This window comes from Sorangium sp. So ce590, assembly GCF_051521365.1.
Classification (GTDB): domain Bacteria; phylum Myxococcota_A; class Polyangia; order Polyangiales; family Polyangiaceae; genus Sorangium.
Map to the genome: position 1 here is coordinate 7,327,785 of NZ_CP150346.1, position 115,343 is coordinate 7,443,127.

The following is a 115,343-nucleotide window of genomic DNA, read 5'->3' on the forward strand; positions in this document are numbered from 1 at the left end:
GTCCACGTCGCCGCGCGCGCAGGAGAACACCCGCTCCCGCGCGCCGCGCCGCGCGATCGCGGCGAGCCTGTTGACCGCGCTCTCGAGCGCTCCCGCGAACGCCTTTTGCACCTCGGCGTCCCGGAGCGCCTCGCCGCTCACGCAGATCCAGCACGCGAGCGCCTGCGGGTCGGCCCCCTCGCCCACCCGCAGGTGCGCGTCGATGAACGCGCGGAGCTCGGCCTCCGGATCGCCCGCCGCGGGAGCGAGCCGCCGCTCGATCCGGTCGGCATGCTCCTGCACGAGCAATGCGACGGCGGCGAGCAGGATCTCTCGCTTGCTCTCGAAGTGGTAGTGGACGAGCCCCGGCGCGAGGTGAGCCGCCGCCGCGATGGCCCCGATGGACGCCCCCTCATAGCCGCGCTCCGCCATGACCTTCAACAGAGCGCGCGCGATCTGGGCTCGACGTTCGGCGGTGTTGGACGGGCGAGGCATCCTGCCGCTCCTGCGCCCGCTGGCGCACGGGTATATTGGTTGGTCGTACAACCAACTTATGAAGCGACCTCGGCCGCCTGTCAAGGAGGGGCTCGGGGCGCTCGAGCAGGATCGCGCCGGGCGGGCTGCAGAGGCGGCAGCTACGGCGTCCCGCCATCGAGGAGCTGGTTCGATGATGTCGCGTTCTCTCTCGCTGATGATCGCAGGGCAGCTCTCCTGCGCCTGCCTCGTCTCCTCGTCCTGCGCGCCGTCGTCGCCCCCCGGCGACCCAGGCGGACAGGGCGGCGGCGGCTCGGGGGCAGGTGGGGGCGGCGCAGGCGGAGAGGCCGGCGCAGGCGGAGAGGCCGGCGCTGCCAGGGGCTGTCGGCCGTTTCGCTGCCCGAGGCCGAGGACTGGGCAGGCAACGTGGGGAAGCCGTTCGACTACCTGCTGCCCGAGTGAGCCACGTCGCTCGCCGGCCGAGGCGGCGCCGGCCTCGGGAGCACGAACCCTTCCGCCGCGAACCCTTTGCACACCCCTGGCCCCGTCCGGCGGAACCCGAGCTTCTCGAGCACCCTGACCGACGCGGCGTTCTCGAGCATCGCATGCGCGACGAGGCGCGGGAGCCCGAGATCCTCGAACGCATACCGGATGCACGCCGCGGCCGACTCCGTGGCGTAGCCCTGGCCCCAGTGCTTCCGGAGGAAGCGGTATCCGAGATCCGCGAGCTCGTCGTCCTCGTGCCACCTCAGCCCGCACCAGCCGAGCTTCTCCCCGGTCTTCCGGTCCGAGACGATGAACCGGCCCATGCGGAAGGCCTCGAACTGGTGCGCGAGCCGCGCGATCACCGCGCGCGCCTCGTCCTCGCTGGCGAACGCGGGGTCGCCCGTGTAGCGGAGCACCTCGGGATCGGCGCTCATCTCCATCATGAACGGGAGGTCGGAGGGCCGGTGGGGGCGGAGGCTCAGGCGTTCCGTCGAGAGGACAGCGGGGTAGTCGTCAGGTTCGTTCCTGTCGAGGGCGACCATCCTGCGATTCTACCGGGTTCGCCGCGGCGATGCACCCGCGGCGTCGACCGGGCGGGAGCGTCGCCCCGGATCGGGCCCTGACACGGTGCGGCCACGGTCGCTCTGGGTGCCTTGTGCGGCCGGCGCGGGGCCCGCGCTCGACGGCGGCCGCCCTCGTCGGGCGCTCCCCGGGCGCCCGGTGCGACGACGATGTCAGGCAGGGGACGCTCACCGTCCGCGCAAAGCGCGAGCTGCACGCGCCGTTCGCAGCGGCACAGAACTTGTTTCGTACGGACGCATATGGCCTCTCCCAACTCCATCGACAAGATCCTGCGTCATGTCCTGTCGCTCTCGCTCGCGCCCCTCGTCGGCGGGTGCGGGATCGACACAAGCGGCTTCGAGACCCTCCCTTGCGCGACCGAGGGCCGCACCCCGTACCTGGCGGGGGTCGAGCCCGGGGCTCCTGCCGACTACATCGAGCTACGGATGTCCACGGGCCCGGGGGGCCCGACGACGAGCACGCTCGAGTTCGTGGGCGAGAAGTGCTCCGGGGCGGCGGACAGGCCGGCGTGCGAGGAGAAGATCGCTGCGGCCACGTCCAGCAAGGGGTTCCGCCTCGGGGATTGCGTGGATTTCTGCCCGGATCACGTCCTGATCGTCAACACGGGCGACGAGGTGACCGTCCTCGATACGCGGGACGGGGTGATGGCGTGGCTCGGCCCCGTGAACACGCCCGCGGACGCGGTGCTCGCCGCGTCGCTGGCGGACTACACGGTCCGCTGCAGCAAGCCTGACGAGGGCGGCGTCCGGCCTGCCGGGGACGCATACGAGGTGCTCGCGACGAGGTACACGGAGATCTGTGATCCGATCGAGCGCACGCTCTATGTGCTCGCGGTGGACGCGGGCGGCGATGTGCAGGAGCTGGAATCCGAGGTGATCGAGTCGGAGTCGGGCGCCTGCGTCGGCCGGAGGCCGGCGGGGCTGCTGCGGACCGCGGGCCGGGGCGCGACGCAGGTCGGGGCGTATTTCGCGAACGTGGCGCAGCTCGAGGCGGCGAGCGTCCGGGCCTTCGAGGTGCTCGGGCGCGAGCTCGTCCATCACGGGGCGCCGCGGCCGCTCGTGGAGCGGGCGCGCATCGCCGGGCGCGACGAGGTGCGGCACGCGCGGGTGATGCGGCGCCTTTCGGCCCGTTACGGCGGCCGCTGGCAGCCGCCGCGGGTGGAGCCGAGGCCGGTCCGATCGCTGGAGGAGCTCGCGATCGACAATGCGACGGAGGGGTGCATACGGGAGACGTACGGCGCGCTGGTCGGCATGTGGCAGGGGCGCGTCGCGCAGGATCCGCTGGTCCGGCGCGTGATGACGCGCATCGCGCGCGACGAGGCGCGGCACGCGAAGCTCTCGTGGGCGATCGACGTCTGGGTGCGGCCGCGGCTCTCGGCCGCCGAGCGGCGGCGCGTCGAGGAGGCGCGGCGCGGGGCGCTCGCCGCGCTCGAGGACGAGGCGCGGCGCGACGTCGATCGGGCGCTCGTGGTCCACGCCGGGATGCCGGATGTGCAGGCGGCGAGGAGGCTCTCGCGGAATTTCGCCGAAGCGATCGCCGCCGGCGGCTAGCCGGCGCGCCGGCGAGTCATTCTCCGCGTTCCAGATGAAACGCTGGGTGTTCCGGCGGCGACTCGATTCGCCCGACATCCCTCCGGAACGCTGAAACCATCTCCTCATTTTCGCGGTGATGCTCTCCTGGCGCCGTTGCGCGCTCGCGGGCGCGAGCTGCTGCTTTTCCAGGCGTTCGCCGTGCTCGGCCCTCGCTCGAACCTCGCAGAGCGCGCGGGCTTCGCGGCGGCCCTCGGGCGCGGGCCGGCGGGAGCCGTGGTTGTCAACCCCTCAGCAGGGGGCTTGGTGAACCGCCCCCATTAACTTAGGATCGCTCCAGACACAGCGGGTTGGCGACTGGAGCCTTCGAGCGCTGGCAGCATCTGGCTACGCCCGCGTCGTGGCGTGACTCGCCATGTGTCGTATCGACGCATCGCCCTGGCTTTTCGTGCCGGCAATTGGTGGGACTTTCGTCGAGAAATCGGGGCTGGGCAGGGGCGGAGATCCGCCTCGGAGTCGCCCTTCGTCCGATTCGCTCGCCTGTGGGCTCCACCTCATCTGAACACGACTGTGTGCGGGAATCGAGCGCACCGAAGCTCGAAATCGATAGAAAGGCGGAGTCACATGCAAAAATATCGAACGAGTGCGGTTTCTGCGGGAATCGTCGCCGGGCTTGCGGGCGTGATGGTCAGCGCAGGCGTGGGCTGGGCCGGCGAGGCAGAGCAGACCAAAGGATTCGTAGGTCAGCAGGCCTTCAAGGGAGAGCGCGGTCCTCAGGGGCCGGCGGGGCCCAAGGGCGAGCGCGGTCCTCAGGGGCCGGCGGGCCCTCAGGGGCCCAAGGGCGAGCGCGGCGAGCCGGGCGCGCAGGGGAAGGCGGGGCTCATCGGCCCTCAGGGCCTCAAGGGCATCGACGGCACGCACGGCCATCACGGGCTCAAGGGCGAGATGGGCCCTCAGGGCCTCAAGGGCGTCGACGGCGCGCGCGGTCCTCAGGGGCCGGCGGGCCCTCAGGGGCCCAAGGGTGAGCGCGGCGAGCCGGGCGCGCAGGGGCAGGCGGGGCTCGTCGGCCCTCAGGGCCTCAAGGGCATTGACGGCACGCACGGCCATCAGGGGCTCAAGGGCGAGATGGGCCCTCAGGGCCTCAAGGGCGTCGACGGCGCGCGCGGTCCTCAGGGGCCGGCGGGGCCCAAGGGCGAGCGCGGTCCTCAGGGGCCCAAGGGTGAGCGCGGCGAGCCGGGCGCGCAGGGGCAGGCGGGGCTCGTCGGCCCTCAGGGCCTCAAGGGCATTGACGGCACGCACGGCCGTCAGGGGCTCAAGGGCGAGATGGGCCCTCAGGGCCTCAAGGGCGTCGACGGCGAGCGCGGTCCTCAGGGGCCGGCGGGGCCCAAGGGCGAGCGCGGTCCTCAGGGGCCGGCGGGCCCTCAGGGGCCCAAGGGCGAGCGCGGCGAGCCGGGCGCGCAGGGGAAGGCGGGGCTCGTCGGCCCTCAGGGCCTCAAGGGCATCGACGGCACGCACGGCCTTCAGGGGCCCAAGGGCGAGATGGGCCCTCAGGGCCTCAAGGGCATTGACGGCACGCACGGCCGTCAGGGGCCCAAGGGCGAGATGGGCCCTCAGGGCCTCAAGGGCGTCGACGGTGCGCGCGGTCCTCAGGGGTCCGTGGGACCCAAGGGCGAGATCGGCCCTCAGGGCTTCAAGGGCGCCGACGGTGCGCGTGGTCCTCAGGGCCCCATGGGACCCAAGGGCGAGCACGGTCCCCAGGGTCTCAAGGGCGAGCGCGGTCCCCAGGGTCTCACGGGTGCCATCGGTCCCCAGGGCCTCAAGGGCGAGCACGGTCCTCAGGGCCTCCAGGGTCCCAAGGGCGAGCGCGGTCCTCAGGGGCCGGCCGGGCCGGTCGGACCCAAGGGCGAGATGGGCCCTCGGGGCCTCCAGGGGCCCAAGGGCGAGGTCGGTCCCCAGGGTCTCAAGGGCGAGCGCGGTCCCCAGGGCCTCACGGGTGCCATCGGTCCCCAGGGCCTCAAGGGCGAGCACGGTCCTCAGGGCCTCAAGGGCGAGCACGGTCCTCAGGGCCTCAAGGGCGCCGACGGCGCGCGCGGTCCTCAGGGGCCGGCCGGGCCGGTCGGACCCAAGGGCGAGATGGGCCCTCAGGGCCGCCAGGGGCCCAAGGGCGAGGTCGGTCCCCAGGGTCTCAAGGGCGAGCGCGGTCCCCAGGGCCTCACGGGTGCCATCGGTCCCCAGGGCCTCAAGGGCGAGCACGGTCCTCAGGGCCTCAAGGGCGTTGATGGCGCAAGGGGCCCCCAGGGGCTCCAGGGCCTCAAGGGCGAGCACGGTCCTCAGGGCCTCAAGGGCGTCGACGGCGCGCGCGGTCCTCAGGGGCCGGCCGGGCCGGTCGGACCCAAGGGCGAGATGGGCCCTCGGGGCCTCCAGGGGCCCAAGGGCGAGGTCGGTCCCCAGGGTCCCAAGGGCGAGCGCGGCCCCCAGGGCCCCGCGGGCACCATCGGTCCCCAGGGCCTCAAGGGCGTTGATGGCGCAAGGGGCCCCCAGGGTCTCCAGGGCCTCAAGGGCGTTGATGGCGCAAGGGGCCCCCAGGGTCTCCAGGGCCTCAAGGGCATTGACGGCACGCACGGCCATCACGGGCTCAAGGGCGAGATGGGCCCTCAGGGCCTCAAGGGCGTCGACGGCGCGCGCGGTCCTCAGGGGCCGGCCGGACCCAAGGGCGAGGTCGGTCCCCAGGGTCCCAAGGGCGAGCGCGGACCCCAGGGCCCCGCAGGCACCATCGGTCCCCAGGGCTTCAAGGGCACCGACGGCGCACGGGGCCTCCAGGGGTCCCAGGGGCCCAAGGGCGAGATCGGCGCGCAGGGACCCATGGGCCCCCCCGGAATCGCCAAGATCCGCGTGGTCTCCGTGACGCGCGAGGCAGGGCCGACAAGCACGTTCGTCAACGTCAAGGCGCTCTGCAACGCGGGTGAAGTCGTGATCAGCGGTGGATTCTCGATCTCCGGCGGAGCCCAGGCGACCAGCAGGGTGGTTGAGAACTCGCCGTTCGACGCCACCGACCAAGGCCGCCCGGGCTGGACCTCGACCGCCGTGTTCGAGAACGGCTACGGCAAGAAGGGGCAGACGGTGGCGCTGACCACCTTCGCGGTCTGCGCCGAGGTGCCCGAGCGCTGACGCCGAACGACCGCAGGGCCATGCTCACGTGACCGTGAGCCCCACCTCTCGACCAGCTGCCCTCTGTCCCCCCCACCACAGCCCTGAGGACAGGGGACAGCTGGCTCAGCCCCGCAGCCTTGCTCCCCACACACCGCACGGCGAGCGGCCGCGCCGCCGCCGCGCACGCCCCGCCCTCATCCCCCTCCGCCGCGGACAGCAGCGAGCTGACGCCTCCACGCCCACCAGGACCCCCCGACGCGCCCCGGATCCTCCCCACAACGTAGGACAGCTCACGCCATCGGAGCATCAGGACCCGGGTGCCGGGTGGGGCCGTGGTGCAGCTTGCACGCTTTTCGCAAGGAGCCCGGTCGGTGACATCGTGAACATTCGGCTCTTCAACGGCACCGAAAAAAATGCGCGGCTTCCGCGAGATTTGCCGGAATTCCGGCGCGTCGTGGCTGCTGCGCACGATCGCGGCGCCGCGACGCGTGGCGCCACGGCGGCGCCCTTTGTCACAGCTGTCGTCATGTGCCACAGCAGACCTTTCACGTAGTCGACTGACCGGCTGGTGAAGGCATCCCCTCACTTCAACCCAGAGGTACGAGGCATGTTGGAGAGAACCACGGAGAAAGCTCCTTGCCTCATCGACTCTGTGGTAACCTCCCCCACGAACGAGGACACGAAGGAGGGGTTTCTCTCAGGTCAGACCACATGCGTCAGAGCGCCCCCTAGAGGGAAACCATGAGTGTAGATTGCCCTATGAAGACGACCCAGCATGCACCGATGACCCGAGCGCACCACAACCGTCTTGTGATCGCGCACGTGCTGAACTCCTTCCAGGTGGGAGGCGCGGAGCAGGTCGTGGTGGATCTGGCCGGGCTGCAGCGCGCGGCGGGGCATGAGGTGATGGTCGTGGGCATCGAGACGAACCCCGATGGGCCGCGCGCGGCGCAGCTCCGGGAGCGCGACGTCGCGGTGCACATGATGCCGAAGCGCCCCGGCTTCGACCTCAAGCTCCCCGGGAAGCTCGCGGCGTTCTTCGCCAAGCATGGTGTCTCCATCGTGCACTCGCACAATCAGCTGCCGCTCATCTACGCGACGGCCGCGGGCCGGCTCCACCGCGTGCCCGTGTGCCACACGCTGCATGGCGCCATGTTCGATCAGGGCCGCAGGGCCTGGCTGCGGCACATGGCGGCCAGGTTCGCCGACGCGCACGTGGCCGTGTCGCAGCCGACGGCCGACTTCATGCTGAAGCACAACGAGGTCCCGAGCTCGAAGCTGCACGTGGTCCTGAACGGGATCGATCTCTCCCGGTTCAGGCCGGACTCCGTGGCCCGGCGCCGCATCCGGACCGAGCTCGGCATCCCCCAGGACGCGTGGGTCGCCGGGGCGGTCGGGCGCCTGTCGCAGGTCAAGAACCACGCCCTCCTGCTCCGCGCGGCCGCGGGTGTTCTGTCGGACAACGGGCGCCTCCTCCTCGTCGGAGACGGACCGGAGGCCGCCTCGCTGCGCGCCCTCGCCGAGGAGCTCGGCATCGGCGACCGCGTCGTCTTCGCCGGCGAGCGGCACGACGTGCCGGAGCTCCTCTCCGCGAGCGACGTCTTCGTCCTGTCGTCGACGTCGGAGGGGCTGCCGCTTTCCATGGTGGAGGCCATGGCCACCGGCCTGCCCGTGGTCTCGACCGCCGTGGGTGGCATCCCTGCCCTGATCACCGACGGAGAGACAGGCTTCCTCGTGCCCTCGGACGACGTCGACACGCTCGCCGCGAAGCTCGCCGAGCTCAAGGCAGATCCCCGGCGGTCCGCAGCGATGGGCAAGCGAGGGCGGAAGCTCGCGGTGGGGCGCTACTCGGCGGAGCGCATGATGGCGAGCTACATGGATATCTACGAGACGCTCCTCTCCCGGCGGGAGTCGGAGCGACGCGCCGTGCTACGGCCGAGCGAGCTGCTCGCCGGCCTGAACGCGTAGCCCGCGCGCTCAGGCGAAATGCGCGCCCCGGAGCGAGCCCGGGCTGAGGGCGGGGACCCTGGCCGCCCGACGCTCGCTTCAAGGCGCGCGGGGGATCGTCGAGAGCGCACCCGGGATCGTCGAGAGCGACGCCGGCGACGAGAGCCCCGGCGTCCGGGGGGGCCGCGTCGGGGTCTGGGGGCGACCTGACGGCGACCGCGCATCGAGCGCCCCGGGGTCGCGCACCTCCGTCGAAGGCGCGAGCGACCCCCGCGGCGGCGGTGGCATGACGGTGCTCCGGGGCAGCGGCACGAGGGTGCTCCGCGCGGGCGGCACGAGGGTGCTCCGCGCGGGCGGCACGAGGGTGCTCCGCGCGGGCGGCACGAGGGTGCTCCGCGCGGGCGGCGCGACCGCGACCGCAGCCTGCGCCTCGCGCACCGCCGCCAGCATCGACCGCGCGTCGGGCCAGCGATCCGCCTGCGCGAACTCGAGCGCCCGGTCCACCACCCGCACCACGACAGGGTGCATCGACGGCTGGATCCTCGCGAGCGACGGGATCGGGCACGTCATCCGCAGGAAGAAGAGCTCGTTGACGGTCGACGCGTCCTGCACGTACCGGTTCGTGAGCAGCGAGAACATCGTCGCCCCCAGCGCCCAGATGTCCGTCCGCGCATCGACGAGATCCCAGCGCGCGCGCGCCTGCTCGGGCGGCATGTACGCCGGCGTCCCCATCGCCCGCAGCCCCACCAGCGACGTCTGCCCCGAGGGGACCCGCAGGCGCGCGATGCCGAAATCGAGGAGCTTCACCGAGTAATCGCGCGTGAGGAAGATGTTATCGGGCTTCAGATCCCGGTGAACGACCTCGTTATCGTGCGCGGTCGCGAGCACGTCGAGGATCTGCCCGCTCAGGGAGAGGACCTCGGCAGGGGGCAGCGGGCCCTCCTGCGCCTTCCAGCGCTGGAGGAGGGTCTCTCCCTCCAGGAGCTCCATCACCAGGAAGGGCGACCCATCCTCGGTCACGTCGTCCGCGAGCACCGCCACGACCCCGGGGTGATTCACGGTGCTCACGATCGCCTTCTCGCGGAGGAACCGGGCCCGATCGACCTTGTCCCTCGCCCGATCAGGGTGCAGCAGCTTGATCGCGACCCGCTGGCCGCTCCGGTGCGTCGCGGCATACACGGCGGCCATCCCCCCGAGGCCGATCAGCGCGTCCAGCCGCCACGCCCCGTTGAGCACCGCCCCCACGCGTGCCTGCGCCCTCTGGCCATGCGTGACATTCTCGAAGTCCATGGCAGGTTCTCTCTGTGTGCCATCGGACAACCGACGCCTGGAACGGGCGGTGTCCAAAAGCAGCTCATTTCATGGAAAAATTCAGCAAGACCTGCGCCACGGCGACCCGCGTCCAGGACCGCGGGCGAACGGGTCGAGCGCATGGGGCGAATTGCCCCATGCGGCAAGATGCCACGACCCTTGCGCCGGGCCTGCCTGAGGCCGCGATTGGCCCCCCTGGCAGCGTCCGTCGCGGTATCGGGCTCAGTGGAGGCCCCTCATCGTCGGGTCGCCCAGCTTGAACGCAGACAGCGCCTGGCGCATGAAGACCGGCACGGAGACGTAGCTCTCGAGCGCGACGCAGGCGCGGTTCGAGGTGCACGTGCAGCTGTAGAAATCGCTGTAATCGTCGTCGTCTGCGGCGGAGTCCTCCTCGCAGCCGGGCACGCCGTCGCTCAGGACCTCACCGTCCGGCGTGATGGCGGCGACCGTCGGATCCCACCGCACGATCGGCTGCCCGCTCTCCGGGCTCAGCTTCACCTTGTGCCAGTCCGCCTTGCCGTCGCCGTCGAGGTCGGGACCTGCCTCCGTGACATACGCCCTGGCCAGGAGCTCATTCCCATGCTCCAGGACGCGCGCGCCGATGCCCTTCTGCACGACCTTGCCGAAGATGGTCTCGGTCCCGTACGTCTTCGCCACAAACACCTTCCCGGACGGATGGTGGAGCTCGATCCGGTTCGGGAACGCAGGATCGGTGTCTGCCCCGGTCTCCCAGACGTGCATCATGTCCAGCCACCTCTGCTTCTGGTTCTCGGGGAGGTAGAGGAGGGTCCAGGCGATGAGGAACTTCTGCTGCTCCCAGCCGATCTGCGGGTCGACGATGGCGACCTTGGCCGGGGCCCGCGGGTTCCACGGCGCGCTGTCGACCGCGCCGTACGCGCTGCAGACGATGCTCCCCGCGCCGGGGAAGCAGCTCTCCGGCCCGCTCTCGCTCCACCACGAGGTCCAGCCGAGCGCGCTGGCCGGATACCCGCTCGCATCCCGGACAGGCCGGCCGCGGTCGTCCGCCTCGACGCGCACGCCCTTGATGGCGTCGTCGCCCGTGAGGTTGTTGCCGAGCCAGCGGCGGTACCCTTCCGGGAACACGTCGGCGAGAGAGACAGCGCGGTAGCGCGCGTCGAGGAAGTCGTGCCGCGAGTCGCTGATGAAGTTGTCGACCGACTCGGTCATCAGCATCGCCACCCACGCCTTGTCGTAATAGGAGCCGGCGTTCATCGTGTACGACGAGTCGTACTCGCCCTTGTCCTCCGCGAGCGCGTTCTCGAGCGGCTTGCCGCCCAGGGCGATGTCGCCGAAATACCCTGTCGCGCCGTTCGGAACGACCACCACTGTCGCCCCGGGCTCGCCGAAGACGTCGCTCGATGACCGGAGGACGGTGTCCCCTGCCGGCAGGAAGTGCTCGCCCGGCTGCGGGCGCGCCATCTGGAGCGCGAAGTGATCGAACGCGATCCCGGCCGCGAGGATGTTCTCCTTGAAGGTGCTGCCCGCGGCGTGGACCCAGAACGTGTCGAAGTCGTAACCACGGTCCAGCGCGAACTCGCGGTAGATGTTCGCGACCAGCCCGAGGCCCTTCGCGCCGTCGCGCATCTTCGCGTTGTAGCGGTTCAAGGTCCGCTCCGACGCCGCGCGCACGCTGAAGGCCTGCCGGTCGCGGCGGTAGTTGTCGAAGATGTGATTCACCTCCTGCTGCGTGATGAAGAAGTTGAAGAGCTCGTACGCGTCCGCGCCGCTGTCGTGCCGGTACACGCTCAGGTTGCCGAGGTCGGCCCACCGGTCCGTCGCGAACCCGTAGGGCACGCGGGTGCGCCCCGCGGGATCCACCGAGGGCCCCTTCACGCCGTCCGGCGTCTCCAGCGCGCGCCACGTCACGTAATCGACCTTTTGCTGCCGGCACCGCGTGTACTTGCCGTCGACCGGCACGATCTGCCCATCGAGCACAGGGTGCCAGACGCCGTCCCGCTCCTCGTTCCAGCCCGAGGGTATGTACGCGCTCGGGTCGACCTCGACGCAGCTCCCCGGCTGGATCAGGTCGTATTTGTTCTGCAGGTCGGAGTAGTGGATGTCCTCGTCGTCGTACTCGGGCTGCAAGCCGAGGACGCCGCCGAAGTCGTCGACCTTGGCGAGCATGCCCTTGCCGCGCGGGGTCGTCGCCTTGTAGCTCGGGTCGGCGTGCACGGAGATGACGTCGCCGTAGAACATGCGGGCCGCGGCGAAGTCGTAGGCGCCGAGCCCGATGAGGTCCTGCGTGGGCTCGCCGGCGTAATCCATGGTCGACGAGTGCATGAACATCCAGAGCAGGTTCTTCCGCTCGTTCTCGGTGACGGGGTCGTAGTAGCGCGGCCCGACGCAGGCCTCGCCGTCCTCCGAGAGCGTCTCGCACAGCGTCTTCACCCGCCCGTCGTTCGTGCGCAGCTGCCAGTACTGCGGCCGGTAGCCCCAGGCGTCGGACGAGCTCACGAAGTTGTGGCGCAGGCCGACGGAGTGGCCCATCTCGTGGAGGATCACCGCGTAGTGCGCCCGCTGCGCGAGGTAGCGCCGCATCGCCTCGGCGCGCCGCACCTTCTGCGCGGCGTCTCCCTCGCCGAAGCGGCCGTGCTTGCTCGCGAATTTCTCCTCGAGGATGTCCGCCAGGTTGGCCGTCGCGAGCGGCGCCGGGGCCTCGTGCATGACGCACGCGCCGCGCTCGGCGAGCGCGAGCTCCCGCAGGTTCCTGAGCTCGCGCTGCACGCTCGGGTTCGCCCCTCGGAGCGGCGAGGCGAAGCGCATCACCTCGTCCGTGAGCGGCAGCGCCTCCACGCCGGTGAGCTCCTGGATCATCTTCGTCGTGAGCTCGGCCTCCAGCTCGGTGCCCACCGCGGATCGGCGGCGCGCCTCGTAGACCGCGCGCATGCTGTCCGGCGCCGTCGCGTCGGCCGCGATCGCGCGCACCTCCTTCGAGAGCCGCCGGAGGCTCTCGCGCAGCGCTGGATCGCGCGCCATCTGGCCGGACGCGTCCTCCGCGCCCACCCCGGCGGACCGGGAGATCCGCCGCGCGATCTCCTCGCGCGTGAGCCGCGGCAGCGCGCCGCCCTTCGACGCGCCGTCGCTCGCCTGCGCCCAGTCCCGGACGTAGTCGCCGTCGGTGACCTCCTCGGTCTTCAGCTCTCCCTTGATGTAACGGGCCGTGTCGACGACGCCCTGGCTCCACATGTCGCTGACGTGCGTCCAGACGTTGATGCTCGACGCGATCTTCTCGCCGGTGAGCGGGTCTTCCGAGTCGCTGTAGATGCCCCAGGCCGAGGGCGATTGCGGCGCCTCGAAGTTGTTGATCTGGTGATAGCGCAGGTCGCCGATCCGCGCGTTCAGCGCCTCACGGCACGCCTTCATCAGCGCGGGATCGCGCCCCGCCTCCTTGCGGCGCTCGTCGCCGCACATCCTGGCGGTCACGCCCTCCGGGAGCCGGGGGCCGCCGCACGCCTCCGGGTCGGTCGCCTCGACCGGGCTATGACAGACAACGATCGCCTCGGGCATCTTGGCGAGCGCGACGACGCCAGGCGCGTAGCCGCGTCGTTTTCCGAGCTCGTCGGCCAGGGCGTCGCACCCCTGCCCCTCCCGCGCCCCGCCGCGCCGGCACGCGTCGACCTCGCGCGCGAGCGCGATGGCGTCGGCGCTGTCGTCCATCTGCCCGTCGTAGATCGGGAACTCCGCCCTGCAGCGCGCCGCGTCGCCCGCCGTCCGGACGCACTCGGCGTACCTGGCGGTGACGACGGCGCTGCGCAGGGCGACATCCCACTCGTGGGCTGCCCAGTCCGTGGCGTCGAAGTAGTCGGGGTGGCTGCTCGACGTCACGTACCACGGCTGCGGCACGGCCTTCCGCCGCTGGTACGGCAGGGTGCATCGCTGCTTGAAGGTGTCGCACCGCGAGCCGGGGCCCACCGTCACCTGCGCCCCCTCCTGGTCCATCATCGCCCCGGTGACCGCCTCGCACTCGTCCTCGGTCCCGTTCTTGTCGTCATCGCGGTGCGGATCGGCGGAGGCGGGGGTGGTCTCGGGCGTGAAGCAGGGGATCTCGCCCGTCATGCGCTCCGGATCGGCGTAGTAGTGGCTGCGTTCCCAGAGGTTGTACCGCGTGATCATGCGGTGCCACTTGGCGTCGCTCATGCCGTAGTTGCGCGCGTAGCCGAAGCGCTCTCGCACGAAGGGGCCGAACGCCCGGAAGCGGTAGCCGTCCCACTCGGCCGGCTCGTAGTCCCGCTCGACGACGCGGCGGAAGGACTGCCGGAGCGTGACCTCGACCGGGTTGCAGGACCCCACCGGCGCGGTGCCGCCGGGGAAGTCCGCGTCGAGCATGCAGGCCGGGAAGCTGTCGATGCCCCACCCGAGGTGGCTCAGATCGATGAGCTGCGGCATCGCGAAGGCCTTGTTTGTGACGTCGAAATATCCCGCCTCGGGGTCGAAGTGGGGCGCGTCCGGGTGGCTCGGGTCGCTGACGTAATAGGAGAGCGGCTCGTACTTCACGCCGCCGTAGACGCCGATGAGCGACAGGGTATCGAAGTCGTAGGAGTCGACGTTCAGGTTCTTCGACCAGTCGACCCGCAGGTACTCCCGCGCATACCAGGGACGGTCGGTCGTGTTTTCGACGACGACGTTGCTCTCTTCCCCCGTCGCCCGGTTGTAATCGCGCTGGACGTCGAAATGCGAGAGGATCTTGTACGCGACGGCCACGACACCGTCGTCCGTGGCCGCGCCGGCTCCCTTGCCGTCGGTGTCGTTCACGCGCTCGTAGGTGAGGCGCCCGATCAGGAGATCTTCCTGGATGATCCACTTGATGCGCGCGACCTCCGCCTGCGCGTACGAGGACGAGAACAGCCCGTCCTGCGAGGCGCCGTAGCCCACGTCGACCACCGTGGTCCGCGTCCAGAACTCCGGATCGTCCTCTTTGCTCTGCAGATCGGCGCCGACGAAGAACGATTTCGCCAGCGCGTTCGCCTGCACCTGGCTGATCGGCGCCCGCTCCTCGGCGCAGCCCGCGCTCAAGCCCACGGCTGCCGCGAGCAGTGCCAGTCTCACGATCCAACTCATCGCAGAGTCCTCCTCTTGCAGCTCGGTCCCGAGCGCGCGTGCCCCCATGAGAACCTCGGCGTCCGCACGCGATCTGCCGTGACGGCCGCCCCGGTTGCGCGATTGGCGTCTCTGCTCGCCCTCACCGGGGCTGCGGCACATCGCGTGCCACGCGCCTCAAAGCGCCCTTGTTCGCAGCAAACCCCTGCTCGTACGGTGTCTCGTCGACCTCCGCCGTGCGACCGCGCGGCGCCGCCAGCGTTAGCGGACTGACGCCTTCGCCCGCCCGCTCGCGGAACGTCCCAGGCGAGTCGGCGGGGGCCCCGCTCCGCCCCACGAGCCTCCGCTCCGGGGGCCGAGCAGCCCGGCTCCCGCTCCTCCCCTCCGCCTCCCCTCGCCTCTCTCCGCCCGCTGCGGTATCGACAACCTCACCCGACCGGGAGGAACACCTTGCCTGAGGGAGACGTCCTGCTCTCGAACGCCGACGGCGCCATCCGGGCGCTCGGCCCCGCCGTGCTCGTCTGCGAGTGCCATGGCGACGGCATCGACCTCGCCGTACGTCGCGTCGCCGCGTTCGCGCTGACCGCCTCGCTCATCATCGTGGGCATCGTGGCGGCGCGCGCGGCCCCCTTTCCCATCCTCTTCATCGCGGTCACGTGGACCGCAGGGGCCACCGCGGCGCTGCTCGTCGTCCGGCGGCGCCGCCGGCGCCACGGCCTGTTCCGCCTCGACTTCGAGCGGGCCGAGCTCGTCCAGGAAGGCCGCGGCTTCCGGCGGGTCTTTCCGATCCAGGCGATCGTCGGCATCTCGACCCCGCCGGCCTGGGACGCCGAGGTCGACGAGCCGGGCCTCGCGCCGCGCTGGCTGCTCCTTCGCCTGTCGACCGGGGAGCAGCTGCGCCTGGGCAGGGCGCCCGCGTACGCGCTCGGCCCCGCGCTCGCCTTCCTCAAGCGGGCCGGCGTCGAGGCGTGAGGCCACGCCCGCCGCCGTGCCGTCAGGGCCCGGACAGGCTGGGGTAAGCCGGACCGAATTCCCTGACCATGGTCCGGCTATCCGAGAGGAACGGCGTCTTCATCGCCTCGTCCTGGTAGATCGGCCTGACGATGCAGGTGTTGCTGCCGCCGCACTGCCCCGGATCGGGCTTGGGGAAGAGCACGTCCGCCACGAGCCAGAACCTGTCGCCCGAGTCCTCCGGGAGGAACGAGACGGGCTGCTCCGGGTCGTAGAAGCCGGTCGGCCCGAGGTCGGCCCCGAGCTCGCCGTTGCAGAAGATCTTGACCCGCGGGTGCACGTCCGTCGACGCGGTGCCGCCGAAGTAATGCACGGCGATCCGCATCCAGCCGTCCTTGGGCGGGAAGTCGACGTTGATGTTCTCCGGCGCGCAAAAATTCGGATTGTCAGGGTCGGTGATGCGATGAACGCAGGAGATGTTGTCGAGGTCGAGCCGCGGGTTGTGGCACCCCTGGCCGTTGGCGCGCCACGCGTCCCCCACGCCGCGGGGCGCGTAGAAGCACGTGTTGTTGGCCTCCTCCAGATCCAGATACCAGTTCACCGGCTCGGGCGGCGTCGCCCCGTCGTCGAACCAGCGGATGGACGAGCCGCCCAGGAAGCCGTCGAGCGTGCAGTTCCCGTAACCGCACGCGACGCTCGAGCCGCCGATCGTCCAGGGCTGCGTGTTGTTCGGCTTGTGGAGGTAGAGGTCCAGATCGACGCTGGCCCGATCGTGCTCCCACTCGAGCTCGACGCGGAGGCCGCGGGCGCCGACGAACAGCGGGTAGGCGCAGGTCGCGGTCTCGCCGCCCGCCACGCGCTTCGTGTACGTGACCGTGTACTCGCCCGACTGCAGCGGCTTGAAGTCGTCCGCCGGATCCGTCCCGCCCACCGAGGGGCACGGGTCCACGCCCGGTGGACAGGCCACCGTCCAGACCTCGGAGCCCGCGAGCGCATCCTCGCTGAACGACCCGGTGCCCTCCTTCAGGTCGACCTTCGCCAGCGGAGCCGTCTGCATCGGGTGGCAGCCCGTGCCATCGTTCATGTGGCAGCTCTCGTCCGCGTGCACGCCGCCAACGCACGAACCCCACGAGCCCGTCTCAGCGCAGAGCTGGGTCCCGGGGAAGCACCCCGGGCTGTGCCGGAACGATGGGTCGCCGCGAAAGCAGGAGTGCGCCTGGCCGGGGATGCACGGGCACGTCTCGTCGATTTCACCGTCGCAGTCGTCGTCGAGCCCGTCATGGTCCACGCCGAGCTCATCCACGCCGCAAAGCTCCGTCGGGCCGCAGGCGCTCCCGCACGGGTTGACCTCCACGTGGGGCGTCTCCTGGGTCGACCCCCCATCGATGTTGATCAGACCGCCGAAGCCCTCCGACGCGCCCGTCGGGCCGCCCGCCCCGTCCCCGGCGGCGCCCGCCCCGCCGGCGCCGCCCGCCCCGCCGGCGTTCGCGCTGCCCCCCGTCGTCCTGTCCAATGCGAACCGCTCGCCCTCGGCGCTGCAGCCGGCCGCGATGCCGGCGCCCGACGCGGCGGCTGCGAGGACGACCGGGAACACGGAGAGGACACGAAGACGAGACATGATACCTCCACTCGGGGACTTCGGCGCGGGATCGCAGCGGGCCTGCGTCCGCTCAGCACCACAGCGAAGAACACCGTTGGCAAAGCGGCGACGCTGCAGCCCGGCGACACGCGAGAATGCGCGCCCAGGGATGGCAGACCACGAAGCCTCGATCCTCTTCCGGTGAGAGCCGGAACCGGTGTGCGGGCTCGACAGGTGACGTGCAGGACTCACCGGCTCCCTAGCATGGTTCTCCGGCCGGCGTCGGAGATAACGAGCAGCCGGGAGCCGGAGAAGCGCGCTCTCCGGAGGCGCCGAGTCACGCAAATCACTATCCAGTCAATCATTACAGGGTTATTGCCTGCCGTCAGGCGCGCCAGCGCTCCGTTCCGAGCGCTCGAGCCCGCCGGCCCGCGCGCCGCCAGCCGCAGCGCCGGAGACGCAGCGGAAGCGCTCGCTCGATCGCGGCAGCGCCCGCTCGAGCGGCGGAGGCTGCGGTGGTCCGGATGCGGGGGCGCCCGTCGCGCCCGCGGCTCAGGGCAGCTTCGGGTAGGCTGGACCGAAGCTCGTCTCGACGTCTTCCTCGGTGGTGAGCAGCGGCGTCTTGCTGCCGGTATTCCGGTAGATCGGCTGGACGATGCAGTTCGCCTGACCGCACTCGTCCGACTTGGGGAAGAGCACGTCGGCCACGAGCCAGAACGTGTCTCTCGCGCCCGCGGGCGCGAAGGTGACGGGCCGCTCGGGGCCGTAGAACCCGGTGGGCCCGAGATCGGCTCCGAGGGCGCCGTTGCAGAAGATCTTGATCCGCGGGTGGATATCGCCGGGCGACGCGCTTGCGCGATAGTAATGTACGCCGATCCGCATCCACTGGTCCTTCGGCGGAAAATCGATGTTGATGTTCTCGGGGGCGCAGAAGCCGGGGTCATCGGGGCTGTCCACGGTGGGATCGCACTCCCCCCTGTTGTCGAGGTCGAGCCGCGGGCTGTGGCAGCCGAGCCTGTGCGCGCGCCACGCGTCCCCCACGCCCTGGGGGGCGTAGAAGCAGCTGTTGTTGCTCTCCAACGGGTCGAGGAACCAGTTCACCGGATCCGGCGGCGTCGCGCTGTTGGTGAACCAGCTGACTCCCGAGCGCTTCACGAAGTGCTCGATTGTGCAGTTGTTCCAGCCGCAGTCCTCCGACGAGCCCGAGGTCGCCCAGGGCTGCGTGCTGTTCGGCCTGTGGAGGTGCAGGTCGAGATCGACGCCGCCGACGTCGTGCTCCCACTCGAGCTCGACGCGCAGGCCGCCCGCGCTGACGAAGAGCGGATACTGGCAGCTCTGCGTCTCGCCGCTCGCGACACGCTTCGTGTAGGTGACGGTGTACTCGCCCGATTGCAGCGGCTTGAAATCGTCCGCTGGATCCGACCCGTCCACGCCGGGGCACGGGTCGATGCCCTCGGGGCATTCGACCGTCCACACCTCGGAGCCCGCGACCGCATCCGCGCTGAAGGTGCCGGTGCCCGGCTTGAGGTTGACATCGGCGAAGGGCGACGCCTGGATCGGGTGACACGCGGCGTCGCTGTTCGCATAGCAGCCCTCGTCGGCGTGCACGCCGCCGAGGCACGGCCCCCACGTGCCGGTCTCGCCGCAGAGCTGGGAGCCGGGGAAGCAGCCCTCGGCGTTCCGGAACGACGGGTCCCCGCGGAAGCAGGAGTGCGCCTGGCCGGGGAGGCAGTGGCAGTCCTCGTCGATCTCACCGTCGCAGTCGTCATCCAGGCCGAGGTTCGCGCCGGCGCACAGCTCCTGCGCGCCGCACGCGCTCCCGCACGGGTTCACCGTCACGACGTCGGGGGGCACCTGCCCTCCATCGACGTTGAGCAGCCCGCCCGCCCCGTCCGCCTCGTCCACCCCGCCCAGGCCGCCGGCACCCCCTGTGTCGTCACCTCCGCTCGAGTCGCGCCCGCCGGGATTGCCCGTCGCGCTACAGCCGACCGCGATGCCGGCGCTCGACACCGCAGCGCCCGCGATGATGAGGAGCGAGGAGGAGAAACGAAGTCGACCCATGAAACCTCCATTCGAGGGCAATGCGGTGACCCAGCGGGTTAACCCCCCGCCCGCCACCCCCGGCATTCCACAGCTCACACGAGCGTAGCAAAATCAGCAAGCGACAGCTGCACTGTAGCGCAGCAGGGAAACGAGGCCCTCGCATCGCGCGCCGCCGTCGATCCGAGCGCCGTCGATTGGCTACATGTCAGGCGAGCCGGGGCGTTCGGCGAGCCGCAGGCCTGGCCGCCGACACGTGGCGTCCTGTCGCGCCGAGGAGCGGCGCGCTGGAACAGCGCGTCACCACGGGCCAGGAGAGTCCTGTTGCATTGCGTTGCAGCTTGCAGGACGGCGCCATCAGGACGGACGCGCGCCCGCTGACGAAGGGGCACTCTACCCGAGGATCGGCAGCTGCCTGCTGCCCTTGGCCCTCGTCGGCTGGGGCTGCTGCGGCTCCTGCTGCGGCTGCGTCGCGGGCGGAGCGGCGGTGTCCTCGATGTGCACGCCGGACCGGAAGCGCTGCTCTCCCCCCGCGATCTTCCGGTGCGCCAGCGAGTGCTGCATGAAGTTCAGCGGAAAGAAGCCGGCCAGCTGAATCCAGCTCGACTGCCGCGTCAGGGTGAACCTGCGCCAGATCGAGGACGGCGAGTAGAATTTCGTCCATGCCGACACCCAGCCCTCCCGGAGCCGCTCCCGGGACATCTGCTTGGGCACGAAATAGGGTGAGCCGGCGTCGTGGTCGCGGCGCAGCCACCAGCGCTCGTCCGTGAGGCGGCCCTCCGCCTTCAGGCGGCGGTACAGCTGCGTCGCCGGATACGGGGTGAGGATGGCATACAGCGCCATCGTCAGCTTCATGTCGATGCCGAACTCCACGGTGCGCTCGAACACCTCGGGATCGTCCGTATCGAACCCGAAGACGAAGCTCCCCCAGACCGAGATGCCGTGCTCGTGGAGCATCGCCATCGTTTCCTTGTACTGCGAGGGCCGGTTCTGCCGCTTGCCGGTGAACTTGACCGTCTCCTCGTCGATGCTCTCGAAGCCGATGAAGAGCGCCTTGCACCCGCTCTCGGCCATGAGCTTCACGTTCTCGAGGCGCTTGACCGCGGCGAGCGAGCACTGGCCAATCCAGTGCTTCTTCATCGGCGCCATCCGGGTGAACAGCTCCTTCGAGTAGGCCCGGTGGATCATCACGTTGTCGTCCGCGAACATGATGAGCTTGCCGAGCGTACCGAGCTCGCTCAGCACCTCGTCGGTCGGGCGGAACCGCATCGTGGTGCCGTTCGCCGTCGACACGCTGCAGAACTCGCACGGGTACGGGCAGCCGCGCATCGTCTGCACGACCTGGAACGGGATGTACTTCTTGGAGGTGAACAGGTCGCGCCGCGGCGGGGGCCTGCCGGCCAGGCTCGGCAGCTCGGGGCGGTAGATGGGTTTGAGCTCGCCGCGCTTCGCGTCCGCGAGCAGGACGGGCCACGCGTCCTCCGCCTCGCCGACCACGACGGCGTCCGCGTGCTGCATGGCCTCGTCAGGACAGGCCGTGGGGTGGATGCCCCCGAGCACCACCTTGACGCCGCGCCTCCGGTAAGCGGCGGCGATATCGTAGCTCCTGCGGGCGGTCTTGCTGTCGACGCTGATGCCGACGAGATCGACGTCCTTGACGTCGCGCTGGAGGTCGAAGGGCTGCACGACGTCATCGGTGTAGATGACCTCGTCCTCGGGGGGCGTGAGCGCCGCGAGGGTGCCGAGCCCCACCCGGGGCAGGTAGGCGGAATCTTCGCTTGCCGTGGCGATGAGCTCGATCTGCATGGCCGATCGTGTTTATCACGGCGCCGGGCCGCGCCGTACCTCCCGCGCGGCGCGCGCCGGCAAGGCGAAGAACTTCGTGCTGGCGGCGCTGGAGCGCGAGGCGTCCCTGCGTCCGGCAAGGACGACGAGGCCGCGGCGGTGTGACGCTGGGGTGAGCCGCGGCGCCGGCCGCTCAGTCCTGCTCCTGCTTCGCGCCGATGCCGTGGCGGCGGAGGTAGGCCCGGACGTGCGCCCGCTCCATGCCCGCGCGCCGCGCCATCTCGCTCACGTTGCCCTTCGCGTCCTCGGACAGGGCGGCGAAATAGTCGCGCTCGAACCGCGCGAGGACGTCGCGCTTCGCTTCCTGGAACTGGCGGCCCTTGAGCGAAGCGAACGAGCTGTTGAACGAGCCGCCGCCGGCCGGGTGGATCGACGGCGACGAGTTGCCGTGCACCGGCGTCTCGGTGAGCGCGCCGAGGTGCGCCGCGACGTCGATCTCCTCGCCCTCGCCCGCGAGCGCGAACGCGACGGCGACCGCGTTCCTGAGCTCGCGCACGTTGCCCGGCCAGTCGTGGCGCATCAGCCGCTCGAGCGTGCTGTTCGCGATGCGCTCGTAGGCGCTCTCGTCGCCGAGATCCTTCAGCATCCGGCGGACGAGCACCGGGATGTCCTCCACGCGCTGCCGGAGCGCCGGCAGCTCGATCTTGATCTGCGCGACGCGGAAGTAGAGGTCGCTCCGGAAGTTGCCGCCGTTGACGGCGCGCACGAGGTCGCGGCGCGTCGCCGCGAGCACCCGCACGTCGACCTCGCGGTAGCTCGACCCGCCGACGCTCTTGATGCGGCGCTCGGCGAGCGCGCGGAGGAGCTTCGGCTGCACCTCGAGCGGCAGCTCTCCGAGCTCGTCGAGGAAGATCGTGCCGCCGTCCGCCTCGAGGAACGGCGAGAGGCGCTTGTCGACCGCGCCGGTGAACGCGCCGCGCTCGTGGCCGAACAGCGTCGCCTCGGCCAAGGTCGGCGGGATCGAGCCGCAGTCCACGACGACGAACGGCTTCTTCGAGCGGGCGCTCGCCAGGTGCAGCGCCTGGGCGACGAGCTCCTTGCCCGTCCCGGTCTCGCCCGTGATGAGCACCGTGAGGTCGGTCGGCGCCATCTTGGAGAGGCGCTCGAAGATGGCGCGCATCCCGGGGCTGCTGGCCACGAGCGGGCCGAACGACGGGATCGCCGAGACCGTGATGCGCTCGGGTCGCAGCGGCTCGAACTGGATCTCGGTCTCGCCGAGCCGGAGCTTCGTGCTCGTGAGCAGGTAGATGTCGCCGACCCGCACGCCGCCGACGAACGTCCCGTTCCTGCTGTCGAGGTCGCGCACGCGGACGCCCTGCTCGGTGGCGACGAACTCGGCGTGCACAGCGCTCACCTTGGCGTCGTCGACGACCAGCTGGCAGGCCGCGTTGCGGCCCACGATGACGGGATCGGTGCCGATCTCCAGCCACCCGCCGCCGCGAGCGGCCGACGACTTCGTCGGACGGATACGCCCGCCGCGCACCTCGACCCTGTTCTTCGTGCCTACCGTGGCGTCGAGCAACTCAGTTCCTCTCTGTCTTGCGGCGCGAAGGTGGGCCCTCCGGCCGGGGAATCTCTGCGCCCCCCCTCCTGCTCGGCGGCGCCGGGGGCACCGCGCCTCCGGCCCGGCTCGGCGGCGCCGGGGGTGCTGCGACCCCCGTCCTGCTCGGCGGCGCGGGCGGTGCCGCGACCCCCGTCCTGCTCGGCGGCGCCGGCGGTGCTGCGACCCCCGTCCTGCTCGGCGGCGCCGGCGGTGCTGCGACCCCCGTCCTGCTCGGCGGCGCCGGGGGTGCTGCGACCCCCGTCCTGCTCGGCGGCGCCGGGGGTGCTGCGAGCCCCGTCCTGCTCGGCGGCGCGGGCGGGGCCGCGACCCCCGTCCTGCTCGGCGGCGCGGGCGGTGCCGCGACCCCCGTCCTGCTCGGCGGCGCCGGCGGCACCGCACCTCCGGCCCGGCTCGGCAGCGGCGGGGGCGCCGCGATCCCCGCCCTGCTCGGCGGCGGCGGCGGCGGCGGCGGCGGCGAGGTCTGGCCGACGTCGGCGAAGCCGCCGTTCTCGGTCATCGTCGGGGGGCCGTCGACGACCGTGGGGTTGTCTTCCAGAAACGCATCGGGCAGCTCCGACGGGTACCGGCTCCGCTGCGAGCGGCGCATCGCGCGCGAAATGTTCACCGGCTGGATGGCGCGCCAGCTCGCGAGCGCCTCCGCCGCGGTGCTGAAGCGCCCCTCGCGCCGGCGATCGAGCGCCCGCTCGAGGAAGCGCTCGATGCCCACCGGCCACTTCTCGCCGGTCGCCTCGGCGAGCGACGGCGCCGGGCGGTCGAGCTTCATCGCGACGAGCACCGCGGCCGTCGCGCCCTCGAACGGCAGCCGCCCGGACAGGGCCCGGAAGGCCACCGCGCCGACCGCGTAGATGTCAGCCCGCTCGTCGGCCCGCGCGGCGCCCCGCACCTGCTCCGGCGCCATGTACGCGAACGAGCCCAGCGTCGCGTCGAAGGCCGTGAGCGTCGGCTCCTCCTTCTCACGCCGCGTGAGCTTGGAGATGCCGAAGTCGAGGATCTTCGCGCGCTCGCGCCGATCGGGCAGGCCGAGGTGCTCCAGGTAGATGTTTCCAGGCTTGAGATCGCGGTGAATGACCCCGGCGGCGTGCGCCGCCACGAGCCCCTGGATCACGTCGTCGATGATCGGGCCGACCTCGCTGAACGGCAGGTACTGCTCGCGCTTCAGCCGATCCGCCAGCGACTCGCCGTCGAGCTGCTCGAACACGAGCAGGTGCGCGCCGTCGTTCGCCTCTCCGACGTCGAGCAGCTGGCAGACGTACGGGCTCTTGATGGCCGAGGCGATCTTCGCCTCGCGGTCGAAGCGCCGCACGAGGTCGGGCTTCATCGCGGCGCGCGCCAGCAGGACCTTGATGGCCACCTGCTGCATGTCCGATTCCCGTGTCGCCGCCCAGACTTCGCCCATGCCGCCCCGCCCGAGTAAGCGGGTGACACGGTAACCAGCAACAAGGTCGCCCGGGTGGATCGCCACGTAACCTGGATCGGGACCGTACCACCGCGGACCCAGAACAGGTGAGAAAAAAGCGAGCGCCCAGGTAAACCCTGTGATTCCCGGAGCGAGCAGAACCGATCACGGAGCGGCACCACATCGCGCGCGGAGCGACGGCTCGCCTTGGTTCGGTGGACCACACAACGGCCGGCGCGGCGCGCCCTCGATCCGGCGTGGCGGCGGGGCAGCGTGGCCGCGGCTCGGAATCCCGGGAGGAACTCGAGGGGCCGCGGCACTAGCCCGATGCGACATGATTCTGTAGGCTCGCCGCGCCATGCCGCGCACCGCCGAGGACGTTGAAACCTACCTCCTGCAGCTCGATCGCCGGTTCGAGAACGACGCCGGTACCTACCTCGTCTCGGGGGGCCCTGACGCGCCGCCGATCGCGATCCGCATCGATCCGCCGATCGTGGCGGTCCGCGTCTCGATCGGCTCCGTCCCCCCCGACGACGCCCACCAGACCAGGCTCTTCCGCCGCCTGCTCGAGTACAACGCGACGGATCTGATGCACGCTTCGTACGGGATCGAGGCGGGCACCATCGTCCTGTCGGCGGCGCTGGAGCTCGAGAACCTCGATATGAACGAGCTCGAGGCGATCCTCAGCGACATCGATCTCGCGCTCGCCCGCCATGTCCCCGTGCTGCACGATCTCGCGCTGAGCTGACCTGCCGCGACGTTCGACCCTGCGCTACCCGTGAGTTGGAGCTGATCTATGGGAATTTTCGCGCGCCTTGCGACCCTCATCAAGTCGAACCTGAACGACCTCATCAGCCGCTCGGAGGACCCCGAGAAGATGCTGAACCAGGTCGTCATCGACATGGCAAACCAGCTGATCGAGGCGAAGAAGCAGGTCGCCGTCTCGATCGCCGACGAGAAGCGGCTGGCGAAGCAGGCCGAGCAGGAGGCGGCCCACGCCGCCGAGTGGGAGCGCAGGGCGATGCTCGCGATCAAGGCGGGCGACGACGCGCTGGCCAAGGAGGCGCTGAACCGCAAGAAGGAGCACGACCAGCTCGCCACCACCTACAAGGACCAGTGGCAGAAGCAGAAGCAGGCGGTCGACCAGCTGAAGACGGCGCTGCGCCTCCTCAACGGCAAGATCGAGGAGGCGAAGCGCAAGAAGAACGTGCTCATCGCCCGGAAGAAGCGGGCCGAGGCGCAGAAGGCGATCCAGGAGACCATGAGCGGTCTCAACAACGCCTCCGCCTTCGAGACGTTCGACCGGATGTCGACCAAGATCGACCAGATCGAGGCCGAGGCGGAGGCCGCCACGGAGATCGCCGAGCAGTACACGGGCGACACGCTGGCGCACAAGTTCGGGCAGCTCGAGGCGACGGCGGGCGCGGACGACGAGCTGCTCGCGCTCAAGCGGAAGATGGGCGTGCTCCCGCCCGAGCCGCCGCCCGCCGCGACGCCGCCGCAGGTGCGCGTGGCCGGGGCGGGCGGCGCGCCGGCCGGCCCCCAGCAGGCCGAGCAGGACGAGCTCGCGGCGGCCATCGCGGAGCTCGAGGCCGAAGAACAACGTGAACAAGCCAGGATGAAGCGCTAGAGCACGCCCGCCCATGAGCCACGCCGCCACGGCGCTCCGCCGGACCGAGTCGAACGCCGCCCCCTCCGCTCCCATTCCCGTACACGCCGAAGAGGTCGGCGCCTTCCTCGAACGCGTCGGCGTGAGCTCGTCCGGCGGGCTCTCCGAGGCCGAGGCGCAGAAGCGCCTCGAGGAGCACGGGAAGAACCGCCTGCCGGAGACGAAGAAGAAGAGCGCGCTCCTCCGGCTCCTCGAGCAGTTCGCGAACCCGCTCGTCCTCACGCTCCTCGCCGCGGCGACGATCGCCGTCGTCGTCGGCTTCACGGCCGACAAGAGCGAGAGCTTCCTCCACAGGTTCGGCGACGCGATCGCCATCCTGCTCATCGTGATCCTGAACGCGTTCCTCGGTTACTACCAGGAGCGGCGCGCGGAGGCGGCCCTGGAGGCCCTCCAGAAGCTCAGCGCCCCGAACGCGCGCGTGCGCCGCGGCGGCAAGACCGTGATCATCGCGGCCGAGGACGTCGCGCCCGGCGACATCCTCGAGATCGAGGCGGGCGACTCGGTCGCGGCCGACGCGCGGCTCGTGCAGACGATCAGCCTCGCGACCGAGGAGGCGGCGCTGACGGGCGAGAGCGCGGCCGCGGTCAAGGACGCGCTCGCCCCGGTCGCGCACGACGCGCCGCTCGGCGACCGGGTCACGATGATCTTCACGGGCACGAGCATCGTGCGCGGCAAGGGCCGCGCGGTGGTGACCGCGACCGGCGTGCACACCGAGCTCGGCCGCATCGGCGAGATGATCCGCTCGGTCGGCGAGCAGAAGACGCCCCTCGAGGAGCGCCTCGATCGCTTCGGCTCGATGATCCTGCGGGTGTGCCTGGCGCTGTCCGCGGTGCTCCTCGGCTGGGGCTTCATCCGGGGCGGCCGGCCGTGGCACGAGCTCCTGCTCGAGGGCGTGAGCCTCGCCGTGGCCGCCATCCCCGAGGGGCTGCCCGCGATCACGACGATCACGCTCGCGCTCGGGATGCAGCGCATGGCGAAGCGCGGGGCGATCGTGCGCAAGCTGCCCGCGGTCGAGACGCTGGGCGCCGCGACGATCATCGCCTCGGACAAGACGGGCACGCTCACCCAGAACGAGATGACCGTCCGCAACGTGTACGCCGGCGGCCACCGCTTCACGGTGGCCGGCGAGGGGTACAACCCGGTCGGCGCGCTGCGCGACGAGGGCGGCGCGGAGGTCGTCGACCCCTCGGCGCCCCTCGGCTACCTGTTCGCGACGGTCGCGCTCTGCAACAACGCGTCGCTCAACGAGGACCAGGCGACGGGCCGCTGGAACATCGTCGGCGACCCGACCGAGGGCGCGCTGCTCACGCTGGCCGCGAAGGGCGGCCACTCGCGCGAGTCGGTGGCGCCGTCGCACGCGTTCGTGCACGAGCTGCCCTTCGACAGCGATCGCAAGCGGATGACGGTGATCACGCGCGACGAGCGCGGCCGCGACATCGCGCACGTGAAGGGGAGCGTCGACGTGCTCCTGCCGCTCTGCGTGAAGTTCGCCGACGACAAGGGCGTGCGGGCGCTGACCGAGGGCGACCGGAGCGCGATCACCGCCGAGGCGGATCGCATGAGCGCGTCCGCGCTGCGCGTGCTCGCGATCTGCCGTCGCGTGCGGGTCAGCCGCGACGAGAACGACGTCGAGCGCGAGCTCACGTTCCTCGGCCTGGTCGGGATGATGGACCCGCCGCGGCAGGGGGTGAAGGAGGCGGTGGCCGAGTGCCGTCGCGCCGGCATCCGCGCCGTCATGATCACCGGCGACCACCGGCTCACCGCGACGGCGATCGCCCAGGAGATCGGGCTCTGGGACGAGGGCGACGAGGCGCTCAGCGGCGCGGAGCTCGCGGCGATGAGCGACGAGGAGCTCGCGCGGCGGATCATGCTCGTGCGCGTCTTCGCCCGGACGACGGCGGAGCAGAAGCTCCGGCTCGTGCGGGCGTTCAAGGCGCACGGCCACATCGTGGCGATGACGGGCGACGGCGTGAACGACGCGCCCGCGCTCCGCGAGGCGCACATCGGCGTGGCGATGGGGCGCGGCGGCACCGACGTGGCGCGGCAGGCGGCGGATCTCGTGCTGGCGGACGACAACTTCGCGACCATCGTCGAGGCGGTGCGCGAGGGGCGCGCCATCTACCGCAACATCCAGAAGTTCATCTTCTTTCTCCTCTCGTCGAACATGGGCCTCCTCGTGGCGGTGTTCGTCGTCTCGTTCTTCGGCAAGTGGCCTCCGCTGACGCCGCTCATGATCCTCTGGATCAACCTCGTGACGAACGGCTTGCCGGCGCTCGCGCTCGGCATCGATCCGCCGGATCCGAAGCTCATGAGCGAGGCGCCGCGGCCGCGCGACGAGGGCCTGCTCATCAAGCGCGACTACCTGGGGATCCTGTACGTCGGCGCGTTCATGGGGCTCGCGGCGGTGGCGCTCTACGCGACGTCGGACCAGACCGAGGACGGGCTGCTCCGCACGCGCGCCGTCGCCTTCTCGCTGCTCGCGCTGTCGCCGCTCTTCCACGCCTGGAGCTGCCGGAGCCCGGTGATCTCGATCTTCGCGTCGAAGCCGCTCGTCAGCCTGCCGCTCCTGCTGGCGGTGGCGGCCAGCGCGGTGATCCACCTTGTCGCGCTGCTCGTGCCCGCGCTGCGCCCGGTCTTCCGCACGTACGAGATGTCGTCGAGCGAGTGGATGCTCCTGCTCATCCTCTCGGCGCTCATCGTGCCGGCCGTCGAGATCGCGAAGCTCGTGTACCGCTGGATCCGCCCTGCCGACGCCGCCGCTGCCCGCCTCCCCGCCTCCGCCGGCTCCCGCTGACCCGCCGCTCTGGGCCGGCGCCGCCGGCCCCTCTCCTTCTCCGTTCCCCCTTCCCTCCCCCCTCCCCCGCCGCGTCGAGGTAGCCGCCTCGACCGCGCCGGGGGCGCTGCCTCGAGCGGCTCGTGGCGGCGTCGGGCCCGCGCGCGAAGCGATCCGGAAACAAAGTGCTCGTGGTAAGAACAAGCGGGCGCGGAGAGGCGTCCAAACCCGAGCTTATGAGACGTAGAACACCCTATCTCCGTGCGCCGGGGGCTCCGGCCCTCGGTTTCCGCCTCGCCGCGCTCGCGCCGGCCGCGCTGGCCGTGCTGGCGGTCGCCGCTCCCCCCGCCCTCGCCGCCGGCGCGCCGCTCGCGGCGCCGCTCGTCGAGTCGAAATGGCTCAAATTCGACGGGATCCCGAAGGAGTGGCCGGTGGCGCTCACCTCCCTCGGCATCAAGGTGAAGGGCAAGCCGAGCAAGGCCGATCTCGCCGCGCATGCGGCCATCGCCTACGACGACGCGCGGATCTACGTGGCGGCCGACGTGACCGATGACGCGCTGCGCGGCGGCGCGGATCACGTGAAGCTCGTCCTTGGCTTCCCGGGCGGGAAGGTCCGCGAGGTCGCGCTCTACCCGGGCCAGCCGGGCAAGACCGCGGGCAGCGTGAAGCTCCCGGGCGGCAAGGCGGTGGCGGGGGCGAAGGTGATCGAGGCGCCGCGGAGCGGCGGGTACACGCTGGAGGCGAGCGTCCCCTGGTCGGCGTTCCCCGAGGCGGCGACGACCCGGGTCGGGCTGCGGGCGGGCCTCTTCGTCCACGACGCCGACGGCGCCGGGGGGGTCGACGCGATCGTCGGCAGCGCCGCCTCGGAGGCGTACGGGGCGCTGTCGCCGCTCGCGACCGAGCCGGAGCTCGCGCTCACCGACGGCCTGCTGAGGAGCAAGGGCATCCGCGGCGCCCCGAAGTACGACCTCGTCGTCGACGTCGCCGGCGACGCGATGCGAGAGCGGGTGATCGTGCACGAGCGCTTCCTTGTCGTCCTTGGCCCCGGGTTCCGGAAGGGGGCGCAGTACTACTTCGAGGACCTCGGGGTCGACGCCAGCGACGGGATGCTGCCGTCGCTCACGGCGCGCGACCTGACGGGCGACGGCCAGGCCGAGCTCATCCTGAGGAAGCGCTCCGGCAGCGGCGCCAGGTACCGCGAGGTCATGCACGTCGTGCAGTTCGGCGCCGGCGACACGCCGAAGCCGATCTTCCAGCACGAGGTCGCGATCTCGACGGAGAAGGGCTCGGTCGTCAACGAGGTCGAGTTCGTGCCCGACGGCGCGAGGATGGCGATCCGCGTGGAGCCGGGCAAGGCGACCCGGTACGACGCGAGCAACTACGCCGAGGGGGTGGAGACGACGTACGACCCGCTGCTCTTGCCGTGGGGATCGATCAAGTCGCAGCTCTACAAGCTGACCGGGGGGGTGTTCACGAAGGCGAGCGAGCAGCGGCAGGCGCCGACCGCGGCGCGCCCCGCGGCGAAGGCCGACGAGGCGCGGGGCGCGGCGAAGCCGCCCGGGCTGTCGCCGGCGGAGATGCTCGACAAGGTGTACGCGCTCTACCGGCGCGACCGCGGCGCCTCGACGAGCAAGCCGCGGTTCGATCTCGGCGCCGACGTGGCCGGGGGTCGCGAGCCCGAGCGGGTGCTCCTGCACGACCGCGATCTCGTGGTGTTCGGGAAGGGCTTCCGGGGCGGCGCCGGGTACGCGTTCATGACGCTCGCGCAGTTCGCTTCCCCGGGCGACATCCGCTCGGTGAGCGCGCGCGATCTCACCGGCGACGGCAAGGCGGAGATCATCGTCCACGGCACCGTCCGCGCCGCGGCGCCCAAGGACGCGGGCGGCGGGACGGTGGATCGCGACGTGGTGCTCATCTTCCGGCTCGAGGGTGAGAGCATCCAGCGGATCTTCGCGGCCGAGGTCGCGCGCAGCATCGACGGCAAGAAGATCGCCGGCGAGCTCAAGTTCGTGCGCGTGGACGACAAGGTGGGGATCGAGCTCGCCCCCGGGCGGGCCATCGAGTGGACGGAGCAGACGTATCCGTTCAACCAGGACAAGGGCCCTGTCGGCGGCTTCGAGCCGCTGCTCCTGCCGTGGGGGGGAGCGCAGCCGGTGCGGTACGTCTGGAATGGGTCCACCTTCGCCAAGTAGGCGGGGCCGGCGATCGGCCGCTGCGCCCGATCGGGGGCGGCGGCCCCTGTGTCTGCGCGATTCGCCTGCTCCTGAAGAAGGCGTGACGAAAGCTTACCTGTCGTCGTAATGCGATGAGACATGGACGTGAGAGGCCTCTCGCGGTCATGTTTTCTTGTCCTGCCCCGGAGTTGCCCAGTACAGCGGCGCCATGGGCTCGACCCGGACCGCCTGGCACGTGCTGCTCGCCGCGCTGCTGCGCCAGCGTCGCCCGCGCAACTTCCAGGTCCAGAGCGAGGTGCCCCTCTCGGCCGAGCCGCCGCGTGCGGATTACCTCCTGCTCCGCAACGACGCGCCGGGCGAGGCCCGCGAGCCGGCCGGCACGTTGCGGAGGCTCTGGTCGCTCTTGCCCAGGGAAACGATCGTCGAGTTCAAGAGCGTCCGGCGCACGTACCGCAGCCGCAACCTCGATCGGCTCTGGGGCTACCTGTCGCTGCACTACGCGGACGCGGCGGCGCGGCTCGGACCGCGCGCCGATCTGGCCGGCGTGGTGCTGCTGCCATCGCGCACCCGCTCGCTCAACGCCGATGCCGCGGCGCTCGGGCTGGTCTGGCGCGATCTCGCCGGCGGCTACTGGCAGCTCCAGGGAGGAGCGTTCGCGCTGTACGTGGTCGAGCTCGCCACGGTGGCCGACGAAGAGGACGACGATCTGCTACACTTGCTCGGTCACGGTGCGGCGCGAACGCTCGAGGCCCGCCGGTGGTTGGCCGAGCAGGTCGGTGCAGAGGAGAGCGCTATGGCGATGCGCGAGCTGGAAGGCTTCGACGAGGTGCTGCGGACGCTGCTGACGAAGCTGCCGATCGAGGCGTTGCTGCCAGCGCTGCCGATGGAGGAGCTGCTCGCCGGGTTGCCGCCCGAGCAGCGGGTCGCGGGGCTGACGCCCGAGCAGCGGCTCCTCCTGGCTCCCGACGAGGTGCTGCGGCTGCTCCCAGACGACTACCTGCGATCGCTTCCCGAGGATGTCCGGGCGCAGATCCGCGCCCGGATCGGCCGCCCGCTCTAGCGAGGAGCGGGATGCTCCCCGTCAGGTGCCGCTACGAGGGTGGAACTCCTGATTGAGAGCGCGCGCGTAGGACGCGGCTTCTCGCGCCGCGCGCTTCCAGTCCGATCCGAACAGAGACTCCATGGACCGAAGAGCGAGCGGGCAGAGCTCGGCCGACCGCTTGAAGCGGCCGGGCGGAGGCCGCCGCGTGCAGTCTGGGGTGATCGAAGAGGACCGCGTCCGCGTGGCCGTTTGCCGTTCACGGCCGCGTCATCCGGCGGGATCCGGCAGGCAGCAGACGGTGGTCGGGCGCGGCTCGCCGCCGGCCGGCTCGCAGAGCCCCAGCTCGTTGACCTCCCATTCGGCGCGGATGCTGCCGAGGGCCGCGCCATCCTCCTCGGGACGCAGGCAGTCATACGCTCCGCCGGCAGTCACCGTCGTCGTCCCGAGGAGCGCGTCCTCGCTGCACGCGCGATCCGAGTAGGCGCTCACCCGCGCGATGCACTCCCTCGGCGTGCGGCTGGGCACGCAGACGCACGGCTCGCAGCTCCGCTCAAGGTCCTGGTCATAGAAGGTGAGCCTGTCCGAGAACCTGGGCCGCTCCCCGGGACCGGCGGGCGGATAGCATTCGCGAGGCCCCTCGTACCGCGAGATCATGCAGTACCGCCACCCGGAGGGCACGTTGGTCTCTTGCTGGTTGACCATGCACACGTCGCCGATCTCCGGACACCGATTGCTCGTCACGACGCCACTGCACGCGACCGCGATCTTCGCAGGGCTCTTCGGCGGAGAGGGCTCGCCCACGGTGGACGGCGTGCACGAGCCATCCGGCCCCGGCGCGATCCAGATCGCGCTGAGCTCCTCTGCCGGCACGGTCCCCGGAGACGTGCATTCGCCTCGCCAGTTCCGCGGCGGATTGAACGGCCTGAGCGTCGCCGCCGGGGTGTTCTCGCACGACGCGTGCGAGTGCGCCGCAACGATCTCCGGCATGGAGCAGTACGGAACGCTACAACTGCACGTGGGACAGGGCTCGTCTCCCGGCAGCAGCGTCCGGAACCCGAAGGACCGCCTCGGGGCGATCTTCTCCGTATCGCGACTCTGGAGGTCGAAGCCGGTGAGGTCCTCGCACGCCGGCTCGGGGTCGTCAGCGTCTCCGATCCACAGGAGCATCGGGTTGTAAAAGCTTTCCATCGGCTGTATCACGCACTTCCCGCCGCAGACGCCGTTGCTCGTGCCGTCCTCGTTGGTGATGAGGCAGGGATTCCACGGCTCGCCGCACGGCGGCTCCGCGCTGCCGCAGCCGCCCGCGACCAGCGCGCCGCCCAGGCCCCCCAGCGACAGCGTGATCAACGCGCGCAGGAGCCACCACCTTCTGTTCCAAGTCATCGCGACCTCACCGCCTTCCCCACGCGCTCCCGAGGAGCCCGTACACCCTGAACCTTCGGTTGCCTCGTGCTGCGGGCGGCGCGCCCAACCGACCGCCGGTGTTCTCGACCAAGCCGTCACGGCGCCTCGAGCGCCTTCGGCAGACAGCAGATGGTATGGGCCTTGCCGTCCACCTTGTCGTCGGGTTTACCGCCCGTCGGCTTGCACGTCCCGGGCTCGTTCGAGAGCCACGTCGCGCTCACGCTGCCCAGGCTGGAGATCGGCTCAGGAACCAGGCAGATCCCATGCTCGGTCACACCGACGCCGACGAGTATGTCGCTGCAGGCGCCGTCCTCCCAGGCGACCACGAGCGCCTCGCACCGGCTCGTCGCCGGCGCCTCGCAGGTGCACGGCGAGCACGCGGGCGCGGTCACCAGGTCCTCATAGAATACCCCCAGCCTGTCCGAGAAGATCTTCCGAGGATCCGCTCCTCCCTCGGGCTGCTGGCAGCCGAGATCCCCCTCCCCGACGATGCAGTGGCGCCAGCCGTCGGGCAGATGGGCCGGCTGCTGCTCGATCATGCAGAGCTCCCCCTGTCCCGGACACAGCTCCGCCTCCACCACACCGCCGCACCCGACGGCGACCTCGCCCACGCCTGCCGAGCGGGGCTGCGGCTGCGGGGGCTCGTCGGCCACGATCGGCGTGCACGGCTCCCAGATCGCCGGACCGATCGAGAGCGAGCCGAGCTGTTCCGGCCCCACCGTGCCGGGCGACACACACGATCCATCCCAGCCTGCCGGCGGGAGGAACGACGTCTGCGTCCCCGCGCTGCCGTCGCCGCACGCCTCGATCGCCCTCGCCGTCACGGTCTGCGGGAGCGCGCACGCCGGCGCCGTGCAAGCGCAAGCGGGGCAGCCGTGCGTTGGCTCCGGCATGGCCCGCGCGAAGAGCGTCCGCGTGGCGCCGCCGAAAGGGATCCGCTCGCCGGTCCCGGGGACGACCCGCACGAGCTCGGCGCACGACGCCGGCGCGAGCACCTCGGGCCCCGTCCAGACGAGCTCCGGCGCGCCGAAGGAGTCCGGCGGCGCGTGGACGCACTGCCCCCAGCAGTGCCCATTGCTTGTGCCGTTGTCGTTCCGGATCTCGCACTTGACCGCCTCCGCGCAGTCGTACTCCCCGGCGCCGCCGCACCCGCTTGCCGCCGCCACCCCTCCGAAGCCGAGGAGGCAAAGCCCTGCCAGCCCTCTCTGCCGCACGCTCCGCATCAGCACCGCTCCTTCCGGCTCCGGCGCAGCCTCACCAGCTGCCGGAGAAGATCACGCCCCCGCCATGGCTCGCCGCGAGCGGCGCCGCGCGCACGGCGCGCTTTCCCGGCTCCGGCGCCCACAGGAGCGACGAGAGCGCGACCGCGCCGACGACGCCGGCGCCGATGAAGCTCCCCCATGCGGCGGCCTTCAGCGTGTCGCGCGCCTCGTTCATCCCGAGCAGCACACCGCACGACTCGGTGTTTGCCTTGGACAAGCACGCCGCCGCCCCGTTGCGCCGGCGGATCTGAGCGGCCTGCGCCTCCGCCTCCTCGCCGCGCACCGCCGCTGCCACGGCGAAGCCCGCGCCCAGCACAACCCCGGCCGATGCGAGCGCGATCCCGCCGACGCGGAACACCGTGCCCGCCGACGGCCCCCCGGGCGCAGCGGCCGGCGCAGGCGCAACCGGCGCAGCGGCCGGCGCAGGCGCAGCCGCAACCGGCGGCGGGGGCTTGGGCTCCAGGTGAAGGCCGATCATCGCCTCCCGGCCCCGCTGCGCCTCGAACGGATAGACCTCATCGACATACCCCTCGAGCCTGCCGCGCGCCTCGTGCCGCCCCGGCTCGACGTAAACGAAGTACATGCCCTGTCCGCTGCCGATCCGCCGGCCGTCGATGAACACCTCGGCCTCGGGCCGGTTCACCGCGACGGTCGCGGGTGACACCTCGCGCTCCGCCCGCCGGAGCCCGTCGGAGAAGCGCCGCCGCGCCGCCGCCGCGAGCGTCTCCGGCTCCAGCAGCGACTCCCGCAGGTGCTCCGCCGCATCCCGGAACCGCCCGAGCGCGAGCTCGGAGAGCCCGAGCTCCCCCGCGACCTCCGGCCGCGGATCCGCCTGCCACGCGGCGCGATACGCCGCCTCGGCTTCCGCCCACCGCCTCGCGCGGCGCGCCCTCTCGCCTCGCGCAAACGCCTCCTCGGCCCCGGAGCGCGCCGCAGCCGCTCCGGACGGTCCAGCAGGACGATCTTCGCCGGCAGCCACCGCCGCGAGACTCCACACGACGGATGCGGCGGCCACCGCGAGGAGCAACCGGCCCGTGGAGTCCATCTCGCCGGCACACTACGAGTGAGACTCCATGCGGTCAAGCTGCCTTGGCCCGGAGCGAACGACGAAATCAGCTCAACCGTCAGCCAATTTTGGTAGCTCCTCCGGAATGCTCCGCGCTCCCCTCCACGGCAGGGTCCAGAGCGCGCACACGCGAGCGCGATCGGCCTGGATCGGCCCGGTCCGGCTCGACGTTTTCCAAATGTCGAACAGACGCGCCACGTAACTGGACTGGTATGGGGAAACCTTCTCGCAAGACCGACGCCGCCGCCGAGGGCTCACCGCTCACCCTCGAGACGATCATGGCCGAGCACCAGGACGCCATCCGCCGCTACGTGGAGCGGCGGGGTTTCCGGGGCGCGGATCGGGACGACATGGTCCAGGAGATCTTCCACGGCGCCGCGCGGTCGTTGCCCCGGTTCGATCCCCGCCTCGCCAGCGTGCGCACCTGGCTCCTGCGGATCGCGTTCAACCTCACCTCCAACGAGCGCAAGCGCGCCCATCGCCGACACGAGGCGCTGTGGCCGGACGAGGCGCTGGACGGGCTCCCCAGCGATGCGCCGGACTCCGAGACACGGCTCATCGAGGCGCAACGGAGCGACCTCCTCGCGGAGCTGCTCCTGGACGTCCCTCCGATGCGGCGTGAGATCCTCGTCGCGCACGACCTGGAGGAGGAGGCGGTCCAGGTCATCGCCGATGAGCGCGCGATCCCGCGCAACACCGCGTGGAACCACCTCCGGCTCGCGCGACTGAGCCTCGACGCCGCCGCGCGGCGATGGCGGGCGCGGAACCGCGGCCGAGGCGCGCTGCTCGCGCCGCTCGCCATCGCGTTCGGCGCGGGCGAAGCGCGCGTGTCGTCGGAGCCGGTCCACGGAGGCCCGCTGCGGCGGCTGCTCGGCTGGGCTCGCCGCGCCCTCGGGCGCGCGCCGTCCCGCGGCGATGCCAGCCAGGCAGCGAGCTCGCAAAGCATATCGCGGGTGGCGACACGCGCTGTCGGAAGATCGGTGACCAACGCCGCCGCCGGCGTCGCGGCGGGCGCTCTCGTGCTGTTCGCCCCGGGTGGGACAGGCGATGTTGCGACGCCGCCAGCCGACGCGGGCTCGCGGAGCTCACCGCAGCTCCAGGCGGCCGTTCAGCGCGGCAGGGCCCTCCCCTGGGCTCCGGCGCGTCCGCCGGATCCACAGGCCGCCGGCGCCGCGGGCGGCGCTCCGCCGGATCCACAGGCCGCCGGAGCCGCGGGCGGCGTTCCCGAGGCGACAGGCCGCAGCCCGTCGAGCCTGCGGCGAGCGCCCGATCCGCTCCAGGGCGGCGGCGCCCTGTCCGAGCGCGAGGACCGGCTGTGGCGAGAGGCCATCGCGACGCTCACCTCGGGAGGAGGAGACGCGGCGCGCCGGCTGCTCGAGCAACACCGGCGCGAGTTCCCCCGGGGCGTCCACGCAGCTGCCCGCGAGGCGCTCCTGCGACGCCGGCCGGCCTCCGCGCGCCCCGAGTGACGCGGTGGGGGTCGGCTGCGAAGGCGAAGGCTGCCGCCCGTCGCTCAGGCCCGAGGGGTCCACGCCGGCGCCGGGGGTGGCTGGATTTCAACAGGAAGGCGGGAAGGCGGGAAGGCCAGCAGAAAAGCTCAATCATCTTCCCGGCTTCTCGCCTTCCTGTGAACCTCTCCGGGCAACTCCGGCGCGACCCCCGTGCGTCGGATTCCTGCCATGGTCTTGCGAAGGGCAGCCGCGCTCGGCGAGCATCGGCTCGTTTGGCTCAACCCAAGGAGGCGCCTGTGGCAGACCCCTACATCGATCCTTTCGAGACGAAGATTTACGGTAAGTTCGCGCGCGAGCAGATGGCCGCTGTCCTGATCGGCAAGCTCCCTGCGCTCGACGGCATGGTCGAGTTCGCGATCGGCAAGCAGCTCATGGCCGATCAGGCGATGTCCGACGTCCTCGATCGCCAGCCCAGGCCCGCGCCGGAGCTCGACAGCGGCGCGGTGCTCGAGGAGGCGCGGGACGTCATCGTGCGGTTCGCCTCGTACCTCGACTCGCTCAAGGGCAGGCCGGTCGATCCAAAGGTGTTCTTCCGCGGCGAGATGCCGAGCGTCCTCGCGCGCCGGCGGATCACGAAGCTGACCGCGGCGGTCGGGCACATCGCCGACGAGCTGGAGAAGCACCGCGAGAAGATCCGGGGCGCGGAGGTGTGGCAGGCCGAGCTCAGGGAGGCGCACGAGAAGCTCGGGATCATCGAGCGGCAGCAGCGCGCCACGCGCGTCGAGCGGCTCGAGCTCGGCCCCGAGGTGTCGACCGCGCGCGAGGCCTGGCTGGGTGTCTACAACGCGAACAAGAGCCTCGTGCGCGGGCTGCTCGCCCACCTGGGCAAGCCCGAGCTCCTGCCGCTCCTCTTCGACGACCTGGCCGAGGTCCACCGCGTGAGCGGCGTGAGCGACGCGCTCCCGCCCGTCCAGCTGGCCGCGCCGGCGGCGCAACCCGCCCAGCCGGTCGCGCCGGCCGCCCAGTCGGTCGCGCCCGCCGCCCAGCCGGCCGCCTCGCCGGCCCAGCCGGCCGCCTCGCCGGATGCATGAGCCCGCAGCCCGCTGCAAGGCTTGACGCAAGCGTTGCAGCGGGCCACTCGGGCGCCGAGTCGGCCAACTCAAGGCTTGAGATGGCCGACTCGGCGGGCCAGCGGGGCAGATCAAGGCTCGAGACGGCCGACTCGGCGACCCAGCGAGCCGTTTCAAGGCTCGAGATCGCCGGCTAGGCGACCGAGTCGGGCGTTTCAAGCCTTGAAGCGGGTGGCTGTGCGCCTGGGAAGGCGATCCCAAGGCAGGCGGAGGCAGCCGCGAGGGCACGCTACGCCAGCACGCGCGGTCGCAGCGCTCCTCCGCCGCCGTCTCCTCCTTCAACCGACCCCTGCGAGCGCGAGCGCCTCCACGAGATCGTCAACCAGGGCCTGGTCCGCTGTCATGCGGCTGACGACGCCCCGGGGAGCCCGCGCGACTTCGGGCAGGATGGCGGCGAGCTCGCAGCCGGCGGCGCGGGCTTCGGCCAAGCGGCCGAGGCGGGCCAGGGCAACGGCGCGGTCGAGCGCGCTCCAGGCGAGGGTCGGGTGGGCGATGGCCTCGGCGTCGCTGAGGGCAGCGGCGTAGTCGCCGCGGCGACAGGCGTAGAGCGCGAGGGCGTGGTGGACAACGCCGGGATAGCGCTTCGTCCAGCCCTGATGCTTGCCGAGGATGGCGGTGCCGCGCTCCCAGTCACCGGCAAGCGTGAGCAGGAAGCCCGTGAACATGAGCGGCCCGCCGAGCTTCAGGGCGACCTCGGCCTCGGCCAGCGCCGCCGGGCCGTCGCCGGCGTCGAGCAGCACGAACGCGAGCACCTGGTGGGCATTGGCCAGCTTGGGCTCGAGCGCCACGGCCCGGCGCGCCCGGCCTTCGGCCTGGCGAAGGTCGTGATCCCTGCCGGCCGCCGTCCACGACGAGAGCACCTGAAAGAACGCAGAATACGCCAGCAGCGCCCCGTCATCGGGGTCGAGGTCGAGGAAGCGCGCACAGTGCTCCTCGAGCGCGGCTTGCAGGTCGGGATCGAAGGTGGCGAGCCACCGGGGAAAGCGCAGGAGCACCTCATACGCCGAGCGGGGCGGGTGGACGGAGCGCTCCTCGGACTCGATGGCATGGACCGCGCCAAGGGGCAGTGTGACGAGCAGGGTGGTGATCTCGCGGGCGATCTCGTCCTCGACGGCGAACAGACGGTCGTCGACGTCGGGGCGGTCGAACGTCCTGCCCCAGACCTGGATCCCGCGCCTGGTATCGTGGAGCTTGACCGTCACGCGGAGCGCGCTGCGTTCGAGGCGCACGCACCCCTCGACCACGTAGCGCGCACCCCTCGCCTCGGCCTCGTCCAGGGTGGCGGCGCGCGAGAGCACGCGCACGCGCGGGGCGCGAACGAAGAGGTCGCCGAGCCGGTCGGTCAGGCCGCGGGCGACGGTACAGCCCCGCGTGCCCGTAGCGCCCGGCTCCGGCGGCTCGCTCCCCGGCGCGGCCGCGCTCGAGGAGGTGGAGACGGCGGTGATCGAGGTAAAGGGGAGGATCGCGACCACGGGCCCGTCGGCGCTGTCCGGGATACCCCCCGATCGGAGGGACGTCGGACCCGGCCCATGCGCGGGATGCGAGTCCATCGAGGGGCGCAGGGCGACGGAGGGCTGGGCGGGGTCGGTCGCGGCCGGCCCCGTGACGAAGACGGGGGCGTAGCGGCCGCGTGGCAGCTCGATGCGCACCGCGGCGGCGGGGCTCGCGGCGTAGCAGCGCTCGAGGGCGCGCCGGAGCTTGCTCATCTCGACGCGCACGATCGAGTCCTCGACGGAGTCGAAGCCCTCGGGCCGTTCGAAGACGCGGGTGGCGAGGAGAGGCGCGCGCAGCTCGGCGCCGCGCCCCGCGAGGGTCTCGCCGACCACGAAACGGAGCAGCCGGATCTGCCGCGCCGACCCACCGAACACCGGACTCGCCACCACCCGCTCCAGTTCGGCCACGAAGGCCGCGCGCTGGGCGCCTTGCGGAGAACGCTTCATTCGTGTGGGCATCCTCACCCGTGGCCCTTGTGGACGCAACAGCGTGCGTCGGACCGGTTTTACACCCCCGAGGACAGCCGGGGGGGCGCCTCGCCCCACGCCGGCCGTTCCGCCGCGGCGCGCGCGAGGAGCGGCGCGAGCGCCGACCTGGCGATGCGATTCACAGCGAATTCACAGTGAAACAACCTGATAGCGCACGGAGCTGACCTTTACGGTGGGCAGCCACGGCATACGCGCCTCCGCCCCGTCAAGAGGGCAACGCGGGGCCCGCGATGAATCGCACCGGCGGCGACGTCCCGGCCGGGACGCCGCCAAGGACGACCTCTCCATCCACGGCCCGTCGGCAGCCGAAGCACGCGCGATGGCATGAGCGTTTCAACACAAAGGATGTTACAGCGATGCCTATCTCTCGAATTCATCTCGCGGCCACGGCGCTCGTTGCAGCGATCGGGGGGCTGGTCGCGAACGCCGGGGGCGCCTTCGCGGAGGGCACGGATTTCTCCGGGACCTACGTGGCGAGCCTCCCGGATCGCGCGGAGATCATGCACCTTCACCGGGACGGCACGGCCGGGATGACCCTCTCGGATCAGGTGACGTTCGGCGCCGGCGGGTTCACGTTCAGCGACAGCCTGGGCTCCTGGAGACGCGCGGGGGACCATACGGTCTCCCTGCGCACGCTCAACCTCAACTTCGATCTGACCGGCGCAGCGCCCGCGTTCTCCGGGATCGCCGTCGTCGACTACGTCCTGGTGTTCGCGCCGGACAAGGACATGTTCACGGCGAGCTGCCAGGGCAAGATCTTCGCCACGGGCGTCGACCCGCTCGATCCCGGCGCCACCCCGATCACGGAGTTCGATTGCGCGTACCTGGATGGGTATACCTACCATCGGTCGCCCGCGCCGTAGCTCCCCGCACCGAAGAAGCTTCCGGCGGCGTCACCGCCGTGAGATAACAAATGGTTTATCCACGCTCGCTTGAACGGACCTGTCGCGGCGTCCTGGCGCGAGGACGCGCCGAGAGCACGTTGCACCGGTCCGTGGAAAAGGATCGAAACCGGTATGCGCAAAAGGCTGCTGTTCGCTCTCTCGCTGCTCCCGCTCGCGGCCTTCGGGCTCGCCCTCCGGCCCGGGCTCACCCTGGCAAACGGCTTCCCCCGCCGCTGCGCCGGGACCTACCTGATCTCGGAAGCGGGCGGGGCCAGGGATTTCTGGACGTTCACGGCTGACGGGGCCTTCTTCGGGACCACCTCGACGCAGCCCCTCTACAATTTCTCGAACCAGCAGGGCAGCTGGGAGAAGGTCGGTGACGACGGTGCTCGAGGCGCACTGTTCGCGTTCGTCTACGACGAGGACAACACCCTGCTGACGACCGCCCGGATCGATATCGTCCTCGACACGGTCGGTCAGGGCTGCGACGAGATCGCCGGCTCTCTCGTCGTGCGCACCTTCGAGGACGGCGAAGATCCGCTCGATCCCTCGACCGACACCGGCGAGCCCATCGCCTCCGACACCTTCACCGGCCGGCGCGCGAAGGCGAGCCCGTGACGGCCCCCGCGCAGCCGGTGTCCACTGGCCACGACCCCCAGCGCCGAGTTGGCGCTCGTGGTGGCCGCGGCGGCGGACTGAACGCCGCTCGCGACAGTGCCGTTGTCGTTCCCTTTCAAGAAGAAGAGGTACCGGCCGGCCGCGCCGTTCGAGAGGATGTCGAGCTTGCCATCGCCGTCGGCGTCGCCGAAGGCGATGCCCGCCGTCTGGCCGCTAACGGCGTTGGTGTAGGCGACCGGCGCGGCGAACGAGCCGTTGCCCTGGTTGATGAGGATCGACAGGCGCGCGGTGCCGGGGCGACTACGCCACCGCCCTCGCCGAGGCCGAGGCCATCGCCACTCCCAACCTCGCCTGGGACCCGCTCGACCGCGCCGTCGCCCTCGCCCGCCTCGGCCGCCTCGCCGAAGCCCGCGCCGCCGCCGCCGTGCTCTGTGCCGTCCTGCCCGAGGTCTCCCGCCATCCCCGGGCCGTGGTCGACCGGCTCACGACCGACATGGGCTTGCGAGAGGATCTGGTCATCGGGCTCCGGCTGGCAGGGCTCGGTTGTTGAGGAGCCCGGCTCGCTTGCGGGAGGTGCGAAGCGAGCCGGGCGGCCTGCGCGCTCAAGCGCCGGAGTGGACGAGGCTCAGCTCACGGGATGCAGACGCCGGCGGAGGCGGCGGCGCAGATCGAGGAGATCTCCGCGTCGCTGAGCTGCGCGGGGTAGAAGGCCACCTCGTCGATGAGCCCGCGGAAGTTGCGGGCCCCGCCCACGGTCACGGTGTCCTCGCTCCCGATGGTGACCGGAAGCGCCGAGGACAGGTTGATCGTGCCGGCGAAGAAGCTCGAGGTCTGCCCGACGAGCGCGCAGTCGACGTAGAGCTTCACCACGTTGGCCTTTCGTGAGACCGTGATGTGGTACCAGGTGTGCAGCGAGAGCGACACCGGCGCCTGGAAGACCTGGTTCACGCCCGAGCCGTTGTTGACCCCGAAGCCGAGCTGCCCGCCGCTGAGGCCCACGGCGTAGCCGGTGCCGCCGGTGTCCCGGTTCCTGGAGAAGAGGGTCTGGGTGCCGGTGGCGTCGTTGATGTAGATCCACATGTCCACCGTCACGTCGTTGAGGCTCGCGAACGGCGCCGCCGTCGTCGCGATCGCCATGTCGCCGTTCTGGGTGCTGAACCCCTGCCCGACCTGGCCGGCGGCGAAGGCGACCCCGGCGCGCAGCGTCCCGTTGTGGCCGTTGCCCGAGCTGTCCGCGGCGTTGTTCTCGCCCTTCCAGAAGCCGGTCGGCGCCGGCAGCCCGCTCACGCAGCCCACCAGGTTCTGGCAGACGGAGTCCTGGTAGCCGGCGGCGCACGAGCAGGTGAAGCCGTTCACGCCGTCGATGCAGGTGCCGCCGTTCAGGCAGGGGCTGCCGGCGCAGTCGTCGATGTCGCTCTCGCAGTTCGTCCCCGTGAAGCCGGCCGGACACTGGCAGGTGTAGCTGTTGATGCCGTCGGTGCAGGTTCCGCCGTTCTGGCACGGGTTGGCGGCGCACTCGTCGACGTCGGTGCACGTCAGGCCGTCACCGGAGTACCCCTCGTTGCAAGCGCAGGTGAAGGAGCCCGGCGTGTTGGTGCACGTGGCGTTCGCGTCGCAGTTGTCCGTGCCCAGGGTGCACTCGTCCACATCGGTGCACGTGCCGCTCTGGCAGGTGAGGCCGTCGCAGCACGGCACCGTGGGGTCGCACGGCCCGTTAACGGCCAGGCAGCCCTGGCCGCCGCAGGTCGGGTCGTAGAGCGGCGAGCTCGGGTCGAGGCTGGTGACGTAGTCGTCGGCGTGCGCGCTGTGCGCGTTGATGCACGCCTGCTCGCTGACGCGAACGATCGTGTACGGCTTCGTCGCGGAGCCGGTCTTGTGGCAGATCTGGACCGTACCGTTGACGTCGAAGTAGTTGCACTGCTCGGGGGTGATCGCGTCATGGGCTTCGCCCACGGCCTCGTCATCATCCCCGTCAGCCGCGGAGGGGCCGGCGCTGGTGCAGCTCGCGAACAGCAGGGTGGAGAACGCCGGGATCGCCAGATAGCGGAGAAGAGAGCGCTTGAGATGGTGCATGGTTTGTCCTCTGTTGATGTTCAAGTACTGTTCAAAGCGAGGGTGCCGCGCGATGCCCAGCCGGCGCTGACTGGAGAAGCATCAGGTCATGCAGCTCAACAATTCAATATCGATGCCAGTGCGAATACGCCGCTTGTGGAGGTGATGTCGAGGCAGGCCCCTGCTCGTCCTTCGCATTTCGCACGCGCCACCGGCTCCCGTGCTGAAAATCACGGCCCGTTCTCCCGGGTTCGCGCACACCGCGCTACCGGGCACGAGCAAGCCCACGGGTCCAGTTGCGCGCCGCCGCTGCGGCCTGAACGCCTCAGCTGCGGAGCGCGCCCCTCACCATCCTGAACGACCGCGTACACTCTGCCGCAACCGACGAGGGAGCGTCGACCCGCATACTAATCGCCAGGTGAGCCCTGTAAATCAAATTATGCGCTCACGCACTTTGTTGCCGTTCATGGGCAGGAGCTCCCGTTCGTGGACAGGAGCTGCCGTTTGTCCACGGGCGATCTCGTCCTTGGCACGTCCTCGGTCGCGATCCGCTCAATCCGCCGAGCGAGAACGACGGCGAGCTAGCGGCACGCCGCGCCTCGCACGACGCCCAGCCGTTCCGCCGCGGCATACGCGAGAAGCAGGGCAACGCGGAAGGCGACGTGATTCACAGCGAATTCACAGTGAAACAACGTGACGCGCCGCTGAGCCGACGTTTACCGTGCGCGTACGCTGCACACGCGTGTCCGCCCCGCAAAGGAGGGATGACCGATGCTCCGCAACGCGAAGATCAACGCTCTGCGAATCGCCCAGCTCACCGTCGCCGCCATCATGGCCGCCGCAGCCCCGGTGTGCTTCACCCTCGCTGCACCCGCGCGCGCAGCGGTCGTCGACGTTCAATGCGTGGGATCCTTCAACCGATCCTTCAGCCCGGCCGTCACCGTCACCCCCCAGAACGTCACGGTGACCGAAGGCTTCGACTACGACACCTGCGTGATCGGCCCCAGCGCCACCGGCGCCGCCACCATCACGGTATCCCTCAGCTGCGTGCCCGTCACCGCGGCGCCGCCGGAGACCGAGACTGTCACCTGGAACGACGCCACCGGCGGCACCAGCACCATCAGCTGGTCAGCCCCCACCGTCGTCGGCCAAACCGTCATCTTTACCGGGACCGTCACCGCCGGGCGCTTCGCCGGCGACTCTGCCACCAAGGTCACATCCGGGATCAGCTATCTCGGCAGCGTCGTCGGATGCCTGCTCGGCACGCCCGTCAGCAACACCACAGGCCTGGTCGCCAGCATCGTGCTCACCCAATGAGGGCCGCTGCCCTCACGGAAGCACGATGTCGAAGCTCGGATCACCCTCCTCGATGACCGACAGCAGCTGCTCGAGCACGCCCAGCTCGCCGCGGGCGTCGGTCCCCTCTCCCCGCTCAGCAGCGCGATCAACCGCGCCTTGCTGAGGCTGAGGGTGAGCTGCGCCTCGCCGTCGGCCTGGCGCTCGACGTAGACGAGCACCCCATTTCGCAGCGTGACGCGGTAGTTATGCCTGCGGGAGGGGGGAGACCGTGAGCCGCTCCGTCGAGCTTCGAGGCTGCCACGTGCCGGGACGCCCGGTCTCGTCAGGAGACTTCCCGGACGATACGCAGCATAAGGGCGAAAGGGCGGGTCAGAGTCCGTTGGGGATCACGGTGAGGGTGCCGGATCCCCTGTTGGTCAGGACGAGATCGTCGTATCCATCGGCATCCAGGTCCGCGACGGCGATGGCGTTGGGGCCGGGCGAGGCGCCGGTCGGGACGACGGGGCCCGTGACGAAGGTTCCGTTGCCGCTACCAGTCATCGGGCGGACGCCGCCCGAGGAGGTGGTGACCAGGAGGTAGGCGTCGAGCTTGCCATCGCCGTTGAAATCACTGGCCACGACCCCCAGCGCCGAGTTGGCGATCGCGCTGTCCCCGGCCGCGGACCCAACGCCGCTCGCGACAGTGCCGTTGCCGTTCCCTTTGAAGAAGAAGAGGTACCGGCCGGCCGCGCCGTTCGAGAGGATGTCGAGCTCGCCGTCGCCGTCGGCGTCGCCGAAGGCGATGCCCGCTGTCTGGCCGTTAACGGCGTTGGTGTAGGCGACCGGTGCGGCGAACGAGCCGTTCCCTTGGTTGATGAGGATCGACAGGCGCGCGGAGGTCGGGCTCGTCACCACGATATCGGAGAAGCCGTCGCCGTTCAGATCACGGCAGGCGATGGTCGACTGCACGCCGCCGGTGGCCGCGATGGGGATGAGCACGGGCGCGCCGAAGCTGCCCGCACCGGCGCCGAAGAGCACGCTCACCTGGTTCAGGGTCACGCTGGTGGTGGCGATGTCGGCCGCCCCATCGTGATCGAAGTCCCCGGTACAGAGGTGGACGGAGCCCGGGGTGCCGGTGGTGAAGCTCGTCGGCATGCCGAAGGTTCCGGGCGCGCTCGGGCCCAGGTTTCGGTAGACGCTGATGCTCCCGTTGATGTCGGGCAGGTTGGTCTGGCCGTCGACGGTGACGGCGTCGAGCCACCCGTCGCCGTCCACGTCCACCGCCACGACCGCGTTGCTGGAGAGCGGGGCGCCCGTGTAGTAGAGCTCCGGCTGGACGGTCGCGTCGCCGTTGCCGTGGAAAACGGAGAGCGACCCGGAGGGTAACATCGACGATCCGGATTCGGCGTTGGCCGCCAGGATGTCGAGCTCACCGTCGCCATTCACATCGGCGACCGCCGGAGCCATCGGGTTGTGGGGGACGGAGGTGTTGATCGGCGTGCCGGGGACCTGGCCGGAGGGCGGGGTCTGGCAGCCACCGTTCGAGCAGATTTCACCCGCCCCGCACGCGAAGTTGCAGGCGTTGCAGTGGGAGGCGTCGCTCTCGAGGCGCACCTCGCAGCCGTCGGACGTGAGCCCGTTGCAGTCCGCGAGGCCGCCTTCGCAAGCCTCGCAGCTGGCCCCCTCGTAGGTGGGCGCGCACTCGCAGGTGTAGCTGCTGAGACCGTCGGTGCAGGTCCCGCCGTTCTGGCACGGGTTGGGCGCGCACTCGTCGGCGTCGGTGCACGTCACCCCGTCCCCCTCGTACCCCTCGTCGCAAGCGCAGGTGAAGGAGCCCGCCGTGTTGGTGCACGTGGCGTTCGCGTCGCAGTTGGCCGTAGCGGCGGCGCACTCGTCGACGTCCGTGCACGTGACGCCGTCGCCGGAGTAGCCCGCGTCGCAAGCGCAGGTGAAGGAGCCCGGCGTATCGGTGCACGCCGCGTTCGCGCCGCAGTTGTCGGTGCCCAGGGCGCACTCGTTCACATCGGTGCACGTGCCGCTCTGGCAGGTGAGGCCGTCGCAGCACGGCGCCGTGGCGTCGCACGGCGCGTTCACAGCGAGACAGCCCTGGCCGCCGCAGGTCGGGTCGTAGAGCGGCGAGCTCGGGTCGAGGCTGGTGACGTAATCGTCGGCATGGTGGCTATGCTCGTTGATGCACACCTGCTCGCTGATGCGAATGATCGTGTACGGCTCCGTCGCGGAGCCGGTCTTGTGACAGATCTGGACCGTACCGTTGACGGCGTAGTGATCGCACTGCTCGGGGGTGAGCGCGCCGTCGTCATCGCTGTCGGCCGCAGAGGGACCGGCGCCGGTGCAGCTCACGAGCAGCAGGGAGGAGAAAGCCGGGATCGCCAGATAGCCGAGAAGAGAGCTCTTGAGATGGCGCATGGTTGGTCCTCTGTTGATGTTCAAGCGGGGTGCCGCGCGATGCCGAGCCTGCGCTGGCCGGAGAAACGGAACCTGCCTTGGGTTGAGAGAACATTTTCGCGCTCGCGCTCGTCCTCGGGCGACGAGGTATCAGGGATGCTGCCGTGCGCCGCACCTTCGCGAGCGCGCCCGCGCCTCAGATCACCCTGTCCTCGAGCGGCTCCCCCCGCTCGAACCGCCGCAGGTTCGCCAGGAAATGCTCGACCTGCGCCTCCGGCTCCTCGCGCCGCCCGCCGGCGGTGTGCGGCGTGATGAAGCAGCCCGGTGCGCGCCAGAGCGGGTGCTCGGGCGGCAGCGGCTCGGGATCCGTCACGTCGAGGTACGCGCCCGCGAGGCGGCGCGCCCCGAGCGCCTCGAGCAGCGCCGCCTGGTCGACCGTGGCGCCCCGGCCGACGTTGAAGAACCACGCGTCGGGGCGCATCCGCGCGAGGAGCGCGCGCGAGACGAGCCGCCTCGTGCTCTCGGCGTCAGGCAGGGTCGAGACCACGTGGTCCGCCCACGCGAAGGCGTCGCCGAGCGCCTCCCTCGCGACGACACGGCCGGGCTCGTCGCCGCGGGGATGGGACCGCAGGATGCGCAGATCCACCTCGAACGGGGCGAGCAGCGCGGCGAGGCGGCGGCCGATGGCGCCGAAGCCGAGGAGCAGCACCCGCCGGCCGCGGAGGAGCGCGCTCCGCGAACGCACGGGCGCGTCGGGCCAGCCGCGCGGGCCGAGCTGGTTCTCGAGGCACTCGGGCAGCCGCCGGGAGGCCGCGAGCAGGAACGCGAGCGCGTGCTCCGCGCAAGGGTCGGCGTAGACACCGCTGCTCGTCGTGAGGACGGCGCCGCGGGCCGCGAGCGCGGCGCGCACGGAGGCCACATCGTAACGGGCATAGCCGGCGGTGCTGAGGTGCACCCAGCGCAGGCGCGGGGCCGCGCAGACGTCGTCCGGATGCGGCTGGCCAAAGACCACATCGGCGCCCAGAACGACCGGATCCGGCGCGACGACGGCGAGGTTCGCCGCCGAGCGCGCCGCAGGCAGCGCGAGCGCGTGCGGCGCGACCCCCTCGGCGAGCAGGCGGGCCGCCTCCGCCGGGAAGACGGTGGTGCAGGCGATGACGATCGGATCCATGGACGCCCCGCTCACCCGTGCACCGCGCGACCGAACTCGCGCATCCACGCATCCTCGTCCGCGGTGAGCGGCCCCTTCGCGAGCGCGTCGAGGTTCTCCTCCACCTCGGCGCGGGTCTTCGGCCCCGTCAGCGCGAGATCCACGTGCGGGCTGGAGAGCTGGAATCGATAGCAGTCGCCCGCCGTCATCGCCGGGCCCGCCCAGCCCTTCGGCTCCTTCAAGAGGCGCCGCCACGCCGTCGCCGTGTAGGCGAGGACGCTCGGCCTCGCGTCGCGCACGTGCGGGAAGATGTCCCGCTCCGCCCCCGGATGCGCGGCGTTGTAGCGGATCATCAGCAGGTCGAGCGGCGAGGACGCCGCGAGCCGGCCCGCACGCGGGCGGTCATGGATGCTCACCCCGAGCGCGCCCACCTTGCCGCTCTCGCGCAGGTGCACGAGCTCGCGCTCGGTCGCACTCGTCCACGCGGAGCCGACGCCGAGCCAGCTGAGCAGGTAGACGTCGAGGTGATCGGTCCCGAGCTCGCGCAGGAGCTTCTCGACCCCCCTGCGCACGCCCCAGCCGAACCAGCCGACCTGCGCATAGCCGACCACCGCCACGCGATCGCGGCGCTGCTTCAGCGCCTCGCGCAGCGGATTGCCGAGCCCGCGCGCGCGCAGCGTCCAGAGGAAGAGGTTGACGCCGCGATCCATCGCCGCGCGCACGCCGCCCTCGTCGATGCCGTAGCTCGCCGCGAGGCCGAGCCGGAAGATACGCTTGCCGCGGAACGCGGTCGGCGCGCGGTGGAGCCAGTCGTCCATGCGCCGGAGCTTACACCACCTGGCGCCGGCGCTCGCGCCGCGTGCGCCACGTGCGCCACGTGCGCAACGTGCGCAACGTGCGCAACGTGCGCAACGTCAGTCGATGTCGTCGTACGCTCGGTACAGGAGGCCCGGGATGCGCGGCGTGCGGACGTCGAAGCCGAAGCCGCGATCGACCGCCTCGAAGAGCTCGATCTTGTACGCGAGCCCCTCGGGCTCGCCGACGTTGGACGAGCGGTGGCGCTCTCGCCAGAGGCCCTCGGACCGGACGAGCGGGAAGCCGCGCGTCGCCAGGGCGACAGCGAACGTCCCCGGGCCGAGATACGGCACGTCGGAGGGCTCGCCGCGATAGGCCTCCATCCGGGGCGACTCCACCCACCCGAGCCGGTCGCCCTCGGCCGAGGCGCGGATGAGGCGCTCCTTCCGGCCGTCGACGACGACGCTGAACGTGGCCTCCCGCTCGCCGATCTCGATGTCGTGCGCAGGCAGCCCGCGGCGCCACGTGAAGACGAGCGCGTCCGTCCAGCCGGCGACCCACATGCCCAGGCCGAGATAGAACCGCACCGCCGGCTGCCACGCCCAGCAGGTCTGCACGCGCACGCCAGGCACGCCGTGGGCCCACGCGACGACGTCCGCGCGGCGCAGCGCGGCGCCCGCGACGCCGCGCCCGCGGTGGGCGGGGAGCACGTAGAGGCTCGAGACCTCGATCAGCCGCTCCCCGCGGGCGCCCGTCGACAGCGCGATGGTGCCGACCCGACTGCCACCCTGCATGAGCCAGTACGGACGCACGTAGCGGGCGCCCGCGTGAGGCGTCCCGAGCAGCGCGCCGTCGCGCGTCGCCCTCGGCTCCCAGACGGCGCGCAGCTCGGCGCCGCGCGCCACCGGATCGACGCGCGCGAAGAAGCGGTTCTCGACGAGCGACGCGAGCTCGCAATCCATCCACAGGCACGTCTGTCGGTCATCCATCACCAGGGGCGCGATCGTGCCGCCCGCGACGAGCGCCGCGTGGATCGCACCCATGGGTCGATCGGCGTCGTCGTCCCCCGGAGCGCTCATCGCGCGACGCTACCACGCCGAGCGGTCCGCACGGAGCGCCGCTCGGGTCCACACGGCGGCCGGGGGCCGCTCCCGGCGCGCCACACATTCGCCGCCCACGACGGCCCCGACCTGTGCGAGACTCGCCGCGACCGATGGGCCAGGACAGCTCTCCCCGGTGCGCCGGCTGCAGCGCTCCGCTCCCGGAGAACGCCCGCTTCTGCCCCTCGTGCGGCCACCTCGTCACCGATCCCGGCCCCGGCCTCGCCGCGACGGCGTTCCCCCCCACGCAGCTCGGCGCCGGAGGGCTGCCGCCCCCCTCGCTGCCGCTGCCGCCGGTGCGGCTCCTGCCCGGCACGGAGATCAGCGTCTACCGCATCGAGTCGACGCTCGGCGAGGGCGGCATGGGCGTCGTCTACCGGGCCCACGACCGGGCGCGCGAGCGCGTCGTGGCCGTCAAATGCCTGCACTCGAACCTCTCCGGCAACCCCGAGATCCGGCGGCGGTTCGCGCGGGAAGCGCGGGTGCTCCGCTCCTGGAGCCACGACAACGTCGTCGCCGTCTACGACTTCGTCGAGCGCGAGCACCTGCTCGCGATCATCATGGAGTACGTCGAGGGGTCGACCCTGGTGCGGCACCTCGAGCGGTGGCGCGGGCGCATCCCCTTCCAGGAGATCCGCGCGCTGTTCGGCGGGGTCCTCGACGCGATGGATGAGGGGCACCGGATGGGCATCATCCACCGCGACCTCAAGCCCGACAACATCCTCGTCACGACCGGTAGAGACGGCCTGATGCCCAAGATCGTCGACTTCGGCATCGCCAAGATCCTCGAGGGGACGACCTACACCCTGAGCGGCGCGTTCCTCGGGACGTGCTGTTACATGTCGCCCGAGCAGGTGAAGAGCCCCCACGCCGCGGACCCGCGCTCGGACATCTACTCTCTCGGCGTGACGCTCTACAAGCTGTCGACAGGGCAGGTGCCGTTCGACAGCCCCAACCACTTTGCCGTGATGATGGCCCACGTCGCCGATCCGCCGGCGCCGCCCTCGTCGCTCCGCCCCGACCTCCCGCCGGCGCTCGACCGGCTCATCCTCGACGCGCTCGCGAAGGACCCGGCCGGGCGGCCGGCGTCGTGCGCGGAGTTCCGGGCGCGGCTCGACGAGGCGCTCGCGGAGTTCTCGCCCTCGCCGGCGCGGCCCTCGTCCGACGGGCGCGAGCTCGCGCCGACGGTCCGCGAGAAGACCGGCGAGCAGATGCTCCTCGTCCCCGGCGGACCGTTCCTGAGCGGGCAGCAGCGCAGGAAGCTCCATGTCGACGCCTTCTACATGGATCGCACGCCGGTCACGAACCGGCAGTTCAAGGCGTTCGTCGACGTGACGGGGTATCGCCCCGACGACGCCGACGCGAGCCGGTTCCTCTCCCATTTCAGGCGCGGCGAGATCCCCGCGGGCCTCGAGGACCACCCCGTGGTCTACGTGTCGTGGGACGACGCGCGGGCCTACGCCAACTGGGCCGGCAAGCGCCTGCCGACCGAGGCCGAGTGGGAGAAGGCCGCGCGCGGCTCCGACGGCCGCAGATACCCCTGGGGGCGCGCCGAGCCGGGGCCGGCGCGCGCGAACTACGACAACCGCGAGGGCGGGACGGTGCCAGTCGGCTCGACGCCGGGCAGCGCCTCGCCCTACGGCATCCTCGACCTCGCCGGCAACGTGTGGGAGTGGTGTGAAGACTACGACGATCCGCACTTCTATGCGGACGGCCCCTCCCACAACCCGCGCAACACGCGGCCTCCGGACAGGCCGCTGCTCGTGATGCGCGGCGGCTCGTGGATGTACGGCGCGCAGTCGCTCCGCACCTGGGCGCGCATGAGCTTCGAGGCGCACTACCGCTTCGCCGACGGCGGCTTCCGCTGCGTGCGCACGGCCTCGTCGAGCTGATCGACGCGGGCGCGGCGGCTCACGCGCTCCTGGCCAACCGGCGCCGGCGCGGATAGAACGCCGGGCGCAGATGACGAAGGTGATGGCGAGCGGCGGCGTCCGCGTGCGGCTGACCGGCATCCGGCGCGTCTTTCCGGTGCTGGACGACGCCGGCCGCGCGCGGGGGGGCAGCGCCTCCGGCCTTGTCGTGCTCGACGGCCTCGATCTCGACGTCGCGCCGGGCGCGTTCGTCGCGCTGCTCGGGCCCTCCGGGTGCGGCAAATCCACCTTGCTGCGCCTCGTCGCCGGGCTCGACCGCGCCGACGCCGGCGCGGCCGTCGTGGAGGCCGAGGAGGGCGCGGGCGGCGCGGGCGGCGCGCGCGCGCCCATCGCGTACGTCTTCCAGGACGCGCACCTCCTGCCGTGGCGGAGCGTCCTCGAGAACACCGCCCTGCCGCTCGAGCTCGCCGGGGCGCCGGTCGAGGAGCGCCGCGCCGCCGCGCGGGCCGCGCTGCTCCAGGTGGGCCTCGCCGACGCGGGCGCGCGGTACCCGGCCGAGCTCTCCGGCGGCATGCGCATGCGCGTGTCGCTGGCCCGCGCGATGGTGACGCGCCCGCGGCTGCTCCTGCTCGACGAGCCGTTCGCCGCGCTCGACGAGCTCACCCGGAGCCGGCTCGACGATCAGCTCCGCGCCCTGTGGGCCGAGCTCGGGATGACGGTGCTCTTCGTGACCCACTCGATCACCGAGGCCGCCTACCTCGCCGAGCGCGCCGTCGTGCTGTCCCCGCGCCCGGCGCGCATCGTCGCCGACCGCGCGCTCTCGCTGCCGGCGGAGCGAACCGCCGCGCTGCGCACCGAGCCGGCGTTCGCGCGCGAGGTGCGCGCGCTGCAGGAGGCCCTCGAGCGCGGCGGGGCGTGACGCGCGGGCCGGGAAGCGAAAGGGCGGCTCGACGCGCCCGGGCGTTCCTCGCGTAAACCCTCGCCGCCGCGCCCACCGTGGCCGTCCCGCACAGCGCGCGCGGCGCGCTCCCCCGCGCCGCGGACGTCGGCCGCGGGCGACGCCCATCGTGGGCAGAGCTCCCACTCGCCGCACGAAGTCGCGCGCGAACGCGCTTCCATGCCGACTGCGCGCCCGTACAATCGCCTCATGCCCACGTGCCCCCGGCGGATGCTTCCCCTCGCGCTTCCTTGGTTATGGCTCGCTGCAACGGCCTGCAGCAATCCTGAGATCGTGACGAGCCCGGGCGAGGGCGGCGGGGGTGGCGGCAGCACCAGCGGAGGCACAGGCGGCGGGTTCGTCGGGACCACGGTCGGCAGCGGCGGGGCGGGCGGCGTCGAGAGCGGCTGTGGGGACGTGGACTGCCGGCCGGATCAGCGCTGTGAGATGGAGGACGGACAGGGCACCTGCGTCGACAACACCTGCGCCGACCTCACCTGCGGCCCGACCGAGCAATGCCGCATGACCCCGGAAGGGGGCGCCATCTGCGTGGATATCAGCTGCGAGGACGACCTCGGCTGCCCCTTCAACCAGTTCTGCAACGGCACCATCTGCGTCGCCGACGCCTGCACCGCCGGCGAGCGGACGTGCGACGGCGAGCGCCTCCTCTCGTGCGTCTCCAACGGCAGCACCACGAGCGAGCTCTTCACGTGCGGCGGCGAGGCCTACTACGAGAGCACCTGCACCGACGACGGCATGGGGAACGCGAGCTGCCCCTGCGAGGACGACTGGGACTGCCCCACCTACGCCGCCTGCGAGGTCGGCTCCTGCTCCGGCACCGGCGCCGCGCCCACGTGCCTCTTGCCCCCGGAGCCGTTCGAGAGCGTCCTGCCGCAGGTCGAGTTCACGTGGGGCGGGAAGAGCCGCGCCAACACGGACGCCGTCGGCAGCCCGTTCCCGGTCTCGGCGCAGAACGTCATGACCCCGCTCGTCGCCAACCTCGACGACGACAACGGCGACGGGCTCATCAACGAGCTCGACTTCCCCGAGATCATCTTCACGACGTTCTGCGGCTCGACGTACAGAGACAGCGGGGTCCTCCGCGCGATCCACGGCGGCGGGCCCGACAAGGGGCGCGACTACTTCGCGGTGCTCGGGGCGCAGGTATGGCACGAAGGCGACCCCATCAACCCGTCCTACCTCTGCGCCGACGCGACGCTGATGCCGACCGCCTCGCTGGCCGTCGGCGATCTCGACGGCGACGGCATCCCGGAGATCGTCGCGATCACCGAGTCGCGAGGGCTCCAGATCTTCACCAACACGGGCGAGACCCGGCTCGTCGCGAACGACCTCTGGCTCGCCGCCGACTACTACAACGAGCCGGCGCCGGCGATCGCCAACATCGACGGAGAGGGGCTCCCGGAGATCGTTGTCGGGGCGCACGTGTTCACGCTCCGCGTCGACGCCACGACCCGCGCGCTCTCGATCGTCGACAAGTTCAGGGGCAGGGAGGCGCAGGGTATCCAGGGGGATCCGGCGAACGCGGCCAACCGGCTCGGCCCCATCGCGTGCGTGGCGAACCTCAAGGACGACCACCGGCTGGAGATCGTCGCGGGCAGCACCGCCTACGCCCTGCCCCGCCCGCCGGAGGGCGTGAAGAGCAGGGCCGAGTGCGCGCCCCCCTACACGGACCCGGAGGCGACCGCGTTCTGCAACGGGGAGCTCGTCGTGGTCTGGGACGGGCAGGCCGTCAACGGCGTGGACGAGCTCGGCGCGAAGAAGATCCCGGACCTCCGCCGCGACGGGTTCTGCGCCGTGGCCGACGTCCTCGGGGCCGACCAGAGCGCCGCGCCCGGACCGAGCAACCCGCTCGACCAGCTTCCGGAGGTGATCCTGTTCAACAACGGGTATTTCTTCGTGCTGAACGGGCAGGACGGCAAGATCGCGCGCAGCATGGCGATGGGCGCGAGCGCCAATTTCGACGGCGGGGCGCCGAACGTGGACGACTTCGACGGCGACGGCTTCCCCGAGGTCGGCACGGCGTTCGGCGGGCGCTACGTTATGCTCGACCTCCAGGAACCGACGGCGGAGTGCCCGGAGTGGCCGAACGCGCTCAACGACAACGGCTCGGGGACAGCCAACCCCGCGCGGACGCCGAACGGGAAGGCGTGCACGACCGACGAGGAATGCGGCGGCACCGGCGCGGCGACCTGCAACACGCAGCGGGGCACCTGCGTCTGCTACCACAACGGCTGGCGGCGCGTCATCGAGGACAACTCCAGCCGCGCCACCGGGTCGAGCGTGTTCGACTTCAACGGCGACGGCGCCGCCGAGGTCATCTACAACGACGAGTGCTATTTCCGCATCTACGACGGCGTGACCGCGGACGTCCTGTTCAAGGAGCACTCCCCGAGCCGCACGCGGACCGAGTACCCGGTCGTGGCCGACGTCGACAACGATGGCAACGCCGAGATCGTGTTCGCCACCTCGAACGAGTCCGACAACTGCCGCGAGGGCGTCGATTACAACAACGGCCTCGAGGTCTGGGGCAGCCCCACCGACACCTGGGTCTCGGCCCGCCGCATCTGGAACCAGCACAGCTACCACGTGACGAACGTGCTCGAGAGCGGCGGCATCCCCGTGCGCGAGCCCGAGAGCTGGAAGACGTACGGCGGCCGCGTCTACAACACCTACCGCTCGAACCCGCGGTCGTACGGGATCGCGCCGGACCTCGCGCTGGACGCCATCCAGATCTCGTCGCCCGACGCGGCCTGCGGCGAGCTCACAAACAACGTCGAGATCACCGTGCGCGTCAAGAACGAGGGCGATCTGCGCGTGGGCCCCGGCGTCGTCCTCAGCTTCTACGGCGAGTGGGACGCCGCGGACGGCTGGGAGGCGCTCCTCGACGAGACCCTCGTCCCGCTGGAGGCGGTCCTCCAGACAAGCATCGAGCCGCACAGCTCGCTGCTCCTCACGGTGAGCTACGACGCCGCGAACAGCCCGCTGGCGATGCTGCCCGGCCGCGTGCGCGCGGTCGTCGACGAGAAAGCCCTCGAGCGCGAGTGCAACGAGAGCAACAACGAGCAGATCGTGGTCGTGGACGAGGGCGACGCGCTGCCGGACCTCCAGATCGAGCTCGGCCGGGTGACGGACGTGAAGTGCAGCACGCAGGAGGTCGACGTCCCGACGACGGTCACAAACGTCGGCTCCGCGCCCGCGAGCGACGTGCGGATCCGGTACTACGCCGGCGATCCCGGTCAGGGCGGGACGGTGCTCCACGAGGAGGTCCTCGCGGGGCCGATCGCGCCGGGGGCGCGCGTGAGCCTCACCGCCACCATCGACGAGTTCCCGTGGAACCTCTCGATCCTGATCTACGGCGTCGTCGACCCAGACGGCGCGATCGACGAGTGCAACGACGGGAACAACAAGGACGCCGCCTCGGACAAGGTGGCGTGTGAGCGCGTCGACTGACGCGGCGCCGTCCGGCCGCCGGGGCCTCCCGCCGGCGGCCGGGCGCGCGCCGCGCCCGTCGGGCTCCCGCGGCGGCGCACGGCGCCCCTGGACGACCGCGGCGGCGCATGAACCCCCCGCTCTCCCGGGGCGCAGTGCTATGCCTCTGCCCCCGCGGCGCCGCGCGGCGCGCCGCTCCTGACGGCGCGCGCCGCGCCGCCCAAGCCCCCAAAGCGCCATGCTCGGAACGTCCAACCTCGCGAAATCCTTCGGTGATCGGACCCTCTTCGAGGGCGTCTCGCTCAAGCTGAACCCGGGGTCCCGCTACGGCCTCGTGGGCGCCAACGGCTCGGGGAAGACCACCTTCCTCAAGATCGTGGCCGGCGACGAGCCCGCGACCGAGGGGAACGTCAGCCTGCCGAAGGACGCCCGCGTGGGCGTGCTCCGGCAGGACCGGTTCCTCGACGACGACCAGATCATCCTGGATCTCGCGATGATGGGCGATCGCGTCGTCTGGGACGCGCTCGTCGAGTCGCGCCGCCTCGCGGAGGAAGGCGGCGACGCCGGCCGGGTCGCCGACCTCGAGGACCGCATCCGCGCCCACGACGGCTACACCCTGGAGGCGCGCGCGAGCGCCGTCCTCGAGGGGCTCGGCATCCCCGTGGAGGCCCACCGCAGGTCGCTCTCCACGCTGTCGGGCGGCTTCAAGCTGCGCGTGCTCCTCGCCCAGGTCCTCCTCGGCGGCTCGGACGTGCTCCTGCTCGACGAGCCCACGAACCACCTCGACATCCTGTCGATCCGGTGGCTCGAGAAGTTCCTCGCCGGCTACAAGGGGTGCGCGGTCGTCATCTCGCACGACCAGCGCTTCCTCGACAACGTCGCCACGCACATCCTCGACGTCGACTACGAGACCATCACGCTCTACACGGGCAACTACGCCGCCTTCGTCGTCGAGAAGCAGGCGATCCGCGAGCGCAAGCAGGCCGAGATCGCGCGCGCCGAGAAGATCATCGCCGACAAGCGCGCGTTCGTGGAGCGGTTCGGCGCCAAGGCGACCAAGGCGCGCCAGGCGCAGAGCCGGCTCAAGCAGATCGAGAAGATCGAGGTCGAGGAGCTCGCCGACACGTCGCGGCGCACCCCGGCGTTCCGGTTCGCGGTCCAGAGGCCGAGCGGGCGCGACGTGCTCGAGGCGCGGGGCATCTCGAAGGCGTACGGCGACAAGCAGGTGCTGCGCGACGTGTCGCTGTCGGTGCGGCGGGGCGAGCGGGTCGCGGTGATCGGGCCGAACGGGCTCGGCAAATCCACGCTGCTCAAGATCCTCGTGGACCGCCTCGCGCCCGACGCCGGCGGCGCGTCGTGGGGGCACGAGGTGCGCGTCGGCTACTTCGCCCAGGACCACCGCGAGCTGCTCGTCGACGGATCGATGACGCCGCTCTCCTTCCTGTGGGAGGCGTGCCCCGACGAGTCGCCGAGCTACGTCCGCGGCCAGCTCGGCAAGGCGCTGTTCTCGGGCGACGACGTGGAGAAGAGCGTCGGCTCGCTCTCCGGCGGCGAGGCGGCGCGGCTCATCTTCTGCCGGATCCTCGTCGAGCGGCCCAACGTGCTCGTGCTCGACGAGCCGACAAACCACCTCGATCTCGAGGCGATCCACGGGCTCGTCGAGGGGCTCAAGGCCTTCGAGGGGACGGTGCTCTTCGTCTCGCACGATCGCTTCTTCGTGTCCGAGCTGGCGACGCGCATCCTCGAGGTCACGAAGGCTGGGCCGCGCGATTTCCCCGGCACCTACGAGGAGTACCTGGCCGGCTGCGGCGACGATCACCTCGACGCCGACACGGTGGTGCTCAAGGCGAAGCGCGAGCACCAGAAGGCGGCCGCCGCGCCCGAGGCGGGCGGCTCCTGGGAGGAGCAGAAGCGGCGGCGCAACCGGCAGAAGGAGCTACCGGGGCGGCGCGACAAGGTGCTCGCGGCGATCGAGGCGGCGGAGGCGCGGAAGAAGGCGATCCACGACCTCTACTGCAGCGACGGGTTCTTCGAGCGCACGGGGCAGGCGGAGATCGCGGCGCTGAACGCCGAGGAGGAGGCGCTCGGGCCGCGCATCGACGCGCTCATGGCCGAGTGGGAGCAGCTGGAGCAGGAGATCGCGGAGCTCGGGGCGCCCTAGTCTCGCCGACGAGCCATCAGGCTGGGATCTGCGCGATGTCCTCGCGGTCCCAGTGGCGGTGCTGCGCGATCGCCCGGAGGAGCTCGTGGGTGAACGGCGCGAGCCCGGCGGGATCGCGCAGGGTGACCACGCCCTTGTCGGAGAGGAGCGGGCCCGCGGCCGGCGTGTCGGCCAGCGCCACGCCGCGGATGAGCGACGACGAGAGGAGCGCGACGCCGTCGCCCGTCGCCCCGATCGCCTTGCAGTGCTTGAACGCCTCGTTGACGAAGTGGACCGCCTCGCCGATCGCCGCGAGCGCCTCCACGCTGGCGCGCCCGCCGGGGACGTAGACCGCGTCGAACATGACGGATTTCGTCGTGAGCAGCGTCCTGTCCGCCTCCACGGTGCTGCCGTCGTCCCCGAGGATCGGTCCGAGGCGCGTCGACACCACCTGCGCATGCGCCCCGGCCGCCTCGAGCGCCGCCCGCACCGCCGCGAGCTCGGCGCCGCTGAACCCGTCGGCCGCGAGCACGGCGACGAGCCGGCTCTTCACCGTGTCCTTCACCGTGTTCTCCATGCTGAGCGCCGGCGATGCGTCCACGGAGCGCTTGCCCGTGGCCTTGCCCTTCGACGGCGCCTGGGGCCGGCCCGCGGGCGGCGCGACGCCGACGCCCTCGGCGACGAGCCTGCCGAGCTGGGTGTCGACCTCGCCGAGCCGCGCGACCATGCGCTCGCGGACGTCCCGGGTCGCGACCTTGCCGAGCTCGAAGCGCGCCGCGCGGACCAGGTGCTTCTTCTCGGGCACAGAGAGGCTGTTCCAGAAGAGCCTCGGCTGGGTGATGTGGTCCTTGAACGTCTCGCTCCGCTCGCGCAGCTTGAGCCCGACGACCCGCTCGGGGTAGTGCACGAAGGCGCCCGTCTGCCACGACGCCGTCACGGGGCAGCCGCCGGCGAGCGAGTTCGGGACGTAGTGCGCGCGCCCCTGCTTGATCCGCTGCTGCATGAAGCCGTCCCGGTTCTGGTTGTGCACCGGGGCGAGGGGGCGGTTGATGGGGATCTGCGGGAAGTTCGGGCCGCCGAGCCGAAGGAGCTGGGTGTCGAGGTACGAGAAGTTCCGGACGTGGAGCAGGGGATCGTCGGAGAAGTCGATCCCGGGCACGACGTTGGCCGTGTGGAACGCGACCTGCTCGGTCTCGGCGAAGAAGTTGTCCGGGTTGCGGTTCAGCGTCAGCTTGCCGATGCGGCGCACCGGCACGAGCTCCTCCGGCACGATCTTCGTCGCGTCGAGCAGATCGAAGTCGAAGGCGAACTCGTCCTCTTCCTCGATGATCTGCACCCCGAGCTCGTACTCGGGATAATCCCCCCGCTCGATGGCGTCCCAGAGATCGCGGCGGTGGTAGTCCGGATCCCTGCCGGCGAGCTCCTGCGCTTCGTCCCAGACGAGGGAGTGCACGCCGAGGAGCGGCTTCCAGTGCAGCTTGACGAAGCGCGATTTGCCCTGCGCGTTGACGAAGCGGAAGCTGTGGACGCCGAAGCCCTCCATCATGCGGAAGCTCCGCGGGATGGCGCGATCCGAGAGCACCCACAGGGCCATGTGGGTCGACTCCGGCATCAGCGAGATGAAGTCCCAGAAGGTGTCGTGAGCGGACGAGGCCTGTGGGATTTCCCGGTCCGGCTCCGGCTTGATCGCGTGGATGACGTCCGGGAACTTGATGCCGTCCTGAATGAAGAAGACCGGGATGTTGTTGCCGACGAGGTCGAAGTTCCCCTCCTCGGTGTAGAACTTCGTCGCGAAGCCGCGCACGTCGCGGACCGTGTCCGCCGACCCGCGCGAGCCGACCACGGTGGAGAACCGGACGAAGACCGGCGTCTTGGCGCTCGGGTCCTGAAGGAACCCCGCCCGCGTGTACTCGGCCATCGGCTCATAGACCTGGAAGTAGCCGTGCGCCCCCGAGCCCCGCGCGTGGACGACGCGCTCCGGGATCCGCTCATGGTCAAAATGCGTAATCTTTTCCCGTAGATGAAAATCCTCAAGGAGTGTTGGCCCTCTGGCCCCTGCCTTGAGTGAGTCATCGGTGCTGTCGATCCGGATGCCCTGGTCAGTCGAGAGGACTGTGCCTGTCAGGTCCTCGCGGTGGGGTTCCAGGCTCGCGACCTTGCTGTTCGGGTCGATGCTCGGGCTTTGGTTCTTCTTCCCTTGGTCGGCCATGCGTCCTCCTCGTCCTCCTGCCGGTCCAGGCCCGCAGCAGGTGCCGATTGGATGCGACCGACAGCCCCCCGTCGCACCAGACGCAACTCTTCCTCTCCGCCCCCTCTACGCGCCGGACAGACCCCCCCTCTCCCGGACGAGCGCCAACTCACGACCCCCCGACCGCCAGCTCACGACCCCCCGAGCGGCGGCTCACGAGCCCCCGACCGCCAACTCACGAGCCCCCCAGCGGCGGCTCACCCGCACAGGAGACGGGCCCAGATCGGCGTTTTCGGCGCACAGGCGTACTCCAGTACGCCGAGCACCGAAAACGTCGAGATGGGCCCGTATCCGAAGCGGGTGAGCCGCCGCTCAGTGGGAGCGGGATTTGCGGCTGGCCATGTCGATGCCGACGGCGAGGATGAGGATCACGCCCTTGATGATCGGCTGCCAGAAGCTCTCGGTGTTCATCAGGCTCATGCCGTTGTCGAGCGACGCCATGACGAGCGCGCCGAGCAGCGCGCCCCAGATGGTGCCCTGCCCGCCGAGGAGCGACGTGCCCCCGATCACCGCGGCCGCGATGGCGTCGAGCTCCATCATCCGGCCGGCGTCCGAGGTCGCCGAGCCGACCCGGGCGGTGAGCACGATGCCCGCGATCGCCGCCATCACGCCCATCAGCGTGAACACCGCGATGAGGTGACGATCGATGTTGATGCCGGAGTAGAAGGCCGCCTCGCGGTTGCCGCCGATCGCGTAGAGGTGCCGCCCGAACGTTGTGTGCTTCGCCAGCACCGTGAACGCGCCCGCGAGCAGGATGACGACCAGCACGGGGAACGGGACACCCTGGTAGGAGTTCATCAGCGCGGCGAACGCGAGGGTGAACGCGGTGAGCCCGATCCACGGAAGGCGCGCCGAGCCGGTCGCGCGCGCCGCCTTGTACAGCAGCACGACGGAGAGGAGGCCCGCGCCCGCCCAGCCGAGCGCGTGCGGCACGTACGCCTGGCCGACGAACAGGTAGGGCCGCGCCGGCGACACGGAGACGCCCCCGGTGGTGCCGAGCATGGCGCCCTGGAAGATGAGCATCCCGCCGAGCGTGACGATGAAGGGGGGAATGCGCAGACGCGCCACGAGGGTCCCCTGCACGAAGCCAAGGAACGCCCCGAGGGCGAGCGGCAGGAGGAAGGCAGCCGGCAGCGGCCAGTCGAGGTTCACGTAGATGATCGCCGACGTGGCGCCGAGCAGGCCGGCCAGCGCGCCCACCGAGAGGTCGATCTGCCCCGCGACGATGACCATCACCATGCCGATGGCCAGGATCGAGGTCACCGACATCTGCCGCGCGAGCAGCGTCAGGTTGCGCGACGTCACGAACGTCCCGTCGGTCGTGATCGAGAAGGCGACCCAGATCGCGATGAGCGAGCCCACCATCGAGAGGGCGCGCCAGGGGATACGCACGCGAAGCTTCGCCTCGCTCATTCCGTCACCTTCCTCGTTGCTGCAGCCATCACGCGCTCGGCGGTGGCGTCCTTCCGGTCGAGGCAGGCGGTCGCCCTGCCCTGGGTGAGGACCAGCACGCGGTGGCTCATGCCGAGCAGCTCCGGCAGATCGGAGGAGACGAGCACCACGGCGAGCCCGTCCGAAGCGAGCTTGTGAATGAGCTGGTAGATCTCCGCCTTCGCCCCGACGTCGATGCCCCGGGTCGGCTCGTCGAGCAGGAGCACGCGCGGCCCCGTCATCAGCCACTTGCCGATGACGATCTTCTGCTGGTTGCCGCCCGAGAGCTGGTTCGCGAGCGCGAGCGGCCCCGGCGCCTTGGTCCTGAGCGCCCTCATCTGCTCGACCGCCGTGGACTCCCGCGCGGCGTGATCGAGGAAGAGCCCCTTCACGAACCGGCGCAGGGTCGCGAGCGTGATGTTGTCGAGGAGGGTCGCCTCGAGCACGAGGCCGTAGCGCTTGCGATCCTCGCTGACGAGCGCGATGCCCGCCTCGATGGCCTGGGCGGGCGCCGTGAACGGCGGCGACGCGGGCCCTCCGCGGACCGAGATCGCGCCGGTGACGCGGCTCTGGGCCGCGCCGAAGATCGTCGAGACGAGCGCGGTGCGCCCGGCGCCCATGAGGCCGCCGACGCCCAGCACCTCGCCGGCGCGCACCTCGAAGCTCACGTCGCGCAGCACGAACCGCCCGGGGTTCCCCGCTTCCTCGACCGACCAGCGCTCGACCGAGAGCGCGACGGGGCCCTCCGGCGGCGGCGGGCAGGGATAGAGGTTCGTCACCTCGCGCCCGACCATGAACGAGATGACCTTGTCCGGCGAGAGCTCGGTCCGCGGCTGCGTCGTGATCGATTTGCCGTCCCGGAGGACCGTGATGCGGTCGGCGATCTCGAAGACCTCCTCGAGACGGTGGCTGATGTAGATGCAGGAGACGCCGCGGGAGCGCAGGTCGCGCAGCAGACCGAGCAGCGTCCTCACGCCGGAGTCGGTGAGCGCCGCCGTGGGCTCGTCGAGGACGAGGATCTTCGCGTCCTTGAGCAGCGCCTTCGCGATCTCGACCATCTGCTGCTGGCCGATGCCAAGGTCATTGATCGGGCGCTCGGGGTCGACGTCGAGCCCCACGCGCGCGAGCGCCTGCCGCGCCACGGCCCGCACCGCGTCCCAGTCGATGAGCCCTCCCCGGACGGGCTCGCGCCCGAGCACGAGGTTCTCGGCCACGGTGAGGTCGGGGACGAGCGCGAGCTCCTGCGCGATGAGCGCGATCCGGTGCTCCTCGGCGCCGCGCATGCTGCGGAACTCCACGACGCGGCCGTTCAAGCGGATCTCGCCGCCGTACGTGCCGGCCGGGTAGTAGCCGCACAGGGTCTTGATGAGGGTGCTCTTGCCCGCGCCGTTCTCGCCGCAGAGGGCGTGAATCTCGCCCTCCTGGAGGTCGAACGATACGCCGTCGAGGGCTTTCACGCCCGGGAACTGCTTCGTTATCGATGCGAGCTCGAGGAGAGGCATTGTCCTGGGAACAGGTGCGGAAGCGCGGCCACGTTTGCCCGGGACACGCCCGCGATGCAAGCACTTATTTCGGGCGGCGCATCGGCGACGCACGGACGAGCTGCGCGGGCCGTCGTCGCCATCGCCGTCGCCCGGGCCAGCTGGAAGCGCAGGACGCGCAGAGCGAATGACGGCCCGCGGCGCGACGGCCCCTGGGGGGAGGCCGGCGCGAGGGCGCTCAGTTGTAGAAGCCGAGGTCGTCGATGTAGAGGTCGAACGAGGCCGCGTCGGTGATCTGGAACTGGATGGAGTAAAGCTTCGTCGCGTCGATCTGCGCGGTGCCCGCCGGATCGCCCCAGCCGCCCTGCTTCATGTCCGCGAAAGGAATGGTGAACTGCTGCCACTCCTCGGTGACGGCGAGGTCCTTTTTCCACGGGTCGCACTGGTCGGAGCAGGCACCGCCGACCGGGTCCGTGCCCGGGTCCGAGATCAGGACGACCGCGCCCGTGCCGGAGCCCGGACCGACCTTGGCCCAGAGGGTGATTCCGGTGTACGCCGAGGCGTCATATTCGGTCTTGGCCCCATCCGCGCTGCTCAGATCGAAGCCGAACCCGATGCCCCAGCCCTCGAAGCCCGTGCCCCAGGAGCGCGCCGCGTGCGCGCTCTGCCCGCGCGCCGGATCGAGCTCCGCCATGGTGAAAGGCGTCTCCCCCGTCCCCTCTGGATCGGGCGGAGGATTCTGCGTGGCCCCCTCCGTCCCGTCATTGAAGGTGTACCAGTAGCCGACCCGACCCCCCGCGGGCAGGAGGGCGTTGTCGCCGTCCTCCATGTCATCGATCATCTCGATCGTCTGGGGACCGCCGCCCGAGCCCGTCGTCGCCGAGGTGCTCGCGGCCGTCGAGGTCGAGGTGGTGGGGTCCGTGGTCCCCGTCGTCGTGGTCGACGGATCCACGGTGCCCGAGGTGGCGCTGCCCGCGCCGCCCGCGCCGCCCGCGCCCCCGGAGCCGCCGCCGTCGTCGTCGCCGCACGCCGCGAACGCCGCCACGGCCAGCCCGGCGATCGCCAAGTTAAATCCGCGCAGAAAAACTCTAGTCTTCATACGTTCGAGTCTCCGTAATCCGCCAAGTGCTCATCAGGAGTCGCCTTAAGCCGGACATCATGTGAGTTAAGGAGCGTCCTGGCGCGCCGAGTATCGCCCGAAATTTCAGGCACCGCAACCTCCTTCTCTCCACGCTGCAATCCGTCTTTCTCGCGTACGCCGCGAAAGGGAGCGATCGCGCGGAGCTCCTTGCTGGGGCCGCTCGCAACGGCGGTGGAGCGTTCGGAGCATCGTTGAGACGTGAGCGGCTGGATCATCGCGAGTGGCCGGCGGCTTGCAACGCGCCTTCGCGGGCTCTCTGGACGAGGCTCGAGGGGGGGAAGATGGCAAAAAAGAAGGCTGTCCTGCGAGCGCGCGCCGCGGCGCAACGGGCGGAGCAGAGCGCGGTCCGGGAGCGGAGCGCGGGCGAGGGCGCGCCCCCGCCGGAGCAGGAGAGGGCCTCGCCGGGAGCGCAGGTGTTCGCCGCAGGGCCGAGCGAGCCGTGCGCGCCGCTGCCGCGAAGGAGGGGAATCGCGCGGCGGCTCTGGAGCCGCGTGGAGACGGCGGCATACCGCGCCTTCGAGCGGATCTCCGGGCTGTCCGAGGAGCGGCCGGCGCTCGGGGTCGAGATGGCGGCGCCGGTGCTGCGGGCGCTCGGGGTGCGCGCGCCGCGGATCGCGAGCAGCGTGACGGTGGGCCGGGCGCGCGCGGCGGTGCTTTGCGCGCTGTACGACGCGGAGGGCGTGCGGCGCTATCTGCAGCGGGTCGCGCGCGTGGAGATGGGCGTGGCCGAGGGGACCTCGACGATCTGGACCTCCGGCATGGGAGGCCGGGAGCGCGGGAGGACAGGGCTCGTGTCGCTCGCCGAGGCGCCGGGCGCGCGGGGCACCGAGATCCGGGTGGTCCTGCCCGGCGCGCGGCCGAGGGGGCGGCTCGCCCGCGCGGTCGGCGCGCTGCTCGCGGAGGTCCCGAGGCGGCGGCTGCGGGGCGATCTGCGGCGGTTGAGGCAATGGATCGAGATCGGAGAGATCCCGACGACGGTGGGGCAGCCGTCCGGCCGGGCAGGCCGTGGAAGGATGTGATCATGCGAGCGATCTGCTGGAACGGGGTGAATGACGTCGTCGTCGAGTCGGTGCCGGAGCCGAGGCTCCTCGGCCCGCACGACGCCATCGTCCGCGTCTCGCTGTCGTCGGTCTGCGGCTCGGATCTGCACCTGCTCCACGGGTACGTCCCGACGATGAAGGAGGGAGACATCCTCGGGCACGAGTTCCTCGGCGAGGTCGTGGAGACCGGCGCGGAGGTGAAGCGGGTGCGGCGGGGCGATCGGGTGGTCGTGGCGTCCATCATCGGGTGCGGGCGGTGCGCGTATTGCCAGAGCGAGCTGTGGTCGCTCTGCGAGAACTCGAACCCTCACCACGTGGTGGCGGACCGGGTGTTCGGGGACACGACGGCCGCGATCTTCGGCTACTCGCACGCCTTCGGCGGGGTCGCGGGGAGCCACGCCGAGTACGTGCGCGTGCCGTTCGCGGATCACGGCGCGTTCAAGGTGCCCGACGGGGTGCGGGACGAGAGCGCCCTGTTCGCCTCCGACGCGCTCTCGACGGGCTACATGGCGGCCGAGCTCTGCGACATCCGCCCGGGCCAGGTCGTGGCCGTGTGGGGGTGCGGCGGCGTCGGTCAGATGGCGATCAAGAGCGCCTATCTCCTCGGCGCCGAGCGCGTGATCGCGATCGACAGGGTCCCGGACCGCCTGGCGATGGCGAAGGCGCACGGGGGCGCCGAGGTCCTGAGCTACGCCGAGGTCGACGTGCAGGAGGCGCTCCGCGAGATAACGGGCGGGCGCGGCCCCGACGCCTGCATCGACGCGGTCGGCATGGAGGCCGACGGCGCGGGCCTGCAGTACGCGTACGACCGGGTGAAGCAGACGTTCCGGCTGCAGAACGACCGCCCGCTCGTGGTGCGCGAGGCGATGCTGGCCTGCCGCAAGGGCGGCACGGTGTCGATCGTGGGCGTCTATTCCGGGTTCGCCGACAAGATCCCGCTCGGCGCGCTCATGAACAAGGCGCTGATCGTCAGGACCGGTCAGCAGCACGGACAGCGGTACATCCCGAGGCTGCTCGAGCTCATGCAGCGCGGCGACATCGATCCGTCGTACCTCGTGACGCACCGGATGTGCCTTGACGACGGGCCGCGCGGATACCGGCTGTTCGACGAGCGCGCGGAAGGGTGCATGCGCGCGGTGTTCGCTCCCTGACGCCGGGCCACGGAGGGAGCGGTCTTCACGGAACCATGGTTGAGCCCGGGAGGAGTGGAGGACGGAGAGAGAGTGAACCGCCAAGGCGCCAGGGACGCCAAGAGAGAGCGATCTCTCGAGAGCTCCTGGCGTCCTGGCGGTGTCGCGCTGGAAAGAGCGGGGAGCTAGCGACCCTGCCCTGACGACGTGCCCTGCTGCTTCTCCAGCGTCGCCAGGATCGTCCGCGCATGCTCCAGGTGGCTCGCCACCTCATCACGAATGCGCTGGAGCTCCTCCTTCAGGGCCGGCGCTTCCGCCTTCGGGATGAGCTGCTCGTCCAGCATCCGCAGGGCGTAGCGGTGCGTCATCACCTGGGTGGCCATGAACACCCGGTCGAATTTCTTGGCCGGCTGTTTGCGAAGGTAATTCGCGAAGACCGGCGAGTGCCCGGTGAGCATCGCGCTCACCCGCGTCGGCTGCACCTGGATCCTGTGACGCCGGAGAAGCGCGCTCAGACGGCGCTCCGCATGGGTGTGGGATTCGAGCATCTCCCTGGCGAAATCCTTGACCTCGCGCGACCGCGCCTGCTCGCGGGCGATCGTCGCCAGGGTGATCTCGACCTGGTTGCTGGCCGAGATGATCCCGGCGATGGCGCCGTCCGACACCTGGACCTGCGCGCGCTGCGAAATCGCCTGCTGCTGCTGCGGCCTCCGCTGCTGGGAGATCTGCGCACCTTGCTGGGCGTAACCTCCCCGCCCGGTCGCGTGCGCGGAGCTGGCGATGACGCTCGCGGCGAGCGCGGCGATCACCGCGACGCGATGCTTGAAATGATGACGCATGATGGTGGATTCCCTTCCTTGATTTCCACGGAGCGCTTCACGGATCCATCCGTGGACGCCCGCGGTTCACGACGTCTCAAACATCAAGCAAGCCGCGGACCCGCTCTCGACGGAATCGGCGCGACCGCGCTGCTCACCTCGATCCACGCAGGGAGGGCGATCGCCGCGCACCCGGCGAGCGCTCGTCGCCGCGTCTCAAGCCTTCACGGCGAAGAGGGAGTCTTCGCCGTCATCCATGCGAGAGAGATCGCCTCCGCGAAAGGCGTCCTCTCCGGCGGAGGCCGGCTCCCTCGGCCCTCGCGCTCCTCCGGGAAATCCCGGGCGCGGGGGGCTTGCGGGGGGCGGGCCCCGGTGGTCAAGTGTGGCGTGGCGCGGAGCGGTCCCGGGCCGCCCGCGCGCCGGCGACGAGCTCGCACGGAGGCCCCCGCGCACCCGCACATGCCTGACCGCGGCTTCATCCTCACGCCCACCTACCGGGTCGTCGCCGGTTGCCCGGAAATCCATCTGTACGCGATGATGGAGGACGGCACACCGGCGCTCGTCATCGAGGACCGGTTCAGGCCTTACTTCTTCGTGCGCGAGAGCGACGCGGACATCGCGCGGCGGCTCGCGGGCAACCGCGTCTCCCCGGAGGCGCTCGAGACGCTCGACGGCGAGCCGGTCCTGCGCATCGACGCCGCGCTCCCGCGGGACGTCGCGGCGCTGCGCGACAAGCTGGCCGAGGCCGGCGCCGATGCCCTCGAGGCGGACGTGCGCTTCGCCTACCGCTTCCTCATCGATCGCGGCATCCGCGGGGCGTTCGCGGTGTCGGGGCCGTTCGAGCTCCGCCCAGGCGTCGGGCGCGTGTACCGCGACCCCGAGCTCGTCCCCGCGACCTTCGTGCCGGCGCTGCGCGTGCTGTCGCTCGACATCGAGACGAGCCTCGACGGCGAGCACCTCTTTTCAATAGGCCTCGCGGGGGCGGGCGGCGAGCGCTGCCTCCTCGTCCGCGACGAGCCCGTGCCCGGCGGCCTGCCCGCCTACGTCGAGCGCTTCCCCGACGAGCGATCGCTCCTCGAGCGGTTCCTCGCGTACGTCGCGAAGGCGGATCCCGACGTCCTCACCGGCTGGAACATCCCCGACTTCGATCTGCCCGCCCTCCAGCGCTACTGCCGCCGCGCCGGGCTCTCGTGCGCGCTCGGGCGGGGCGCTGACGAGATCGCGATCCTGCGCGATCCGGGCTTCTCGCGCGAGGCGCGCGCCATCCTCCCGGGGCGCGTGGTGCTCGACGGCCTCGCGCTCCTCCGCAGCGCCTTCATGCGCCTCGACGATTACCGCCTCGAGACCGCCGCGCAGACGATCCTCGGGCGCGGCAAGCTGTTCGGGTCCGAGGACCGAGGCGCCCAGATCGAGGCGTCGTACCGCGACGACCCGGCCCGGCTCGCGGCCTACAACCTCGAGGACGCCCGCCTCGTCCGGGATCTGCTGGAGAAGACCGGGCTGATCGAGCTGTCGGTGCGGAGGAGCCTGCTCACGGGCATGCAGGTCGACCGCGTGGGCGCGCAGATCGCCGCGATCGACTCGCTGTACCTGCCCGCGCTCCGCGCCCGCGGCAAGGTGGCGCCGTCGGTGTCGAGGGAGGCGCCGGACGAGGAGGTCGAGATCGCCGGCGGCCTCGTGCTCGAGCCGATCCCGGGGCTGTACCGCAACATCGTTGTGTACGATTACAAGAGCCTCTATCCGAGCCTCATTCGCACCTTCAACATCGATCCGCTGACGTTCGTCGCCGGGGACGGCGCGCCGCCCGAGGCGCTCATCGTGACGCCGGGCGGCGCGGCGTTCCGGCGCGGCGATCCGGGCATCCTCCCCGAGCTCGTCGCGCGGCTCTGGGACGAGCGGGCCGACGCGCGGCGGGCGGGCGACGAGCGGGGCGCGATGGCGATCAAGATCCTCATGAACTCGCTCTTCGGCGTGCTCGGCTCCCCGGCCTCGCGCCTGTTCTCTCCGCCCGTCGCGAACGCCATCACGAGCGCCGGCCAGCACGTCATCCGGCTGACGGCCGAGGCGGTGCGGAAGGCCGGACACCGGGTCCTCTATGGCGACACCGACTCGCTCTTCGTCGATATCGGCGAGCCAGACGCCGCGCGCGCCCTCGCCCGCGCCGAGGAGCTCCGCGACGCCGTCTCGGGGTCGGTCGCCGCCGAGATCGGGAGGACCTTCGGGTGCGAGAGCCGGCTGGAGCTCGAGTTCGAGAAGGTCTATGCGCGCTTCCTCCTGCCCGAGCTGCGCGGCGCCGCGCAGGGCAGCAAGAAGCGGTATGCGGGCCTCGTCGCCGGGGAGGGCGGCGGCAAGCTCGAGATCGTCGGGCTCGAGGCGGTCCGGCGGGACGCGAGCGCCGTGGCGCGGCGCTTCCAGCGGGAGCTGCTCGATCTCGTGTTCCACGATCGCCCGGTCGAGGGCTTCGTGCGGGCCTTCGTGACGGAGCTGCGCGCGGGGCGGTTCGACGCGGAGCTCGTGTACAAGAAGGCGCTGCGGAAGCCGCTCGGCGCCTACACGAAGACGACGCCGCCGCACGTCAAGGCGGCGCGCAAGCTGAGCGGGGACGTGGGGCGGATCGTGACCTACGTGATCACGCGCGCGGGCCCCGAGCCGGCGGGCCAGACGACCGCGCCGCCGGACTACGACCATTACGTGTCGCAGCAGCTCAAGCCGATCGCGGACTCGGTGCTGCGGTGGCTGGGCGGGCCCGATTTCGACGCGATGACCGGCGCGCGGCGGCAGCTGTCGCTCTTCTGACCCGGCGATCCGGCGCCGCGTCCTCACGGCGCCGCCGCGCCCGGGCTCACTCGACCGACAGCGCGTCGGCGACCATCGCGCGCGCCTCGTCGAGCACGCGATCGAGGTGCGCCTGGTCCTTGAAGCTCTCCGCGTAGATCTTGTAGACGTCCTCGGTGCCCGAGGGCCGCGCGGCGAACCAGCCGTTCTCGGCGACGACCTTGAGGCCGCCGATCTCGCCGCCGTTGCCGGGCGCGCGCGTGAGCTTCGCGGTGATCGGCTCGCCCGCGAGGGAGGTGGCGCGCACCGCGTCGGGGGAGAGCTTCTTGAGCACGCTCTTCTGGCTCGGCGTGGCGGGCGCGTCGATGCGGGTGTAGAGCGGCGCGCCGAAGCGCTCGGTCAGGTCGCGGTAGTGCTCGGCGGGGTCGCGGCCGGTGCGCGCGAGGATCTCGGCGGCGAGCAGGTCGAGAATGATGCCGTCCTTGTCCGTCGACCACACCTGCCCGTTGCGCCGCAGGAACGAGGCCCCCGCGCTCTCCTCGCCGCCGAAGCCGAGCGAGCCGTCGAGCAGCCCGTCGACGAACCACTTGAAGCCGACCGGCACCTCGCGCAGCGGGCGGCCGAGGTGCTTCGCCACCCGGTCGATCATGCTGCTCGAGACGAGCGTCTTGCCCACGGCCGCGTCAGGCCGCCAGAGCGGGCGGTTCTGGTACAGATAGGAGATCGCCACGGCGAGGTAGTGATTCGGGTTCATCAGCCCGGCGCTGCGCGTGACGATGCCGTGGCGATCCGAGTCGGCGTCGTTGCCGAACGCGAGATCGTAGTCGTCCTTGAGCGCGATGAGGTTCGCCATCGCGTACGGCGACGAGCAGTCCATGCGGATCTTGCCGTCGTGATCGAGGGGCATGAAGCTGAAGGTGGGGTCGATGACCTGGTTCACCACGGTCAGATCCAGCCCGAACTTCTCGGCGATCGGCCCCCAGTACGCGATGTTCGAGCCGCCGAGCGGGTCGACGCCGAGGCGCAGCTTGGCGCCGCGCACGGCCTCGAGATCCACGACGTTGCCGAGATCGGCGACGTAGGAGCCGATGTAATCGTACGGGTGGGTCGTCGGCGCGTGCAGCGCGGTCTCGTAGGGGATGCGCTTCACGCCCGCGTTGCCGGCGCGGAGCAGCTCGTTGGCGCGGTCCTCGATCCAGCCGGTGACGGCGGTGTCGGCGGGGCCGCCGTTGGGCGGGTTGTACTTGATGCCGCCGTCGTCGGGCGGGTTGTGCGAGGGCGTGATCACCACGCCGTCGGCGAGCCCCGAGGTGCGCCCGCGGTTCTGGGTGAGGATCGCGTGCGAGATGACCGGCGTCGGCGTGACGCCGTTGTGCTCGGCGAAGAGCACGTCGACGCCGTTGGCCGCGAAGACCTCGATGACGGAGCGCTGCGCCGGCTCCGAGAGCGCGTGCGTGTCCATGCCGAGGTAGAGCGAGCCCGTCGTGCCCTGCTTCGCGCGGTAGTCGCAGATGCCCTGGGCGATCGCGAGGACGTGGGCCTCGTTGAAGCTGCGCCGCGCGGCCGAGCCGCGGTGACCGGAGGTGCCGAAGGCGACGCGCTGCTGCGGGTCGCTCGGGTCGGGGACCTCGCTGTAGTACTGCGCGCGCAGCTTGTCCGGATCGATCAGCACATCGGGCGGGGCTTTACGGCCCGCGAGGGGGTGGAGCGGCATGAGCCTCCGCATAGCCGAGCGCGCGGGACGAGCAAAGCCTTCCGCGCGGCGCCGCGGCCGCTCCGCCTTTCGGCGCACCGGACGCCGCGGCGAGCGCGCGGCGCGCCGGGAGGCCTCCTTTCCTGCTGCGATGCGCGCCGCGTCCCGGTATCCTCGTCGGGCGATCACACGACGGACGGCGATGCCGCGCTCGAGGGAGGCTTGCCGTCTCCGCAGGATCCCCGGCCGCCCGCGAGGCCCCTGTCGAGCCGTGTCCAGGCCGTCGTCAACTTCTGCGGACCGACGGACATGGAGGCCTTCTTCGCCTCGGCCAGCACCCCCGAGGAGATCGCCGAGATGCATGGCCGGCTCGATCCGCTCTTCAACGGCCCTCCGCCGGAGCGCGCGGACCTCGTGCGCTCGGCCTCCGCGATCCACCATGTCGACGCGCGGGATCCCCCGTTCCTGTTGATGCACGGCACGCGCGACGAGGTGGTTCCGTTCCGCCTCTCGGAGGCGATGCACGGGGCGCTCTTGCGCGCGGGCGCGCCGAGCGTGCTCGTCCCTGTCGCGGCATGGGGGCACGGCTTCCGTGGCGCCGAGATCGACCGGCGCGTGCTGGCGTTCCTCGACAGGCACCTCTGGCGCGCGCCCATCGTCGTCTCCAGCGAGCCGGTGCGCGCCGAGCGCACGCCCGACTGACGGCCCATGGTGCCCGGCAACGAGCCGCTCAGGCTGCTGCTCCTCCCCGGCCTCGACGGCACCGGCGCGCTCTTCGAGCCGTTCCTCGAGGCGCTGTCCGGCGACATCGCGCCGGAGGTGGTCTCCTACCCTGCGGACAGGGCGCTCCGCGACGCGCTCGAGGAGCTCGTCGCGGAGCGCCTCCCCGCGGACGGGCCGTACGCGCTGCTCGGCGAGTCGTTCTCGGGGCCGCTCGCGCTCCGCCTGGCCTGCCGGCGCCCCGGCGAGCTCGTCGGCGTCGTCCTCGTGGCCACCTTCGTCACGAACCCGGTGTGGCTCGTCCCGTCGCTCGCGCGGCACCTCGTCGGTCCGTGGCTCTTCCGCCGGCGCGCGCCGGCGTTCGTCTCGCGCCGCTACCTCGTCGGCGCGGGCGCCACCGCCGCGTGGATCGAGCGCGTGGCCGCGAACGTGGCGACCGTCGACCCCGCGGTGATGGCGGCGCGCGTGCGCGAGGTGCTCTCGGTGGACGCGCGCGCGCTGCTCCAGCGCTGCGCCGCGCCGCTGCTCTACCTGGGCGCCGCGGGCGACGCGCTGGTGCCGCCGCGCGTGCTCCGCGAGCTCCGCCGCCTGCGGCCCGACCTCGAGTCCGTCACGGTGGACGCGCCGCACCTCGTGCTGCAGCTCGCGCCGGAGGCGTCGGCGCAGGCCACAGAGGGGTTCCTGAGGCGCGCGGCAGCACTGCCCAGGAGCGCAGCGCCCGGCTGTCCGGGCGGCCTCTAGTGCGCCGAACCTGCTGAAGATCCTCCGGCGAGGGGTCGGTACCCATCATCGCCCGTGCATCGTCGCTCCAAATTTCGAGCGAGGCTTCGTAGCAGGAACGTAACGCAGCCGAGCGCTGACGCAAACAATCCGGCGCGCATACGCTGACCTCCGTCCGGCTGAAGCAAGCGGACGTGTGCTGTACGGGGACTACCGGGGCCCCTTCGCGTCGTCCAGCAGGTCATCGGACGAGGCGCCGGACTTTGTGACGATTCAGAGAGCGATGTTCCTGCATCGCAGCCGACCTTTACTGGACTCAATTCAAGGAGATCCTACTGATGGAACAGAGACATGCAGGCGTGAGAGCGCTCGTTGGTGCTGCCTTTGCCCTTCTGGCAGCTGTCGTTTCTTCGGGCTGTATTTACGAAGCTGCCGAGGAGGAGAAGACGGAAGAGTCCGCGAGCGCGCTCTATGACAGCCCGCAGCTTGTGGGGAGCGGCGTGCTGGCGTTGCAGGCCGCGCAGAACCTGACACAAGCCAACGGAAACCTGTGGGAATACTGCGGCCTGGTGGTCCGGAAGGCCAACGGCCAGTACCGCGCCGGAGCCCCGGTGACACAGAATTCCCAGACGTTCTGCTCCGCGAGCATCTCGCTCTCTGCGGGTGAAAGCGTCGTCGGCTACTATCACACGCACCCTGCAGGGGTGGACACCGAGTTCAGCCCCGAGGACATAGCCGACGCCGAGGCCGACAGTCGCATGCATTTCGTGGCGTGCAGCGATGGCTGTGGGTACAGATATGACCCTGCGACGAATATCACCTCGCATCTAGGTTGCTCGTTCTGACAAATCCAGTAGCATCGATCGAAGTCGCAAAAACCGCTCCGCTCGGCCCGCTGCAAGGAGGAGGTCTTCATGCGCATGACGTGGTTGCACTGTATCGGCGGCGTTGCTGCTGCGACGTTCAGTCTCTGCTCATGCGCAGCCAGGAGCGCGAGAGAAGCCGCACCGACGAAGGTAGACCATGGCGTCCACCAACCGGCCACAGGCGCTGCCGATGGGCAGGGGGCCGGGCGTGGGGCTCCGTGGCCCGGTTGGGTCGCTGTCCCGGACCCCCAAACCCGTCCGGACGACATCGAGTGCGCCGGGCAGCTGTCAGCACCGATGTGGGGTCTCCGGCGCGATGACGGGGGACGCGTGCTCCCTGTCCAGGTGGGCAAGTGGGCTCCCGTCGTAGACCCCCTCCCGGTCGAGCTGCCAGCTGAGCTTCGTTCCAGCATCCCCGCCGACGCTGCACGTCGCGTTATCGATGTGGACGATGGCTGGCTGGTCGCGGTCGACAAAGGGGAGTTCGGCGCGGGTCTCTTCTGGGTCGACAAGACGGGGATGCGAGGCCGACGCATCGACTCGGCGCTCGACGAGCGTATCCGATGGATCTCACGCGTCACGTTCGGGCTCATCGGGGTCGCCGGGCTGTGCCATGGCGAGGCGTGCGCGAGGCACACGAAGCTCTATCGAATCGACCGCAACGAGCGAGGTGACTGGGCGCTGACGCCGCACGCAGATGTCGTCGGCTGCCCCGCCGCGCGCGTGCTCGATCCAGGCGCCGATGCGGTGCTCATCGGCACATGCGGCGCCCTGTACCGGGTGACCAAGGCGGGCGTGGATACGGTGGGCCAGTGGTCGAACCTGCTGATACCGCGCGCGTTCGAGGCATCGGTGACAGGGGATGCGCACGGCGACTATCACGTGAGCTTCGGCCGGCTGATCGCACGGTTCTCGGGCAGCGGAAAGCCGGACTGGTTCGCTCCGACGTCCTGCGCGAGCGTGCAGCGTGATGCAGGCGGAGCGTGCTCCTGCGTCCAATGACCGCGCCAGGCTGACCGGGCCAGCGCCGTCGCGCTCGACTCCCCGCACGACTTCCTGACGAAGCCGATGGCCCCCGAGGCGTGATGTTCGGCGACGCGAAGATCGCCGCCCGCCGCCGAGGAGGTGAGCCAGCCCGCGGCGGGCTCAGGACCTGCGGTTCACAGCGGGCGCTGCGCCGCGAGCGACTCGAGCCACGCCGCGCACGCGACGTCGTCTGCGGGCGGCTGCACGCCCTTCAGGAGATACCACGCCTCCCGGTGCTGCGCGCGGGCGCCGGGCTCCACGCGCTGCAGCGGGCCGAGCGCCTCCACCTCGAGCATGTCCGCGTTCGTGAACGTCTCGAAATTGACCCCCATGTCCGGGTAGGTCGCGCCCTCGATGAACGGGAACCGCTTCAGGAACACGTTCCCGTGGTTCGCGTACGCCGCGTAGCCCTGGCTCAGGAGCATACCCACCTTCTGCGGGGCCTCGCCGGCGACCTGCCGCAGGCGCAGCACGCGCTTGCCCCAGGTCCACCGGGGATCGCTCATGTCGGTGTACGGCCAGAGCACGAGCGGCCGCGCCGGCAAGAGGCGGTCGGGGTGCGGGAAGAACGGCGCGTGCGGGAACAGGCACTCACCGCCGCCCGCCATCACGGTGAGCGACCAGGGCGTGAGCTCGACCGCATAGGCGCCGTGGTTCTCGATCGTATGATCGAGGACGAACCTGCCCGCCGCGGCGTCCGCCGTGATGCGGATCTCCTTCTGCATCCCGTACTTGTCCGGCGCGGGGCGGAACACGTGCGCGCCGTTCTCCTCCCGATACTCCACCGGGTCGTTGTCGGGCTGCAGCGTCCGCTGCTCGTCCTCCGGGCCGATCCAGAGCCGGTGGCCACCGTAGAACCTGTACCTGGTCCCGCCCGTCGCGCCCTGATCTTCGGGGATCTCGGACAGCTCGTTCGGACCGCCGATGACGCCGTACCGCATGATCCGCGGGCCGATGTCGAGCGTGACGACGAGCTCCGTGTCGCCACAGACGAGGCGCGCGGCGCGCTTCCAACCGCCGTAGGGGATGATCTCCATGAGGGAGGTCTCGTACCGCAGAACCCGATCGCGGTTCAACCCCGACAGCCGGGCGAGCTCCCGGCGCGGGGCCTCGGGACGGCCCGCACGCGGCGCGCTCGGAGCCGGCGCGGCCCCGCAGCGGTTCGCTCGCTCAGGGCCGGTCGCCGGCGAAGCGCTCCGGAGGAGCGAAGTCGGCCGGACGGCCGCCGAGGCCGGCCGCGATCGCGCGCTCCCAGTAGCGGCCGCCGAGGCCGAGCGCGAAGTCCTGCAGCGACGGCAGCGCGTGCGCGCGGCTCGATGCGGCGGCGACGGCGCGGAGCAGCGGCACGGCGAGGAGCAAGCTCTGCCGCGGCACCCCGAGCTGCTCGGCGAGCTCTTCGCCCAGGACGGCGCGGGATACGCAGCAGAAGATGGCCATGATCCGCTCGGCGCGCCGGCGCTCGCCGTCGCTCCGCGCGCTGCGGATGCTGTGGGTGACCAGCGCGTCGACGAGCAGGCGCGAGTCGTTGTCCGGCGCGCCCTGCGTGGCGAAGATCATCTCGGCCAGGCGCCTCGCCTCGGCGCACGACCCCGGGATGAGCTCCGGCTCGACGCCGATGACGTAGGCCACGTAGCGCCAGAGATGGACGAGGTCCTCTTTCTGGTCGGGCGGGATGTGGTAGCCGAGCTTGTCGAAGCCGTCGAGCACCGCGACCGAGAAGAGCAGCGCTGTCGCGACCATGTCGTGCTGGTTGATCGGCTCGCCCCAGAGCGATGTCTGCCACCGGCCGCTCGCGCGGATGAGGCGCCGCACCTGGGCGTGCATGATGCGCACCTTCACGGTGATCGCGAAGCCATCGCCGGAGCGGCGCATGCCGTTCGCCTGGCTCACGGCATAGACGAACCGGCTCGTCTCGCCGAGGCGGCGCCCGGCCTGCTCGCGGAGCCTCCCCGAGAAGACGAGCGGCTTGTTCCCTCCGGGCGAGGCGTACCCGAGGAGGAGCGCCTGCATCGCGAGCAGGACCCCCCCGAGCGCGCCCGTGCGCAGGAACGCCGTCCCGCCGCGGTTCACCGCCTCCCAGTCCACCCAGAGGGGAACGTGGTCGACCGCCGCGAAGAGCGCCCGCAGCTCGGCCGGGGCGTCCTTGGCGACGTGGTCGACGCCGCGCGCGAGGGCGGCCTCGAGGAGGCCAAAGCCCTGGCCCGTGGGCATCGACGCGAACGCCTCCACGACGGCGTCGGCCGTCGGATCGACGCGGAGCAGGAAGGGCGCGAGGCGATCGAGCTGGTCGCCGAAGCGACGGCGGGCATCTGCGGTGTCCTGGAACCGAGCAGGGATCGTCGCGTTCTTCATGCGGTGATACGGAATCCCTTGGCACACCGACGGCGTTCCGCAAAGACGAGCCCGCACGGCCGGCGCCGCCTTCCGTCGAGCACTTCCCTGGAGCCGTGAGCGGCGATGGGGTGCCAGCCCGGGCGCCGCCCCACAGCGTCGCGGGTCGCCCAGCTCGGTAGTCGACACCCTGCATGGCGGCAGGGCGCCATCCCCCTCGTGAGGTGAATTGGAGAGGTGAATTCCACGATCGCGCGGTCAGCGCAGCGCGCTTTCGTTGTCTCCACCGCCGTGAGGCTCCGCCGCGCTCAGGTCTCCGTCCGGCGCGGCGCCTCGATCTGCCCGGTGCCGCGGCGGATCACCTCGGCGATGTCGTACGCCTTGCGCTGCGCCAGGCAGAACCTGAGGCCCTCCCGCAGGCTGCGCATCGGGTTCAGCTCATCGAACGAGACGCCGAGGGTGACGAGCGTCGCTGCGACGTGACCGCCCAGCCCGGTGAGGACGCAGCGCGCGCCGAGGAGCTGCACCGCCTGGGCGAGCTTGACGAGGTGCAGGGCGGTCATCGAGTCGATGACCGTGACGCCGGTGAGGTCGAGGATCACCCACTCGACGTCGCTGTCGTCCGCCACGCGGGCGAGGAGCCGCTCGGTCACCTCGACGGCCCGCACCGAGTCGAAGAGCCCGACGAGCGGGAGCGTGAGGATGCCGTGCCAGATGTCGATGATCGGCACCGAGAGCTCCCGGATGGCGCTGTCCTGGCGCTGGATGGTCTCCAGCTGGCTCTCGAGCTCCCGCTTCGAGGCAGCGAGCGCGGTGAGCGCCAGCGCGCTCTGCTGCGCCGTGGTGGAGAGCTCGGAGAGAAAGACCCTCAGCGCCTCCTCGATCACCCCGAAGGCGTCCTGTTCGACAGCCTCGAGCTGCTTCAAGGCGAGCGCGATCTCTCCCGTCGATGCGAGCGCGACCGCATCGATGACGCGTTGCATCCGACGCTCCTCGAAAGAGATCATGTTCTCGGATTCTTGCATGGGCTCCTGTGCGCTCAGCAGGGGTTGACCGGGAGGCCTCGGTGCTCCTTCGCGGCGTCGAGGCGCGGTGCCGCCCCCAACGGCGGCCGGCGCGGCCTGACCGCGTGCACCAGGCCACACAACTACACCTGCTTAGATATCCTACCTGATGGCCCGCCTTGGGAATTTGCCTTCGACCAGAGACAGACAAATAGCTCATCCTCGTCACGGCTGGAAGGAACCAGCTCGTGGGATCGGCTGAGCCGCGGCTCGCCTCCGTGGGTCGGCCCACGAACAGGCGGGCTCATCGTTCTTCGAGCGCCTCTCCAAGGCAGGCGGGCAAGGGGGGGTGGCTCGCGCTCAATCGACCGTGCGAGCACAGCGGAATCCGGTCGAGACGTCGCCCGCCTCGCGGTCGTACGCGAGGCGGAAGGTCGACTTCGCCGTGCTCGCCGAGAAGTCCCACGATCCGCCGCGGAGCACGCCCTTGCTGCCGGTCGCCGGCACGCGGGGATCGGTCTGGGCGCCCTTCGTATAGACGCCTGGATCCCAGCCGTCGGCCACCCACTCCCAGACATTGCCCGCCATGTCGAGCGCGCCCGACGGGCTCGCCCCGGCCTGCGCCGAGCCGACCTCCTGGGTGCCTTTGCCGCGCGCGCCGCAGCCCTGTCCGGGAGGCCGCGACACGATCGCGTGCGCGCACCCCGGCGGCTCGTTGCCCCACGGGTACTCGCGGCCGTCGGCGCCGCGCGCGGCGTACTCCCATTCGGCCTCGGTCGGGAGCCGCTTGCCGACGAAGGCGCAGTACGCGGCCGCCTGCGCCTGATCGACGCACGAGATCGGGTGCTGCGACTTCGCGGGATCCCCCGCGGTGCAGAGCGCGCCGCGCTGCTCGACGTCCGCGTCGGTCGCGCGGGGGCCGTGCAGGCCGCTCGGCGTGCACCGGCCCGCCTCGACGCAGCGCTGGTAGGCGGCGACCGTGACCTCGGTGCGATCGAGGTCGAACGCGCGGGTCAGCGTCACCTCGTGCGGCGGCCGCTCGGATTTGCCGCCCTTTGCGCTGCCCATCGTGAACCGACCCGCGAGCACCCGGACCATGTCCGGCGGCGGCGCCTTCACCGGCGGCGCGGCCAGACCGCCGCGCGCGCGCGCCGGCGGCGCGTCGTCGGGGGCGCGGTGCAGGAAGAACGCGACGGCGCCCGCGCCGGCAGCGGCGGCCAGCGCGGCCACCGAGACGACCACGGGCAGCAGGCCGCGCCGCCGGGCGGCCCCGGCGGCCGCGGGCGCGGCGGGTGGCGACCCCGGAGGCAGCGGCCCCGGCGGCGCGCTCGCGGTGAGGGCGCGCATCGTGGTGGCGGGCGGGGCGGGCGGCGCGCCTGCCGGTGCAGGCAGCGCTGCGGGCGCGGACGTCGCGGCCATCGCGGCCTCGAGCGCTCCCCAGAGCTCGCCCGCCGTGCGGTAGCGCTCGCGCGGCTCGACCGAGAGCGCGCGGCGCACCACCGCCTCGACGGCGTCGGGCGCGCTCACGCCCGCGCCGCGCAGGCTCGGGCGGAACGCCGGATCGGTCGCGGCGATGTAGAGCTGCGTGACGTCGCTCCCGAGGAGGGCGCGGTTGCCCGACGCGACCTCGATGAGCACCAGGGCGAGCGCGAAGACATCGGTCCACGGCCCCGTCGCGCCGAAGCGGTGGTGGAACTGCTCCGGCGCGCCGTAGTGGACCGTGAAGGCCCGGAGCGCGCTCCCCGTCTCGGCCATCGCGTGCGTCATGCTCGACAGCTCGCTGAGCACCTTGGCGATGCCGAAGTCGAGGACCTTCATCGTGCGCCGGCCGCCGATGTCCGCGAGGAACAGGTTCGCCGGCTTGATGTCGCGGTGGGCGACGCCCTGCGTGTGCGCGACCTCGAGCGCCTGCGCCGCGGGCGCGAGCAGGGCAACCGCCTCGGCGAGCGGGCGCGCCGCCTCGCCGCGGGCGCGCCGCGCGGCGATGTCGTTGTCGAGCGGCGCGCCGTCGAGCCACTCGAGCACGAGGTACGGCGTCCACTCGCCCGACGGCGAGACCGCGGCGCCCGTGTCGAGGGCCTGCACGATGCCGGCGCTCGCCCGGGAGAGGCGGTGGAGGAGCCGGCCCTCGTTGAGGAGCATCCGCTGGAACGCCTCGCGCTCGGCCGGAGCCAGCGCCCCGAGCTGCTTCAGGCACTTGACCGCCACCGGCTCATCGAACCCGAGGTGGTGGCCGCGGTAGACGACCCCGAACCCGCCCTCGCCGACCACGGCGTCGAGCCGGTATTTGCCGCCGATCGTCGCGCCCACCCAGCCGAAGGGATCCGAAGGTGCCATCGCCCGGCGCGAGTCTACACCGGGCGCCGCGGCCGCGCGGAAATCGCGCCGTGCTCGGGTGTGGAGAGCCCGGATGTCGTCATTGCGTTTCAGGGCTCGAGAGGAGCCCGAGACGATCCGGAGGAGGCCTGTGTCCCCGAGCCCCCCTCAGCGCGCCCGCGCCTCGAACCCGCCCGGGCTCAGCGCCCGATCGAAGAACGCGCACAGCTCCTCGTGCCGCGCCCGCGCATCGGCGCGGCCTATCTCGATGAGCCGCCCGGCGAACTCCCCGTCGAACAGCAGGTACGACAGGAAGTCGGCCTCGCGCTGCTCGTCCCCGTCGGCGAGGCGCCGCATCACGCGGCCGAGCACGCTCGTGGTCCGCGCGCGGAACGCCGGCGAGCGCACGAAATCCGCCGCCAGGCTGCCGATGTTCTTGGAGGCGCGGATGAGCAGCGACCGCATCGGCCGGAGCGTGCGCCCCGGCGGGAGCCCGAGCTCGTCGTTCAGGTCGTCGATGAAGCCCTCGCCGTAGCGGCGCCGCCCCGCCTCGAGGATGCCGTTGATGCTCTCCAGGCGCGCCAGGTCGTTGTCGATCCGGTCGAGCATCAGCGCGTTCAGCGTCTTCCCGAGCAGGAAGAGCGGCCCGGGGAAGCCCGGCGCGTCGCGCTCGTCCGCCGCCGAGGCCGGCTCGATGTACCGCGGATTGACGACGATCACGCCGTCGGCCCCGAGGCGCCGCGCCGGCGACAGCGGGACGTTCTGGCGCAGCCCGCCGTCGCAGTAGAGCTCGCCGTCGATGCTCACCGGGCGGAACAGGATGGGGAGCGCGGACGAGGCGAGCGCGTGCTCGGCGCGGATCGCGGTGGCGCGCGGGGAGATCGTCGGATCGTGGCTCCAGGGCGGCAGGCCGGGCTCGCGGCGGTGGACGAAGACGACGGTGCGGCCGCTCTTGACCAGCGTCGTCGACACGGTCACCGCCGACAGGAGCCCTCGCTCGAGGTGGCCGTCGATCCGCTCGAAGGGGACGGCCTCCGCGATCTGCCGCTCGAGGCCCGACGTGTCGAGGATCGCCGCGTGGCCGCCGCTCGAGGGTGCGCTCGCGGCGCCGCCGCGGAGCAGGTCGTGCCCGACCGCGAGCACGCCGCGCACGTCGAGGCGCACGAGGTCGTCGATGCGCAGGCGCGTCCACACCGCGGCGAGCCGCCGCGCGCGGCTCCGCCCCTCGTCCGCGAACGCGGCGAGCCCGCAGACGTTGATGGCCCCGACCGAGGTGCCGCACAGGATGTCGAGCGGCGCCTCGCGGCCGAGGTCGCGCGAGACCTCCTCGAGGATGTGCTGCACGATGCCGACCTCGTAAGCGCCGCGGGCGGCGCCGCCGGCCAGGACGAGCGCGATCTTGGGGGCGCGGCCATTCCGGGTCGAAGCGGGCGAGAGGGCGACCATGCTCTCAGAGTACCATGAGCGCCAGCGCGACACCGACCCTGAAAAGCGCGCCTCGCGCGGCGCCATGCTACATCCGCCGTGCGCTCGGACACGGAGGCGCCCGATGACAGCAATCTACCTCGTCCTTGCCTACCTCCTCGGAGCGATCCCGACAGGCTACCTCTTTGCGCGGTTCGTCAAAGGGATCGACATCCGCACGGTGGGCTCAGGGAACATCGGCGCGACGAACGTCCTGCGCGCGTTCGGCTGGAGACCCGGCCTGGTCGTCATGGCCGCGGACGTGGCGAAGGGCGCGCTCGCCGCCGGTCCCCTCGCGTCGTGGCTCTCCGCCGCGCCGGGCGGGTGGGTCGCGGCGGCGGGCGGCCTCACCGCGGTGCTCGGCCACGACTACACGGTCTTCCTCGGGATGCGCGGCGGCAAGGGCGTCGCGACGTCCTGCGGTGCGCTGCTCGTGCTGGCGCCGCGCTCCACGCTCGCCACCCTCGCCGTCTTCGCGATCGTCGTGCGGGCGACCCGCTGGGTCTCGGCGGGCTCCCTCGTCGGCGCGCTCGTCCTGCCGGCGTTCCTCTGGCTCCTCGGCGAGCGGGACGCCCCGGTCCTCTGCCTCTCGCTCCTCCTCTGCGCGTTCATCTGGCTGAAGCACACCCCGAACATCCGGCGGATCATCGCGGGCACCGAGAGCACGATCTCGTTCGGGAAGCGGCCCGACGGCGGCGCGAGCGCCGACGCGCCGCGCGAGGACGAGCGGCGCTGACGCCGCAGGCCGGCCGGGGCCGCGGGCTTCGTCAGCTCACTTGGCGATCGTCTTCGCGTAGAGGACCGCGCCTTGCTTGTCGATGAACTCGAAGCGCAGCGTGCGCCCCTCGGACTCCAGGTAGGCGAAGCCCTCGGTCCCGTCCGTGTAGAAGAGCTGCCCCGGCTCCCTCGGGGCCGAGGCCGCCGCTCGGCGGATCTTCGAGCCGGCGCCGCTGACGGCGAAATAGGTGCCCGGACAGCGCTCGTCGCGCCCCTTGTCGATGAGCTCGAGATTGTGGTCGTGGCCGCTCATGTACATGTCGGCCCTGCAGTAGATCGCGCGCTGCATGTCGAACATCCCGTCCAGCCCGAACTGTTGATTGTCGGCGGCGTGCGCCCCCGACGTGTAGCGGGGGTGATGGCCGAAGACGATCTTCCACCGGGCGTCCGAGGCGGCGACCCGCGCGCTCATGTCGAGCGCCTGTTCATCGGAGGTGAAGTCGACGGTATCGATCCCGAAGAGATGGACGTGCCCGACGCGAACATCGTAGTACGCGGCGGGCATGTGCCATTTGTCGGTCATCCGCGTGCCCGGCCCGTCGCCCCGCGGCAGCAGCGAATAATCGATCTGCGCTTGCCGCACGCCGTTGCTGCTGGGGCCGTGATCGTGGTTTCCGAGGACTGCGTAGAACGGGAGGCCGTTCAGGCCCGGCCGATCGTAGGGTTGCTCGAACTTCGGGCCCCACTGCGCGTCGCTGGTGTCGACAACGCCGTGATTGTAGAAGTTGTCGCCGTTCATCATCACGGCGTGGCAGCCCCCGACCTCGAGGCACTTGTCGCTCATCCGATCGGCGACCTGGTGCTGCGCGAGGTTGCCCTCGCCGGTGTCGCCGATAGCGATGATCCTGACGACCTTGAGCGGCGCGTCGACGAGCCTGACGCCGCCCGCGCCGCCCTCTTCCGCGCCGCCACCGTTGCTCGCGGCGCTGCTCGGCGCGGCGCCGCCGCCCTCGCCCGCTGCGTCGCCCGCGCCTGTCGAGTAGCCGCCTGTTCCGGCCTGCGCTCCGCCGCCGGGAGCCGTCGCGCCGTCCGCCCCGCCGCAGCCCGCGCCGCAGGCGACGGCCGGCAACATGGAGAGGACGAGGGCAGCCATGGCCCCCGGAGCTCCGGCGAAACGACAACCTGTACGGAGATGCGTCATCGGTGCGCATTCTAGCCAGGGCTGGCCTCCGGTGATCATCCACCAGCGCGTCCGTTCGCTCTGGCGCACGAGCAAGCTCCATTTTCGCTTGACACCAGAGAGGCCACAATCTATCAAAGTTGAACATAACTTTCAATATCAACAATGGAACCCTCGTGAGCCCGGAGATGCCCCCTGTCCTGAGCCCGTCCCCCTGCGCAGCGCTCGCTGCTTTCCCCTGGTCCGCGGATCGCCGCGCCATCGCGAGGTGCTGCTCGATCGCGTGCGCGGGGTGGATGGATTGCCTCCGCGGCGCGGGCGACGTGCCGACGCTTCTCATCGCCGAGGGCGCCCTGGCCGGCCAGTCGCCCGAGCTCGTCGACGCCTTCTTCACGCGCGCCTCCCTGCGCCTCGCGACGGGGACGGAGCTCCTCCTCGATCTCGACGCGTCGCCGCCGCTGCGGATCCCGCCGCGAAAGCGCGCCTGTCTGGAGCTCCCCACGCTCGATGGATCCGTGGCGCGCTACCCGCGGCTGCGGCCGTTCGGCGGGGACGAGGCCGCGCCGGCGCTCGGGCGGGCGCTGCGCGAAGCGAGCAGGGCGGCGCGCCTGCTCCAGGACGGAGGCGCGCCGTCCGTCCTCCACCTTCGCTTCGCGTGAGCCCCGATGTCGATCGTCGAACCCCAGCTCACGAACGATCCGCGCAACGGCGGCGCACGCAGGGCGCGCGCCGGCTCAGTACACGCGGAACTGACCGCTCAGCGTCAACAGCGAGAGCAGGTGGAGCATCCCCGAGTAATAGCGCGGCTGCCCCGTCGTCAGCTCGGTCGCCCACGCCGCCTCGATAAACTTGGCGCGCTCCTCGGTCGTCGCGACAAGGCCGGTGACGCCGTTCATGACGATGAGCGCAGACTCCCGTGCACCGAGCGCCACGCCGTCGAGCGTGTAGGACCCAACGTAGTAGTCCATGCCCTTGCTCGAGAAGAACGCCAGCAGACGGTCGGCCTCCTCCACCTGCCACGGGTCGACCCCGAACCAGACGTGGTCGAGCGCGATGTTCAGCAGCGCCCGGTAGGACTCCGAACCGAACCTCTCCGAGCCGGTCACCGGTGTGCCGTCGAAGCGGGCGCGCACCGGGATGAGCCCGGTGCGCGGGTGCGCGACCGCCTTCCAGTGCTCGCGCGCGCGGGCCGCGGCCTCGGACCAGAACGGGTCGCCCGTGGCCTGCGCCCAGAGCTCGTAGTACGCGGGCATCGCGGCGGACGGGCGGGTGATGTCCGCCGCGTCGACGTGCGGGACGTCGAAGACGAGCTTCGTCTCCGCGTCGAAGGTGTTCGTCACGCCGTCGTCGACGCCGCCGTTCAGCGTCTCCTTGTGGCGCATCACCTCGAGCAGGGCGATCGCGTCCGCTCCATAGTCGATGCCCCCGGTGCCGCTCCCCCAGCGGCCGTGGGCGAAGAGCAGCGCCATCGCGAGCTGCTGGAGGCCGAACGGATCGGTGCACCGCACCGTTCTACCTGCCGGGGTGTCGCACCACGACCTGAAGTAACCCTCGCTGGGGCCGGACGTGCGCTCTAGCCAGACCTTGGCGTACCTCCAGAGCCGATCGAACTCGCGCCGCTTGTCGAGCTCGACCGTGATGATCATGCCGAAGCCGATGCCCTCGGTGCGCACCTGCTCGTGCAGGACATCCCAGATGTAGGCCCTGTCGGTGTTGGACAGGTCCGGGTAGAAGATGGCCTCGGTCCATGGATCGCCGTAGAAGAGCTGATTGAAGCGATCGTCGATCTTCTCCGCGATCTCCTCGTCCGTCTTACCGAGCACGTCGCGGAGCGCGTTGGGGTACTCCGGTGGACCGGTCAGCGGGCGGAGCTCATCGCTGGTCATCCGGTCGTGGCCCAGCCAATCCACCGTTGTCCCACATGCAGGCAACGCGCAGAGCGCCAACGGAGCACATACAATGCCCGACGCTACGCGGAACCAACGGAGGGGGGCGGGACAGCGCATGACCCGGAGTTTAATCAGTTACATAGCGCCGAACCCTGGAGGCAAGCACGCTGTTTGGATGCCGGCGCAGAAACGTCTCGGCGCGCTGCGACGCCGCGTCCGGCCGGCCGCTCTTCGCGAGCGCGTCAATCCGCAAGACCTCGGCCTCGAGCGCCATCCGGCCGCGCGGATGCTCCCTGGAGTAGGCGTCCAGGAGCGCGAGCGCGCCCTGCGCGTTGCCGCTCGCGAGCGTCGTGCGCGCCGCATCCAGCGCGCTGAGCTCCGCCTGGAGCGCCGTGCTCGAGGCGGACGGCTTCGGGGCGACCCTGGGGGCCGCGCCGCCGCTGTCGCCGGCGCGCGCCGGGGCGGGGAGCTCCTCCGGCGGAGCCTCCACGGGCGCCGCCTGGGCCGCCGGGGTCGGGCGCGGCGCGGCCCGCGCGATCGGGTCCGCGAGCGCGCCGCCGAAGCGGTGGACCGCGAGGGGCTCCGGCGCCTGTTGCCCGCGCCAGGCGAGATAGCCGGCCGGGATGCCGGCCAGCACACCCACCGTCGAGAGCGCGACGAGGATCTTTGTCCAGCCGAGCTTCACGGCGAGCGACGAGGACGCAGCGGCCGTCCCCGCCGCGGAGACCGCAGCAGGCGCGACGACGCTGGCCGACAGCGCGGCGGCGCCGGCGAGGCCCAGCGCGGCCATCGTCTTCGCGCGCGTCTCCGGTGAAGTCTGGTACGACGCGCCGGCGCTCAGCAGCGCGCGCTCGAGCGGGCTGTCGCTCTCTTCCAGCATGCGGCGTGGTTCACTCATCGTCTCACCTCGCTCGTCGCAACGAGCTCGAGCGCGCGGACGCGCTCGCGAAAATCGACCCTGGCCCTTCGTAGCCGAGAGGCCACGGTACCCTGCGGGATCCCCAGCACGCCGGCGATCTCCACCATGCTCATCTCCTCGAATTCGTACAGCACGAACACGGTCCGCAGGTCCGACTCCATCTTGTCGAGTACCTGGTCCAGCATCTGCCGCGCGTGCTTCTGGCTGGTAAGCTGCTCCGGTGTCGCGCCGTCCACGACCTCCGGCGGCTCGGCCGCCGGAAACTCCCGCCGGCGCGCGGCGCTGCGTCGCGCGTGGGCGGCCACGTGAAGCGCTGTCTGGAGAAGAAAGCTCTTCTCGGCCCCCGGCCGGACATCGTCCAGCCGCTGGGCGGCGGCGATGAAGGTGCGCTGCACCGCATCATCGATCTCGGCGGCGGGGGTCCCCGCGTTGCGGAGCACCCGCCCGATGAAGTCGAGATGCGCGTCCACCATCCGGCGCAGGCGCGCATCCCGTTGTCTCAAGCTCGCTGCCGAAGGTTTCACGTTCGCCGGCTCCATTTCAGGCAAAGCAGGCGATGTCAGGACTTCGGCGACCATGTTTCCACTCACCACGAGGCGGGACATGAGACCAGGGAACAGGCGTTCCGCACGGACGACGACCGGCGGCAGTCAGCGCGGAGCAGGTGCGTCGGGTCGGGGTGGGCACCGTGCCTGCCGCGCTGCTTCCTGATGCCGTCCATGTCTCATAATTCCCAGGCTGCATCGAGTTGATCACGGAAGTACCGCCTCAGAAGCTGTGCACGATCCCGACGGCCGCCAGCGGCGAGATCACAGGCGTTTCACCGACCGTTTCCGTCGGCAAGGAAATGGTGAAGCGCCGACGAACGAGCGGCACGCCGATCCCCGCCTCGATTTCGAAGGCGGTGCCCCCGCCGAGCGGCACGGCGGCGCGCGCGAGGGCCCCGAGGCTCCACCACGACCGCACGGCGGACCTCGGGTTCGACATGTCTTCCCCCGTCGCCGTGAACCAGCCGCCGCTGGCCACGACACACGGCTCCGCGCTGAAGATGTCGGCGATCTGCCAGCGCAGGGGGCAGGCGGTGAGCACAGCGGCCGTCCAGTGGATCAGGGCGTTGTCGGTGCCCTGCAGGATGTCGTTTCGGGTGTATGTCAGCGAGAGGCCGAGTGAAGGGCTCAGCGCGCTGTCCGTGTGCAAGGTCGCCCGGGCGACGAGCGCGCCGCCCAGGCTCGCGTAGGGCGAGACGACCTGCGTCACCAGGGCCTGCGCTCCGAGCCCGAACGTGAACGGCCGCCCCTGGCGCGGGGCCTCGGGCGGCGGCGGCGGGGGCGGCGGGGGCGGCGAGGGCGGCGGCAGGGGCGCTGTCACCTCGGCCACCTCGTCGAGCGCGAGCGCCGCGGTGAGCGAGAGCGCCTGGATCACGACCTCGCACGACGTGGCCTCGACCGTGCGGGTGTCCGTCGCGCCGCGCTCGTGGATCACGCGCAGCTCGCCGTGGACCCTGGACCCGACGCGCATCAGCCGCACGCGCACTTCCCAGCCGCCCTCTCCGTCCTCCGCCTGCCGCACGCGATCCGATCGGGCGCGGATGCCGTCGTAGAGATCGTCGACCGTCGCGCAGCCCGCCGGCGCGTCGAAGTCGAGGCGAATGGGGATCGGCGTCGGCGCCGCGGTGGCCGAGGACCAGCCGAGGACGACGAGCTCGATGAACGAGATGCCGTCACCGGAAGCCACGGGCGCGAAGGTGCCACGAACCGCTCGCAAACCGCCAGACGCTCATGCAGTCCCCGGCTGGGCCGTGCAAAAATCCACGCGGCGACGCGTTGCGGTGGGGGTGTGCGGGCAGGCGCTGTGAGCCAGGTCATCGCCCGAGCGCGAGATCACGCTCGATCTCCCCCGAGGCGCTCGAGCACCTCGCGCAGCGAGCCGAGCTCCTCGTCCGCGCCGGTGAAGTCCGACAGCGCGGTGAGCGGCGACGGGACGACCCAGCACGCGAGGCCCGCCGCCTTGGCCGACCGGAGCCCGCGCTCGGAGTCCTCGATGACGAGGACATCCTGCGCGGCGAGCCCCAGCCGCTCGCAGGCGACCCGGTACGGCTCGGGATCCGGCTTGGCGCGCGCGTACTGATCCCGCGTGAGCGCGAACTCGAACCACGCGAGGAGGCCCGTCGTCGCGTGCGCGCGGTGGAACGGCTCGGGCTTGCTGCTCGTGACGATGGCCATGCGGAAGCGCGCGGCGAGCGTCGCGACGATCTCACGCACGCCGGGCAACAGGAGGTCTCCGCCCGCGATGAGCTCGAGATACCGGCGGTCCCTCTCGTCGGCCAGCCGCCGCACCGCCGCATCATCGACCCCGCGCGCGCTGGCGAGGTGCCAGGCGCCGCGCGCCTCGACGAGGAACAGCTGGCGATAGTCCTCGACGGTGAGCTCGACGCCGACCGACGCGATCGTCTCGCGCGTCGCCTGGAAGTAGAGCCCTTCCGTGTCGACGAGGACGCCGTCGTTGTCCCAGAGGATGGCCTTGAACACGCGGGGCGTTCCTAGCGCCGCCCCTCCAGGCCGGCAAGCGAGCCTCGCGGAGCGGGCCCTACCCCTCGATGAGCCGCCGTTCGGCGAGGATGCGCCCGCGGGCGAGGGCGAAGACGGGCAGGAACGCGGCGCCCGTGGCGAGGACGAGGAGCGGCGGGAGGAGGAGGATCCCGCCCGGCAAGAGGCTCGCGAGCGTCGCGTAGCCGAGCGCGCGGGCGGCGCCCTTGGGAGCGCCGGCGGCGAGCTCGTACGTCGACGCCGCGTGGATCGCACGCGCGTAGCGGAAGGCGAGGTACGCGATGAGGGCGTGCACGTGGCCCACGAGGACCAGGGCGGCGCGCACCCAGCCGTCGAAGTCCTCGGTCAGGCCGCTCAACGTGGCGTACCAGCCCTCGAAGCAGCAGTAGATCACGAAGTGCAGCGTGAGCGGCGCGAGCGCCACGAAGCCGGCGAGCGGGAGCGCGACGCTGCGGCGCTCCTCTGCGTCGATCATGCCGCGCACGCGCGCCTCGGGCGCCGCGGCCTCGATCCGCGCGCGGTCCGCGTGCACGTCGCCGCTCCGCTGGATCTCGCGGGAGAGCGCGCGCCGGAGCCTCCCGTCGGCGAGCTCCCGGCCCGCGACGCCGGCGAGCGCGGACGTCGCCCACGCGGCGAGGAGCGCGATCGTGGCGGCGCCGTCGTCGAGGACGCCGAGCAGGGGGGGCGCGGCCGCGGCCATGACCACGAGGGCCGCGCCGCCGAGGGCGACCTGGCCGGCCAGCGTTCGGGCGACGCGGCGACCGTACAGGCGACGGAGGGACTCCGGGATGGCGTCGACCTGCTCGCGGTGGCGCGCGAGGAGCGACTCGATATGTAGGCGGGCAACGTCCTCATCGTCTCGGTACGTGGCTCTCATGACAGGTTCCCCTCGGGCCCGGTGAACCCGGTAAACGCCGGCAGACCGCGGCGGTTTCCCGGTGCCCTTCGCTCAGGCGGTTCAGCAAGCCCGGTGCCGGGTAAATACCCTTGTTTTCAGGCACATTCCGGGAACCGTGGCCCCGCCGGCGCCCAGCCGGTGGGCGGCCGGCGTCCACGCCGTGGACACCTCCGGCAGCCGCGCATCGCCCGGAGCAAGCAGGCGGCCCTGCTGAAGGCCCCACCGTCTCCCGGCCGTCCTGCTTATCCGTGGACGAGCGAAGGCAGCGAGACGGCGAGACGTGCGCGATCGCGAAATACAAAGTTCGTGACTTCGCCGCCGGAGTTGGTGCTACCCTCGATCAAGGTGGATTTTTTACCAACGCGTCCACCGAGGCGGTGCTCCCATGGGTGACAAATCTCCGAAGGCCAAAGATCGTCAGAAGAAGCAGGACACTGCGGACAAGAACCAGAAGAAAGCAGCCGCGGCAGCCAAGGCGTCGCCGGCTCCGGCCGCGCCCGCCAAGAAGGGCAAGTAGTCGGGCCGAGAGGCGCCGCGCTCGGCGCGGTTCACGCCCCGCCTCGACAAGACCCCCTCTCGCCCAAGCCCCCCCTCCGCCCGCCGTCGCGGGTGTTCCGGACGCATAGAGATCCACCGCGGTCAGGCACCGGCCGCGCGATGCGTCGCTCTCCACCCCATCTCTCATCGAGCGCGCAGAGCGCTCGCGCCCTCTTCCTGGCGCGGCGGCGTCGCGCTATGAGGCTCGAGCCGTGCGACCGACTCTGCTTCAGGCCGTGGCGCCGCCGCTCGCCGCGCTCGTGCTCTTGCTCGCGCTCTGGGAGGTGCTCGCCCGCGGGCTCGACATCCCCGCCTATCTCCTGCCGCCTCCCTCGGACGTGGCGCGCGCGGGCGCGAGGGACGCCGCTACCCTGCTCGCCGGCGCCCTCACCACCGCCAAGGCGGCGCTCGCCGGCTTCTGCCTCAGCGCTGCGGTCGGCGTGCTCGCCGCCATCGCGCTCGCCTCGTCGCGCCCGCTCGAGAGGGCGCTCTACCCCTATACCGTCTTCCTGCAGACCGTCCCGATCGTCGCCATTGCCCCGCTGCTCGTGCTCTGGTGCGGCCCCGGCCTGCGCGCGGTCGCGGTCTCGGCGTTCATCGTCTCCGTGTTCCCGGTCATCGCGAACACGCTCACCGGCCTGCGCTCCGTCGAGCCCGCGCTGCGCGATCTCTTCCGGCTCTACGGCGCCCGCCGCTTCGCCATGCTCCGCAAGCTCGAGCTGCCCTCGGCGCTCCCCCACATCGTGACCGGGCTCCGGATCGCGGCGGGCCTCGCCGTCATCGGCGCCATCGTCGGAGAGTTCGTCGCCGGCTTCTCGGAGGACGCCGCCGGCCTGGGCATCCTGGTCCTGTCCGCCTACCGCCAGCTGCGCACGGATCTGCTCTTCGCCGCCGTGCTGCTCGCCTCCGCGCTCGGCCTCGCGCTGTTCGGCGCCGTCGACCTCGCCGGCAAGCGGCTCTTGCGGCGCTGGCATCCTTCGGAGATCAATCGCTGATGCACTCCCGTGACAGTCGCCGGCTGGTCCTCCAGCGCCTCGCCTCCCTCATCGCCGTCCCCCTCTTCGCCCCCGCGTGCTCGCGGTCGCCGGAAGGCGATGGGCGCTCATCGGCCCCCTCCCCTCAGGGAAGCGCGCCGGCCGCGCCCGCCCAGGGCGCGCAGGGCGCGCCTGCCCAGGGCGCGCCGGCCGCGAAGGTGAAGCTCGCGCTCAACTGGGTCCCGGAGCCCGAGTTCGGCGGGTTCTACGCGGCGCGCGAGACCGGCGCGTTCGCGAAGGAGGGGCTCGAGGTCGAGATCCTCGGCGGCGGCGCCGGCGTGCCGGTCGTCCAGATGGTGGCCGGCGGGCAGGTCGATTTCGGCCTCTCCGGCGCCGACGAGGTGCTCACCGCCCGCGCCCGCGGGGCGGACGTGCTCCCCCTCTTCGCCGTGTTCCAGACCTCGCCGCAGGCCATCATGACCCACGAGAGCCGCGGCGCGAAGGGCATCGCCGACATCCTCGCGTCGGGCGGCACGCTCGCGATCGAGCCGGGGCTGCCTTACGCGGCGTACCTCAAGAAGAAGTACGGGTTCAACAAGGTGAAGGTCGTCCCGTACGACGGCGGCGTCGCCCGCTTCGTCGCCGACAAGGACTTCTCGCAGCAGTGCTTCATCACCGCCGAGCCGATCGCGGCCAAGCGCAAGGGGAGCGATCCCGCCGCGTTCCTCGTGGCCAGCGAGGGGTTCAACCCGTACGTGGTGGTCGTGATCACGCGCGCGGCGCTCTGGAAGGAGAACCCGGAGCGCGTCCGCGCGTTCATCCGCGCCACGCGGGAGGGCTGGCGCACCTACCTGCACGATCCGAAGCGCGCCAACGAGGTCATGGCCCCGCTCAACACCGCGATGGACGCGGAGACCTTCGTCGCCGCGGCGGAGGCGCAGCGGCCGCTCATCGAGACCCCCGAGACCCAGGAGAAGGGCCTCGGCGTGATGACCCGCGAACGCTGGGAGACGCTCGCGAAGCAGCTCGTGGACCTCGGCGTGCTCGAGAAGGTGCCGCCGATCGACGATCTGCTCGTCGCCGCGCGCTGATCGGAGCGGCAGGCCAGCCGGCGCGCAGCGCGAGGCGAGATCTCGGCCCGCGACTTCGTCTAGAATGCGGCTCGCGCGCGCGTCGCGCCCCCCACGGCGCTGCCGCGCCACAACGCAAGGGAAAGCGCCCTCCATGGCTTCCACGCATCGACCTCGGGCCAGCCGGCTCCCGTCCGCCTCGCTGCCCCCCGCGGCGGCGTACGTGCCTGCCGCTGTCGTCGTCGCCGTCGCCGTCGCCTCCGGGGCGTGCGGCGAGGAGTTCACGGCGCGCCCGCCCGACATGTCGACGACCTCCAGCACCAACGGCAGCGGCGGCGGCGGCGGCAGCGGCGGCAGCGGCGGCAGCGGCGGCGGGTGCCCGGGCGGCGGCGAGGTGTGCGGCGACACGTGCGTCGACACGAGGACCGACGCGGAGCACTGCGGCGCGTGCGACGTCGTCTGCTCGGCCTTCGACGGCCGGCCCAGCTGCCTCGACGGCGTCTGCCAGTCGCCGGCGTGCGAGGAGAACCGCGGCAGCTGCGACAAGGACCCCGAGAACGGCTGCGAGGTGGATCTCCTCACGAGCCTCTCGCACTGCGGCAGCTGCGACAACCCCTGCAAGGGCCAGTGCAGGCAGGGTGCCTGCGTCGTGCCCACGCACATCTCGGCCGGCACCGATTACACCTGCGCGGTGCTCAGCGACGGCACGGTCTGGTGCTGGGGCAGGAACACCTGGGGCAACATCGGCGACGGCACGCTGCAGCAGGATCGGCCGATCCCGAGGCAGGTCGTCGGCCTCGGCGGCGGCGCCGCCAAGGTCGCGACGAGCATCTCGTCGGCGCGGTCGCACACCTGCGCGGTGCTGACCGACGGCGCCGTGGCGTGCTGGGGCGCAGGCAACAGCGGGCAGCTCGGCGACGGCGAGGCGACGAACTCCCTCTCTCCCGTGCGCGCCGAGGAGCTCGCGGGCGCGACCCAGGTCGCCGTCGGCGGGAGCCACACCTGCGCGGTGACGACGTCGCGCAATCTCTTTTGCTGGGGCGAAGGCAGCTCCGGCCAGCTCGGTTACGGCGACGAGGCCGATCTGTACGTGCCCACCGTGGTCCTGGACGGCGTGGCCTCGGTGAGCGCCGGCCTCTCGCACACCTGCGCGGGCATGATCGAGCGGATGGGCGAGCGGCGGATGAGCTGCTGGGGCCACAACCAGAGCGGCCAGCTCGGCTCCGGCAACTTCGGGCCGTCGAGCGTCCCGCTGACCCTCCAGGGCCTCACCAGCGTCGCGCTCACGGCCGCGGGCGCCTTGCACATGTGCGCCGCGCCGGCGACCGGCGTGGCCTCCTGCTGGGGTGAGGGAGCGCAGTTCCGCCTCGGGACAGGCACCGAGAACGTCGAGGCGGCGCCGCGCGAGATCCCGGATCTCGTGGACGTGAGCCGGCTCGCGCTCGGCGCGAGGCACTCCGGCGCGGTGCTGGCCAGCGGCGACGTGCTCCTGTGGGGCGACAACACGAAGGGTCAGCTCGGCAACGGGACGCAGGATCCATTGTTGCTCCCGCAGCCGCTCGAGCTGACCGACGTTGTCGAGCTGGCCCTCGGAGCGGACCACAGCTGCGCGCTCAGGCGCACGGGCGAGATGCTCTGCTGGGGAGACAACAGGAACGGCGAGCTGGGCGACGGGACCATCGAGCCGCGGCTCGTGCCGACGCCCGTCGCCTGGCCGGCGCGGCCGTAGACGCGGGGTCCGGCGGGTGAGACGTCGAGGCCAGCGCGGCGCGCCGGGCCACGACGTCTCGCCCGCCGGCATCGACGCGATCTGGACCTGCGCAATCCAGACAAGCTGACCAGGCGCGGGGCGGCGCTCCCGCTGCTCCCGTCACACGGCCCGTACCCGACGCCGTTGCGTGATCGACGCCGGCGCGCCGCGTCGCGCCGAGCCGGCGCCGACAAGACATCGCTTGGTGCGCGAATCAATCACATTCGATCACAGGACGACACGCGCCTGTTAGCCACTCATGTCAACACGTGGTAGCACGTGGTCCAGCGGGGGCGCAAACGCGTAAAGCCGCAGATTCAATCATAGTAAAGACAGGAGCCTGACCGCATCGCGCAGCCGCCTCACCGCGACTTCATGATCGAAGGAAATTTACCTCGACAGCCGATTGGCTCATCGGCATATACTCCAGCCATCATGGACGCGTCTTCGGCTTGACGAAGCCGGGCCGATCGCACCTTGGCATCTCGATGGCGTTCATTTCGACAACCCCGGTCCGTGGACCACGGACCCAGGAGGGAGCATGTCGCATTTTATGCAGTCAAAACTATCGCGCTCGAGCAGAACTGGGCTTGTTTGCGGCGCGCTGACGCTGCTTTCCATCGCGTCGGCGCTGATCGCAGATTCGGCCCGGGCGCACGGGGAATGGCACGGCCAGATCAAGACGTTCGCGACGTTCCCGGCGTCTCCCGGGTTCCCTGAGGGGATCGCGGTCGATGGCAATCGGGTCTTCGTGTCTGGCCCGGCGACGTTCGGCACCGCGGGTCAGGGGCCGTCGAAGATCTTCGTTCACGACAGGGACAGCAAGGTCCTGAAGGGCACGATCACGGTGGCGGGCGAGGCGCTCGGCGCGGAGCATGCGCTGAGCTGCATCGCGGTCGACGGCCAGGGCCGTGTCTATGCGCTCAGCACGCAGCTGGGACTGCTGCGCTTCACCAAGACTGGACACGGATATGTCCAGGAGACCTACGGCGCTCCGCTGCCGGATCTGCCGGCGTGCGTGGCGGCCGCGCCGGGAGAGGCGTGCTCGCCGACGCCCTTCGAGGTGCCGCCGATCCCGAACGACATCGTCTTCGACGAGGAGGGCTATGCCTATGTGACCGACTCGTTCCAGGCGACGATCTTCCGCTATGCGCCCGGGGGCGGCGCGCCGCAGATCTGGTTCCAGAGCCAGGCGCTCGCCGGAGCGCCCCCCCAGCCGTTCGGCGTGAACGGGATCAGGCTCGATCCGCTGCGGGAGCACGTCTATGTCTCGGTGACCTTCTCCCTGTCGGATCCGAGCCTCGGGTCCATCTACCGGCTCCCCTTGGTCGACGCCCCGGAGGAGGCCGATCTGGAGCTGGTCCACGACTACACCGCCGGCGAGGCGCCCGACGGGTTCGCGTTCGGCCAATCGGGGAAGCTCTATGTCACGCTCGCCGCGGCCAACGCCATCTCGGTGCTCGACGAGCACGGGGTCGAGGAGGCGCGCATCGAGAGCTCGCCCGGAGACGAGATGCCCCTCGACGCGCCCGCCAACGTCGCCTTCAACGACGCGGCGAAGATGCTGCTCATCGTGAACCACGCGCTCCTCAGCGGGAACCCGGACCACTTCGGGGTGCTGAGGGTGTGGGTCGGCGACAAGGCAGATCCGCTGGAGAAGCCGTGGCTTCCTTGAGGCGAGGCGGGTAGCCCGCGGGCGGCCCCGTCCCGCGGAAGGGGGCTCATCGCGCGGGGCGGGGGAGCGGAAGGGGGCTCATCGCGCGGGGCGGGGAGACTGACAGCACCCCCCCTCGAGGCGAGGCCCCCTCAGGCGAGCCCCCCGCGCCTCCGCACGATCCAGTGCGCGCCGAGGGCCGCGGCCGCCGCGACCGTCCAGGCCCAGGGGGGCAGGAGCGGCGCGACGTGGCGCTCGGCCGCCACCTGCGTGGCGGCCGGCAGCGGCAGCGAGCCGGCGGCCGACGGCAGCACCGACGCGCCGCCCGTCGCCCTGGCGATCTCCTCCAGGCGCGCGACGTCCGGGCGCGGATCCGCCCACTCGTCGCCGCCGCGCTCGCACGCGAAGTCGCGCCTCGTCGTGGCGCCCTTCGCGTCGCCGGCGGCGCCCTCCGCCGGGACGATCTCCACCGTGGCCGCGTAGCCGCCAGGCTCGAGGCGGCCGGCCGCGAGCTCGATCGGCTCGCCGCCCTCCCCGATCCGCGCGCTCAGCGTCTTCACGACCGTGCCGCTGCCGAGGCGCGCGATCGTCACCCTGGCCTCGCCCCGCTGCCCCGCGAGCGGGCGCAGCACGAGCGCCGTCTCCTCGCCCGCGAGGCAGCCGCCGCGCGGCTCGATCGCGGCGGGCTCGAAGCGCGGGTCGCGCATGAGCCAGCCGAGCAGGGCGTCCCAGAACGCGCCGTGCGCGCGGCCCGCCGAGCTCGAGGCGAACGCGCTGAAGAGCAGGCGGTGGCTGCCGTCGAGCGTCAGCGCGATCGTCCGGCCGCTCTCGTGCTCGCCGAGCGAGAGCACCGGCATCGGCGCGCCCGAGGCCGTCGTGCGCGTCGGGTGCGTCATCAGCACCATCGCCCCGGGGAGCGGATCGCCGACCACGTTGGTCCCCGGCATCTCCGGCATCTCGTCGCCGATCAGCGCGAGCAGCGGCGCGAGCACCGGCGCCGTGCGGCCCGCGGCGGTGATGCGCGGCACGAAGGCGCCGAGATCCGGGGGCGCGCGGCCGATGTCGAGATCCACCGGCAGCACGCGGGCGAGCCGCGTGCGCGCGTAGTTGCCCTGCACGAAGGCGTTCGGGCCGCCCACCATGATGAGGCCCCCGCCCTTGTCGACATACTGGGCCAGCGCCGGCAGGTGCTTGGTCAGGCCGTACGGCGCGGCGTCGAAGTCCTGCAAGACGACCGCGTCGAAGCTGGACAGGTGCACGCTGAAGAGCTCGTCCACCGGGAAGGGGATCAGCGCGAGCTCGTCGGACGACGCGTTCACCTCATCGCCCGGGGTGCGCAGGATGAAGAACGCCACGACGTCGACCGAGGCGTCGGCCTTGAGCCACATCCGGAGCGCGCGCACGTCGTACGTCGGCCGGCCCGCCACGTGGAGCACCCGGATGCGATCGCGCGCGACGTCGAGCGTGACGTAGCGGACGTCGTTCTCGGGGAGCTCGTCGCCGTCCGGCGCGTCGATCGCCACCTCCAGGATGCGCCTGCCGGCGCGGTCGAGCGTCACGCCGAGCTCGACCGTGCCGACGCCTCCCTCGACGTGCGCCGTGCCCGTCGCGAGCGTCGTGGGCGCGCCCTGCTCGCGCAGCTCGCGGGCGACGACGGGGACCGCGTCGCACGCGAGGCCGCCGCTGCAGCCGATGTCGATCCGGAGCGAGAGCGGCTGGTGGGCGACGGCGGCGCCGGAGGTCCGGACCGCGCGGACGCTGGCGTCGCGCACGGACTCGGTCGCCACAGCGACCGTGTGCACCGGGACGTCGAGCCCCTCCAGCGCGGCCCGCGTCGCCGCGGCGGTGCCCTCCGCGCCCGGGCGGTCGAGGCGGCCATCCGAGACGACGACGAACGCCGACGGCCGCTCGTCCGCGGCGCGGGCGAGCGCCTCGAGGGCGGCGCTGAGGTCCGAGCGGCGCTGCGGCCGGCCTCGCGCCGGCGTCGCGGCCAGCGCGGCGGGCGCAGGAGCGCCGGCGCTCCCGCCCGGCGCCGGCGCGGGGCCTGCGCTCCCGCCCGGCGCCGGCGCGGGGCCTGCGCTCCCGCCCGGCGCGGGCGCGAGGCCGCCGGGATCGCCTGCCTGCGCGTCAGCCGGCAGCGGCGCTCCCTCGCCGAACAGGTAGCGGGAGAGCCGGACGTCGGAGCGCTTCCCGAGCTCCGCGAGCGCCAGCTGGGCGCTGTCGCGGCGGGTCCCCGCGAGGCCGGGCAGGTCCATGGACCGGGAGCCGTCGACAAGCACAACGACCTTCGGGCCCACGAGGCTCCCGCGCGACACGACCGCGACCGGGCGGAGGATGGCGGCGAGCAGGCAGAGCACGGCGAGCGCGCCCGTGAGCGCCGTGCCGAGCGCCGCGCCGCGGCCGCCGCCCGCCCCCGCGGCGGCCCGGCCGCGCGAGCGGACGAGCTCCAGCACGAGCAGCCCGAAGCTCAGCGCGGCGACGACGCAGGCGACGGCGACGACCGGCGAGGAGAGATCCCCCGAGGGCGCGAAGCTCCGCGTCACGGCCGCTCCGGGAGCGAGCGAGCAGAGCGAGCAGGAGAGGGCGAAGAGGGTGGCCCGCTGGATGCGCCGGCTGCGTGGGAACGCGACAGCGCGAGCAGCGAGTCGAGGGCGCGCGACACGGGCGGAGCCTAGTACATCGGGCCGAGGGTGTCCCAGCCCGGCGCTCACATCGACGCCGCGTGTCCCAGCCCAGCACCGCCTCTGCGGCGACCTGCCAGGCAACATCGAACAGCCCTGCCAGCGACCTTGAAACGCCGGCGACGCTCCGCGTAGGCTCGTAATCTTGTCGAAGATGCGCGACGATCTGGGCGAAGCCGGGCGGCTTGGAGAAGAAAACGCGGAGCTGCGCGCGCGCGTGGCGGAGCTGGAGAAGGCGCTGGCGGAGCGGTCCGACGGTCGCGCGCCGGACGGCGCGGCGCCGAACGGAGCTGCGCCAGACGACGGGGCGCTGAACGGCGCGGGGAGCGCGGACGCTCACGCCGCGCTCGACGGCCTGCCCACGGCGGTGCCAGCGGTTGTCTACTGGCGCCTGGACGGCACGGTGACACGCTGGAACGACGCGGCCGAGCGCATGTTCGGCTGGAGCGCGGGCGAGGCCGTCGGCCGCAGGCTGACCGACCTCGTGGCCGCGGATCCCGTGTCCCCTGCCGCGGTGCGGGCGTTCGAGTTCACGCGGGAAGAGAGCCGGTTCGCCGCGACAGCGAGCGCGGCCAGGACGAAAGAGGGAAACGCGCTCGTCTGCCGGTGGACCTACGCCGTGCTGCGCGACGACCGGGGCGACGCGCGCGAGATCGCCGCGATCGTCGACGACACCGGCGACCAGCGACGGAGGGAGCGGACGGTGCACGGGCGCTACCAGATGCTCCTGCAGCTCGTGGACAACGCGCGCAGCTCCATCTTCGTCAAGGACATCGCGGGGCGCTACGTCTTCGTCAACCGCGCCTATGCGCAGACCTTGCAGAAGCACGGCGTCGAGCTCATCGGAAGAGATGACAGGGAGGGCTCCATGCCCCCCGAGATCGCCGAGATGCTCGCGGAGAAGGAGCGAGAGGTGATGGCCGGCGGTCAGGTCATGCAGTTCGAAGAGGTGCTGCCGCTCGGCGACGATCGACTCCATTATTTCACGGTCAAATTCCCGATCCACGACGAGCACGGCGAGCCGATCGGCCTCGGCGGCGTCGTGACCGAGATCACCACCCTGAAGCGCGCGGAGGCCGAGCGGGCCGCGCTTCAGGAGGAGATCATCGCCGGGCAACAGGCCGCCCTGCGGGAGCTGTCCACGCCGCTCATCCCGCTCGCCGACGGGGTGGTGGCGATGCCGCTGGTGGGGACGATCGACAGCGGGCGCGCGGAGCAGATCATGGAGACGTTGCTCTCGGGCATCACGAGACAGGGCGCCCACACCGCGATCCTGGACATCACCGGCGTGCGCGCCGTCGACACGCTCGTCGCGGACGCGCTGACGCGGACCGCGCGCGCCGCCCAGCTGCTCGGCACCCGCGTGGTGCTCACGGGCGTCCGCCCGGAGGTGGCCCAGACGCTTGTCACGCTCGGCGTGGACCTCTCCGGGATCACGACGCTGAGCACCTTGCAGAGCGGCATCGCGCACGCCCTGCGTCACGCCCGGCGGTGACGGCGAGCTCCTCGATCGGCAGGGCCGGTGAGCCCGGCGACGGTGAAGCGGTCGCGCCCGTCGACGGGCCCGCCGGTTCGCGACGTGGTGGGATCAACCCGGCCGGTCAAAAACGAGGAGCGAGGGAGGTCGCGACCAGCACCGGCGCTCGTCTGCGAGGCTGAGGAAGGGTCGGGACCTATCGCGGAGGATGAAATTCAGCCTGTAAGAAGGTCCCGATCAAAAGAATTGAATTTTTTCATACAAATGGAGAGTTCGTGACCCCGTCGCAGGCTCCCGTGGAGGCACCGTGGTGGGTCGGGACCTCGCGGGCGGCATCAGCGCGACGAGGCGCGACGGTCCGGACCTCTCACGGATTCAACTCGTGGCAGCAGTGGCGCAATGCCCCTGTCGGCCCATGCTGCGTTGAGCTCAAGATGTGCCATGGGCGAGGCAGCTTCTACCGGGTCGAGGCTGTCTCGGTGCTCGGTCCGTCCTGCTCGCCGAACGAGAACGCGCCCGTGATGCCGAGGTGAAGCGACGTGAAGGCGCCGCCGTAATCCCTCGCCCACATCGCTCCGAAGCCCGCGTGCCCGCCGACCCGGAACCCGCGCGACAGGGCGGCATCCACGGCCAGACCGACGTCCATCAGCGGAGCCTGCGCGCGGCGCTCGTAGCCGTCGGTGTCGCCGGTGATCCACGCGTATCCGCCGCGCGCGAACAGCGACGGGACGACCCGGTCGCCGACGCCGAGGCGCAGGCCGCCGAGGAGACGGAAGGCCAACGGATTCGACGGCAGGAGCGAGGAGCCGTCGGCGACGCCGTCTCCCTGCGCGATGAACACGAATCCCGCGCCGGCCTCGGGGGCGAGGAAGACGCCCTTGCCCAGATCGACCTCGTACCCTGCTCGAGCTGTCATACCGAACGTCGCACCGTTCCAGTCGGCGGCCTCCCCGACCGCGTGGCCGACGTCGACGTCCCCTGACACCGTGGGCGCCGCGATCGCTGGATGGCTCAGCAGCGCGATCGCCGCAAAGGATGCTCCGAGAAGAAGAACGTGTCTCATGGGGTCACCTCGTCCAGAGGCGCCTTAGCAACCGCCATACCCGGCCGCGGAGCGGGGGCGCGTCAGGATCCGCCGCTCAGCCGCCCTGCGCGAGGTACCGCAGGAGCGCGGCCTCGTCGCTCGTGATCAGCCGCTTGATGCTGTCCCTCCTCGCATAGCGCTGGGCCTGCAGCTCGCCGACGACGCTCTGCACGAGCACGCCGACCCTGCGGAAGCCCTGGAACCAGAGCGGCCGGAGGCGGTCGAGGGCAGCCTCGAACGCGGGATCGTTCCGGCCAGGAGCGGCGCGGATGTCGAGGAGGAGGGCATACCGCGAGCGGCCCAGCCCATCCATGCAACGGCAGACCGACGCCATCGAGGCCTCGAGCTCCTCGATCGAGGCGAACGGCTTGCTGCTGCGCACATTCCAGACGATGCCCAGCGGCGCGTCGACCAGGACCGCGTAGTCGTCGTTCTGCCAGACCGGCTTCGGCGCGGGGGCGAGACGATCCGGCATGTCAGCTCAGGGCGCTCGGGGGCGCCCGGGCACGGAGCGGGGTCGCGCATCGTCGATCGCGCGGCGGCGCATCAGGAACGGCGCGTGCACCTGATCGTCCTTGTAGTTCGAGCAGAGCACGTACATCGCGATGTTCACCGCGAGCCGGAACGCGCGCTCGCGCTGCGCCTCGCCCCCGGGCGTGACATCGACGCTCGAACCGCCGCCATCGGAGCGCGCCAGCGCGCCGGCGAGGTCGTGGTCGGAGAAGATCACCTGCGGCAGGCCGCCGCGCACGATCGCCGAGAGCTTCTGCGGGCCCTCGACGCGGCCGACGGCGCGCGGGAGGAGATAGAAGGAGCGGAAGACGACGTTCTCCGTGCCGATCGGGATGGGCGAGCCCTCCGGAAGGACACGGGCGATCTCGCGCCGCGCGGCGCGGCCGAACGCGCCGCTCCCCGGGGCGAAGTCGTCGACGAAGAGCACGCCGCCCAGCGCGAGGAAGCGCCGCAGACCGAAGACCTCGCGCTCGGTGAGCGGCGGGAGATCACCCTCGCCGCCCCAGAGCGCGAACGGCTCGGCCAGGAGCGCCGGGTCGTCGGCGCGGACCGTGGTCGGGTTGCGACGCGCGGGCGCGCTCGTCCGGCGCTCCAGCTCGAACGACCAGCGCGCCGGCGCGGTGGCGCGCACGCCCTCCCACCGCGCGTTGCCCGTGAGCAGCGGCCGCGGGTTCCACGCCCCCTCCTCGCCGAAGGCGCGCGCCGGACGCGGCACGGCCGAGAGAAGCAACGCCGAGACCAGCACAAGCGCCGCCGCGGCGAGGCGGCGAGGCGGCACCGCCGCGACGAGGCGGCCTGGCGCCGCCGCGACGAGGCGGCCTGGCGCCGCCGCGGCGAGGCGGCCGAGCCCGGAGGCGCCGGCTCTGGCGAGCCACCGTTTCAATCGAAGTCCTCGACCCGCCATACACCCGCCTCGCGCCGGAGCTTCACCTCGTGCCCACCCGGGATCTGAACCGTCGCGGAGTCGCCCGCAATCCGGACCTCGAGGCCCTCGGGCTGGGCGAGCCCCTCGACAAGCGAGCGGAGGTCGCTCTCGATGGCGCTGCGCGTGGCCGGCGTGAGGACCCGCAGCAGGCCGGCGTAGCTGCGGCGCGCGAGGACGCGGCGGAGCTGCTCGAGCGCCTGCTCGGGGGTGCGGCCGCCCGCGGGCAGCGCGTCGGCGGCCGAGATCCGGAAGGCGCGCTCGCGGTCGTCGAGCTCGAGCGTCGCGATCTCGCCGTCCGGGTAGCGCACCCGGGCGCGGGTCCTGACCACCACCCCGGGCGCCGTGACGCTCCTGGCCTGCTCGGCGAGCTCGGCGCGCGCCTCGGCCACCCGCCGCCGCACCTCCTCGCGCGACGTCGCGGTGCGGCTCCGCTCGCTCAGCATCCCGTAGATGGCGTCGGCGTCGCCGCGCGCCGCCGCGTCGGCGTAGGCCCGCACCGCCTCCTTCGGGTCGGGGAGCGAGGACGACGCGCACGCGAGGCCGGTGAGCGGCGCGAGGAGCGCGAGCAGCGAGGTGAGGGCACGCGGCACGGGCCGAGCCTAGTACATCGGCGCCGGCGCGTCCCGGCGCCGTCGAGACACGTGGAGACCCGGCCGTGGTAAGGCGGCGCCCTCCGCGCCTCGATCTCCTCCACGACCTGAACGAAGCCATCGCCGCATGACCGACGTTGTTGGAAAGCTCTGGGGGTTCTGCCACACGCTCCGCCACGACGGCATCGATCATGGAGACTACATCGAGCAGATCACGTACCTGCTCTTCCTGAAGATGGCCGCCGAGCGAGGCCTCGATCTCTCGCGCGTCGAGCCCAGGGCGCCCCGCGGCGAGGTCGGGACGATGGATTGCTCCTGGCCGGCCCTGCGCGCGACGAGCGGGCAGGCGCTGCTCGACCGCTACGCCGAGGTCCTCCGGCGCCTCGACCAGGCCCCCGGCGTGCTGGGGGAGATCTACGCGGGCTCGCAGCCGCGCTTCAAGAGCCCCGCGAACCTCCAGCGGCTCGTCGACCTCATCGACGACGTCGCGTGGACGCGCCTCGGCGTGGACATCCAGGCCGCGGCGTACGAGGGGCTCCTCGAGAAGGCCGCCGCCGAGGGGAAGAAGGGCGCGGGGCAGTACTTCACGCCCCGCGTCCTGATCCAGTCGATCGTGCGGTGCATGCGGCCCGACCCGCGGGGAAAGCCGGGCTTCGCCCTGTGCGACCCGGCGTGCGGCACCGGAGGGTTCCTTGTCGCCGCCTGGGAATGGCTCGAGGCCGAGGCGCGGGGGACGCTCGATCGGGAGGCGGCGGGCCGGGTCAAATCCACTGTGTTCTTCGGAAACGAGCTCGTCGCGCGCCCCCGCCGGCTCGCCCTCATGAACCTGTACCTCCACGGGATCGAGCCGAGGATCGCCCTCGGCGACTCGATCGACGCCCCGCCGCCGCCGCCCGAAGAGCGGTTCGACGTGATCCTGACGAACCCGCCGTTCGGCACGAAGGGGGCGCACAAGGCGCCGGCCCGCGAGGACTTCGCGATCGCGACGGCGAACAAGCAGCTCAACTTCATCCAGCACGTGCTGACGATCCTGAAGCCCGGCGGCCGGGCGGCGATGGTCCTGCCAGACAACTGCCTGTTCGCGGACCAGGCAGGCGCCGTGCTCGAGATCCTCGCCGAGGGCTGCGATCTGCACACGGTGCTCCGCCTGCCGCGCGGGACGTTCACCCCGTACAGCCCCGGCGTGAAGGCCAACGTCGTCTTCTTCACGAAGGGTCGCGCGACGGAGAAGGTCTGGATCTACGACGCGCGGACGGGCGTCCCGTCGATCACAAAGAAGGATCGGCCGCTCTCGCCGGCGCACTTCGCCGAGTTCGAGCGGTGCTACGGCGGCGACCCGGAGGGGCGGGCGCGGCGCGAGGCGGCGAGCTCCAGCGAGGGTCGCTTTCGGAGCTTCGAGCTCCGCGAGGTCGAGGAGCGCGAGTTCAAGCTCGACGGGTTCAAATGGCTCCGGGAGGAGTCGCCCGACGACGCCGGCGAGCTGCCGGAGCCGGAGGAGCTGGCGACCGACGCGATCCAGGAGCTGGAAGAGGCGGTCGCCGCGCTGAACCGCGTGCTGGCGCTGCTCGAGGGCGGGGCGAAGGCGGCGGAGGCGTGAGCGGGCGCCTGCCCGAGGGGTGGGCCGGGACGACGCTCGCGTCGCTCTGCTCCCACCGGACCGGGAGCTCGAAGCTCATCAAGGGGAAGCTCCACGCCGAGCAGCGGCCCGGGCGCTTCCAGGCGTTCAGCGCGTCCGGCCCCGACGTGTGGTCCGACCGCTGGGAGCACGAGGGCGAGGCGATCGTCGTCTCCGCCGTGGGGACGCGGTGCGGGAAGGCGTTCAAGGCGCGCGGGCGGTGGTCGGCGATCGCGAACACCCACGTGGTCTGGCCGGACCCGCGGGCCATCGACGTCGACTACCTGTTCCTCCACCTCAACGACGAGGGCTTCTGGGCGAAGGGCGGCTCCGCGCAGCCGTTCGTGAAGGTGCGCGAGACCTTCGAGCGCCCCTTCGCGCTGCCTCCCCTCCCCGAGCAGCGCCGCATCGTCGCGAAGGTCGAGGCCCTGCTCGGCGAGGTGGACGCGGCGAGGGCCCGGCTGGCCAGGGCGTCGCTCGTCCTCAGGCGGCTCCGGCAGGCCGTGCTGGCGGCGGCGTGCTCGGGCAGGCTCACCGAGGACCTCCGCGCGCCGGACGCCGCCGCGCCGCCCTCCGCCGAGCTCCCGGAGGCCCTGCGGCGCTCGTGGCCGGCGGCGCCGGGCGCGGGGAGCGGCGGCGGCTCGACGCGGCGCCTGCCGGCGTCGTGGGCCCTCTGCCCGTTCGGCGCCCTCGTCGACAACCACGACGGGCGGCGCGTCCCGGTGAACTCCACGGTTCGAGGGGGGCGCCGGGGTTCGTATCCCTATTACGGCGCGTCGGGGATCATCGACTCGATCGATGGCTATCTGTTCGACGGCGACTACCTGCTCGTCGCCGAGGACGGCGCGAACCTCCTGTCCAGGAGCACCGCGGTGGCCTTCGCCGCGAGCGGGCGGTTCTGGGTGAACAACCACGCTCATGTCGTCCAGCCGAAGGCCGGCGTGGTCCTCGGGTACCTCGAGCTGCTCCTGAACTCGCTCGATCTCCAGCACCACGTGACCGGCTCGGCGCAGCCGAAGCTCACGCAGGCGGCGCTGAACGGCATCCCTGCCCCGCTGCCGCCGAGCGAGGAGCAGGCGGAGATCGTCCGCCGCGCGCAGGCGCTCTTCGCGCTCGCCGGCGCGGTCGAGGAGCGCGTGACCGCCGCCGCGGCCCGGGCCGACAGGCTCGCGCAGACGATCCTCGCCCGGGCGTTCTCGGGCGAGCTCGTCCCCACCGAGGCGGAGCTCTCCCGCGCAGAGGGCCGGGACTACGAGCCGGCGGAGGCGCTCCTCTGCCGCGTCCAGAGCGCGCGGGCGGGAGCCGGGGCGAGGAGGAGCGCCGGCCGGCGCTAGGACACAGATCGCTTGAAGACCGAGCTGGCGGCCGCCCAGGCCATCTGGGCGGCGTAGGCGAACCCCTCCGCGGTGACCTCGTAGCGATCCAGGTCGTCCCTGGTCATGCCGACATCCTAACTACCGCGCTGCCGCCGGGATCCCACAACCTGCGGGGGGCGCTACCCGCCGGCGCGCCGCCCCGCCTCGCCGCTCGGGATCAGGGTGGGTGTCGTGGCCTCGCCGGCCGAGGACACCGGCGAGCGCTCGCGGCAGCGCTCAGGCGCGCTCCGCGAAGAAGCGGGCGTTGATCTCCCGGTAATGTCCCCACTCGGCCGGCAGCTCGTCCTCATCGAAGATGGCGTTCACCGGGCACTCGCCCTCGCAGGCGCCGCAGGAGATGCACGACTCGGGATCGATGTAGAGCTGGAGGCGCGCAAGGCGCGTCGTCCGCTCTTCTTCCGGGATGCGCGCGATCTCGTCGATCGGGAGCGGGCCGTGGATGCACTCGACGGGGCAGACGGAGACACACGCTGTGTCGCAGGTGGCGATGCAGGGCTCGGCGATGACATAGGCCATGAAGGGTCCTTTCCGCGGAACGGTCGTCCGCGCTCTCCTCTCCTTGCTCGGTTTTGCATTTGCACGGCGCGTACCCGCGGCCCGAGCGGCCCTTTCCCGGGCCCGCGCTGGCCTTGTGCTGCCCGGGCAACGCCCCTACGGTGCCGCGCAACGCCATTTCGGTGGCGTCGCTCCGCGCACGATGACCGCCCCCGCCGATCGCGCCGTTCTCCTGCTCGCCGACCTCGGCGAGGCCGCGGCGCGCGCGCACACGGAGGCGACGCTCGTCCCCGCGGTGAGCGCCGTGCTCGCGCGCCACCTCCCGCTCCGGCGGCTCGATCTCCGCCGCGGCGCGGCGGCGCCGGGCGCGCCGGAGATCCGGCGCGAGGCGGGCGGCGAGACGCTCGCCGTCTTCGCGCTCCGCGACGCGGACGGCGCCGTCGGCTGCGCCACGATGGCGCTCGGCGAGGGCGCGACGCTCGAGCTCTCGCCCGCGCTGCTCGAGGCGCTGGGCCGCCTGCTCGCCGTGGCGCTCCGGCAGGTGCAGGTCCTCGGGCGCGTCGCGGCGATCGCGCGCCGCGCGCAGGGCGAGAAGCGGGCGCTGAAGGAGGAGCTCGACCGCGTCGCCCTGCCCCGGGAGGTGGTCGCGGCGAGCCCGGCGATGCGGGCGATCTTCCAGGAGATGGTGCCGCTCGTGGCGCGGCAGGACACGACCGTGCTCGTGCGCGGCGAGACGGGCACCGGCAAGGAGGTGATCGCGCGCCGCATCCACGCGCTCTCGCGCCGCGCGGAGCGGGCGTTCCTCGCGGTGAACTGCGGCGCGCTGCCCGAGGGGCTCGTCGAGAGCGCGCTCTTCGGCCACGAGCGCGGCGCGTTCACCGGCGCCGCGGCGCGGCACCACGGGATGTTCGAGCGCGCAAACGGCGGGACGCTGCTGCTCGACGAGGTCGGCGAGCTGCCCAAGGCGGCGCAGGCGAAGCTCCTGCGCGTGCTCCAGGAGGGCGAGATCGAGCGCGTCGGCGGCGAGGGCGCGGTGCGCGTCTCGGTGCGGGTGATCGCCGCGACGCACAGGCCGCTCGAGGCCATGGTGGCGAGCGGGGCGTTCCGTGAGGACCTGTATTACCGGCTGCAGGTGTTTCCCATCGTCGTCCCCCCGCTGCGGGAGCGGCCCGAGGACCTGGAGCCCCTCACGCGGGTCATCGTGGAGAAGGTCGCGGCGAGCTTCGGCCGGCCGCCGCCGCGGGTGAGCGTGGCGGCGATGGCGCGGCTGCGGGCGCACGGCTGGCCGGGCAACGTGCGGGAGCTGGAGAACGTGATCGAGCGGTCGATGGTGATGTCGACCGGGGACGAGCTCATCCTGTCAGCGCCGCTCGCCGCGGCCCCCCGCGCGGCGGGGCGCGCGATGACGTACAGGGAGGCGGCGCAGCGCTGCATCGAGGAGGCGCTGCGGGCCTCGGGCGGGAAGATCTACGGGGAGGACGGGGCGGCCGCGGCGCTCGGGCTGAAGCCGACGACGCTGCAAAGCAAGATGCGGAAGCTCGGGATCCGGAGGGAGGGGGGCGAGAAGGGCTGACTCGAGGCCAGCGCAGCCGGACGCCGGACAGCGATGGCCCCGGCGGCATCTTCATCAGCACGAGCGCGAGCGCGCGATCGCGATGACGATCGCGCGCTCGTGCGCGAGGCCCTGCGTGACCACGCCTCGTTCGCAGCTACACAGCCAGTTTCCAGCCATCAGAAGGTGATTTGCAGGCCTATCGCTCCGGGCCCGAGCACCGGGGTCAGCGCCGCGCGCGAGCCCGCCGTCGGGCCCCGGGGTGGCAGCATCAGCAGACCGGCGACGCCGACGCCGGCGCCGACGGCGAGGACCGCGAAGCCGGCGTTGGAGACGTTGGCCAGCGTGTTGGCCGTGCTGAGCTCGCCGCGCCGGCTCGGAGGGCAGCGGTCGTCCGGACACGCCTCGGCGAGCGCCCCGGACTTCGAGAGCGTGAGCGCGCCCGCGACGGCCCCGACCACCAGGCCGACCGCGCCGACGCTGAACCCCGTGGCCATCAGCACCGTCCCGGTGCTCCCCGCCTGCGGCCTCGGCGCGGGCGCCGGGCCCGCCGCGCGCGGCGCCAGCGCAGCGGGCGGCGCGTCCTCCAGCGCCGGGACGGTGACGACGATCGTGGCGCGCTCGGGCGGCACCTCGACGTCGGTCGACCACGCCCTCTTCCCCGGCGCCGCAGCGGCGACGCGGTGCTGGCCTGGATCGATGGGGAACGGCGCGTTCAGGGCAGCGCCGCTCAGCGGCTCGCCGTCGAGGGTGAGGCGCAGGCTCGCGGGCGGCGCAGCCATCCTGACCTCGAGGCGCGCGAGCCGCTTCTCCAGCGCCTCGCGCTGCGCGCGCGCGAAGCCCTCGCGGTCCTTCCGGCCTTCGCGCCGCGCGACCTCCTCCACCGAGCTCAGCTCGGCCCAGGCGGTCGCGAGCTTCCCCACCTTCTCGTGACAGACGGCGAGGTTGAGGAGCGTCCCGGGCTTCGGCTCGATGCGCTGGCTCTCCTCGAACTTGTCGCAGGCCTCGGGGTACTTCCCGTCCTTGAAGAGGTCGCGCCCCTGCCGAAAGAGCACCTCGGCCACGGGCTTGACCGCGCGTTGCGCGGACGCCGCGCCCGACAGCGCGACGGCCCCGAGCAGCACGCCGGAGCCAAGGAACGAGAGCCCTCGCTTCATGTTCCCGACTCACTCACGCTGGTCGAGGAGCCTCTCCACGCGACCCTGGCTCAACCCCCCGGCGCGCGGGGTCGCGGCGCGCGGAGCCGCGGCGCGTGGAGTCGCGGCGCGTGGGGTCGCGGAGCGCGGCACCGGCGCGGCACTCGGGGCCGCTGGGGCAGCCGAGGCGAGCGGCAGCGCGGCGGCGGACGAGGCGAGCGGCGGCGGCGCCGGCGCGGCGGCGGACGAGGCGAGCGGCGGCGGCGCCAGCGCGGCGGCGGACGAGGCGAGCGGCGGCGGCGGCGACACGGCGGAGGCCGAGGCGCGCGGCGGCGCCGGCGCGGCGGCGGACGAGGCGAGCGCCACGGCGCTCGAGCCGTCCAGCGGGGGGAGCCCGGAGGGACGCCCGGCCGCCCACATCCACGTCGCGGCGAGGAGCCCCGCGGCGGTCGCGACCAGGAGCTTCCAGCGCCTCGCCGCAGTCGCCCGTGCGGCCGGAACGATCGACGGCGCCTCGACGGCGGCCAGCTCGCGCAGCGACGAACGATCGCCCGCGTCCACTCCTCGCACCGGGTCCACCCCCCCGGCGGGCGGCCCTGCCGGGGGGAGGGTCGCGCCTCCAGGGCTCGCCATCGTCCCGGCCATGCTCTCGGCGACCGCGATGGCCGATCCCCCGGGCGCGATCGAGGACTCCGGCGTCGGGCCGGTACCGGCGTCCGAGCAGCGGTCCGGCGCCCAGCCCCCGGCGGTCGCCGAGGGCCCCATCTCAAAGGGAACGCCCGTCTCCAGGGTGATCGCGTCCTCCCTCGCCGCAGGCGCGGGCCCCGGGCTCCACGTCGCGCTCACCGGCGCCACATCCTCGGTGGCCGGAGACACCCCTCCCGGCGTCCACGTCGCGCTCGCCGGCGCCACAACCTCGGTGGCCGAAGGCTCCATGGCCGATGACGCCAGCCCCGACGTCCACGTCGCGCTCGCCGGCGCCACAACCTCGGTTGTCGAGCGCATCTCTCCCGGAGCCCACGTCGCGACCGGGAGCGCCGAGACGGGCTCCTCCGGCGCGCGGCCCCGCAGGAGCCCGATCCCGCGCGCGGCGTCCAGCAGCGCGGCGACTGCCCTGCTCGCGCTCGGAGGCCTGTCGCCCGCGCGCTTCTCGAGCATGGCGAGCACCGGCAGGTCGAGCTCGCGCGGCAGATCGGCGCAGACGCTCGACATCCGCGGCGGAGGATTCGATACGTGCTTGTACATCATCTCCACGGCGGACTCGCCGGTGAACAGATGCTTTCCCGTCAACATCTTGTGAATCATCACGCCGAGCGCATAGATGTCCGCCGGCGGCCCGATCCGCTGCCCGCGCGCTTGCTCGGGCGCCATGTACTGCGGCGTGCCCAGCACGACCCCGGTGCTCGTCTCCTCCGAGCCGTCCGCGAGCTTCGCGATCCCGAAGTCGAGCAGCTTCGGGAACCAGGTCCCATCGCGCTCCGCCGCGAGGAAGACGTTGTCCGGCTTCAGATCCCGGTGCGTGATCCCCGCCTCGTGCACGGCGTCGAGCGCGTCGGCGATGCCCCGCAGGATGGGGACGATCGTCGGGAACGGCAGCCGCCTCCTGCGCCGGCACAGCTCGCCCAGCGTGAGGCCGTCGAGCAGCTCCATGACGAAGTAGTGCCGCTGCAGCTCCTGGAGCACGCCGAAGGAGAAGATATCGATGATGTTGCGCTGGCGGATCCGGTTCACCGCGCGCGCCTCGGCGACGAACCTGGCGACGGCCTGAGGCTGCGCGGCAAAGCGCCCGTTCAGGACCTTGATGGCGACCTGCTTGCCGATGATCGGGTGCTCGCCGGCGTAGACCTCTCCAAACGTGCCTGCGCCGAGCTTCCGCTCGATGCGGTACTCGCCGACCATGGTGTGCGCCGCGAGGAGCGGCTCGGCGGGGAGGCTCAGCCGCGCGGGCAGCAGCGGATTGCCGTCTGCCGCACACGTCGTCACATCCTCATCGTACACTGCACCGCACTTGGGGCACGTCGCCATACTGAGCCATGGAAGCTAGGGGTCGCGTGGTCCCGGTTGCCCCGCGCGGGGCAGGTCGTCATGCAAAGCCCTAGAATATCGGGGGCGCGCGGTCTTGGCTACCCCTATCCCCGGCGCCGCCGGGCGCCGTTCTCATCGGCGCGTCTCACTCACGTGCCCGCAAGCGGCACGCGCCCGCAAGCGGCACGCGCCCGCAAGCGGCACGCGCCCGCAAGCGGCACGCGCCCGCAAGCGGCACGCGCCCGCCGCGTGCGTCCACGCCGCCGCCGCGCCTCCCCGCACGGAGCACGGCGCAGCGCGGCACGGCGCCCGCGTGGATCACTGGCATACCTGCGACATGCACGAGCACGAGCTCCCGCACTCCTGATCGATGATGGTGGTCTCGAGGATGCAAGCAGCAACGCAAATATTCGTTCCACATTCAAATTTCACATTGCTCGCGCACCCCGACCGGCCGCACTCGAGATAACACGGGCCGTCATGGCTGCATCGCATGAGCAGGCCTTGACACCCACCGTCGCCGCAGACGATCTCGCACGGGTGCGGCCCTATGCAGACCACGCTGATGTTGTTGCACTGACCGTTGCACTCGAGCCTCGCCGGGCGCTCCTTCGCGTCGAGCATCCGGTCCTCGACGCACTCGCCTTCGGTGTCGCACCGGGTGACGCACTTGCCACCTTGGCAGTGCTCGCAGCCGTCGCACGGGGCCGGATCGGAAGGGCTCGCCCCGCACGCCATGCACGTCGCGGTCATCGTGTCGCAGACCGCGGCGTCGACGCAGCCGTCGAAGATCGAGCAGCTCGTGGCGCACGCCGTCCCGCCCAGGTTGCAGGCGTAGGCCCCGCAGCTCTTCGGCTCGGCGGAGCACGTCCCGTCGCCCCTGCAGGTGCCCGGAGGCGTGGCGATGCCGTCCTCGCACGTCCCGCCGCACCGGGTGCCCGCCGGCCCGCAGTCGCCGATGACGCCGCCCACCGACGGGTCGACGTTCATCCCGTCGATACCCGAGACGAGCTGGCAGCCCACCGCCGTGAGGCTCACGATCAGCGCCAGCGCGCCGCGGGCAGCGAGCGCTATCGAGTCAAGGTCGTTCATCCTGGCGTGGAGTTCAGCCCAGAGGAGCGCCCCGAACAAGCTCGACCTTCAGCGCCCGAGCGACCGAGCTCAGGCGTGGTGGATTTTTCTTCCCTGGGTCCACGCTGCGGCGCGACGGACCCGCGCCGCCGTCCTGTTCCGGGCACGATCGCCGGCGGGCCGACCGGCGCGAGCGGGACGCGCTTGCCCCCCCGGGCGGCCGGCACCATAGCCGACGGGCCGCGCGCTGCCGCGCTGGCGCGCGGTCGGCCGCGTGCCAGCGCGGCAGCGCGAGATCCGAGCCGCAATGAGGACGTGCCCGTGATCTCGGCATGAAGGTAGATGCGATGCCGTACTTTGTTTTCCGGAATTTCCCCGACAATACGCCGATCCCCGATGACTGCTACAGCTGCGACGGTGAACCGGACTGGGCGGCGTTGCTGGAGTGGATATGCCCCGACCTCTCGCCCGACGAGGCGGAGCGGCTCGCCGCCGTCGGCGAGGCGAGCGGAGACCGGCCGGGCATCTCGAGCCTGAAGCGGCTCATCGAGGAGCACGCGACACCGCAGGCGCGCCGTGAGGAGCGCCCGGACGCGACGGCGTGAGGGGGCGATGGCGAAGATCATCGACCCTCGGCGTCACACGTGGTGTAGCACCCCGGTGGACAGCTTCGGCCTGCTGGTCGATGCCGACGAGTATTACCCCGAGTTCTACCGGGTCGCGTCCGGGGCGCGGCGCTACATGCTCCTCGCCGGCTGGCAGTTCGACAGCGACGTCGCCCTGCTCCGCGGCGGGCGCGAGGCGGGGGTGTCGGGCCCGATCACCCTGCTCAAGTTCCTGGACCACCTCTGCGAGATCACCCCGGATCTCCAGATCTTCATCCTGGCCTGGGACTTCCACCTCGTGTTCGCGCTCGAGCGCGAGTGGCTCCAGCAGCTCGTCTTCGAGTGGACGAACCATCGCCTGCACTTCCTCTTCGACTCCACCCACGTCGAGCGCGCCTCGCACCACCAGAAGTTCGTGGTCGTCGACGGCGAGCTCTCCTTTCTCGGCGGCCTCGACCTCTGCGACCACCGCTGGGACGACCGCAGCCACACGAACAAGAACCCGCTCCGCGTCAGCCGCGGAGAGCCGCACAAGCCGTTTCACGACGTCCAGGCCTACGTGCGCAGCCGCGAGGTCGCCCGGGCGCTGACCGAGATCTTCACGGATCGCTGGCGGCGCGCCGGCGGCGTGGCCATGACGCTGCCGGACATCGAGGCGGCCGACCCGACGTTCCCCGACTACCGGCCCGAGGGCGGTATCCCCCTCGCGGCGCGGCACGTGACGCTGAGCCGCACCGATCCGCACGGCGCGCCCACCGGCGCTCCGCACTGCATGGAGATACGCGACCTCTACCTCGACGCCATCGACGCCGCCGAGCGCTTCATCTACGTCGAGACGCAGTACTTCAGCTCTCACGTGATCGCCGAGGGGATCGTGCGGCGGATGCGCGCCGAGGGCCGGCCGCTCCTCGACGTTGTGCTCGTGCTGAACATGGAGGCCGAGACGATGAAGGAGCAGATCGCCGTCGGGCTCTCCCAGGCCAAGGTGCTCGGCGCGCTGCGCGAGGCGGCGGCCGAGACCGGCCACCGTCTCGGCGTCTACTACACCCTGCCGGCCTGCGGCGAGGACGAGACGGCCGAGCGCGCCACGTACATCCATTCCAAGGTGATGATCGTCGACGACCGCTTCCTCACCGTGGGCTCCGCCAACCTGACGAACCGCAGCCTCTCGATCGACACCGAGATCAACGCCTCGGTCGAGACCGACGATCCCGACGACGCGCTGGGCCGCTCGATCCGCAGGGCGCGCGCGTCGCTCATCGGCGAGCACCTCGGCGACACCGAGTTCGACCCGGTGGACGACCTCGTCGCGCACCTCGACGGGCTGGCGAGCCC

At 71.7% G+C, this 115,343-nt stretch carries 84 protein-coding genes and 1 pseudogene (2 of these 85 cut by a window edge); 38 read left to right on the forward strand and 47 right to left on the reverse strand.

Annotated elements, in window-relative coordinates:
- Both WMF28_RS27280 and WMF28_RS27285 read right to left on the reverse strand, forming a co-directional pair.
- Positions 1–474 carry the 5' portion of a TetR family transcriptional regulator gene (locus WMF28_RS27280; RefSeq protein WP_437596252.1) on the reverse strand. The gene continues 159 nt to the left of window position 1, outside the view, so 474 of the gene's 633 nt are visible here — the first part of the coding sequence; its start codon is at positions 472–474; its stop codon lies beyond the left edge, outside the window.
- Between the two features lie 422 nt (positions 475–896).
- Complete coding sequence (locus tag WMF28_RS27285; RefSeq protein WP_437596253.1) at positions 897–1,481, reverse strand: GNAT family N-acetyltransferase; 585 nt, start codon at positions 1,479–1,481, stop codon at positions 897–899.
- A gap of 279 nt (positions 1,482–1,760) precedes the next feature.
- Between WMF28_RS27285 and WMF28_RS27290 the strand changes: the two genes are divergently transcribed.
- The 3 genes from WMF28_RS27290 to WMF28_RS27300 all read left to right on the forward strand — a co-directional run bounded on the left by WMF28_RS27290 (position 1,761) and on the right by WMF28_RS27300 (position 8,168).
- A complete protein-coding gene (locus WMF28_RS27290; RefSeq protein ID WP_437596254.1) occupies positions 1,761–3,071 on the forward strand; it encodes a ferritin-like domain-containing protein in 1,311 nt (436 codons plus the stop codon).
- Between the two features lie 663 nt (positions 3,072–3,734).
- Entirely contained in the window at positions 3,735–6,218 is a 2,484-nt protein-coding gene (locus WMF28_RS27295; RefSeq protein WP_437596255.1) for a collagen-like triple helix repeat-containing protein, read from the forward strand.
- Positions 6,219–6,983: 765 nt separating this feature from the next.
- Entirely contained in the window at positions 6,984–8,168 is a 1,185-nt protein-coding gene (locus WMF28_RS27300; RefSeq protein WP_437596256.1) for a glycosyltransferase, read from the forward strand.
- A gap of 78 nt (positions 8,169–8,246) precedes the next feature.
- Here the strand turns inward: WMF28_RS27300 and WMF28_RS27305 are convergent, their stop codons facing one another.
- On the reverse strand, positions 8,247–9,437 hold the full coding sequence (locus WMF28_RS27305) for a serine/threonine-protein kinase (RefSeq protein ID WP_437596257.1): 1,191 nt from the start codon (positions 9,435–9,437) through the stop codon (positions 8,247–8,249).
- 243 nt (positions 9,438–9,680) lie between these two features.
- Positions 9,681–14,525 carry a hypothetical protein gene (locus WMF28_RS27310; RefSeq protein WP_437596258.1) on the reverse strand — a complete coding sequence of 1,615 codons (4,845 nt, stop codon included), beginning with the start codon at positions 14,523–14,525 and terminating at the stop codon, positions 9,681–9,683.
- Between the two features lie 441 nt (positions 14,526–14,966).
- Here WMF28_RS27310 and WMF28_RS27315 point away from each other — a divergent pair, with 441 nt between their 5' ends.
- Positions 14,967–15,488 (forward strand): hypothetical protein, encoded by a 522-nt coding sequence (locus tag WMF28_RS27315; protein WP_437596259.1) that lies wholly within the window; start codon positions 14,967–14,969, stop codon positions 15,486–15,488.
- A 22-nt stretch (positions 15,489–15,510) separates the two neighbouring features.
- Here WMF28_RS27315 and WMF28_RS27320 read toward each other — a convergent pair whose 3' ends face one another.
- From WMF28_RS27320 to WMF28_RS27340, 5 genes are all read right to left on the reverse strand, one after another.
- Positions 15,511–17,085 carry a hypothetical protein gene (locus WMF28_RS27320; protein ID WP_437596260.1) on the reverse strand — a complete coding sequence of 525 codons (1,575 nt, stop codon included), beginning with the start codon at positions 17,083–17,085 and terminating at the stop codon, positions 15,511–15,513.
- Between the two features lie 513 nt (positions 17,086–17,598).
- Positions 17,599–19,107, reverse strand: coding sequence for a hypothetical protein (locus tag WMF28_RS27325; protein ID WP_437596261.1), 1,509 nt, complete (start codon positions 19,105–19,107; stop codon positions 17,599–17,601).
- Between the two features lie 372 nt (positions 19,108–19,479).
- Positions 19,480–20,892, reverse strand: coding sequence for a B12-binding domain-containing radical SAM protein (locus WMF28_RS27330; RefSeq protein ID WP_437596262.1), 1,413 nt, complete (start codon positions 20,890–20,892; stop codon positions 19,480–19,482).
- Between the two features lie 172 nt (positions 20,893–21,064).
- Positions 21,065–22,453: a sigma 54-interacting transcriptional regulator gene (locus tag WMF28_RS27335; protein WP_437596263.1), complete on the reverse strand. Its 1,389-nt coding sequence runs from the start codon at positions 22,451–22,453 to the stop codon at positions 21,065–21,067.
- A 1-nt stretch (position 22,454) separates the two neighbouring features.
- Positions 22,455–23,957, reverse strand: a complete 1,503-nt coding sequence (locus tag WMF28_RS27340) for a protein kinase domain-containing protein (RefSeq protein ID WP_437596264.1) — start codon at positions 23,955–23,957, stop codon at positions 22,455–22,457.
- Positions 23,958–24,249: 292 nt separating this feature from the next.
- Between WMF28_RS27340 and WMF28_RS27345 the strand changes: the two genes are divergently transcribed.
- The 5 genes from WMF28_RS27345 (at position 24,250) to WMF28_RS27365 (ending at position 31,567) form a co-directional block, all read left to right on the forward strand.
- Complete coding sequence (locus WMF28_RS27345) at positions 24,250–24,639, forward strand: CesT family type III secretion system chaperone (protein ID WP_437477700.1); 390 nt, start codon at positions 24,250–24,252, stop codon at positions 24,637–24,639.
- A gap of 48 nt (positions 24,640–24,687) precedes the next feature.
- Positions 24,688–25,521: a PspA/IM30 family protein gene (locus tag WMF28_RS27350; RefSeq protein WP_437596265.1), complete on the forward strand. Its 834-nt coding sequence runs from the start codon at positions 24,688–24,690 to the stop codon at positions 25,519–25,521.
- Positions 25,522–25,534: 13 nt separating this feature from the next.
- Positions 25,535–28,354: a cation-translocating P-type ATPase gene (locus WMF28_RS27355; protein WP_437596266.1), complete on the forward strand. Its 2,820-nt coding sequence runs from the start codon at positions 25,535–25,537 to the stop codon at positions 28,352–28,354.
- A 215-nt stretch (positions 28,355–28,569) separates the two neighbouring features.
- Positions 28,570–30,525 (forward strand): hypothetical protein, encoded by a 1,956-nt coding sequence (locus tag WMF28_RS27360; protein ID WP_437596267.1) that lies wholly within the window; start codon positions 28,570–28,572, stop codon positions 30,523–30,525.
- 190 nt (positions 30,526–30,715) lie between these two features.
- The gene (locus WMF28_RS27365; RefSeq protein WP_437596268.1) at positions 30,716–31,567 is read left to right on the forward strand and encodes a hypothetical protein; all 852 of its coding nucleotides are present in this window, start codon (positions 30,716–30,718) and stop codon (positions 31,565–31,567) included.
- Between the two features lie 249 nt (positions 31,568–31,816).
- Here WMF28_RS27365 and WMF28_RS27370 read toward each other — a convergent pair whose 3' ends face one another.
- The 3 genes from WMF28_RS27370 to WMF28_RS27380 form a co-directional block, all read right to left on the reverse strand.
- A complete protein-coding gene (locus WMF28_RS27370) occupies positions 31,817–32,932 on the reverse strand; it encodes a hypothetical protein (protein WP_437596269.1) in 1,116 nt (371 codons plus the stop codon).
- A 116-nt stretch (positions 32,933–33,048) separates the two neighbouring features.
- Positions 33,049–34,176, reverse strand: coding sequence for a hypothetical protein (locus WMF28_RS27375; RefSeq protein WP_437596270.1), 1,128 nt, complete (start codon positions 34,174–34,176; stop codon positions 33,049–33,051).
- Positions 34,177–34,207: 31 nt separating this feature from the next.
- Complete coding sequence (locus tag WMF28_RS27380; RefSeq protein WP_437596271.1) at positions 34,208–35,260, reverse strand: hypothetical protein; 1,053 nt, start codon at positions 35,258–35,260, stop codon at positions 34,208–34,210.
- Between the two features lie 233 nt (positions 35,261–35,493).
- Here WMF28_RS27380 and WMF28_RS27385 point away from each other — a divergent pair, with 233 nt between their 5' ends.
- Together WMF28_RS27385 and WMF28_RS27390 are read left to right on the forward strand one after the other, a co-directional pair.
- Positions 35,494–36,750: an RNA polymerase sigma factor gene (locus WMF28_RS27385; RefSeq protein ID WP_437596272.1), complete on the forward strand. Its 1,257-nt coding sequence runs from the start codon at positions 35,494–35,496 to the stop codon at positions 36,748–36,750.
- Positions 36,751–37,028: 278 nt separating this feature from the next.
- Positions 37,029–37,823: a hypothetical protein gene (locus tag WMF28_RS27390; RefSeq protein ID WP_437596273.1), complete on the forward strand. Its 795-nt coding sequence runs from the start codon at positions 37,029–37,031 to the stop codon at positions 37,821–37,823.
- 317 nt (positions 37,824–38,140) lie between these two features.
- Here WMF28_RS27390 and WMF28_RS27395 read toward each other — a convergent pair whose 3' ends face one another.
- On the reverse strand, positions 38,141–39,802 hold the full coding sequence (locus tag WMF28_RS27395) for a hypothetical protein (RefSeq protein ID WP_437596274.1): 1,662 nt from the start codon (positions 39,800–39,802) through the stop codon (positions 38,141–38,143).
- Positions 39,803–40,200: 398 nt separating this feature from the next.
- Here WMF28_RS27395 and WMF28_RS27400 point away from each other — a divergent pair, with 398 nt between their 5' ends.
- Both WMF28_RS27400 and WMF28_RS27405 read left to right on the forward strand, forming a co-directional pair.
- Positions 40,201–40,707, forward strand: a complete 507-nt coding sequence (locus WMF28_RS27400; protein WP_437596275.1) for a hypothetical protein — start codon at positions 40,201–40,203, stop codon at positions 40,705–40,707.
- Positions 40,708–40,860: 153 nt separating this feature from the next.
- Positions 40,861–41,346 carry a hypothetical protein gene (locus WMF28_RS27405; protein ID WP_437596276.1) on the forward strand — a complete coding sequence of 162 codons (486 nt, stop codon included), beginning with the start codon at positions 40,861–40,863 and terminating at the stop codon, positions 41,344–41,346.
- 164 nt (positions 41,347–41,510) lie between these two features.
- On the opposite strand, the pseudogene WMF28_RS27410 reads toward WMF28_RS27405, so the two are convergent.
- Both WMF28_RS27410 and WMF28_RS27415 read right to left on the reverse strand, forming a co-directional pair.
- Positions 41,511–41,627 (reverse strand): annotated as a pseudogene (locus WMF28_RS27410) (FG-GAP repeat domain-containing protein); the annotation flags it as partial.
- Between the two features lie 349 nt (positions 41,628–41,976).
- Positions 41,977–43,419 (reverse strand): LamG-like jellyroll fold domain-containing protein, encoded by a 1,443-nt coding sequence (locus WMF28_RS27415; protein WP_437596277.1) that lies wholly within the window; start codon positions 43,417–43,419, stop codon positions 41,977–41,979.
- Positions 43,420–44,169: 750 nt separating this feature from the next.
- On the opposite strand from WMF28_RS27415, the gene WMF28_RS27420 reads away from it, so the two are divergent.
- Positions 44,170–44,715 (forward strand): hypothetical protein, encoded by a 546-nt coding sequence (locus WMF28_RS27420; protein WP_437596278.1) that lies wholly within the window; start codon positions 44,170–44,172, stop codon positions 44,713–44,715.
- Here WMF28_RS27420 and WMF28_RS27425 read toward each other — a convergent pair.
- The 5 genes from WMF28_RS27425 to WMF28_RS27445 all read right to left on the reverse strand — a co-directional run bounded on the left by WMF28_RS27425 (position 44,628) and on the right by WMF28_RS27445 (position 50,106).
- Positions 44,628–45,023 carry an alkyl sulfatase C-terminal domain-containing protein gene (locus tag WMF28_RS27425; RefSeq protein ID WP_437604321.1) on the reverse strand — a complete coding sequence of 132 codons (396 nt, stop codon included), beginning with the start codon at positions 45,021–45,023 and terminating at the stop codon, positions 44,628–44,630. The two genes, WMF28_RS27420 and WMF28_RS27425, sit on opposite strands and share 88 nt — an antisense overlap.
- Before the next feature lie 43 nt (positions 45,024–45,066).
- Entirely contained in the window at positions 45,067–47,103 is a 2,037-nt protein-coding gene (locus tag WMF28_RS27430; protein ID WP_437596279.1) for an FG-GAP-like repeat-containing protein, read from the reverse strand.
- A gap of 175 nt (positions 47,104–47,278) precedes the next feature.
- On the reverse strand, positions 47,279–48,253 hold the full coding sequence (locus WMF28_RS27435; protein WP_437596280.1) for an NAD(P)-dependent oxidoreductase: 975 nt from the start codon (positions 48,251–48,253) through the stop codon (positions 47,279–47,281).
- A gap of 11 nt (positions 48,254–48,264) precedes the next feature.
- The gene (locus tag WMF28_RS27440; RefSeq protein WP_437596281.1) at positions 48,265–49,050 is read right to left on the reverse strand and encodes an aldo/keto reductase; all 786 of its coding nucleotides are present in this window, start codon (positions 49,048–49,050) and stop codon (positions 48,265–48,267) included.
- Between the two features lie 96 nt (positions 49,051–49,146).
- Positions 49,147–50,106, reverse strand: coding sequence for a GNAT family N-acetyltransferase (locus WMF28_RS27445; protein WP_437596282.1), 960 nt, complete (start codon positions 50,104–50,106; stop codon positions 49,147–49,149).
- A 134-nt stretch (positions 50,107–50,240) separates the two neighbouring features.
- On the opposite strand from WMF28_RS27445, the gene WMF28_RS27450 reads away from it, so the two are divergent.
- The 4 genes from WMF28_RS27450 to WMF28_RS27465 all read left to right on the forward strand — a co-directional run bounded on the left by WMF28_RS27450 (position 50,241) and on the right by WMF28_RS27465 (position 58,546).
- Complete coding sequence (locus WMF28_RS27450) at positions 50,241–52,019, forward strand: SUMF1/EgtB/PvdO family nonheme iron enzyme (RefSeq protein ID WP_437596283.1); 1,779 nt, start codon at positions 50,241–50,243, stop codon at positions 52,017–52,019.
- A 70-nt stretch (positions 52,020–52,089) separates the two neighbouring features.
- On the forward strand, positions 52,090–52,917 hold the full coding sequence (locus WMF28_RS27455; protein ID WP_437596284.1) for an ABC transporter ATP-binding protein: 828 nt from the start codon (positions 52,090–52,092) through the stop codon (positions 52,915–52,917).
- Between the two features lie 312 nt (positions 52,918–53,229).
- On the forward strand, positions 53,230–56,406 hold the full coding sequence (locus tag WMF28_RS27460; protein ID WP_437596285.1) for an FG-GAP-like repeat-containing protein: 3,177 nt from the start codon (positions 53,230–53,232) through the stop codon (positions 56,404–56,406).
- Between the two features lie 217 nt (positions 56,407–56,623).
- A complete protein-coding gene (locus tag WMF28_RS27465; RefSeq protein ID WP_437596286.1) occupies positions 56,624–58,546 on the forward strand; it encodes an ABC-F family ATP-binding cassette domain-containing protein in 1,923 nt (640 codons plus the stop codon).
- A gap of 16 nt (positions 58,547–58,562) precedes the next feature.
- Here the strand turns inward: WMF28_RS27465 and WMF28_RS27470 are convergent, their stop codons facing one another.
- From WMF28_RS27470 to WMF28_RS27485, 4 genes are all read right to left on the reverse strand, one after another.
- Positions 58,563–60,734 carry a catalase gene (locus WMF28_RS27470; protein ID WP_437596287.1) on the reverse strand — a complete coding sequence of 724 codons (2,172 nt, stop codon included), beginning with the start codon at positions 60,732–60,734 and terminating at the stop codon, positions 58,563–58,565.
- A gap of 351 nt (positions 60,735–61,085) precedes the next feature.
- Positions 61,086–62,186, reverse strand: coding sequence for a sugar ABC transporter permease (locus WMF28_RS27475; RefSeq protein WP_437596288.1), 1,101 nt, complete (start codon positions 62,184–62,186; stop codon positions 61,086–61,088).
- On the reverse strand, positions 62,183–63,706 hold the full coding sequence (locus WMF28_RS27480) for a sugar ABC transporter ATP-binding protein (protein ID WP_437596289.1): 1,524 nt from the start codon (positions 63,704–63,706) through the stop codon (positions 62,183–62,185). The genes WMF28_RS27475 and WMF28_RS27480 overlap by 4 nt, the downstream gene beginning before the upstream one ends.
- A gap of 217 nt (positions 63,707–63,923) precedes the next feature.
- Complete coding sequence (locus WMF28_RS27485) at positions 63,924–64,784, reverse strand: hypothetical protein (protein WP_437596290.1); 861 nt, start codon at positions 64,782–64,784, stop codon at positions 63,924–63,926.
- Positions 64,785–65,107: 323 nt separating this feature from the next.
- Here WMF28_RS27485 and WMF28_RS27490 point away from each other — a divergent pair, with 323 nt between their 5' ends.
- Both WMF28_RS27490 and WMF28_RS27495 read left to right on the forward strand, forming a co-directional pair.
- Positions 65,108–65,845 (forward strand): hypothetical protein, encoded by a 738-nt coding sequence (locus WMF28_RS27490; protein ID WP_437596291.1) that lies wholly within the window; start codon positions 65,108–65,110, stop codon positions 65,843–65,845.
- A gap of 2 nt (positions 65,846–65,847) precedes the next feature.
- Complete coding sequence (locus tag WMF28_RS27495; protein ID WP_437596292.1) at positions 65,848–67,017, forward strand: zinc-dependent alcohol dehydrogenase; 1,170 nt, start codon at positions 65,848–65,850, stop codon at positions 67,015–67,017.
- Between the two features lie 164 nt (positions 67,018–67,181).
- Here WMF28_RS27495 and WMF28_RS27500 read toward each other — a convergent pair whose 3' ends face one another.
- Entirely contained in the window at positions 67,182–67,835 is a 654-nt protein-coding gene (locus WMF28_RS27500) for a DUF4142 domain-containing protein (RefSeq protein WP_437596293.1), read from the reverse strand.
- A gap of 438 nt (positions 67,836–68,273) precedes the next feature.
- Between WMF28_RS27500 and WMF28_RS27505 the strand changes: the two genes are divergently transcribed.
- Positions 68,274–70,610, forward strand: a complete 2,337-nt coding sequence (locus WMF28_RS27505) for a DNA polymerase II (RefSeq protein ID WP_437596294.1) — start codon at positions 68,274–68,276, stop codon at positions 70,608–70,610.
- A gap of 46 nt (positions 70,611–70,656) precedes the next feature.
- Here WMF28_RS27505 and pgm read toward each other — a convergent pair whose 3' ends face one another.
- The gene (gene pgm / locus WMF28_RS27510; RefSeq protein ID WP_437596295.1) at positions 70,657–72,303 is read right to left on the reverse strand and encodes a phosphoglucomutase (alpha-D-glucose-1,6-bisphosphate-dependent); all 1,647 of its coding nucleotides are present in this window, start codon (positions 72,301–72,303) and stop codon (positions 70,657–70,659) included.
- Positions 72,304–72,504: 201 nt separating this feature from the next.
- Between pgm and WMF28_RS27515 the strand changes: the two genes are divergently transcribed.
- The 4 genes from WMF28_RS27515 (at position 72,505) to WMF28_RS27530 (ending at position 75,590) form a co-directional block, all read left to right on the forward strand.
- Positions 72,505–72,984: a prolyl oligopeptidase family serine peptidase gene (locus WMF28_RS27515; RefSeq protein WP_437596296.1), complete on the forward strand. Its 480-nt coding sequence runs from the start codon at positions 72,505–72,507 to the stop codon at positions 72,982–72,984.
- Positions 72,985–72,990: 6 nt separating this feature from the next.
- On the forward strand, positions 72,991–73,743 hold the full coding sequence (locus WMF28_RS27520; protein WP_437596297.1) for an alpha/beta fold hydrolase: 753 nt from the start codon (positions 72,991–72,993) through the stop codon (positions 73,741–73,743).
- A gap of 317 nt (positions 73,744–74,060) precedes the next feature.
- Positions 74,061–74,567, forward strand: coding sequence for a DUF4329 domain-containing protein (locus WMF28_RS27525; protein WP_437596298.1), 507 nt, complete (start codon positions 74,061–74,063; stop codon positions 74,565–74,567).
- 366 nt (positions 74,568–74,933) lie between these two features.
- Positions 74,934–75,590 (forward strand): hypothetical protein, encoded by a 657-nt coding sequence (locus tag WMF28_RS27530; protein WP_437596299.1) that lies wholly within the window; start codon positions 74,934–74,936, stop codon positions 75,588–75,590.
- 158 nt (positions 75,591–75,748) lie between these two features.
- Here the strand turns inward: WMF28_RS27530 and WMF28_RS27535 are convergent, their stop codons facing one another.
- From WMF28_RS27535 to WMF28_RS27555, 5 genes are all read right to left on the reverse strand, one after another.
- Complete coding sequence (locus WMF28_RS27535; RefSeq protein ID WP_437596300.1) at positions 75,749–76,651, reverse strand: hypothetical protein; 903 nt, start codon at positions 76,649–76,651, stop codon at positions 75,749–75,751.
- A gap of 133 nt (positions 76,652–76,784) precedes the next feature.
- Positions 76,785–77,966 carry an oxygenase MpaB family protein gene (locus WMF28_RS27540; RefSeq protein WP_437596301.1) on the reverse strand — a complete coding sequence of 394 codons (1,182 nt, stop codon included), beginning with the start codon at positions 77,964–77,966 and terminating at the stop codon, positions 76,785–76,787.
- A gap of 287 nt (positions 77,967–78,253) precedes the next feature.
- A complete protein-coding gene (locus WMF28_RS27545) occupies positions 78,254–78,928 on the reverse strand; it encodes an STAS domain-containing protein (RefSeq protein WP_437596302.1) in 675 nt (224 codons plus the stop codon).
- Between the two features lie 381 nt (positions 78,929–79,309).
- The gene (locus WMF28_RS27550; protein WP_437596303.1) at positions 79,310–81,286 is read right to left on the reverse strand and encodes an SUMF1/EgtB/PvdO family nonheme iron enzyme; all 1,977 of its coding nucleotides are present in this window, start codon (positions 81,284–81,286) and stop codon (positions 79,310–79,312) included.
- 147 nt (positions 81,287–81,433) lie between these two features.
- Positions 81,434–82,711 (reverse strand): patatin-like phospholipase family protein, encoded by a 1,278-nt coding sequence (locus tag WMF28_RS27555; RefSeq protein ID WP_437596304.1) that lies wholly within the window; start codon positions 82,709–82,711, stop codon positions 81,434–81,436.
- A gap of 103 nt (positions 82,712–82,814) precedes the next feature.
- Between WMF28_RS27555 and plsY the strand changes: the two genes are divergently transcribed.
- On the forward strand, positions 82,815–83,465 hold the full coding sequence (plsY, locus tag WMF28_RS27560) for a glycerol-3-phosphate 1-O-acyltransferase PlsY (protein WP_437596305.1): 651 nt from the start codon (positions 82,815–82,817) through the stop codon (positions 83,463–83,465).
- A gap of 36 nt (positions 83,466–83,501) precedes the next feature.
- Here plsY and WMF28_RS27565 read toward each other — a convergent pair whose 3' ends face one another.
- On the reverse strand, positions 83,502–84,599 hold the full coding sequence (locus WMF28_RS27565) for a metallophosphoesterase (protein ID WP_437596306.1): 1,098 nt from the start codon (positions 84,597–84,599) through the stop codon (positions 83,502–83,504).
- A 203-nt stretch (positions 84,600–84,802) separates the two neighbouring features.
- On the opposite strand from WMF28_RS27565, the gene WMF28_RS27570 reads away from it, so the two are divergent.
- The gene (locus WMF28_RS27570; RefSeq protein ID WP_437596308.1) at positions 84,803–85,285 is read left to right on the forward strand and encodes a hypothetical protein; all 483 of its coding nucleotides are present in this window, start codon (positions 84,803–84,805) and stop codon (positions 85,283–85,285) included.
- A gap of 75 nt (positions 85,286–85,360) precedes the next feature.
- Here WMF28_RS27570 and WMF28_RS27575 read toward each other — a convergent pair whose 3' ends face one another.
- From WMF28_RS27575 to WMF28_RS27600, 6 genes are all read right to left on the reverse strand, one after another.
- The gene (locus WMF28_RS27575; RefSeq protein WP_437596309.1) at positions 85,361–86,512 is read right to left on the reverse strand and encodes a glycosyl hydrolase family 8; all 1,152 of its coding nucleotides are present in this window, start codon (positions 86,510–86,512) and stop codon (positions 85,361–85,363) included.
- 130 nt (positions 86,513–86,642) lie between these two features.
- On the reverse strand, positions 86,643–87,413 hold the full coding sequence (locus WMF28_RS27580) for a hypothetical protein (RefSeq protein ID WP_437596310.1): 771 nt from the start codon (positions 87,411–87,413) through the stop codon (positions 86,643–86,645).
- Complete coding sequence (locus WMF28_RS27585; RefSeq protein WP_437596311.1) at positions 87,410–88,012, reverse strand: RNA polymerase sigma factor; 603 nt, start codon at positions 88,010–88,012, stop codon at positions 87,410–87,412. Before WMF28_RS27585 ends, WMF28_RS27580 begins: the two co-directional genes overlap by 4 nt.
- Positions 88,013–88,202: 190 nt before the next feature.
- On the reverse strand, positions 88,203–89,168 hold the full coding sequence (locus tag WMF28_RS27590; protein WP_437596313.1) for a hypothetical protein: 966 nt from the start codon (positions 89,166–89,168) through the stop codon (positions 88,203–88,205).
- A gap of 146 nt (positions 89,169–89,314) precedes the next feature.
- Entirely contained in the window at positions 89,315–89,962 is a 648-nt protein-coding gene (locus WMF28_RS27595; RefSeq protein ID WP_437596314.1) for an HAD family hydrolase, read from the reverse strand.
- A 58-nt stretch (positions 89,963–90,020) separates the two neighbouring features.
- Entirely contained in the window at positions 90,021–90,857 is an 837-nt protein-coding gene (locus WMF28_RS27600) for a hypothetical protein (protein ID WP_437596315.1), read from the reverse strand.
- A 406-nt stretch (positions 90,858–91,263) separates the two neighbouring features.
- On the opposite strand from WMF28_RS27600, the gene WMF28_RS27605 reads away from it, so the two are divergent.
- From WMF28_RS27605 to WMF28_RS27625, 5 genes are all read left to right on the forward strand, one after another.
- Complete coding sequence (locus WMF28_RS27605) at positions 91,264–91,395, forward strand: hypothetical protein (RefSeq protein ID WP_437574097.1); 132 nt, start codon at positions 91,264–91,266, stop codon at positions 91,393–91,395.
- Positions 91,396–91,627: 232 nt separating this feature from the next.
- Positions 91,628–92,410, forward strand: a complete 783-nt coding sequence (locus WMF28_RS27610) for an ABC transporter permease (protein ID WP_437596316.1) — start codon at positions 91,628–91,630, stop codon at positions 92,408–92,410.
- Complete coding sequence (locus tag WMF28_RS27615; protein ID WP_437596317.1) at positions 92,410–93,480, forward strand: ABC transporter substrate-binding protein; 1,071 nt, start codon at positions 92,410–92,412, stop codon at positions 93,478–93,480. The genes WMF28_RS27610 and WMF28_RS27615 overlap by 1 nt, the downstream gene beginning before the upstream one ends.
- 133 nt (positions 93,481–93,613) lie before the next feature.
- The gene (locus WMF28_RS27620) at positions 93,614–95,188 is read left to right on the forward strand and encodes a hypothetical protein (RefSeq protein WP_437596318.1); all 1,575 of its coding nucleotides are present in this window, start codon (positions 93,614–93,616) and stop codon (positions 95,186–95,188) included.
- A 574-nt stretch (positions 95,189–95,762) separates the two neighbouring features.
- Entirely contained in the window at positions 95,763–96,884 is a 1,122-nt protein-coding gene (locus WMF28_RS27625; RefSeq protein WP_437596319.1) for an SMP-30/gluconolactonase/LRE family protein, read from the forward strand.
- A gap of 131 nt (positions 96,885–97,015) precedes the next feature.
- Here the strand turns inward: WMF28_RS27625 and WMF28_RS27630 are convergent, their stop codons facing one another.
- Positions 97,016–99,406, reverse strand: coding sequence for a glutamine amidotransferase (locus WMF28_RS27630; RefSeq protein WP_437596320.1), 2,391 nt, complete (start codon positions 99,404–99,406; stop codon positions 97,016–97,018).
- Between the two features lie 292 nt (positions 99,407–99,698).
- Between WMF28_RS27630 and WMF28_RS27635 the strand changes: the two genes are divergently transcribed.
- Positions 99,699–101,039 carry a PAS domain-containing protein gene (locus WMF28_RS27635; protein WP_437596322.1) on the forward strand — a complete coding sequence of 447 codons (1,341 nt, stop codon included), beginning with the start codon at positions 99,699–99,701 and terminating at the stop codon, positions 101,037–101,039.
- 439 nt (positions 101,040–101,478) lie between these two features.
- Here the strand turns inward: WMF28_RS27635 and WMF28_RS27640 are convergent, their stop codons facing one another.
- The 4 genes from WMF28_RS27640 to WMF28_RS27655 all read right to left on the reverse strand — a co-directional run bounded on the left by WMF28_RS27640 (position 101,479) and on the right by WMF28_RS27655 (position 104,133).
- Complete coding sequence (locus WMF28_RS27640) at positions 101,479–102,084, reverse strand: hypothetical protein (protein ID WP_437596324.1); 606 nt, start codon at positions 102,082–102,084, stop codon at positions 101,479–101,481.
- 76 nt (positions 102,085–102,160) lie between these two features.
- On the reverse strand, positions 102,161–102,580 hold the full coding sequence (locus WMF28_RS27645) for a hypothetical protein (RefSeq protein ID WP_437596325.1): 420 nt from the start codon (positions 102,578–102,580) through the stop codon (positions 102,161–102,163).
- Positions 102,581–102,586: 6 nt separating this feature from the next.
- Positions 102,587–103,501 (reverse strand): DUF4159 domain-containing protein, encoded by a 915-nt coding sequence (locus tag WMF28_RS27650; RefSeq protein ID WP_437596327.1) that lies wholly within the window; start codon positions 103,499–103,501, stop codon positions 102,587–102,589.
- On the reverse strand, positions 103,498–104,133 hold the full coding sequence (locus WMF28_RS27655; RefSeq protein WP_437596329.1) for a hypothetical protein: 636 nt from the start codon (positions 104,131–104,133) through the stop codon (positions 103,498–103,500). The genes WMF28_RS27650 and WMF28_RS27655 overlap by 4 nt, the downstream gene beginning before the upstream one ends.
- 127 nt (positions 104,134–104,260) lie before the next feature.
- Here WMF28_RS27655 and WMF28_RS27660 point away from each other — a divergent pair, with 127 nt between their 5' ends.
- Positions 104,261–105,730: an N-6 DNA methylase gene (locus tag WMF28_RS27660; protein ID WP_437596330.1), complete on the forward strand. Its 1,470-nt coding sequence runs from the start codon at positions 104,261–104,263 to the stop codon at positions 105,728–105,730.
- Positions 105,727–107,082 carry a restriction endonuclease subunit S gene (locus WMF28_RS27665; RefSeq protein WP_437596331.1) on the forward strand — a complete coding sequence of 452 codons (1,356 nt, stop codon included), beginning with the start codon at positions 105,727–105,729 and terminating at the stop codon, positions 107,080–107,082. Before WMF28_RS27660 ends, WMF28_RS27665 begins: the two co-directional genes overlap by 4 nt.
- A gap of 258 nt (positions 107,083–107,340) precedes the next feature.
- Here WMF28_RS27665 and WMF28_RS27670 read toward each other — a convergent pair whose 3' ends face one another.
- On the reverse strand, positions 107,341–107,640 hold the full coding sequence (locus tag WMF28_RS27670; RefSeq protein ID WP_437596332.1) for a 4Fe-4S dicluster domain-containing protein: 300 nt from the start codon (positions 107,638–107,640) through the stop codon (positions 107,341–107,343).
- Between the two features lie 181 nt (positions 107,641–107,821).
- On the opposite strand from WMF28_RS27670, the gene WMF28_RS27675 reads away from it, so the two are divergent.
- On the forward strand, positions 107,822–109,192 hold the full coding sequence (locus tag WMF28_RS27675; RefSeq protein WP_437596334.1) for a sigma-54 interaction domain-containing protein: 1,371 nt from the start codon (positions 107,822–107,824) through the stop codon (positions 109,190–109,192).
- 158 nt (positions 109,193–109,350) lie between these two features.
- Here WMF28_RS27675 and WMF28_RS27680 read toward each other — a convergent pair whose 3' ends face one another.
- From WMF28_RS27680 to WMF28_RS27690, 3 genes are all read right to left on the reverse strand, one after another.
- Positions 109,351–110,328, reverse strand: a complete 978-nt coding sequence (locus tag WMF28_RS27680; RefSeq protein ID WP_437596335.1) for a hypothetical protein — start codon at positions 110,326–110,328, stop codon at positions 109,351–109,353.
- Between the two features lie 9 nt (positions 110,329–110,337).
- A complete protein-coding gene (locus tag WMF28_RS27685) occupies positions 110,338–112,290 on the reverse strand; it encodes a protein kinase domain-containing protein (RefSeq protein ID WP_437596337.1) in 1,953 nt (650 codons plus the stop codon).
- 360 nt (positions 112,291–112,650) lie between these two features.
- Entirely contained in the window at positions 112,651–113,424 is a 774-nt protein-coding gene (locus tag WMF28_RS27690; RefSeq protein ID WP_437596338.1) for a hypothetical protein, read from the reverse strand.
- Between the two features lie 326 nt (positions 113,425–113,750).
- Here WMF28_RS27690 and WMF28_RS27695 point away from each other — a divergent pair, with 326 nt between their 5' ends.
- Both WMF28_RS27695 and WMF28_RS27700 read left to right on the forward strand, forming a co-directional pair.
- Positions 113,751–114,008: a hypothetical protein gene (locus WMF28_RS27695; protein ID WP_437596339.1), complete on the forward strand. Its 258-nt coding sequence runs from the start codon at positions 113,751–113,753 to the stop codon at positions 114,006–114,008.
- A 7-nt stretch (positions 114,009–114,015) separates the two neighbouring features.
- Positions 114,016–115,343, forward strand: partial view of a phospholipase D-like domain-containing protein gene (locus WMF28_RS27700; protein WP_437596340.1) — the 5' portion only. It continues 337 nt past the right edge of the window; the window shows 1,328 of its 1,665 coding nt (coding positions 1–1,328); it begins with the start codon at positions 114,016–114,018; its stop codon lies off the right edge, out of view.

Bases quoted from the DNA above. Each gene is read 5' to 3' on its own strand.
- WMF28_RS27285 (WP_437596253.1), bottom strand. From the start codon at position 1,481: ATGGTCGCCCTCGACAGGAACGAACCTGACGACTACCCCGCTGTCCTC.
- WMF28_RS27290 (WP_437596254.1), top strand. From the start codon at position 1,761: ATGGCCTCTCCCAACTCCATCGACAAGATCCTGCGTCATGTCCTGTCG.
- WMF28_RS27295 (WP_437596255.1), top strand. From the start codon at position 3,735: ATGGTCAGCGCAGGCGTGGGCTGGGCCGGCGAGGCAGAGCAGACCAAA.
- WMF28_RS27300 (WP_437596256.1), top strand. From the start codon at position 6,984: ATGACCCGAGCGCACCACAACCGTCTTGTGATCGCGCACGTGCTGAAC.
- WMF28_RS27305 (WP_437596257.1), bottom strand. From the start codon at position 9,437: ATGGACTTCGAGAATGTCACGCATGGCCAGAGGGCGCAGGCACGCGTG.
- WMF28_RS27320 (WP_437596260.1), bottom strand. From the start codon at position 17,085: ATGTCTCGTCTTCGTGTCCTCTCCGTGTTCCCGGTCGTCCTCGCAGCC.
- WMF28_RS27325 (WP_437596261.1), bottom strand. From the start codon at position 19,107: ATGGGTCGACTTCGTTTCTCCTCCTCGCTCCTCATCATCGCGGGCGCT.
- WMF28_RS27330 (WP_437596262.1), bottom strand. From the start codon at position 20,892: ATGCAGATCGAGCTCATCGCCACGGCAAGCGAAGATTCCGCCTACCTG.
- WMF28_RS27345 (WP_437477700.1), top strand. From the start codon at position 24,250: ATGCCGCGCACCGCCGAGGACGTTGAAACCTACCTCCTGCAGCTCGAT.
- WMF28_RS27350 (WP_437596265.1), top strand. From the start codon at position 24,688: ATGGGAATTTTCGCGCGCCTTGCGACCCTCATCAAGTCGAACCTGAAC.
- WMF28_RS27355 (WP_437596266.1), top strand. From the start codon at position 25,535: ATGAGCCACGCCGCCACGGCGCTCCGCCGGACCGAGTCGAACGCCGCC.
- WMF28_RS27360 (WP_437596267.1), top strand. From the start codon at position 28,570: ATGAGACGTAGAACACCCTATCTCCGTGCGCCGGGGGCTCCGGCCCTC.
- WMF28_RS27365 (WP_437596268.1), top strand. From the start codon at position 30,716: ATGGGCTCGACCCGGACCGCCTGGCACGTGCTGCTCGCCGCGCTGCTG.
- WMF28_RS27370 (WP_437596269.1), bottom strand. From the start codon at position 32,932: ATGACTTGGAACAGAAGGTGGTGGCTCCTGCGCGCGTTGATCACGCTG.
- WMF28_RS27375 (WP_437596270.1), bottom strand. From the start codon at position 34,176: ATGCGGAGCGTGCGGCAGAGAGGGCTGGCAGGGCTTTGCCTCCTCGGC.
- WMF28_RS27380 (WP_437596271.1), bottom strand. From the start codon at position 35,260: ATGGACTCCACGGGCCGGTTGCTCCTCGCGGTGGCCGCCGCATCCGTC.
- WMF28_RS27385 (WP_437596272.1), top strand. From the start codon at position 35,494: ATGGGGAAACCTTCTCGCAAGACCGACGCCGCCGCCGAGGGCTCACCG.
- WMF28_RS27395 (WP_437596274.1), bottom strand. From the start codon at position 39,802: ATGAAGCGTTCTCCGCAAGGCGCCCAGCGCGCGGCCTTCGTGGCCGAA.
- WMF28_RS27400 (WP_437596275.1), top strand. From the start codon at position 40,201: ATGCCTATCTCTCGAATTCATCTCGCGGCCACGGCGCTCGTTGCAGCG.
- WMF28_RS27405 (WP_437596276.1), top strand. From the start codon at position 40,861: ATGCGCAAAAGGCTGCTGTTCGCTCTCTCGCTGCTCCCGCTCGCGGCC.
- WMF28_RS27415 (WP_437596277.1), bottom strand. From the start codon at position 43,419: ATGCACCATCTCAAGCGCTCTCTTCTCCGCTATCTGGCGATCCCGGCG.
- WMF28_RS27420 (WP_437596278.1), top strand. From the start codon at position 44,170: ATGCTCCGCAACGCGAAGATCAACGCTCTGCGAATCGCCCAGCTCACC.
- WMF28_RS27430 (WP_437596279.1), bottom strand. From the start codon at position 47,103: ATGCGCCATCTCAAGAGCTCTCTTCTCGGCTATCTGGCGATCCCGGCT.
- WMF28_RS27435 (WP_437596280.1), bottom strand. From the start codon at position 48,253: ATGGATCCGATCGTCATCGCCTGCACCACCGTCTTCCCGGCGGAGGCG.
- WMF28_RS27440 (WP_437596281.1), bottom strand. From the start codon at position 49,050: ATGGACGACTGGCTCCACCGCGCGCCGACCGCGTTCCGCGGCAAGCGT.
- WMF28_RS27445 (WP_437596282.1), bottom strand. From the start codon at position 50,106: ATGAGCGCTCCGGGGGACGACGACGCCGATCGACCCATGGGTGCGATC.
- WMF28_RS27450 (WP_437596283.1), top strand. From the start codon at position 50,241: ATGGGCCAGGACAGCTCTCCCCGGTGCGCCGGCTGCAGCGCTCCGCTC.
- WMF28_RS27455 (WP_437596284.1), top strand. From the start codon at position 52,090: ATGACGAAGGTGATGGCGAGCGGCGGCGTCCGCGTGCGGCTGACCGGC.
- WMF28_RS27465 (WP_437596286.1), top strand. From the start codon at position 56,624: ATGCTCGGAACGTCCAACCTCGCGAAATCCTTCGGTGATCGGACCCTC.
- WMF28_RS27470 (WP_437596287.1), bottom strand. From the start codon at position 60,734: ATGGCCGACCAAGGGAAGAAGAACCAAAGCCCGAGCATCGACCCGAAC.
- WMF28_RS27475 (WP_437596288.1), bottom strand. From the start codon at position 62,186: ATGAGCGAGGCGAAGCTTCGCGTGCGTATCCCCTGGCGCGCCCTCTCG.
- WMF28_RS27480 (WP_437596289.1), bottom strand. From the start codon at position 63,706: ATGCCTCTCCTCGAGCTCGCATCGATAACGAAGCAGTTCCCGGGCGTG.
- WMF28_RS27485 (WP_437596290.1), bottom strand. From the start codon at position 64,784: ATGAAGACTAGAGTTTTTCTGCGCGGATTTAACTTGGCGATCGCCGGG.
- WMF28_RS27490 (WP_437596291.1), top strand. From the start codon at position 65,108: ATGGCAAAAAAGAAGGCTGTCCTGCGAGCGCGCGCCGCGGCGCAACGG.
- WMF28_RS27495 (WP_437596292.1), top strand. From the start codon at position 65,848: ATGCGAGCGATCTGCTGGAACGGGGTGAATGACGTCGTCGTCGAGTCG.
- WMF28_RS27500 (WP_437596293.1), bottom strand. From the start codon at position 67,835: ATGCGTCATCATTTCAAGCATCGCGTCGCGGTGATCGCCGCGCTCGCC.
- WMF28_RS27505 (WP_437596294.1), top strand. From the start codon at position 68,274: ATGCCTGACCGCGGCTTCATCCTCACGCCCACCTACCGGGTCGTCGCC.
- pgm (WP_437596295.1), bottom strand. From the start codon at position 72,303: ATGCCGCTCCACCCCCTCGCGGGCCGTAAAGCCCCGCCCGATGTGCTG.
- WMF28_RS27520 (WP_437596297.1), top strand. From the start codon at position 72,991: ATGGTGCCCGGCAACGAGCCGCTCAGGCTGCTGCTCCTCCCCGGCCTC.
- WMF28_RS27525 (WP_437596298.1), top strand. From the start codon at position 74,061: ATGGAACAGAGACATGCAGGCGTGAGAGCGCTCGTTGGTGCTGCCTTT.
- WMF28_RS27535 (WP_437596300.1), bottom strand. From the start codon at position 76,651: ATGGAGATCATCCCCTACGGCGGTTGGAAGCGCGCCGCGCGCCTCGTC.
- WMF28_RS27540 (WP_437596301.1), bottom strand. From the start codon at position 77,966: ATGAAGAACGCGACGATCCCTGCTCGGTTCCAGGACACCGCAGATGCC.
- WMF28_RS27545 (WP_437596302.1), bottom strand. From the start codon at position 78,928: ATGCAACGCGTCATCGATGCGGTCGCGCTCGCATCGACGGGAGAGATC.
- WMF28_RS27550 (WP_437596303.1), bottom strand. From the start codon at position 81,286: ATGGCACCTTCGGATCCCTTCGGCTGGGTGGGCGCGACGATCGGCGGC.
- WMF28_RS27555 (WP_437596304.1), bottom strand. From the start codon at position 82,711: ATGGTCGCCCTCTCGCCCGCTTCGACCCGGAATGGCCGCGCCCCCAAG.
- plsY (WP_437596305.1), top strand. From the start codon at position 82,815: ATGACAGCAATCTACCTCGTCCTTGCCTACCTCCTCGGAGCGATCCCG.
- WMF28_RS27565 (WP_437596306.1), bottom strand. From the start codon at position 84,599: ATGGCTGCCCTCGTCCTCTCCATGTTGCCGGCCGTCGCCTGCGGCGCG.
- WMF28_RS27575 (WP_437596309.1), bottom strand. From the start codon at position 86,512: ATGACCAGCGATGAGCTCCGCCCGCTGACCGGTCCACCGGAGTACCCC.
- WMF28_RS27580 (WP_437596310.1), bottom strand. From the start codon at position 87,413: ATGAGTGAACCACGCCGCATGCTGGAAGAGAGCGACAGCCCGCTCGAG.
- WMF28_RS27585 (WP_437596311.1), bottom strand. From the start codon at position 88,012: ATGGTCGCCGAAGTCCTGACATCGCCTGCTTTGCCTGAAATGGAGCCG.
- WMF28_RS27600 (WP_437596315.1), bottom strand. From the start codon at position 90,857: ATGAGAGCCACGTACCGAGACGATGAGGACGTTGCCCGCCTACATATC.
- WMF28_RS27605 (WP_437574097.1), top strand. From the start codon at position 91,264: ATGGGTGACAAATCTCCGAAGGCCAAAGATCGTCAGAAGAAGCAGGAC.
- WMF28_RS27615 (WP_437596317.1), top strand. From the start codon at position 92,410: ATGCACTCCCGTGACAGTCGCCGGCTGGTCCTCCAGCGCCTCGCCTCC.
- WMF28_RS27620 (WP_437596318.1), top strand. From the start codon at position 93,614: ATGGCTTCCACGCATCGACCTCGGGCCAGCCGGCTCCCGTCCGCCTCG.
- WMF28_RS27625 (WP_437596319.1), top strand. From the start codon at position 95,763: ATGCAGTCAAAACTATCGCGCTCGAGCAGAACTGGGCTTGTTTGCGGC.
- WMF28_RS27635 (WP_437596322.1), top strand. From the start codon at position 99,699: ATGCGCGACGATCTGGGCGAAGCCGGGCGGCTTGGAGAAGAAAACGCG.
- WMF28_RS27640 (WP_437596324.1), bottom strand. From the start codon at position 102,084: ATGAGACACGTTCTTCTTCTCGGAGCATCCTTTGCGGCGATCGCGCTG.
- WMF28_RS27645 (WP_437596325.1), bottom strand. From the start codon at position 102,580: ATGCCGGATCGTCTCGCCCCCGCGCCGAAGCCGGTCTGGCAGAACGAC.
- WMF28_RS27660 (WP_437596330.1), top strand. From the start codon at position 104,261: ATGACCGACGTTGTTGGAAAGCTCTGGGGGTTCTGCCACACGCTCCGC.
- WMF28_RS27670 (WP_437596332.1), bottom strand. From the start codon at position 107,640: ATGGCCTATGTCATCGCCGAGCCCTGCATCGCCACCTGCGACACAGCG.
- WMF28_RS27675 (WP_437596334.1), top strand. From the start codon at position 107,822: ATGACCGCCCCCGCCGATCGCGCCGTTCTCCTGCTCGCCGACCTCGGC.
- WMF28_RS27680 (WP_437596335.1), bottom strand. From the start codon at position 110,328: ATGAAGCGAGGGCTCTCGTTCCTTGGCTCCGGCGTGCTGCTCGGGGCC.
- WMF28_RS27690 (WP_437596338.1), bottom strand. From the start codon at position 113,424: ATGAACGACCTTGACTCGATAGCGCTCGCTGCCCGCGGCGCGCTGGCG.
- WMF28_RS27695 (WP_437596339.1), top strand. From the start codon at position 113,751: ATGCCGTACTTTGTTTTCCGGAATTTCCCCGACAATACGCCGATCCCC.